At 63.0% G+C, this 91,933-nt stretch carries 88 protein-coding genes, 1 other RNA gene and 2 pseudogenes (1 of these 91 cut by a window edge); 61 read left to right on the top strand and 30 right to left on the bottom strand.

The features are described from left to right. Positions 1-410: 410 nt before the first annotated feature. A complete protein-coding gene (locus tag NKI95_RS34465) occupies positions 411-695 on the bottom strand; it encodes a hypothetical protein (RefSeq protein WP_502909212.1) in 285 nt (94 codons plus the stop codon). Between the two features lie 846 nt (positions 696-1,541). After that, entirely contained in the window at positions 1,542-3,386 is a 1,845-nt protein-coding gene (locus tag NKI95_RS20130) for an aminopeptidase P family protein (RefSeq protein WP_352719022.1), read from the bottom strand. Positions 3,387-3,630: 244 nt separating this feature from the next. On the opposite strand from NKI95_RS20130, the gene NKI95_RS20125 reads away from it, so the two are divergent. Further along, positions 3,631-3,768: a hypothetical protein gene (locus tag NKI95_RS20125; RefSeq protein WP_352719021.1), complete on the top strand. Its 138-nt coding sequence runs from the start codon at positions 3,631-3,633 to the stop codon at positions 3,766-3,768. 39 nt (positions 3,769-3,807) lie between these two features. Here the strand turns inward: NKI95_RS20125 and NKI95_RS20120 are convergent, their stop codons facing one another. Together NKI95_RS20120 and NKI95_RS20115 are read right to left on the bottom strand one after the other, a co-directional pair. Next, positions 3,808-4,680: a 50S ribosomal protein L11 methyltransferase gene (locus NKI95_RS20120; protein ID WP_352719020.1), complete on the bottom strand. Its 873-nt coding sequence runs from the start codon at positions 4,678-4,680 to the stop codon at positions 3,808-3,810. Positions 4,681-4,691: 11 nt separating this feature from the next. After that, entirely contained in the window at positions 4,692-5,270 is a 579-nt protein-coding gene (locus NKI95_RS20115) for an SCO family protein (RefSeq protein WP_352719019.1), read from the bottom strand. Between the two features lie 205 nt (positions 5,271-5,475). On the opposite strand from NKI95_RS20115, the gene NKI95_RS20110 reads away from it, so the two are divergent. The 3 genes from NKI95_RS20110 (at position 5,476) to NKI95_RS20100 (ending at position 7,221) form a co-directional block, all read left to right on the top strand. After that, complete coding sequence (locus NKI95_RS20110) at positions 5,476-5,964, top strand: CreA family protein (RefSeq protein WP_352719018.1); 489 nt, start codon at positions 5,476-5,478, stop codon at positions 5,962-5,964. A gap of 96 nt (positions 5,965-6,060) precedes the next feature. After that, positions 6,061-6,702, top strand: a complete 642-nt coding sequence (locus NKI95_RS20105; RefSeq protein ID WP_352719017.1) for a DapH/DapD/GlmU-related protein — start codon at positions 6,061-6,063, stop codon at positions 6,700-6,702. Between the two features lie 87 nt (positions 6,703-6,789). Then, positions 6,790-7,221, top strand: coding sequence for a low affinity iron permease family protein (locus tag NKI95_RS20100; RefSeq protein WP_352719027.1), 432 nt, complete (start codon positions 6,790-6,792; stop codon positions 7,219-7,221). 45 nt (positions 7,222-7,266) lie between these two features. Here NKI95_RS20100 and NKI95_RS20095 read toward each other — a convergent pair whose 3' ends face one another. After that, on the bottom strand, positions 7,267-8,130 hold the full coding sequence (locus NKI95_RS20095) for an SDR family NAD(P)-dependent oxidoreductase (protein WP_352719016.1): 864 nt from the start codon (positions 8,128-8,130) through the stop codon (positions 7,267-7,269). Positions 8,131-8,259: 129 nt separating this feature from the next. Here NKI95_RS20095 and NKI95_RS20090 point away from each other — a divergent pair, with 129 nt between their 5' ends. Then, a complete protein-coding gene (locus NKI95_RS20090) occupies positions 8,260-8,541 on the top strand; it encodes a hypothetical protein (RefSeq protein WP_023721174.1) in 282 nt (93 codons plus the stop codon). A gap of 122 nt (positions 8,542-8,663) precedes the next feature. On the opposite strand, the gene NKI95_RS20085 is transcribed toward NKI95_RS20090, so the two are convergent. Further along, positions 8,664-9,239, bottom strand: coding sequence for a TMEM175 family protein (locus tag NKI95_RS20085; RefSeq protein ID WP_352719015.1), 576 nt, complete (start codon positions 9,237-9,239; stop codon positions 8,664-8,666). 156 nt (positions 9,240-9,395) lie between these two features. On the opposite strand from NKI95_RS20085, the gene NKI95_RS20080 reads away from it, so the two are divergent. Continuing rightward, positions 9,396-10,601 carry an MFS transporter gene (locus NKI95_RS20080; RefSeq protein ID WP_352719014.1) on the top strand — a complete coding sequence of 402 codons (1,206 nt, stop codon included), beginning with the start codon at positions 9,396-9,398 and terminating at the stop codon, positions 10,599-10,601. Positions 10,602-10,610: 9 nt separating this feature from the next. Here NKI95_RS20080 and NKI95_RS20075 read toward each other — a convergent pair whose 3' ends face one another. After that, positions 10,611-12,083: an MATE family efflux transporter gene (locus NKI95_RS20075; RefSeq protein WP_352719013.1), complete on the bottom strand. Its 1,473-nt coding sequence runs from the start codon at positions 12,081-12,083 to the stop codon at positions 10,611-10,613. A gap of 191 nt (positions 12,084-12,274) precedes the next feature. Here NKI95_RS20075 and NKI95_RS20070 point away from each other — a divergent pair, with 191 nt between their 5' ends. Next, complete coding sequence (locus NKI95_RS20070; protein ID WP_352719012.1) at positions 12,275-13,063, top strand: L,D-transpeptidase; 789 nt, start codon at positions 12,275-12,277, stop codon at positions 13,061-13,063. 142 nt (positions 13,064-13,205) lie between these two features. Here the strand turns inward: NKI95_RS20070 and NKI95_RS20065 are convergent, their stop codons facing one another. Further along, complete coding sequence (locus tag NKI95_RS20065; RefSeq protein WP_352719011.1) at positions 13,206-14,684, bottom strand: esterase-like activity of phytase family protein; 1,479 nt, start codon at positions 14,682-14,684, stop codon at positions 13,206-13,208. A 248-nt stretch (positions 14,685-14,932) separates the two neighbouring features. Here NKI95_RS20065 and NKI95_RS20060 point away from each other — a divergent pair, with 248 nt between their 5' ends. Genes NKI95_RS20060 through NKI95_RS20035 form a run of 6 tightly spaced genes read left to right on the top strand, consistent with a single transcriptional unit; the run spans position 14,933 to position 21,417 of the window. Next, on the top strand, positions 14,933-15,922 hold the full coding sequence (locus NKI95_RS20060) for a TIM barrel protein (RefSeq protein ID WP_352719010.1): 990 nt from the start codon (positions 14,933-14,935) through the stop codon (positions 15,920-15,922). Positions 15,923-15,959: 37 nt separating this feature from the next. Next, a complete protein-coding gene (locus tag NKI95_RS20055) occupies positions 15,960-17,018 on the top strand; it encodes a sugar ABC transporter substrate-binding protein (RefSeq protein WP_352719009.1) in 1,059 nt (352 codons plus the stop codon). A 57-nt stretch (positions 17,019-17,075) separates the two neighbouring features. Continuing rightward, positions 17,076-18,602, top strand: coding sequence for a sugar ABC transporter ATP-binding protein (locus NKI95_RS20050; RefSeq protein ID WP_352719008.1), 1,527 nt, complete (start codon positions 17,076-17,078; stop codon positions 18,600-18,602). 16 nt (positions 18,603-18,618) lie between these two features. Further along, on the top strand, positions 18,619-19,596 hold the full coding sequence (locus tag NKI95_RS20045; RefSeq protein WP_352719007.1) for an ABC transporter permease: 978 nt from the start codon (positions 18,619-18,621) through the stop codon (positions 19,594-19,596). Next, on the top strand, positions 19,593-20,468 hold the full coding sequence (locus tag NKI95_RS20040) for a MurR/RpiR family transcriptional regulator (protein WP_023721163.1): 876 nt from the start codon (positions 19,593-19,595) through the stop codon (positions 20,466-20,468). The genes NKI95_RS20045 and NKI95_RS20040 overlap by 4 nt, the downstream gene beginning before the upstream one ends. A gap of 31 nt (positions 20,469-20,499) precedes the next feature. Next, positions 20,500-21,417, top strand: coding sequence for a ribokinase (locus NKI95_RS20035; RefSeq protein ID WP_352719006.1), 918 nt, complete (start codon positions 20,500-20,502; stop codon positions 21,415-21,417). Between the two features lie 9 nt (positions 21,418-21,426). Here the strand turns inward: NKI95_RS20035 and NKI95_RS20030 are convergent, their stop codons facing one another. Next, complete coding sequence (locus NKI95_RS20030) at positions 21,427-22,452, bottom strand: LacI family DNA-binding transcriptional regulator (RefSeq protein WP_352719005.1); 1,026 nt, start codon at positions 22,450-22,452, stop codon at positions 21,427-21,429. Positions 22,453-22,647: 195 nt separating this feature from the next. Here NKI95_RS20030 and NKI95_RS20025 point away from each other — a divergent pair, with 195 nt between their 5' ends. From NKI95_RS20025 to NKI95_RS20005, 5 genes are all read left to right on the top strand, one after another. Beyond that, on the top strand, positions 22,648-23,682 hold the full coding sequence (locus tag NKI95_RS20025) for a Gfo/Idh/MocA family protein (protein ID WP_352719004.1): 1,035 nt from the start codon (positions 22,648-22,650) through the stop codon (positions 23,680-23,682). Continuing rightward, positions 23,682-24,587 carry a sugar phosphate isomerase/epimerase family protein gene (locus tag NKI95_RS20020; protein ID WP_352719026.1) on the top strand — a complete coding sequence of 302 codons (906 nt, stop codon included), beginning with the start codon at positions 23,682-23,684 and terminating at the stop codon, positions 24,585-24,587. Before NKI95_RS20025 ends, NKI95_RS20020 begins: the two co-directional genes overlap by 1 nt. 104 nt (positions 24,588-24,691) lie before the next feature. After that, entirely contained in the window at positions 24,692-25,699 is a 1,008-nt protein-coding gene (locus NKI95_RS20015; protein ID WP_352719003.1) for a substrate-binding domain-containing protein, read from the top strand. 65 nt (positions 25,700-25,764) lie between these two features. Next, the gene (locus NKI95_RS20010) at positions 25,765-26,556 is read left to right on the top strand and encodes an ATP-binding cassette domain-containing protein (RefSeq protein ID WP_352719001.1); all 792 of its coding nucleotides are present in this window, start codon (positions 25,765-25,767) and stop codon (positions 26,554-26,556) included. Next, the gene (locus tag NKI95_RS20005) at positions 26,553-27,596 is read left to right on the top strand and encodes an ABC transporter permease (protein WP_352719000.1); all 1,044 of its coding nucleotides are present in this window, start codon (positions 26,553-26,555) and stop codon (positions 27,594-27,596) included. Before NKI95_RS20010 ends, NKI95_RS20005 begins: the two co-directional genes overlap by 4 nt. A gap of 12 nt (positions 27,597-27,608) precedes the next feature. Here NKI95_RS20005 and NKI95_RS20000 read toward each other — a convergent pair whose 3' ends face one another. After that, positions 27,609-30,311, bottom strand: coding sequence for an ATP-dependent helicase (locus NKI95_RS20000; protein ID WP_352718999.1), 2,703 nt, complete (start codon positions 30,309-30,311; stop codon positions 27,609-27,611). Positions 30,312-30,564: 253 nt separating this feature from the next. Here NKI95_RS20000 and NKI95_RS19995 point away from each other — a divergent pair, with 253 nt between their 5' ends. Beyond that, on the top strand, positions 30,565-32,877 hold the full coding sequence (locus NKI95_RS19995; protein ID WP_352718998.1) for a glucose/quinate/shikimate family membrane-bound PQQ-dependent dehydrogenase: 2,313 nt from the start codon (positions 30,565-30,567) through the stop codon (positions 32,875-32,877). A 171-nt stretch (positions 32,878-33,048) separates the two neighbouring features. Here the strand turns inward: NKI95_RS19995 and NKI95_RS19990 are convergent, their stop codons facing one another. Continuing rightward, positions 33,049-33,318: a hypothetical protein gene (locus NKI95_RS19990; RefSeq protein ID WP_352718997.1), complete on the bottom strand. Its 270-nt coding sequence runs from the start codon at positions 33,316-33,318 to the stop codon at positions 33,049-33,051. Positions 33,319-33,327: 9 nt separating this feature from the next. After that, positions 33,328-33,477 carry a hypothetical protein gene (locus NKI95_RS19985; RefSeq protein ID WP_352718996.1) on the bottom strand — a complete coding sequence of 50 codons (150 nt, stop codon included), beginning with the start codon at positions 33,475-33,477 and terminating at the stop codon, positions 33,328-33,330. Between the two features lie 273 nt (positions 33,478-33,750). On the opposite strand from NKI95_RS19985, the gene NKI95_RS19980 reads away from it, so the two are divergent. Further along, entirely contained in the window at positions 33,751-34,650 is a 900-nt protein-coding gene (locus NKI95_RS19980) for a dienelactone hydrolase family protein (RefSeq protein ID WP_352718995.1), read from the top strand. Here the strand turns inward: NKI95_RS19980 and NKI95_RS19975 are convergent, their stop codons facing one another. Next, positions 34,651-35,553, bottom strand: coding sequence for an EamA family transporter (locus NKI95_RS19975; RefSeq protein ID WP_352718994.1), 903 nt, complete (start codon positions 35,551-35,553; stop codon positions 34,651-34,653). A gap of 90 nt (positions 35,554-35,643) precedes the next feature. On the opposite strand from NKI95_RS19975, the gene NKI95_RS19970 reads away from it, so the two are divergent. Then, the gene (locus NKI95_RS19970; RefSeq protein WP_352719025.1) at positions 35,644-36,123 is read left to right on the top strand and encodes an Lrp/AsnC family transcriptional regulator; all 480 of its coding nucleotides are present in this window, start codon (positions 35,644-35,646) and stop codon (positions 36,121-36,123) included. A gap of 70 nt (positions 36,124-36,193) precedes the next feature. On the opposite strand, the gene NKI95_RS19965 is transcribed toward NKI95_RS19970, so the two are convergent. After that, entirely contained in the window at positions 36,194-36,391 is a 198-nt protein-coding gene (locus NKI95_RS19965; protein ID WP_023676715.1) for a hypothetical protein, read from the bottom strand. Positions 36,392-36,537: 146 nt separating this feature from the next. After that, positions 36,538-37,023 carry a thioesterase family protein gene (locus NKI95_RS19960; RefSeq protein ID WP_352718993.1) on the bottom strand — a complete coding sequence of 162 codons (486 nt, stop codon included), beginning with the start codon at positions 37,021-37,023 and terminating at the stop codon, positions 36,538-36,540. A gap of 119 nt (positions 37,024-37,142) precedes the next feature. On the opposite strand from NKI95_RS19960, the gene NKI95_RS19955 reads away from it, so the two are divergent. From NKI95_RS19955 to NKI95_RS19945, 3 genes are all read left to right on the top strand, one after another. Further along, entirely contained in the window at positions 37,143-38,555 is a 1,413-nt protein-coding gene (locus tag NKI95_RS19955; RefSeq protein ID WP_352718991.1) for an FAD-binding oxidoreductase, read from the top strand. A gap of 105 nt (positions 38,556-38,660) precedes the next feature. Continuing rightward, positions 38,661-39,182, top strand: coding sequence for a hypothetical protein (locus NKI95_RS19950; RefSeq protein WP_352718990.1), 522 nt, complete (start codon positions 38,661-38,663; stop codon positions 39,180-39,182). A 115-nt stretch (positions 39,183-39,297) separates the two neighbouring features. Next, on the top strand, positions 39,298-43,365 hold the full coding sequence (locus NKI95_RS19945; protein ID WP_352718989.1) for an AsmA family protein: 4,068 nt from the start codon (positions 39,298-39,300) through the stop codon (positions 43,363-43,365). Here NKI95_RS19945 and NKI95_RS19940 read toward each other — a convergent pair. The 4 genes from NKI95_RS19940 to NKI95_RS19925 form a co-directional block, all read right to left on the bottom strand. After that, positions 43,362-43,592 carry a ribbon-helix-helix domain-containing protein gene (locus tag NKI95_RS19940; RefSeq protein WP_352466940.1) on the bottom strand — a complete coding sequence of 77 codons (231 nt, stop codon included), beginning with the start codon at positions 43,590-43,592 and terminating at the stop codon, positions 43,362-43,364. The genes NKI95_RS19945 and NKI95_RS19940 overlap by 4 nt on opposite strands. Positions 43,593-43,609: 17 nt before the next feature. Continuing rightward, the gene (locus tag NKI95_RS19935; protein WP_352718988.1) at positions 43,610-43,813 is read right to left on the bottom strand and encodes a DUF4169 family protein; all 204 of its coding nucleotides are present in this window, start codon (positions 43,811-43,813) and stop codon (positions 43,610-43,612) included. An 18-nt stretch (positions 43,814-43,831) separates the two neighbouring features. Then, positions 43,832-44,368 carry an SspB family protein gene (locus NKI95_RS19930; RefSeq protein ID WP_023676707.1) on the bottom strand — a complete coding sequence of 179 codons (537 nt, stop codon included), beginning with the start codon at positions 44,366-44,368 and terminating at the stop codon, positions 43,832-43,834. Positions 44,369-44,502: 134 nt separating this feature from the next. Beyond that, positions 44,503-45,192 carry a TetR/AcrR family transcriptional regulator gene (locus NKI95_RS19925; RefSeq protein ID WP_352450076.1) on the bottom strand — a complete coding sequence of 230 codons (690 nt, stop codon included), beginning with the start codon at positions 45,190-45,192 and terminating at the stop codon, positions 44,503-44,505. A 167-nt stretch (positions 45,193-45,359) separates the two neighbouring features. On the opposite strand from NKI95_RS19925, the gene NKI95_RS19920 reads away from it, so the two are divergent. Together NKI95_RS19920 and NKI95_RS19915 are read left to right on the top strand one after the other, a co-directional pair. Next, the gene (locus tag NKI95_RS19920; protein ID WP_352718987.1) at positions 45,360-46,565 is read left to right on the top strand and encodes a multidrug effflux MFS transporter; all 1,206 of its coding nucleotides are present in this window, start codon (positions 45,360-45,362) and stop codon (positions 46,563-46,565) included. A gap of 101 nt (positions 46,566-46,666) precedes the next feature. Then, a pseudogene (locus tag NKI95_RS19915) lies at positions 46,667-47,482 on the top strand (LysR family transcriptional regulator); the annotation flags it as partial. A 72-nt stretch (positions 47,483-47,554) separates the two neighbouring features. Here NKI95_RS19915 and NKI95_RS19910 read toward each other — a convergent pair. Continuing rightward, entirely contained in the window at positions 47,555-48,295 is a 741-nt protein-coding gene (locus NKI95_RS19910; protein WP_352718986.1) for an SDR family oxidoreductase, read from the bottom strand. A 277-nt stretch (positions 48,296-48,572) separates the two neighbouring features. Further along, positions 48,573-48,928: a transfer-messenger RNA gene (ssrA, locus tag NKI95_RS19905) on the bottom strand. A 162-nt stretch (positions 48,929-49,090) separates the two neighbouring features. On the opposite strand from ssrA, the gene NKI95_RS19900 reads away from it, so the two are divergent. From NKI95_RS19900 to NKI95_RS19875, 6 genes are all read left to right on the top strand, one after another. Continuing rightward, a complete protein-coding gene (locus NKI95_RS19900; RefSeq protein WP_352718985.1) occupies positions 49,091-49,402 on the top strand; it encodes a DUF2853 family protein in 312 nt (103 codons plus the stop codon). 111 nt (positions 49,403-49,513) lie between these two features. Next, positions 49,514-50,308, top strand: a complete 795-nt coding sequence (locus tag NKI95_RS19895; protein ID WP_352718984.1) for a thymidylate synthase — start codon at positions 49,514-49,516, stop codon at positions 50,306-50,308. 242 nt (positions 50,309-50,550) lie between these two features. Beyond that, positions 50,551-51,342, top strand: coding sequence for a molybdate ABC transporter substrate-binding protein (gene modA / locus NKI95_RS19890; protein WP_352718983.1), 792 nt, complete (start codon positions 50,551-50,553; stop codon positions 51,340-51,342). 15 nt (positions 51,343-51,357) lie between these two features. Then, positions 51,358-52,062, top strand: a complete 705-nt coding sequence (gene modB / locus NKI95_RS19885) for a molybdate ABC transporter permease subunit (protein WP_352718982.1) — start codon at positions 51,358-51,360, stop codon at positions 52,060-52,062. Continuing rightward, entirely contained in the window at positions 52,059-53,171 is a 1,113-nt protein-coding gene (gene modC, locus NKI95_RS19880; RefSeq protein ID WP_352718981.1) for a molybdenum ABC transporter ATP-binding protein, read from the top strand. Before modB ends, modC begins: the two co-directional genes overlap by 4 nt. Positions 53,172-53,252: 81 nt before the next feature. After that, complete coding sequence (locus tag NKI95_RS19875) at positions 53,253-53,594, top strand: winged helix-turn-helix domain-containing protein (protein WP_352466929.1); 342 nt, start codon at positions 53,253-53,255, stop codon at positions 53,592-53,594. A gap of 33 nt (positions 53,595-53,627) precedes the next feature. Here the strand turns inward: NKI95_RS19875 and cobF are convergent, their stop codons facing one another. Continuing rightward, the gene (gene cobF / locus NKI95_RS19870; protein WP_352718980.1) at positions 53,628-54,401 is read right to left on the bottom strand and encodes a precorrin-6A synthase (deacetylating); all 774 of its coding nucleotides are present in this window, start codon (positions 54,399-54,401) and stop codon (positions 53,628-53,630) included. 141 nt (positions 54,402-54,542) lie between these two features. On the opposite strand from cobF, the gene NKI95_RS19865 reads away from it, so the two are divergent. The 5 genes from NKI95_RS19865 (at position 54,543) to NKI95_RS19845 (ending at position 59,949) form a co-directional block, all read left to right on the top strand. Continuing rightward, the gene (locus tag NKI95_RS19865; RefSeq protein ID WP_352718979.1) at positions 54,543-55,556 is read left to right on the top strand and encodes a DUF4424 domain-containing protein; all 1,014 of its coding nucleotides are present in this window, start codon (positions 54,543-54,545) and stop codon (positions 55,554-55,556) included. After that, positions 55,556-56,074, top strand: coding sequence for a dihydrofolate reductase (locus tag NKI95_RS19860; protein ID WP_352718978.1), 519 nt, complete (start codon positions 55,556-55,558; stop codon positions 56,072-56,074). The genes NKI95_RS19865 and NKI95_RS19860 overlap by 1 nt, the downstream gene beginning before the upstream one ends. A 160-nt stretch (positions 56,075-56,234) precedes the next feature. Beyond that, the gene (gene hflK, locus NKI95_RS19855; RefSeq protein ID WP_352718977.1) at positions 56,235-57,329 is read left to right on the top strand and encodes an FtsH protease activity modulator HflK; all 1,095 of its coding nucleotides are present in this window, start codon (positions 56,235-56,237) and stop codon (positions 57,327-57,329) included. Next, positions 57,329-58,288, top strand: a complete 960-nt coding sequence (hflC, locus tag NKI95_RS19850; RefSeq protein WP_352718976.1) for a protease modulator HflC — start codon at positions 57,329-57,331, stop codon at positions 58,286-58,288. The genes hflK and hflC overlap by 1 nt, the downstream gene beginning before the upstream one ends. Positions 58,289-58,431: 143 nt before the next feature. Then, the gene (locus tag NKI95_RS19845; protein ID WP_352718975.1) at positions 58,432-59,949 is read left to right on the top strand and encodes a DegQ family serine endoprotease; all 1,518 of its coding nucleotides are present in this window, start codon (positions 58,432-58,434) and stop codon (positions 59,947-59,949) included. A 47-nt stretch (positions 59,950-59,996) separates the two neighbouring features. On the opposite strand, the gene NKI95_RS19840 is transcribed toward NKI95_RS19845, so the two are convergent. Further along, a complete protein-coding gene (locus NKI95_RS19840; RefSeq protein WP_352718974.1) occupies positions 59,997-60,569 on the bottom strand; it encodes a GNAT family N-acetyltransferase in 573 nt (190 codons plus the stop codon). Then, positions 60,566-61,453 (bottom strand): phosphoserine phosphatase SerB, encoded by an 888-nt coding sequence (gene serB / locus NKI95_RS19835; protein WP_352718973.1) that lies wholly within the window; start codon positions 61,451-61,453, stop codon positions 60,566-60,568. Before serB ends, NKI95_RS19840 begins: the two co-directional genes overlap by 4 nt. Here serB and miaA point away from each other — a divergent pair. The 3 genes from miaA (at position 61,443) to NKI95_RS19820 (ending at position 63,828) form a co-directional block, all read left to right on the top strand. Further along, positions 61,443-62,411 (top strand): tRNA (adenosine(37)-N6)-dimethylallyltransferase MiaA, encoded by a 969-nt coding sequence (miaA, locus tag NKI95_RS19830; protein ID WP_352719024.1) that lies wholly within the window; start codon positions 61,443-61,445, stop codon positions 62,409-62,411. The two genes, serB and miaA, sit on opposite strands and share 11 nt — an antisense overlap. 103 nt (positions 62,412-62,514) lie before the next feature. Further along, a complete protein-coding gene (locus tag NKI95_RS19825; protein WP_023676688.1) occupies positions 62,515-63,309 on the top strand; it encodes a GGDEF domain-containing protein in 795 nt (264 codons plus the stop codon). 132 nt (positions 63,310-63,441) lie between these two features. Next, positions 63,442-63,828: an ester cyclase gene (locus NKI95_RS19820; protein WP_352718972.1), complete on the top strand. Its 387-nt coding sequence runs from the start codon at positions 63,442-63,444 to the stop codon at positions 63,826-63,828. A 43-nt stretch (positions 63,829-63,871) separates the two neighbouring features. On the opposite strand, the gene NKI95_RS19815 is transcribed toward NKI95_RS19820, so the two are convergent. After that, entirely contained in the window at positions 63,872-65,701 is a 1,830-nt protein-coding gene (locus NKI95_RS19815) for an ATP-binding protein (RefSeq protein ID WP_352718971.1), read from the bottom strand. Between the two features lie 151 nt (positions 65,702-65,852). Here NKI95_RS19815 and NKI95_RS19810 point away from each other — a divergent pair, with 151 nt between their 5' ends. From NKI95_RS19810 to NKI95_RS19750, 13 genes and pseudogenes are all read left to right on the top strand, one after another. Then, a complete protein-coding gene (locus NKI95_RS19810) occupies positions 65,853-66,419 on the top strand; it encodes a helix-turn-helix domain-containing protein (protein ID WP_352718970.1) in 567 nt (188 codons plus the stop codon). A 1-nt stretch (position 66,420) separates the two neighbouring features. Next, positions 66,421-66,732 (top strand): hypothetical protein, encoded by a 312-nt coding sequence (locus NKI95_RS19805; protein ID WP_352718969.1) that lies wholly within the window; start codon positions 66,421-66,423, stop codon positions 66,730-66,732. A 54-nt stretch (positions 66,733-66,786) separates the two neighbouring features. Further along, positions 66,787-67,314: a GNAT family N-acetyltransferase gene (locus NKI95_RS19800; RefSeq protein WP_352718968.1), complete on the top strand. Its 528-nt coding sequence runs from the start codon at positions 66,787-66,789 to the stop codon at positions 67,312-67,314. Positions 67,315-67,533: 219 nt separating this feature from the next. Continuing rightward, positions 67,534-68,694 carry a PcfJ domain-containing protein gene (locus tag NKI95_RS19795; protein WP_352718967.1) on the top strand — a complete coding sequence of 387 codons (1,161 nt, stop codon included), beginning with the start codon at positions 67,534-67,536 and terminating at the stop codon, positions 68,692-68,694. Between the two features lie 292 nt (positions 68,695-68,986). Further along, the gene (locus NKI95_RS19790) at positions 68,987-70,768 is read left to right on the top strand and encodes an acetolactate synthase 3 large subunit (protein WP_352718966.1); all 1,782 of its coding nucleotides are present in this window, start codon (positions 68,987-68,989) and stop codon (positions 70,766-70,768) included. Positions 70,769-70,834: 66 nt separating this feature from the next. Further along, entirely contained in the window at positions 70,835-71,407 is a 573-nt protein-coding gene (gene ilvN, locus NKI95_RS19785; protein ID WP_023676680.1) for an acetolactate synthase small subunit, read from the top strand. Between the two features lie 187 nt (positions 71,408-71,594). Next, positions 71,595-72,189, top strand: a pseudogene (locus tag NKI95_RS19780) (LysE family translocator). A 168-nt stretch (positions 72,190-72,357) separates the two neighbouring features. Then, positions 72,358-73,608, top strand: a complete 1,251-nt coding sequence (locus tag NKI95_RS19775; RefSeq protein ID WP_352718965.1) for an efflux RND transporter periplasmic adaptor subunit — start codon at positions 72,358-72,360, stop codon at positions 73,606-73,608. After that, entirely contained in the window at positions 73,605-76,763 is a 3,159-nt protein-coding gene (locus tag NKI95_RS19770; protein WP_352718964.1) for an efflux RND transporter permease subunit, read from the top strand. Before NKI95_RS19775 ends, NKI95_RS19770 begins: the two co-directional genes overlap by 4 nt. A 56-nt stretch (positions 76,764-76,819) precedes the next feature. After that, positions 76,820-77,425 (top strand): nitrile hydratase subunit alpha, encoded by a 606-nt coding sequence (gene nthA, locus NKI95_RS19765; protein ID WP_352718963.1) that lies wholly within the window; start codon positions 76,820-76,822, stop codon positions 77,423-77,425. Next, positions 77,422-78,081: a nitrile hydratase subunit beta gene (nthB, locus tag NKI95_RS19760; RefSeq protein WP_352718962.1), complete on the top strand. Its 660-nt coding sequence runs from the start codon at positions 77,422-77,424 to the stop codon at positions 78,079-78,081. The genes nthA and nthB overlap by 4 nt, the downstream gene beginning before the upstream one ends. After that, entirely contained in the window at positions 78,050-78,433 is a 384-nt protein-coding gene (locus tag NKI95_RS19755; protein ID WP_502909210.1) for a nitrile hydratase accessory protein, read from the top strand. The genes nthB and NKI95_RS19755 overlap by 32 nt, the downstream gene beginning before the upstream one ends. Positions 78,434-78,563: 130 nt before the next feature. Continuing rightward, positions 78,564-79,691: an ATP-dependent DNA helicase gene (locus NKI95_RS19750; RefSeq protein WP_352719023.1), complete on the top strand. Its 1,128-nt coding sequence runs from the start codon at positions 78,564-78,566 to the stop codon at positions 79,689-79,691. Between the two features lie 10 nt (positions 79,692-79,701). Here NKI95_RS19750 and NKI95_RS19745 read toward each other — a convergent pair whose 3' ends face one another. Next, positions 79,702-80,106, bottom strand: a complete 405-nt coding sequence (locus tag NKI95_RS19745) for a SpoIIAA family protein (RefSeq protein ID WP_352466911.1) — start codon at positions 80,104-80,106, stop codon at positions 79,702-79,704. A gap of 114 nt (positions 80,107-80,220) precedes the next feature. Between NKI95_RS19745 and NKI95_RS19740 the strand changes: the two genes are divergently transcribed. The 3 genes from NKI95_RS19740 to NKI95_RS19730 all read left to right on the top strand — a co-directional run bounded on the left by NKI95_RS19740 (position 80,221) and on the right by NKI95_RS19730 (position 85,049). Continuing rightward, positions 80,221-80,961 carry a pyridoxine 5'-phosphate synthase gene (locus NKI95_RS19740; RefSeq protein ID WP_352718960.1) on the top strand — a complete coding sequence of 247 codons (741 nt, stop codon included), beginning with the start codon at positions 80,221-80,223 and terminating at the stop codon, positions 80,959-80,961. Between the two features lie 96 nt (positions 80,962-81,057). Beyond that, on the top strand, positions 81,058-82,971 hold the full coding sequence (locus tag NKI95_RS19735; RefSeq protein ID WP_352718959.1) for a potassium transporter Kup: 1,914 nt from the start codon (positions 81,058-81,060) through the stop codon (positions 82,969-82,971). Positions 82,972-83,129: 158 nt separating this feature from the next. Further along, positions 83,130-85,049, top strand: a complete 1,920-nt coding sequence (locus NKI95_RS19730; RefSeq protein WP_352718958.1) for a potassium transporter Kup — start codon at positions 83,130-83,132, stop codon at positions 85,047-85,049. A gap of 42 nt (positions 85,050-85,091) precedes the next feature. On the opposite strand, the gene NKI95_RS19725 is transcribed toward NKI95_RS19730, so the two are convergent. Beyond that, a complete protein-coding gene (locus NKI95_RS19725) occupies positions 85,092-85,982 on the bottom strand; it encodes an SDR family oxidoreductase (RefSeq protein ID WP_352718957.1) in 891 nt (296 codons plus the stop codon). Between the two features lie 136 nt (positions 85,983-86,118). Between NKI95_RS19725 and NKI95_RS19720 the strand changes: the two genes are divergently transcribed. Then, the gene (locus NKI95_RS19720) at positions 86,119-86,529 is read left to right on the top strand and encodes a winged helix-turn-helix transcriptional regulator (protein ID WP_352466906.1); all 411 of its coding nucleotides are present in this window, start codon (positions 86,119-86,121) and stop codon (positions 86,527-86,529) included. A gap of 251 nt (positions 86,530-86,780) precedes the next feature. On the opposite strand, the gene NKI95_RS19715 is transcribed toward NKI95_RS19720, so the two are convergent. Then, positions 86,781-87,506, bottom strand: a complete 726-nt coding sequence (locus NKI95_RS19715) for a glutathione S-transferase family protein (RefSeq protein ID WP_352718956.1) — start codon at positions 87,504-87,506, stop codon at positions 86,781-86,783. Position 87,507: 1 nt separating this feature from the next. After that, positions 87,508-87,813 carry a Rieske (2Fe-2S) protein gene (locus NKI95_RS19710; RefSeq protein ID WP_352718955.1) on the bottom strand — a complete coding sequence of 102 codons (306 nt, stop codon included), beginning with the start codon at positions 87,811-87,813 and terminating at the stop codon, positions 87,508-87,510. A gap of 100 nt (positions 87,814-87,913) precedes the next feature. Between NKI95_RS19710 and NKI95_RS19705 the strand changes: the two genes are divergently transcribed. Further along, on the top strand, positions 87,914-88,366 hold the full coding sequence (locus tag NKI95_RS19705; protein WP_352718954.1) for a MarR family winged helix-turn-helix transcriptional regulator: 453 nt from the start codon (positions 87,914-87,916) through the stop codon (positions 88,364-88,366). Positions 88,367-88,403: 37 nt separating this feature from the next. Here NKI95_RS19705 and NKI95_RS19700 read toward each other — a convergent pair whose 3' ends face one another. Further along, complete coding sequence (locus NKI95_RS19700; RefSeq protein ID WP_352718953.1) at positions 88,404-88,832, bottom strand: anthrone oxygenase family protein; 429 nt, start codon at positions 88,830-88,832, stop codon at positions 88,404-88,406. Between the two features lie 157 nt (positions 88,833-88,989). Here NKI95_RS19700 and NKI95_RS19695 point away from each other — a divergent pair, with 157 nt between their 5' ends. The 3 genes from NKI95_RS19695 to NKI95_RS19685 form a co-directional block, all read left to right on the top strand. Continuing rightward, positions 88,990-89,643, top strand: coding sequence for a TetR/AcrR family transcriptional regulator (locus NKI95_RS19695; protein ID WP_352466901.1), 654 nt, complete (start codon positions 88,990-88,992; stop codon positions 89,641-89,643). Between the two features lie 135 nt (positions 89,644-89,778). After that, the gene (gene ilvC / locus NKI95_RS19690) at positions 89,779-90,798 is read left to right on the top strand and encodes a ketol-acid reductoisomerase (RefSeq protein WP_352466900.1); all 1,020 of its coding nucleotides are present in this window, start codon (positions 89,779-89,781) and stop codon (positions 90,796-90,798) included. A 257-nt stretch (positions 90,799-91,055) separates the two neighbouring features. Further along, a protein-coding gene (locus NKI95_RS19685) for a DUF3592 domain-containing protein (RefSeq protein ID WP_352718952.1) crosses the window boundary here: on the top strand, positions 91,056-91,933 show its 5' portion. Its footprint extends 100 nt past the window's final position; the window shows 878 of its 978 coding nt (coding positions 1-878); the start codon lies at positions 91,056-91,058; the stop codon falls past the right edge of the window.

The following is a 91,933-nucleotide window of genomic DNA, read 5'->3' as shown; positions in this document are numbered from 1 at the left end:
CATCACAAGGTGTCCACCTATTTTGGTGGACACCTCATGCATCAGAGCACTCAACAGCAAAAGGTGCGGGGAAATTCGCGCTTACAATAGGACCGACCGGACCAGCCGCTTGTCGATCGGGGCGTGCGGCGGCGGTGCTGACCGCGCTGGCCGGCAGCCCTGAGCACCGGACCGGCGGAATGAGCAGTCTTGATCGCTGCCGGCCTAGTCTCGCCACACGCGGCGGACTGACCACGATCTTTTAGGCGGCTGCCGCCGTGCTGATGTCGCGAGGCAGTTCGTCGGATAATGGACCGACTAAGTACGTTGCGCTCGAAGACTGCAAAACGGGTCGTCCTGGTCAGAAGCTTGTCTGCCTTCAAACACACCGCTGCCATGCATCGACAACGCGGGTCTGCCGCTGATAGCCACTACGCAACGAGACGGCGTCTTATTTCTGATTCAATTTGGAGGATTGCTGTCGACCTCAGCGCATTACCAAGGTGCATCATCGAGTTCACCGCCACGCGCGGAATCTGTGCCAGTACCAAGCGTCCATCATTTGTTACAAGCGGTCCCGAATAGAGAATCCCCACAAGTTTCAATCTGGAGGCGCCAAGCATATAACTGTTCTGCTTGCGATCAAAATATCCGTTGCGATCATACAAGAAGATAGGGGAGCCAGAAGAGCCCGGAAAGCAGGCCATATCTACCATGAATTCCTCCTTCCCATTGTATTTCTTGGAGAGCGCTGAAGCTGTAATCCCTCTGCGAACGATAGGAAGATTGTTCACTTCGTCAGAGATTCCTCTTGGGCATCCAATCATTGTTACGTCTTCGATCGCATCGAAAAACTCCCAATCCTGAGGCTCTGGGATGAGACTCGGATCAATTGAACGAAAGAACAGCGACGTGCCGGCCTCATATGCCTGATTCAGAATAGGACCAAATATGAGTGCACAGAGGTCAACGTCAGCGGCTGGATGATGAACTACGAACTCCGGCCGGTTGGCGATGGTGCAGGGGAGGAAACGTCCTGACGGAGTGTCTCCCTCTGCGATGTGACAAACCGCAGTGACCGCGGTTGCCCGTTGAGGACGTGCTTGTTGGTTATCAGGACTATAACATTGCGGCCCCCGTCGAACGGGAAGCTCATAAAGAATCCTGTGCCTGTTGAGCTGGGGACGCCATTGCTAGAGCTGGTCAGCTTTACCGTGGAATAGAGAAGTTGTTCGGCCATTGTGAGTGTCATTTGAATGAACTAGCCTTTCGAAAGTATGATTTGCGGGCACCGGATGAATATGACCCATATCGACATGTGGTGTCGCCATCCCGAGCGGTGTTAATTAACTGGGACGCCGATTGACTAGCCCCACCAATAATCGACGAAACGGAATGGGCGAGGCACTCGGCATGAAGGGCGTTCGCTCATCATTGAATGCACCACCCACGCCATTGAGTGCACCCACGCCGCCCGAACCCACAATCCTGTATTTGCCCATCCTGATCGCCCCCGCGCTCCGCCTGTCCACAGGTCGACGCGCCCCATCATCCTTCCACAATCAGATTTTTGCGTCGTGCGGCAGCGGGGCGGTTGCCTCCTCCAGCCAGGCCAGCGTTTCGCCGTCGAGCATCGGTCCGATCTCGGCCAGCACCCGCGCATGGTATTGGTCGAGCCAATGGAGCTCGTCACGGGTTAAAAGGTCCGACCGGACCAGCCGCTTGTCGATCGGGGCCAGCGTCAGTGTCTCGAAGCCATGCATGGCGATGTCGCCGCCCTCGATCGCTTCAGCCGGCGTCACCAGGACGAGGTTTTCGATGCGGATGCCGTAGGAACCTTCCTTGTAATAGCCGGGCTCGTTGGAGACGATCATGCCGGCCAGCAGCTTTTCGGTGCCGGTCTTGGCGATACGCTGCGGGCCCTCATGCACGGCAAGATAGGAGCCGACACCGTGCCCGGTGCCATGGGCGAAATCGCAGCCGTGTCTCCATAGCGCCAGGCGGGCTATGGCATCGATTTCGGAGCCGCGCGTGCCCTGGGGGAAGCGCAGTATGGAGATGCCGATCATGCCCTTCAGCACCAGCGTGAAGCGCTCGCGCATCTCCTCGGTCGGCGTGCCAATCGGCACCGTGCGGGTGATGTCGGTGGTGCCGTCCTGGTACTGCCCGCCGGAATCGAGCAGGAACAGCTCGCCATCCGCCAACTTGCGATTGGTGGCGCGGGAGACGCGGTAGTGCATGATGGCTCCGTTAGGACCAGCGCCGGAGATGGTATCGAACGACACGTCGCGCAGCGGTATTTGCGTTTCTTCGCCGGTCTGACGGCGCGTCTCCTCAAGCCTGGTGACAACGGCGATTTCGTCGAGCGTGCCGGGCTTCTGGCGGTCGAGCCAGCACAGCAGCTTGGCGACCGCAGCGCCGTCGCGGCGATGCGCGGCGCGTGCGCCGGCGATCTCAGCTTTGTTCTTTGTTGCGCGTGGAATTCGGGCCTGATCGGGCGCGGCAATGACGGTGCCGCCATTATCCTCGACCAGCATCCTGAGCTTGTCCGCCGCTAGAACCGGGTCCAGCGCGATTTTTGCGCCGCCCTTGGCCAGGGTGACGATTGCCGTTTCGAATTCACCTGGTTCGTGCAATTCGGCGAGCTGCGTCAGGTAGGCCGCGACGGTGCGCGAAAACTTGCGCTGGTCCATGAAAAGCAGATGCGAGCCGTCGGCGGCGAGCACGGCAAAGCCGAGCGCCAGCGGTGTGTGCGGTACGTCCCCGCCACGAATGTCGAAGGCCCAGGCAATGGAGGAGGGGTCGGTCAGCACGGCATGGGTGGCGCCGTCCTTCTCGATGGCCGCCGCCAGCCGCACCAGCTTGTCCTTGGCCAGTTCGCCGGCAAAGCCGATCGGGTGGATCTCGACCGGCGCCAGTGGCGGCCCGGGCTGGTCCTGCCAGATGGCGTCGATCGGATTTTGTTCGAGCGGCACCAGTATCGCGCCTGATTTCTCGGCCGAGGCTTTCAGCGCCTTGACGTCACTGATCGTATGCAGCCACGGATCGAAGCCCAACCGCACGCCCTTGCCGAGATTGTCCTTGATCCAGTTGGCCGGCGGGTTGTCGACAAGGCTCTCGATCGAAAAGATGTCGAGATCGACTTCCTGGCGCACCTGCAGCGTGTAGCGCCCGTCGACAAACATGACGGCGCGCTCGCCAAGCACAATGGCGACGCCGGCCGAGCCGCTGAAGCCGGTCAGCCATTTCAGCCGTGCCGAGCGATCGGCGACATATTCGCCCTGGTGCTCGTCGGCACGGGGCACGATGAAGCCATCCAGCCCGTTCGCCGCCAACCATTGGCGCAGCATTGCCACGCGCGGCTTGCCAACGGCCGGATCGCCGGCGGAATCGAAGGTCTGGAACATGTGGGCTCTCCTCGAATGCTGGCGCGACCGTAGCGCATGACCTCGAAAATCGGAATCGATTTTCGGAACGATCATTCCCGGCCGCTGCAGTGTCTTTTTGCGCATGGAGGCCATGCAGAATCGGCGATTTCAAAAAGCGTCAACAGGGCTTACCTTCCCCACGTGGAGGAAAGAGTCCTATTGCCCTGCAAAGGAGACCGTCATGTCCACGATTTCAGCCAGACGCGGATTTTTCAGAAACGCCATGAACGCGCTGATCGAAGCTCGCCAGCGCGAAGCGGGCCGGTATGTGAGCGGCGTTCTGCTTGGCTTTGACGACGAAACGCTGAAAGCTCACGGCTACGATCGCGAAGAGCTGAAGAAAGCGGCGAACTCGCGCTAGGCTTGAGGAAATTCCGGCTTTGCTTGAAAGCGTTGCGCCTCAGCACTTGAGATGGATCGTCACCCAGCCCTCGCGGTGCAAGGTGCGGACGTGCCGGAATTTCTGGCCGACATAGGCCGCGATTACCGCATCGCGCTGGCGCTCGAGGATGCCCGACAAAAGGATCGAGCCACCGAGCGCGATATGCCCGGCCATTTGCGGCGCCAGACGCATCAGCGGCCGCGCCAATATATTGGCGACGATCAGGTCGAAGGGCGCACGCGCGGCAAAGATCGGATGATGAAAACCGGGCGCCGCCACCGTTTCGACGAGCCCCTTGACATGGTTCAGCCGCGCATTGGCGGCGGCCACCTTGACGGCGACCGGGTCGATGTCGGTCGCCAGCACCCGAATATGCGCGAGCTTGGCCACTGCGATGGCGAGCACCGCACTGCCGGTGCCAAGGTCGAGCGCGTTGCGCGGATGCTCGCGCCGTACGACCTGCTCCAGCATTTCGAGGCAGCCGGCGGTGGTGCCGTGATGGCCGGTGCCGAAGGCAAGGCCGGCCTCGATCTCGATGGCGAGCTCGCCGCTGTGGCGCTTCCTGCGGTCATGCGCGCCATGGACGAAGAAGCGCCCGGCCCGCACCGGCTTCAATCCCTCCAGCGAGCGAGCCACCCAGTCGATGTCGGGCAGCGCTTCGCGCGCTATCGGTTTCGACAGTGACAGTCCGGCAAGGATGTCCCTAAGCTGCGCCTCGACCGCATCGACGTCGTCGTCGGCATAGAGCGATACTTCGTGGATGTCGCGGTCCTCGTCGACCTCGATCACCGCAATCGGCAGGCCCTCATCGTCGAACGCCGCACCGAGCGCCGCGAAGATGCGATCAGCCTCGATCTTGCCCGCGGTGAAATACAAACGCGTCTGCGTCATTATCGGATATGTCAACCTTCCGCCGCCAGCCGTTTGAGCTTGGCGATGGCGGCGTCCGGGCTTTCGCCATAGGCAATGGTGCCGGCAAAATCGCCCTTGGCATTGAGCAGCAGCACCGAAGCGGTGTGGTCCATCGTGTAGTCGCCGTCGTTCGTGTCGACTTTCTTCCAGTAGATGCCGAAGGACTTGGCCATGGCGTGGACCTTGTCCGGATCGCCGGTGATGCCGAGGATGCGATCGGAGAAATTGCTGACATAGGTGTTCATGATTTCGGGCGTATCGCGCTCCGGGTCGACCGTAACGAAATAGGCACGCAGCTTCTTGCCGTCGTTGCCCATCGTCTTCAGCCAGCCGGCCAATTCGAAAAGCGTGGTCGGGCAGACTTCCGGACAATGGGTGAAGCCGAAGAAGACGACGCTGGGGTGGCCGCGAAAGGCAGCTTCGGTGACCGGCGCGCCCTTCTGGTCGACCAGCGTGAACGGCGCTCCGAACGGCTCGCCGCCATAATGTCCGCGGTACCAGTCGAAGGTGAGCCAGCCGATTCCGGCAGCCATCAGGACGAGAATACCGACCAGAATTGAACGCATCATCAGTGAAGTCCGTCGTTATTTCCATCGGGCGCCGGATTGGCGCCGTGAAGGCCCTGGCTTGGCGAACACTCTTAGCGGTTCGGTCGCGCTGACGCAAAGATGTCGCGTTGCCGCAACTGGCAATGCTGTGGGAGGCGATCTGCTTGCAAAGCGCTGCCGTTCGTCCCACCTGAGGTCGGCAAAATTCGAACCGCAGGAGGCCTCTTTGCGAAAACTGATTGGCGGCGCGTTGGCCGCATGCCTTGTCATTGGTGCTGGCGCGGCCGCCGCCGAGGAAGTCGGCAAGGTCGGCGTCGATTGGCTCGGCAACGACATCATCGTCGAGGCGATCAAGGATCCGAAGGTCGAGGGCGTGACCTGCCACGTCTCCTATTTCGACCGTGGCATGATCGACCGCCTGCAGAAAGGCAACTGGTTCGAGGACCCGTCCGATTCTTCGATTTCCTGCCGCCAGACCGGGCCGATCACCATTGGCGACATCGACATGAGCGAGGCCGGCGAGGAGGTGTTCAAGCAAGGCATCAGCCTGATCTGGAAAAAGCAGGTGGTGAACCGCATCTACGACAAGGCCAACGAGACGCTGATCTACCTGTCGCATTCGCGCCAGGTGCAGGATGGCTCGGCAAAAATGTCGGTCACCACTGTGCCGCTCTACGGCCAGAACGTGGTGTCGACCAGCGGCAAGCCGAAATAAAGACTTAGGGTGCTACAGCGTCCTTGGCGCGTCCAAACGGATGCGCGGCGCTGCACTCGGCTTGCGAGACTATGCGCGCGGGCGTAAAGCGCGCGCATGGACCGTCCCGAACACCTTGTCCTGAAGGATCCCGAGCCGCGCATCCATCCGACGGCCGAGTTGAAGGCGTGCAAGCTTGGACGCTACGCGTCGATCGGCGAGCGGGTCATCCTGCGCGAGGTGGTGGTCGGCGACTTCTCCTACTTCGAGCGCCACGCCGAGGCGATCTATACGACGATCGGCAAATTCTGCTCGATTGCCGCCAACAGCCGCATCAATGCGCTGGAGCATCCGGTCGAGCGGCTGACGCAGCACAAGATCAGCTATCGGCCCAACGAGTATTTCCGCTGGCTGGGTGTAGATCAGGCGTTCCGCGACCGGCGGCGGGCGAAAGCCGTCAGCATCGGCCATGATGTCTGGATCGGCCATGGCGCCGTGATCATGCCTGGCGTAGTGATCGGCAACGGCGCGATCGTCGGTGCCAACGCGGTGGTGACGCGCGACGTGCCGGCCTATGCAATCGTCGCCGGCGTTCCGGCCAGGCCAGTGCGGCAGCGCTTCAGCGCGGAAACTGCAGCCCGGATCGAACGTCTCGCCTGGTGGGACTGGCCGGTCGAGAAACTGGCCAGGGCAGTTCCCGACATGCAGGCCTTGCCCATCGAGGCTTTCCTCGACTGCTGGGAAAACGACGCCGCCTGATCGTTGCGAGCGCGGCGCGTGCGCGGTTTGACCGTGAATTCCTCCTCGCAGGGAACTCGAAGCAGTTGCCGATTGTTTCTCCCTGCCATGATCGAAAAGCTGTTCACCAGGATCGCCAACTATATCGCCCATCTTGCCGGTCTGCCGCCGACGTTTGCCGTCTGTTTCCTGATCATTGTGGTCTGGGCGGCAAGTGGTCCGGTCTTCGGCTTTTCCGACACGTGGCAGCTCGTCATCAACACCGGCACCACGATCGTCACCTTCCTGATGGTGTTTCTCATCCAGAACACGCAAAACCGCGATAGCGCCGCGATCCAGGCCAAGCTCGACGAGTTGATCCGCGTCAGCAAAGCCAAGAATACCTTTATCGGCATCGAGCACCTGACCGAATCCGAAGTCGAGGAAATCCGCGCCAAATGTGAACGCGCGGCGAAGCGGCACGACGAACAGGTTGCCGACATGGCCGCAGCCAAAGCGGTGGCTAAGAAGCGCAACGCGAAGAAGCACACGGCGGCGTGAGCGAGCTTGTTGTTCGGCTTCCCAACAGCGCGAATCGTCGCGGGATCATTTCATGAATGCTGCAAAGGCTTCCTTGTAGTCCGGGTGCCAGCGCGACAGAGCGGGGCGGTTCTCGATGATGTCGCCAATTGCCCAGGCCATGCGCTTTTCGTCCATGGACCGGGTCGCCTCGTTATCGGGACACAGGATGTAGAAATCGCCGCGCAGCAGCGAGGCCAGCATGAAGTCGATGACCTGCTCGCCCGTCCAGGCGCCGGCCGGCTTTTCGGTCGCACCTTCGGTTAGGCCGGTAAAGGTAAACCCGGGAATGAGCAAATGCGCCGCGACATTGGCGCCGGGCTCGTTGCGCAGCGCGTGTGCAAGGCCCTCGGTATAGGTCTTCACGCCAGCCTTGGAGACGTTGTAGGCGAGGTTGCCGGGCGGCGTGGTGATGCCTTGCTTGGAGCCGGTGTTGACGATCAGGCCCGGTTTTCCCGCCGCCAGCATGCGGGGCGCGAAGGCCTCGACGCCATGGATGACACCCCAGAAATTGACATCCAGCAACCGCTTCCAGGCCTCGCGGTTCTCCCAGGGCTTGCCGGGGTTGTTGCCGACGCCGGCATTGTTCATCAGAAGCGAGACGTCGCCGAAGGCGCCGAATGTCTTTTCGGCCAAACGGTCGAGCTCGTCGGCTTTCGAGACGTCGGTGGCAACGGCAAGCACGGCGCTGTCGCCGGCGATGGCGGCGACGGCGTGTCGGGCCTCATCGAGGCGTGCGCCGCCGATGTCGGCCAGCACGATCTTCATGCCCATCGCCGCTAGCCGTTTGGCCGCGGCAAAGCCGATGCCGCTGGCCGCGCCGGTGATGACGGCGACATTACCGGAGGCAAGTGCGGGCAGGGCGGTCTGGATCTCGGCGTTGGTGGTCATGATTTTCTCCTGTTCTGGCCGCGGCGAACTTAGCGCGGAACGAGGCTCGCGCAAGCCGATGCCGGCATCTTCGGGTTGACCGCGTCGGCGGGCGCTGCGCATGCTGACATCGAAAAAGGAGACTGACGATTGACCGACTGGATCGAGATCCTGAAAGAACAGACCGCAACCGGCGACCAGATGAGCCGCGAAGTGCCGCAAATGCTTGCCAATCCCGACATCAGCGAAGCGCAAGTGAAAACGCTGTTTTCGGCGCTCGAAAAACAGGCGGAGTTCGTCGAAAAGCTGCGTATGGCGCTGGAAAAGTTCGGCCATGATTTTTCAGTGATCAAGGCGGCCGAGCGGCTGGAGGAGCGCTACGCCGACCTTGCCGCCTCGGTAGCGGAAAAGCTGAAAGAAATGCGAGGCTAGAGCCTGTTCCATGCCGATAGAATTCGGGATGGGGCTCTATCGTCTCCATTGACCATGATCTTGTCCGAAAACCGGCATCCACTTTTCGCTGACGCGGTCCTTCGGTTCGGATCATGATCTGTCTATTTCTCGATTAGCCGCTCGAAGCGCCTGTCCGGCACGAACCAGACCATCGCCACCAGGACATAGATCGAGACACCGATCCAGTGATTGACGAAGGTCAGCGCGATGGCGGAAAGATAGAGGACCAGCGAGATCTTTCCCTTGAGGTCATTGCCCAACGCCTTAGCGAAGAGGGTGTCGTTGCCGTGCAGTCGATGCAGGGCGATGGTGAGGATGTTGAAGCCGATGGCGCAGAGCGCCAGGTCGACACCGTAGACGGCGACCGGCACCGGCGCGAAATGGTTCTCACCCATGAAGGCTGTCGTCGCCGGCAACAACGATAGCCAGAACAGCAGGTTGAGGTTCGCCCACAGCACGCGGCCGTCGACCCGCTGCACGGTATGGAACATGTTGTGCAAATTGTTCCAGTAGATGCCGACATTGATGAAGGACAGCACATAGCTGAGGAATATCGGCCAGAGCGGTGTCAGCGCGGAAAAATCCTCGCCATGCGGCACCTTCAATTCCAGCACCATGATGGTGATGATGATGGCGACCACGCCATCGGTGAATGCCTCGACTCGTCCCTTGCCCATGAATCTCCCCTGACAATCCGCTGAAGTTAAAAGAGGATCTCGCTCAGCGCCATCGGCAAAGCTGCCAAACTTGTCAGGAGCAAGTCGGGGAGGGGGAACGGCTGACGCGAAAAAGGCGTTAGGGTGTCAGATCCCGAACAGCAAAAGGTCCGAAAAATGACCGCTCACGCTCAAGTCATGACGCGCGATCACGAACTCGGCGGCCGCGCCGCAGCGGCCGCCGTGGCCGCCATGATCGCGGCTCTTTTCGCCGGCAGCACGGCGCTGACGCCGCTTTACATCATCTACAAGCAGGTCTTCGGTTTCTCGCAGATCACTTTGACGCTGGTCTACGCCGTCTATGTCATCGGCAATCTGGCGGCGCTTCTGATGTTGGGGCGTGTGTCCGATGTCATCGGGCGCCGTCCGATGGCATTGGCCGGGATGGCGGTGGCCGTCGTCAGCGCGGTGGTGTTCCTGTTCGCCGAAAATGTCGCCTGGCTGGACATCGCCCGAATTCTGAGCGGATTAGGAATCGGGGTCGGCGCGGGTACCGGCACCGCATGGCTCGCTGAATTGCTGTCGACCGACGACAAGTCACAGGCGGCGACGATTGCCACCAGCACCAATTTCCTCGGCCTCGGCCTTGGTGCGCTGGGGGCCGGGTTCCTCGCCGAATATGCGCCTTGGCCGCTCAGGCTGACATTCGTCGTCTACCTGGCGATGCTCGCGACTGTAACCCTGCTGGTCTGGCGCACGCGGGAAACCGTTTCGCGGCCGGGGAAACTGGCTGACGTTTCGATGCGGCCGCGGCTTTCCCTGCCCAATGACATCCGCGCAAGTCTCGTTGCGCCGGCGGTGACCGGCTTTGGCGCAATGGCGCTGGTCGGCTTTTATGCAGCACTCGCACCGAGCATTTTGGCGCAGCAGCTGCACGTAATCAACCATGCCGAAGCCGGCGCTCTGTTCTTTGAATTGGCGATCGTGACGGCCGTCACCATTGTAGCGACGGCACGTCTTTCGAGCCGAGCCGCGATGTTCGCGGCGCTTGCGCTGATCCCAACCGTCGCGCTGATTGTTGCGGCGCAGGTCTTCGCATCGATGGCCATAATGATTGCCGGGACCGCCTTGTGCGGCGTGGCCGCAGCGCTCGGCTATCGCGGCGGCTTGCAAGTGGTGAACGAGATAGCGCCTGCGGACCGGCGCGCGGAAGTCGTCTCGGCCTTCTTCATCTGCTGTTTTTGCGGCAACGCGCTGCCGGTCATCGGCATCGGCGTCCTGTCGACCATGACAAGCGCGACCGTGGCTAGCGTGGCCTTTGCCGGCATGATCGTTATCTTTTCCCTGGTGGCGCTCTGGTTTGGCGCGAAATACGCGCGCTGAGCCGGCCTTTCAGCCGTTCGGCGTCTCGGGCGACAGGTGCGCGCGCTGGCGCGGTACGCCGAGGCCGGTATCCGGCGGTTCGCCGGCAGCCGGCCGGCTCTCGATCATGTGCAGGCTGCGCCAGCGGCCGAAGCGATAATAGGCCGCGGCCAGCGCGAGCGAGGTTATAGAGCCGGCCGGAAAGCTCCACCACAGCGCTTCCTCGCCGATCACGCTTCGCAAGAAATAGGCGAAGCTGGTGCGCACCAGCAGCACCGAGATCACCAGGATGATCAGCGGCGGCATCACCGCGCCGGTGGCACGCACGGTGGCGAAGAGCACGATGGTGATGCCGAACAGGGTGAAGGACCACGACGCGATCTTGTTGATGTGAGTGGCGATGTCGATCGCTGCACTGTCGCTGCCGAGGAAGAGGCTGAGCACCGCGCGATCGAACACGAACAGCAGCGCGACAAGAACGCCGGTAAGCAGAAGGTTGAAGCCGATGCCGGAGGCGGCGATGCGGCCGATCCGGTCCCAGCGCCCGGCGCCGACATTTTGCGCCGCCATGGACGAGACCGCGGCGCCGATGGCGAGCGCCGGCATCTGGATATAGGTCCAGAGCTGTGCGGCTATGCCGTAGGCAGCCGCGACCTGCGAGCCGTACGAGTTGACCATGCCCATCACCGTCAGCGCCGCGGCCGAAACGACGATCATCTGCAGGCCCATCGGCACGCCCTTGAAGACGACAATGCGCAGCAGCGCCGGGTCCGGCCGCAGCAGAGCAAGATTGGCGCCGGCCAGCCGCAGCGGGTGCTTGCGTGCATAAAGCACGATCAGGATGGCAACCACGCTTGCCGTCTGGCCGATCAGCGTTGAGGCGGCCGAGCCGGCGATGCCGAGTTCGGGGAACGGGCCGATGCCGAGGATGAGCAACGGGTTCAAAACGACGTCGAGCACGACGGCCAGCGCCATAAAAAGGAAAGGCGTCCGCGAATCGCCGGCGCCGCGCAGCACCGTCATGACGAAGGAGAGCAGGTTCATCATCGGCACGGCCAGGAAGATGATGCGCAGATAGGAGCGCGCCAGCGGCAAAGCATCGGCCGGCGTGCCGAGCGCATCGAGGATCGCATCGACCCAGATCCAGCCGCAGACCGCGAACACCACCGAGACGAGGAAGAAGAAGGTGGCGCTGGTGCCGACGATGCGCCGGGCTTCGGGCAGGTCACGAGCGCCGACGGATTGCGCCACCAGGATGGTCGCCGCCATGCCGATGCCGAACACCGTGCCGAGGATGAGAAACAGCACGAGGTTTGCATTGGACGTAGCGGTCAGCGCCGCTTCACCGAGGAAACGACCGACCCACACGGCATTTATCGAGCCGTTGAGCGACTGCAGCACATTGGAGCCGAGCACCGGCAGGGCAAACAGCAAAAGGGTACGCGGGATAGGCCCACTGGTGAGGTCGCCGGTCCGCCGGCGCGGGGGCATGTTGTCGTCCATGGCAGGCAACTCGGCGAAGGCTTGTCTGAGTCCGCAATGATTGCCGATTTAACGGGAGAGGTCGATGCGGCGTCGCAAATTCCGCCCGGCGTGCCTTGATCTAAGCATTTCTCAAATCTTCCGGAATCGTATATTGATCCCCACGCGTGGGGCCGCATTTTCCTGGATCTCATGGGTAAGCCGGGGGGCTCATGTCCGATATTCCGTTGTTTTTTGAGCGCCTGAACCGGCGCGCGTTTCTTGGTGCATCCGCTCTGGGCGCGGCCTCCGTGGCTCTTTCGTCCTGCACCACGACGGACGTGGCGGCGCCGCCGGTGACAGCGGCGCCGAGCGAGCCGGCTCTCGGCGATGCGGCAAGCATGTATGCGGCGCGCGTCGACGAGGGCTATCAACTGCCGGCAATCCCGGTGGCCAAGGTCGATCCGAAATTCGTGCGTCAAATCGTGTCCGACCCGACCGGAGAAAAACCCGGCACGATCGTCGTCGATACGTCCGAGCACTTCCTCTATCTGGTGCGCGACGGCGGCAAGGCAATTCGCTATGGCGTCAGCCTCGGCAAGGCCGGTTTCGGATGGACCGGCAGCGCCGTGGTTCAGGCGAGGAAAAAGTGGCCGGTCTGGACGCCGCCGCCGGAAATGATCCAGCGCAGGCCGGAACTGGCGAAATACAAGGACGGCATGCCGCCCGGCCCGCAGAGCCCGCTTGGCGCGCGCGCGCTGTATCTCTTCCGCGACGGCAAGGACACAATGTACCGGCTGCACGGCACGCCGGAGTGGGATTCCATTGGGAAGAACGCTTCCTCCGGCTGTGTGCGCTTTATGAATCAGGACATTATCGACCTCTACAGCCGCGTCGACGGCGTCGTGCCGGTCTTCGTGCGCCCGAACCTGTCGGCTGCCGGGAAGATCGCCGCCGTGTCGAACAGGACGGCCGACCCGATCGATGCCGGCGTGCCAAAGGACGCGGAGATGTTGAGGTAAGTGCCTTCGACGGGATCCTCAGTCGCAGGTTTGCGACGCCTAGGACACCGTCCTTGCGCGGGCGAGCCGCAACTGAAGGGCACGACCTTCAATCGCGCCAGCTTAGGCGGACGCGTTCGGCGCGTCCGCCTGTATGGGTCCGCTACTTCCCGGCGAGGCCGGGAATCGTGACCTGATAAACCAGGAACATGGTGTCGACATCGGCGCCATCCTCGGCCTTGTAGGGCGCGCCTACCTGGAAACCGTCCTGGGTGAGGAAGTCGTTGTCATTGGCGACGAACAGGAAATAGTCGTCGGGCAGCTTTGGGTCGAGGACGCTCACCACCGACATCGCCTCCCATTTCTCCGAAAGGTTGTTGCGGTCATTGGGCGCGCCATTGTGCAGCCCGAAGCGGCCGAACTCGGTCTTGTCGTTGATGTCAATGAACGGCGTCAGCTTGGCCGGCGTCACCGAGGTATCGAGCTCACCTTTGGGCGCAACCGGCTTGTCCTTGTCGAACTCGGTGCCGGTGATGTCGGTTGCCGCCGACACATCGACGACGCTGATCTCGCGATGGAGCGAGGTGTCGCCCTTCACCCCCTGGCCGTTGCCGCTGTCGCGCGCCAGCATCAGGAAGGTCTTGTCCGACAGAGCCACGATTTCGCTCTGCGCGGCAATCTTGGTCTTGCCCTTGGCATCGGTGAACACCGGCAGCGGCACGACATATTCATGCGCAAGCTTGAGTTGGGCCGGATCCGAGGCATCGTAGACCAGCGCGCGCGTGTTCTGGCGCGTCGAAGCGGAATCGCCACCATCTTGTCTGGGTGCCGACTGCAGCACGGCGATCAGGAACTTGCCGTCCGGCGTCAGTGCCATGCCTTCGAGGCCCTGGTTGTTCTGGCGGCCGGTTTCGGGATCCTTCGGATCTGGGTCTGCCGCGCCAGGTCCCGGATTGTCGGACGCGAAGTTCGGCGTCCCGTGACGCATCGGGACAAGCGCCGCCGGCGGCTGCGTTGCCGACATCAGACGCCCATCGGCGGAGAAGCGGTAGATGTTCGGACCGTATTCGTCCGAGATGAACATCGTGCCGTCGGGCAGCCGCACGATCGCCTCGTTGTCGAGCGCAAGCTTGCCGTTGGCTTCGGGCAGGATCGGCATGTCGTCGGTCGCGGCGCGCACGCCGTTGAGCGGATCGAGGCCGGTTGCGTCGGCGCCCTTGTCGTCGGTCAAAAGCATGGTGTCGGCTAAGGTTGCCTTGAGGCCGGACTGTTCCTGGCCGGTGGCCGGTGCCGCACCCGGCGCGATCGGGACGAACTCGAGAGCGATCGTGTTGAGGCGCGGACGGTAATCGGTGGTGCCGACGACATTGTAGCCGCGATCCGGCAGCAGCCACAGCGAGCCCTTATAGCCGTCGGGGCCATGCGTCCAGCCGGCAGCGTCGATCGCCATGCCCGAGCCGGAGCCAAACGTCTCGCCGAACTTGTCCTTCTGGCTGGCCGGGATGCGGCCGACACCGACTAGGGCCTTGTTGACGAAGCTGACGCCGCCGACGGTCGCGGCGTCTTCAGCCGAGGCCGAGGTCAAGGCGGTGAACATCGCCAGCGCGACGGCGAGGGACGCGTTTCGGTGCAGGTTTTTCATGGAAATCCTCTTTGTGACAAAGCTGCCGGGACATGAAAAAGCGCCGCGTCGCATCAAGGATGCCGCGAAAACCTTCGGAGAAGCGATCTAGGACGCGAACATGATACTTGCGTGACAGTGCCGCGTTTGCTTGTCCCCCCGTGGTCGCAACTGGCCTGGGTATGGCGAATTCGTCGCCGCCGAGCGAGCAATTAACAACTTTACAAATAATCATTCTTATGTAAAGTCATGACAATGAAAGGTCCCCGATGACTGCCTATCGTTTCGCCACCCGCCTCAATTCCTTTGCCTCGGGGCCACAGTCCGAGTGGCCCGATCTTGTCGGCAAACCGTCTATGCTGCAAATGGCGGCACGTGCGGCGAAGGTTGCGGAGTTGACCGATCTCGACCTCAACTTCCCCGACCATGTCGATGAAAAGCCTGCGGATATGGCGCGCAAACTCGGCGATTTCGGGCTTTCCATCAATGGCTTCGCCATGCGCTACTACTCTAACCCGGCTTTCAAGCTCGGCGCCTTCACCAATCCGGATCCTTCCGTTCGCCGCGAGGCTATCGACCTGACCAAGGCTGGCATCGACGCCGCGCGCGAGGCCGGCGCCAGCCTGATGACATTGTGGTTGGGGCAGGATGGCTTCGACTACGCCTTCCAGGCTGACTACGCAACACTTTGGCAACACGAAATCGATGGTATTCGTGAAGTAGCGGCGCATGATCCGGGCTGTCAGATCAGCCTTGAATACAAACCCAACGAGCCGCGCTCCTACAGTCTGATGCCCGATGCGGCGACGACGTTGCTGGCCATCCGCGAGATCGGCCTGCCCAATCTCGGCGTGACGCTCGATTTCGCCCATGTGCTCTACGCCGACGAGCAGCCGGCTTTCGCCGCCGCCCTCGTGGCACGGCATAGCAAGCTGCTCGGCGTGCATCTCAACGACGGCTACGCCAAGCGCGACGACGGCTTGATGGTCGGGGCCGTGCATACGCTGCAGACGATTGAGTTGCTCAGGCAGATCCGCCGCGACGGCTACGCCGGCGCCATCTACTTCGACACGTTCCCCGACATGACCGGGCTCGACCCGGTCCACGAATGCGAAGTCAACATCGCGACTGTGAAGCGCATGCTGCGCGTCGTCGATCGGCTGGACGGGGACAATCGCCTGTCGACTGCCGTCGACCGTCAGGACGCGGTCGCGTCGCAGGCCATCATCCAGGAAGCCATGCTCGGGCCGGACAGCTGAGGCCGGCCATCACCGTTTTCAACAAGGGAGGAAGACCATGAAATTTCTGTTTGCCACCGCCACCGCTGCCCTGATGGCGCTGTCCATAGGCTCGGCGTTTTCCGCAGACCTCGCGCCGCTCAATTCCGACACCGAGAAGGATCGCATCGACTGGTCGCAGCTCGAGGCCAAGTTCGGGGCCTTCCCCAAGCTGCCCGAGGGCACCAAGGCGGGTGCGGTCTCCAAGACGCTGACCAACGAATACTGGCGCTCTCTGGGTGAGGGCTACAAGTCGTTCGGCGACCGCATCGGCGTGCCGGTCGTGTATCAGGCGGCGCAGAGCGAGGGCGACCAGCTCGGCCAGCTCACCATCGCCGAAGGCCTGGTTACGCAAGGCTACAACGTGCTGCTCGTTTCGCCGCAGACCGACTCCAACCTGCAGCCGATCATGGAACAGGCCAAGGCCGCCAACGTGCCGGTGGTCAACGTCAATGACGCGGTCATCCCGCAGGCCGAGTACTATGTCGGCAATGTCCAGCGCGACAATGGCGTGCGCGTCGCCAAATGGTTCATCAAGAACCGGCCGGATGGGGGCAAGGTCGCCATCGTCGAAGGCCAGGCCGGCGTCTACGCCGCCGTCCAGCGCACCGACGGCTTCAAGACCACCATCACTGAAGCCGGCAAGTTCGACGTCGTCGCCAGCGTCCCCGGCAACTGGGATCGTCAGACCTCCTACGACGCGGCCACCAACATCCTGCAGCAGCATCCCGACCTGATCGGTTTCTATGCCAACAATGACGGCATGGCGCTGGGCATCGTCGAGGCGGTCAAGGCAGCCGGTCTGCAAGACAAGGTGGCCGTCTTCGGCACCGACGGGATTTCCGATGCCTACGCCTCGATCCGCGCCGGCGAGCTGACCGGTACCGTCGACTCGTTCCCGGTGCTGACCGGCGAGGTGGCGCTGGAATCGGCGCTGCGGCTGGTGGCCGGGCAGAAACTGCCGCGCGTCGTCGCCACGCCGCAGGCGCTGATCACCAAGGACAATGCCGACCGTTACTCCGGCGGTGGCGATTCCGTGCGCAAGGCGCTGCTCGAGGACGCGGCAGCGGGCCAATAGAGCAGGGGCGGCGGGTGCCGGCCTTGGGTCGGCACCCTTGCCTGGAGAACTGAAGCAATGTCAGCGCGGTTGCAATTCGAGGGCATTTCCAAGGTGTTTCCGGCCGTGCGGGCGCTGAGCGATGTGTCCTTTTCGGTCGGCGCCGGCGAAATCCATGGCCTGCTTGGCGAAAACGGTGCCGGCAAGTCGACGCTGCTGCGCATACTGTCAGGCGTCTACCGGCCGACAGCGGGAAGCGTTTTCATCGACGGCAAACCGGTGACGTTGAACAACCCGGTCGCGGCGCGCGCCGCCGGCGTCGCGATGATCCATCAGGAATTACAGCAGGTGCCGCGCCTCAGCGTCGCCCAGAACATGTTTCTCGGCCATCCGCTGACGCGGGGCGGCGTCTTCGTCGCACGGCGCGAGCAGGAGCGCCGCGCTGCGGAAGCCCTGGCCGCCATCGACCCGACCATCGATCCGGCAGCGCCGCTCGGCAGCCTGAAGGTCGCGCAGCGGCAGATTGTCGAGATCGCCCGGGCGCTGCTCGATCGTGCGCGCATCGTGGCGATGGACGAGCCGACATCGAGCCTGACGCCGAGCGAGTTCGAACGGCTGGCCGAAGTCATTGCCGGCCTGGCCCGCGACGGTGTCGCGGTCGTCTATGTCTCGCACAAGCTGGACGAGGTGTTCGGTATCTGCCAACGCGCCACCATCACGCGCGACGGCCTCGTGGTCGGGTCCGTCGATCTTGCGCAGGTGTCGGAAAAGGCCGTCGTTTCGATGATGGTCGGCCGCGAGCTTGCCCAGGAACAGCACCGCTCGCATACGTCCAGTGATGTCAGGTTGAGCGTTCGCGGCCTCGCCTCGGCGACCAAGGTCCGTGACGTCTCGTTCGAGCTGCATCGCGGCGAGGTGCTGGGCATTGCCGGCCTGGTCGGCTCGGGCCGCACCGAACTGCTGCGGCTGCTGGCTGGCGCCGACCGCGCCTCATCAGGCGCGGTTGAAATCGACGGCGAGGCGGTAAAGCTTTCCAGTCCGCGCGACGCGATTGCGGCCGGCATCGGCCTGGTGCCGGAGGAGCGCAAGCGCGAAGGCATCGTGCCGTTGCGGTCGATCTCCAGCAACATGGCGCTGGCCTCGATGGGCGTGTTCGCGCCGCGCGTCCTCATCGACCATCGCCGGCTGAAGCGCGTGGCAGCCGAGAAGATGAAACGCGTCAATCTCAGGCCGTTCCTGCTCGACCGGCCGATCCGCCTGTTCAGCGGCGGCAACCAGCAGAAGGCGATCATCAGCCGCTGGCTGGCGGCGGGAACGCGGATCCTTCTGTTCGACGAGCCGACGCGCGGCATCGATGTCGGGGCCAAGGCGGAGATCTACCACCTGATCGAGGAGCTTGCCGCCGAAGGCCATTCGGTAATCGTCGTGTCGTCCGAACTCCCCGAGGTGATCCGGCTCGCCGACCGCGTGCTGGTCATGCGCGACGGCACGGTCGCCGCCGAACTGGGCCGCGCAAGTCTCAGCGAACACGCGATCGCCGCGCACGCCATACCCCAAACGGAGATTGAGGCCGGCAAGGCTCAAGGCCATCGGGCCGGTGCATAACGGACAGGACCAGCGGATGACCGATATAACCGAACACACAGCAGCGCGCCCGAGGGCAGATTTCCTGCACCGGTTTTCAGTGCGCGACGCCGGCACGCTGATCGGCCTGGTGGTGATCCTTGCCGTGTTCGGGGCGCTGGTCCCCGGCTTTTTTGCCGAGCGTAACCTGATCAACATCCTGCAGCAGTCGAGCATCAATGCCTGCCTGGCGTTGGGCATGACGCTGGTCATCATTTCGGGCGGCATCGACCTGTCCGTCGGGCCGACGGCAGCTCTTTCCGCCGTCATCTCGGCCTCGATGCTGGTGGCCGGCGTGCCGTTTCCGCTGGCCATCGCCGCTGGCTTCGCCATCGGCCTTGCCTGCGGCCTGCTCAACGGTGTGCTGGTCGCCTATGTCGGGCTGCAGCCTTTCATCGTCACGCTCGGCACGCTGAGCACCTACCGGGCGCTGGCGCTGATTTACACCGGCGGCAATCCGGTGCTCGGCCTGCCCGCCGGCTTTCGCGCCATCTTCAACGGCTCGCTGTTCGGATTGCCGTTGGCGGTCATCATCGTGGCCGTGGTCGCGCTGATTGCCTGGATCATCCTCAAAAAGACGCCTTTCGGCGAATATCTGCTCGCCGTCGGCGGCAATGAGGAGGCGGCCTACATAGCCGGCGTGCCGATCGCACGCACCAAGATCGCCGCCTATATGATCTCGGGCCTGCTGGCAGCGCTTGCAGCGCAGATCCTGATCGGCCGGCTGGGTGCGGCCGAACCCATTCTGGGCAATCTCTGGGAGCTCGACGCCATAGCAGCGGCGGCAATCGGCGGCGCCTCGCTAATGGGCGGCAAGGGCAGCGTCGTCGGCACCATCCTGGGTGCCGTCATCCTTGGCAGCATGCGCAACGGCCTGACGCTGATGAACGTGCAGTCCTTCTATCAGCTCTTGGCAACTGGCCTTATAATCCTCGCCGCGATGCTTATCGATCGCGTGACGAGGGGACGTGGATGACCTTGACCGGGCTGGACCTGAAAGCAGTAGGACCGCGCATCCGCATGATGATGCCGCATCTGACGCCGCTCGAGGCGAAGGTGGTTGAAACCGTCTTCGGACGGCGCGGCTTCGACGAGACCATACCGCTCAAGCAGATCGCCGAGGAGGCCGGTGTGTCGGAGGCGATGGTGGTCAAGATCGCCAAGAAGCTGGGTTTTTCCGGCTATCGCGACTTTCGCACGGCGGTCTATGAATACAGCCGCCTGCCAACTGCCGAGATGCATCAGGAGCTGTCGGTGGACGACAGTTCAGCCGAGATCGTGCAGAAGGTGTTCCGCACGTCCATCCAGGCGCTGGAGGAGACGCTGGCCATTCTCGACATGGACGATTTCGACCGTGCCGCCGATCTGCTTTACCGCGCCAGGAATCGCGATTTCTACGGCGTCGGCGGCTCGGCGCAGATCGCACGCGACGTTTCGCACAAATTCCTGCGCATCGGCATCCGCACTTCTGTCTATGACGATTCGCACATGATGCTAATGTCGGCCTCGCTGCTCGGCGCCGACGACATTGCTGTCGGCTTCTCGCATTCCGGCAACACGAGCGCCGTCATCGATGCCATCCAACTTGCGCGCAAAAGCGGCGCGCGCACGCTGGCCATCACCAACTACGACAACTCGCCATTGGCAGCCGTCGCCGACATCGTGCTCTGCTCGACCGCGCAAGGCTCGCCGTTGATGGGTGAGAACGCGGCGGCGCGCATTGCCCAGCTCAACATTCTCGACGCGCTGTTCGTCGCGGTCGCGCAACGCGACTACCAGGCGGCGGAGCGCAATCTCGGCCGCACCATGTCTGCGGTGACGTCGAAACGGAAAGACAAGAACTCATGAAAGGCAAGCGGCTCGTGAAAGTCAGGGGCACATGACGGCTTCCCCGCCGCTGGTGACCGTGTTCGGCAGCCTGCATTACGACATCATGGTCGAAGCCCTCGATCGCCCACGCAAGGGCGAAACGGTGACCGGACATGCCTGGCATCCAAAATGCGGCGGCAAGGGCGGCAACCAGGCGGTGTCGGCAGCGCGGGCCGGCGTGCGTGCGGCAATGATCGGAGCTGTCGGCGACGACGATTTCGGCCGCGCGCTTCTCGACAATCTCGACCGCAACGACGTTGACCGGCGCTTCGTGCGGGTCGCTTCCGCTGCCGGCTCGGGCATGAGCGTGGCGATCTTCGACGACAGCGGCGACTATGGCGCGGTGATCGTCTCGGGCAGCAATCTCACTCTCGGCGAAAAGGACATTACGGTGGCGGCCGAGCTGATCGCGCAAACGGCGGTTCTGCTGCTGCAAAACGAGGTACCGGAAGCCGCCAACATTGCTGCGGCGCGGACGGTGAAGGCGCATGGCGGCCGCGTCGTCCTCAACGCGGCGCCGGCGCGAAAGCTGACAGCCGAACTGATCGCGCTGACCGACATCGTCATCGTCAACGCCGTCGAGGCGGAGTTCCTGGCCGGCGTTTCGGTCGTCGACACACTCGAGGGTGCTGCGAAGGCGGCCGGCATGCTCGTCGGCTCCTATCCGGCTGCCATCGTCACCGCCGGCGGCGAGGGCGTTGCCTATTGCGATCGCAACGGCCTGGCGTTCGCCTTGCCGGCGATGCCGGTGAAGGTGGTCAGCACGCACGGCGCGGGCGATGAATTCGTCGGCGCCTTCGCGGCGGCGCTTGCGCTTGGGCAGCCTGTCGAGGCAGCGCTTGCCGCCGCCAATGCCGCAGCGGCCTTGCTGGTCGCAACGCCGGAGCGCGAGCGCGGCCGGCTTGATCGGCCTCAGTCTGCTCAGTGACCGCCGCGCTCAATCGCTGTCGCGCGCGATAAGCTCCAGCGGCCAGACTTCGCGGGTGATGCGGGCGCCTTCGGCGCCGGCGTAAGCCGGGATCGAGGCCAGCAGCATTTCGGCCAGCCGGCGTCCCATCGGTTCCAGGGGAGGGCGGAAGGCGGTCAGCGCCGGCGAAAAATAGCGGCAGAGCGGGGTGTCGACGATGACGATCACCGCAACGTCGTGGCCGGGCCTGATGCCCGTCTCGGCCAGAGCCTTGCAGCCGCCAAGCGCCATCGCGTCATTGTTGAAGATGATGGCGGTCGGCGGGTCCTTGGAGCACATGACCTTGGGCGTCACCGCGTAGCCGCCGGCCTCGTTGATGAAGCCCTCGGCGACCAACTCGGGGTCGAATTCGATGCCGTGCCGCCGCAACGCCTTGCGGTAGCCGGCGAGGAACAGATAGCCGAAGTTGAGGTCGAGCGACGGGCGGATGGCGGCGATGCGGCGGTGGCCGCGTGCGACGAGGCGATCGACCGCGTCAGCCCCCGCTTTTTCGAAGTCGAGGTCGAGCGAGGGGTAGGCATCGCCGCCGGAGCGGCTGCGGCCGAGGGTAGCGAACGGGAAGCCGGCCTGGGTCAAATAGTCGATGCGCTCGTCCTCGCGCCGCGTCCAGGCCAGCACCACCGCATCCGCCCGCCGGGTCTCGACGACACGGCGCAGGCGCTCCTGCTGATAGTCGCCCGGCGCGCCCATCACCACGATCAGGTCGAGGCCGCTTTCGGCGAGCTTGGCCTGCAGTCCGGTCAGGAACGGAATGAAGAACGGCTCGCCATATTCCTGGTCGCCCGGATGCGGCTGCAGCATGAAGGCGATCGAATGGGTGGCGCCGCGCCGCAAACTGCGGCCGGATTGGTTCGGCGAATAATTCAGCTTCTTGGCCGCATCGAGCACGCGCTGCCGTGTGTCGGCATTGACATCGGCGCGGCCGTTGAGCGCGCGCGACACCGTGCCGATCGAGATGTTCAGGTGACGCGCAAGGTCGTGAATACTGGACGCCAAAGGACAGTTCTCCCCCTTGCTTGGCTAGCACCGGCGGCTCTTCGGGCCAAGGCGGCAGGACGATTTTTCGCACCGGCTAATTGACATTGTACGCCATCGGGTGTGTTCTCGTAAACGTTTACGGAAAAAGGTTTACGGCCCTGCCGTGAATGCCGTGACGATCGGTCTGGAGGGGCCGAGAGGGAGGAGTGCTGGATGATCAATGTCGTCCTGGTCGGCTGCGGAGCGATGAGCAAGGCCTGGCTCGATGCGGCCAGGCAGATCGATGGGCTCGCCATTGTCGGCCTGGTTGATCTCGACGCCGAAAGGGCGGGGGCAAGGGCGCGCGAATACGAGCTTTCGGGCGCCATCATCGGAACCGACCTCGACGCCGTGCTCGACCAGGCCAGGCCCGACGCGGTATTCGACGTGGTGGTTCCCGCCGCCCGCCGCGAGGTTGCGCTTTCCGCCTTTGCCCATCATTGCCATCTCTTGACCGAAAAGCCGCTGGCCGACAGCCCGGACAATGCGCGTGCCATTGTCGAGGCGGCCCGCAGCGCCGGGCGCATCCATGCCGTCGTGCAGAACCGCCGCTACATCGCCAATGTCAGGCGCATCCGGCGCTTTCTCGATTCCGGCGCCATTGGTGCTGCGACCAGCATCCACGCCGATTTCTTCATTGCGCCGCATTTCGGCGGTTTTCGCGAGGAGATGCGCCATGTGCTGCTGCTCGATATGGCGATCCACACATTCGATGCCGCCCGCTATATGGTGGCCGGCGAGCCGGCCGGTGTCTATTGCCAGGAGTGGGAGCCGGCCAATTCCTGGTATCGGCAAGGGTCGTCGGCTACCGCAAGCTTCGACCTCGGCGGCGGCAAGCTGTTCACCTATGCCGGCAGCTGGTGCGCGGCCGGCTTCCGTACCAGCTGGGACAGTATATGGCGTATCGTCGCCGAGCGCGGCAGCATTGTCTGGGACGGCGAGGATGGGCTGAAGGCCGAAGTCGTTCGGCCGGTCCGCGAAGGCCTGTTCGACCGCACCGAACCGATAGCCGTGCCGCCGCTCGACCCGGCCGATCGCGTCGGCGGCCATCTCGGCATTATCCAGGATTTCGTCCGCGCCGTCGAAACCGGCACCGAGCCGGAGACTTGCGGCGCCGACAACATCAAGAGCCTGGCCATGGTTTTCGCTGCGATCGAGAGCGCCGAAACCGGGCGCCGGGTCGCTATCACTGCACAGGAAGGATCATGATGCCAAACCCGCTGCTCGACATCAGGATCGGCACCATGGTGCGCGCCAATCTCGACGATCCGGCCGCCTATGTCAGGCAGATCCTGCCGCTCGGCTTCGAGAGCATCCAGCCGTTTTTCTGGCAGACGCTGGGCGGCAAGGATATTCCGCGGCTGGCAGGCGAGCTCCGCGAGGCGATCGGCGATGCCGATGTCGTCATTTCGTCGATCGGCGTGTTCGGCAATCCGCTGGAGAGCGGCGAAGTCGATCGCGGCGTGCTCCAGGCGTGGGAAACGATCATCGACAACGCGCATCTGTTCGGCACCAATATGGTCAGCGGCTTTACCGGCCGCATTCGCGGCAAGCCGCTGCCCGACAGCCTGCCGCGTTTCCGCGAGGTCTGGGGGAAGCTGGCAAAACGTGCCGCCGACAAGGGCGTGCGCATCGCCTTCGAGAACTGCGCGATGGACGGCAACTGGGCCAGCGGCGACTGGAATATCGCCCATAATCCGGACGCCTGGGAGCTGATGTTCAACGAAGTGCCGGACGACAATCTCGGCCTGGAGTGGGAGCCCTGCCACCAGCTGGTCTACCTGATCGACCCGATCCCGCAGATCCGCAAATGGGCGCCGCGCATCTTCCACGTCCACGGCAAGGACGCGACGGTGCGCTGGGACGTGATCCGCGAACATGGCGTGTTCGGCCGCCTGCCGTTCGTTCAGATGCGCACGCCGGGGTTCGGCGACAGCGACTGGACACGGGTGATCAGCGAGCTGCGGCTGGCCGGCTACAAGGGCGCGATCGACATCGAGGGCTGGCACGACCCGGTCTATCGCGGCGATCTCGAGATCACCGGCCAGGCGCGGGCACTGGATTATCTCAAACAATGCCGGGGAGGCGCGAGCTATCTGCCGAACCCGGTGTGAGAAGTCGGCCGGCGGGAGGTGCCGGCCAGCGGGAGATGCGGCGCAATGCCGAAGCGATCGTCAAAACCCCTCGGCTAGCGAGGAAACAAAGGGAGGATAAGTGCATGAGCATTATGATGAGAAGGACAGTTCTGCGCTCGACCGTCGCGGCGGCCGCGATGGCGCTCGCCGCCGCACTCTCGACCTTGCCGGCGCAGGCGCTCGATGCCCAGTGGTGCAAGGATGTCCATATCCGTTTCTTCGCGGGCGGCGCCGAGGGCGACGCCTTCGGCACCATCGTCTATAATGGCGCCAAGCAGGCGGCCGCCGATCTCGGGCCTAAGGTCGACTATATCTTTTCGGGCTGGGATGTCGAAAAGATGGTCCAGCAGCTGCGCGAGGCAGTCGCAGTCAAGCCCCAAGGCATCGCCATGATGGGCCACCCGGGCGACGCCGCTATCATGCCGCTGGCCGAACAGGCGCACAAGGACGGCATCAAGATGATGTACCAGAACGTGCCTGTGCCGACGGTCACGGCGGCGTTCGGCGGCGGCTATGTCGGCGCCCAGCAGGAGCAGCAGGGCCGCGCACTTGGCGCCGAGGCGTTCAAGCTGGCCGGGCTGAAGGCCGGCGACAAGGCGATCATGATCGGCCCGTTCGAGAACGAGAGCCGCGGCGCACGCGAGCGTGGCACAGTCGCCGCACTGAAAGAGGCCGGCGTCGATGTCGTTCAAATCAATTCTCAAACCGAGTGGGCCGCCGACCCCAATCTGGCCATTCCGGTGATCACGGCAGCATTGCTCAACAATCCCGACGTCAAGGCGGTCGGCTATCCCGGCGGGCAGCTGCTGGGCAATGTGCCGACTTACATGCAGGCGGCGGGCAGGAAGCCGGGCGACATCTTCAACTTCGGCTTCGACACCAGCCCGCAGATCGTCGAGGGCTTCAAGGGCGGCTGGGTGCAGCTGACGGCCGACCAGCAGCCGTTCCTGCAGGGATATCTGCCGATCCTCAGCCTCTGCCAGCAGGTGGTGCTGGGTCTGGCGCCGATGAATGTCGACACCGGTGCCGGCTTCGTCACGCCGCAGAATTACGAGATCGTCGCCGAACTCGCCAAGCAGGCGCTGCGCTGATCGCCCGATCTGCCGGCCGGGTTGAACCCCGGCCGGCAACGACCGACAAACAAGCGAGGACCGCCATGGCCGAACGCCTCATCGAATTGCGTGACATCAGCAAGTCCTACGGCCAGGTCTATGCGCTTGGCGGCGTCAACCTCAGCGTCGACCGCGGCGAGGTGGTCGGCCTGATCGGCGACAACGGCGCCGGCAAATCGACGCTGATCAAGATTCTTTCCGGCGTGGTCAAGCCGACCAGCGGCGAAATCCTCATCCGCGGCAAACCGGTGACCGGGTGGAGCGCCGCGCGCTCGCGCGACGCCGGCATCGAGACGGTGTTCCAGGACCGGGCGCTCGCCGTTCAGCAGACGATCGTGCGCAACATCTTCATGGGCCGCGAGCTCACCGGTTGGCTTGGCTGGCTGAAGGTCAACAAGGAGATCGCGGAGGCGAGCCGGCTGATGCGCGAGATCGGCTTCACCTCGAAAGTGTTCACGCCGCAGTCGATCGTCGGCCAGCTGTCGGGCGGCGAACGTCAGGGCGTGGCGATCGCCCGCGCCATCTACAAGCAAGCCGACCTGATCATTCTCGACGAGCCGACGACGGCGCTGTCACTGACCGAAACGGCGAAGGTTTTTCATTTCGTCCGCCAGGTGCGGGCGAGCGGCCGGTCGATCCTGTTCATCGGCCACAACATCCACCACGTCTTCGATATCGCCGACCGCTTCGTCGTGCTCGACCGCGGCAAGGTCGCGCTCAGCGCCGACCGGAGCGAGGTCAAGTCGGCCGAAGACCTCATCAATTTCATGGAAGACGTGGCACACCCCGGCGGACTGGCGGGATTGCACGATGCCGGGGAGCAGGCAACGCGATGAGCAAGACAATGGAGCCCGATCTGCAAACCCCGCTCGGCAGCAGCGAAGCCGCCCGGAAGGCATGGAAGCACCCGTCCGATCACTGGATGCGCGGCTTTGTCCTCGACAACCGCGCCGCACTCGGCACGCTTGCGGTGTTCATCGTGATGATGGCGGTGTTCATGATCGCCAATCCGACGGTCTTCACCAGCTGGTATCTCTACAGTTCCGTGCTGACCACGCTGCCCGTGGCGCTGTTCGTGGTAGTGCCGCTGGTTTTCGTCGTCACCTGCGGCGAGATCGACCTGTCGTTTCCGGCGACGATGGGCTTCGCCTCATGGGTGTTTGCGCTGGTCGTGCAGGCCGGCTACGACCCGTTCGTCGGCATCGCCGCCGCAATGGTCACCGGCGTGCTGCTCGGCTTCCTGGTCGGCTCGCTGGTCGTCTATGGCGGGCTGTCGTCGCTGATCGCCACGCTCGGCATGAATTTCCTGCTGCGCGGCCTGATCCAGATCATCAACGAGGGCAGGTCGACGGCACTGACCGGCCTTGCCGACAGCTGGGCCTACAAGATCTTCTCCAGCCAGGTCTACGGCATTCCGGTGCAGATCTTCTGGGCCATCGGCTTCGTCGTGCTGTCGGCGCTGCTCTACAACCGCCATCGCTTCGGCGCGCAGGTCAAGGTGGTCGGCGACAATCCCGACAGCGCCCAGCAGATGGGCATCGACGTCAAGCGCGTCAGGGTGAAGGTGTTCGTCTTCGTCGGCATCGGTGCGGCAATCGCCGGCACCTTCTCGGTAATGATAAACTTCACCTGGTGGCCAACTGCGGGCGACGGCTATCTGCTGCCGGTGCTGGCATCGGTGTTCGTCGGCGGCACGCCGACCTGGGGCGGCATCGGCACCGTCGTCGGCGGCGCCATCGGCGCGGTCACCGTCTCCTTCATCCAGACCGGTGTCGTCGCGGCGGGACTGAGCGGCTTCTATGTCCAGTTCTTCAACGGGCTGATCATCATCCTGTCGCTGCTCGGCCACAAATGGAACCAGGCGCGGTATCGGTAGCGACCGGCGACCTCACACCCCCGTGACAAATCCGTCCAGCACGCGTTTCTGGCCGGCTTTGTCGAAGTCGATGGTTAGCTTGTTGCCTTCGATGGCCGAGATGTTGCCGTTGCCGAATTTCTGGTGGAAGACGCGGTCGCCGACATTGAAGGGGGACGGCGTGTCGGCGACGGATTTGGCGACCAGCTCGCCGTCGATGGTGCGGCCCTTGATCGAGGTGCGGCCGGCGCCGTAGCCGGAGTCGGTTTCGCCATAGCCGATGCGCTCGACCTGGTGGCCGGAGCGCGTGCCCCAATTGCGGTCGGTCGCCTCGGTGCGGTTGGCCTGAGCACGTTGCCAGCCCGGTGTCGCATAGGTGCTGGAGAAAGCGCCGGATTTTTCAGCGCCGTTGTTGCCGCCGATGTTGTCGAAGCGCGACGCTCCATAGGGGTTCTGCCTGCCTGCACCTTGGCCGCCACGACCGGAGGCGAACGAGCCGCCACCATAGGCATTGCCGTAGCCGCCATAGGAGTTGCCGCTCTCGGCAACCTCGACATGGGCTTCGGGCAGTTCGTCGAGAAAGCGCGACGGGATGGTCGATTGCCAGAGGCCGTGGATGCGGCGGTTGGAGACGAACCAGATGTGCAGGTTCTTCTTGGCGCGGGTCAGGCCGACATAGGCGAGGCGGCGCTCCTCCTCGAGCCCGGAGCGGCCGCCCTCGTCGAGGGAACGCTGGTGCGGGAACAGGCCTTCCTCCCAGCCGGGCAGGAACACGGTTTCGAATTCGAGGCCCTTGGCCGAATGCAGCGTCATGATGTTGACGGCGTCGAGCTCGGCGTTCTGTTCGGCGTCCATGACCAGTGCGACATGTTCGAGGAAGGAGCGCAGCGATTCGTACTCCTCCATGGAGCGGATCAGTTCCTTTAGGTTCTCGAGCCGGCCGGGCGCTTCAACCGAGCGGTCGTTCTTCCACATGTCGGTGTAGCCGCTCTCCTCCAGAATGGTCTCGGCGAGCTCGGTGTGCGGCGTGGTTTCCAGCGCCTTCTGCCAGCGCTCGAAATTGGCCGATACCTCGCGCAGGGCCGCGCGCGGCTTCGGCTTCAGCTCGTCGCTCTCGGCGAGCGTTGCCGCCGCCTCCAGCATCGGGATGCGCAGCGCCCTGGCGGTATCGTGGATCTGGCGGATCGTTGCCTCGCCAAGGCCGCGCTTCGGCACGTTGACGATGCGCTCGAAGGCGAGGTCGTCGGCGCCTTGCGCGACGACGCGGAAGAAGGCCAGCGCATCGCGGATTTCGAGGCGTTCGTAGAAGCGCGGGCCGCCGATGACGCGATAGTTGAGGCCGAGCGTGACGAAGCGGTCCTCGAACTCGCGCATCTGGAAGGAGGCGCGGACGAGGATCGCCATGTCGTTGAGATTGTGCTTCTGGCGCTGGTAGGACTCGATTGTCTCGCCGACGGCGCGGGCCTCCTCCTCGGAATCCCAGGCGGCATGGACATGCACCTTCTCGTCGTCCTCAGCGATCTTTTCGGTAAACAGCGTCTTGCCGAAGCGGCCCTCATTGTGGGCGATGAGATGCGAGGCGGTGCCGAGAATGTGCGCAGTGGAGCGGTAGTTGCGCTCCAGCCGGATGATGGTGGCGCCGGGAAAGTCCTTGTCGAAGCGCAGGATGTTGTCGACCTCGGCGCCGCGCCAGCCATAGATCGACTGGTCGTCGTCGCCGACGCAACAGATGTTTACGGTGGCGCGGCGCGGATTTCCCTCCCCCTTGAGGGGAGGGTGGCCGGGCAAAGCCCGGCCGGGTGGGGTCCGTGCGGCAGTGCTCGACGCATCGGCGGTGCCTTCTGCGGCAACCCCCTCCGCCCGCTTCGCGGACACCTCCCCCTCAAGGGGGGAGGATTGAGGCCGCTGTGCCAGCAGGCGCAGCCACATGTACTGGGCGGTGTTGGTGTCCTGATACTCGTCAACGAGGATGTAGCGGAAGCGCTTGTGGTATTCCTTCAGCACGTCCGGATTGGCGCGGAAGATGCGGATCGGGTGGCATAGGAGATCGCCGAAGTCGCAGGCGTTCAGCGTTTTCAGCCGCTCCTGATAGGCCTTATAGAGCTCGCGGCCCTTGCCGTTGGCGAAGGCACGGGCATCGCCCTCGGGGATGTCGCCGGGACCGAGGCCCTTGTTCTTCCAGCCGTCGATCATCTGGGCGAACTGCTTGGCCGGCCAGCGCTTGTCGTCCAGACCTTCGGCCTGGATGAGCTGCTTGATCAGCCGTACGACATCATCGGTGTCGAGAATGGTGAAGTCGGATTTGAGCCCGGCCAGCTCGGCATGTCTGCGCAGCAGCTTGACGCCGATCGAATGGAAGGTGCCGAGCCACGGCATGCCCTCGACATTGCCGTCGCCGATCAACAGGCCGATGCGCTGCTTCATCTCGCGCGCCGCCTTGTTGGTGAAGGTGACGGCGAGGATCTGCGAGGGGAAAGCCTTGCCGGTGGCAAGGATGTGGGCAATGCGGGTGGTCAGGACGCGCGTCTTGCCGGTGCCGGCGCCGGCCAGCACCAGCACCGGGCCTTCGGTGGTTTCTACTGCCAGCCGCTGCTCGGGGTTGAGGCCGTTGAGATAATCGGGCGCGTTGTTCTGGTTGCCGCGGGCAGCCATGGCGCGCGCGGCAATGCCCGACGGGGCCACGGGCCGCGCGTTCGGTTCGTCAAAAAAGGGCATGTCTTCCGAAAACCCGGACATCTCCCCCCGAATGTAGTGATTCGGCAGCGAAAGGCCAGAAGTGTCTCCGTTTTGTTCTCTGTCCAGTCGGTGGACTCACAATCTGAAATGGGTCCGCTAACCAAAACGCCGGGCTTGCGATGGGCCGGCGCCGTAAAACGCCGAGCTTGCTTGACAGGGGAGGCGGGCCGGAGAAAGTTGCGTGGGGGCAGGAACGCAATGCGGGGTTGCCCATGGACGCGTCGCGGAGCGCACCAGTCGAAGGAGCACCGTCTTGGCTGTGGTCATCACCTCCCTGATTCTTTTCCTCATCGGCCTGGCGCTTGGCGGCGGCGGCATCTGGCTCGTGACGCTGGGCGGCAGCTGGTATTACGTCATCGTTGGTCTAGCTTTCCTTGTCGCGGCCTGGCTGCTCTACAGGCGCAGATCCACGGCGCTGTGGCTCTATGCGGCGATCGTGCTCGGCACGCTCGCCTGGGCGGTCTGGGAGATCGGCTTCGACTGGTGGGAGCTCGGTCCGCGCGGCGGCATCATCGTGCTTGTCGCGCTGTGGCTGTTGACGCCTTGGGCGCGGCGTGGGCTTACCGGTCCCGACGGACGCGCGCCGCTGATCCTCGCAGTGCTGGCATCGCTCGGCGTCGCCGGTTATTCGATGACGGCGGACCCAAAGGATATTGCCGGCCAACTCAACACCGACAAGGTGACGCCGACGGCCGATCTCGGCGGCAACGTGCCGGCTGGCGAATGGCACTATTACGGTCGCACGCAATATGGCCAGCGCTATTCGCCGCTCGACCAGATCACCGCCGAAAACGTCGCCAATCTGCAACCGGCCTGGACCTATCGCACCGGCGACGTGAAAGGGCCCGACGACATCGCCGAGACGACCTATCAGGTGACGCCGCTGAAGATTGCCGACACGCTCTATATCTGCACGCCGCATAATTTCGCCATCGCCATAGACGCCGCCACCGGCAAGGAGAAATGGCGCTTCGATCCGCAGGTCAAGCTCGACAAGGACCGCCAGCACCAGACCTGCCGCGGCGTGTCCTATTATGCCGACGCCAAGATCGCCACCGGCCAGCCCTGCGCCACACGCATCTATTTGCCGACATCCGACGCCCGGCTGATCGCGCTCGATGCCGCGAACGGCCAGGTCTGCCCCACATTTGCCGAAGGCGGCACGCTGAACCTGCTCGCCAACATGCCATACCCGAAGCCGGGCTATTACTATTCGACCTCGGCGCCGCTGATCGTCGCCAACAAGATCATCGTCGGCGGTGCGGTCAACGACAATTATTCGACGCAGGAGCCGTCCGGGGTTATCCGTGCCTACGATGCCGACACCGGCGCGCTGTTGTGGAATTGGGATTCCGGCAATCCTGACCAGACGACGCCGCTGCCGCCGGGCCAGACCTATACCAACAACTCGCCCAACATGTGGTCGACGGCGAGCGCCGACGAGAAGCTCGGCCTGCTCTATGTGCCGCTCGGCAACAAGACGCCGGACCAGCTCGGCGCCGGGCGCAGCGCCAATGACGAGAAATTCTCCTCGTCGATCACCGCGCTCGACCTCAACAGCGGACAATTGCGCTGGGTGCGGCAGACCGTGCACCATGACCTCTGGGACATGGACGTGCCGGCGCAGCCGACGCTGGTCGACATCACCACGGAAAGCGGCGTGGTGCCTGCGCTGGTCGGGCCGACCAAGCAGGGCGACCTCTATGTGCTCGACCGGCGCAGCGGCGAGCCGATCGTTCCGGTCAAGGAACTACCGGCGCCGGGCGGCGCGATCGAAGGCGACCATACCTCGCTGACGCAGCCGCTCTCGGACCTGAGCTTCAGTCCGAAACCGCTGACCGGCGCCGATATGTGGGGCATCACCATGTTCGACCAGCTGGCCTGCCGGATCGAGCTTCGGAAGCTGCGATATGAGGGCCGCTATACGCCCCCGTCACTACAGGGCTCGCTGATCTACCCCGGCAATTTCGGCACCTTCAACTGGGGCGGCGTGGCAGTCGATCCGGTCCGGCAGGTGATGTTCGGCATGCCGACATATCTGGCGTTCATCTCTAAACTGGTGCCGCGCGCCGACGTGCCGCCGCCCGGTGACACCAAGGGCAGCGAACAGGGCCTGAACCGCAATGACGGTGCGCCTTACGCAGTCATATTGAAGCCGTTCCTGTCGCCGCTCGGCATTCCCTGCCAGGCGCCGCCCTGGGGCTATGTGGCGGGCGCCGATCTTCGGACCGGAAAGATCGTCTACAAGCATCGCAACGGCACCGTTTACGACATGACGCCGCTGCCGCTGCCGTTTAAGGTCGGCGTGCCCGGCATTGGCGGGCCGATGATCACCGCCGGCGGCGTCGCCTTCCTCGGTGCGGCGGTCGACGACTATGTGCGCGCCTATGATCTCACGACCGGCAAGCAGCTTTGGCAGGCGCGGCTGCCGGCGGGCGGGCAGTCGACACCGATGACCTACACGGTAGCCGACGGACGCCAGTTCGTCGTCATCGTTGCCGGCGGCCACGGCTCGGTCGGCACCAAGTCGGGCGATTATGTGATGGCCTATACGCTGCCGAAATAGAGAAGTTCCTTCAGAGCCCGAGATGCCCTTTCAGGTCGGGTACCGATGCAAGTACCTCACTGGTCAGCTGCGGGCCGGCGGCTGTCTCGGCCTGCTGGACCAGCATCCTGCCGGCTTGGCTGATCTGTGCCAGCGTGAGGCCTGATGCCTTGAGTATGGCGACGCCGTTGATCAGCGCGCCGGTTTTTCGCCGAGAACGCCGCCGAGCGCGCCCTCCAGCGAGGACAGGAGACCACCGCCGGAAGCCGTGCCGGGAGCCATGACATCATACTGCTTGGCCAGGGCGTCGGCTCCCGGGATCTTGGCGAAGAAGCTGGACAGAGTCGTGCCTTCCGCCTCGTGTTCAAGCACGGAGAAAATCGTGCCGGCGATCTTTTCCGTCAAAGCCTGGTTGAGACCGGATTTCTGGGAGACGGTGTTGATGATGTCCTGAACGTCCATGACCTTTCCTCAGGCTTTGGTGTTTGCGGGCGGGTGCCGGTTGGCGCGGATCTTGATTAACGATCGTTTGAAGGCGGTGAAGGCAGTGAACCGCAGCGCCAGCAAAGCCATAGCGGCGAGGGCGATCCCACTTGCCAGAAGCGGGGAGGGAAAGGTCATGGGCGTATTCCTTCGTCGTCAATCAGGCATTCTTTTCCCGCCAAATGGCCATTCTCGTTCGCCAAATGGCCCGAGTGAGGCATAGCCCGGTAACTTCTTTTTACATTGTGGTGCGTGCATTTAGCATTGCCACAAATGACCAAAATTTAATGACAGTGCGGCGCGCGGCATCACGGCCTTCGTGCAAGGACTTATGGCAGCCTCACCCAGCCGTGACTGGACCAGGCAAGCTTCGGCTCTATGTTGCCGCGGGGGGCCGACGAGGAGCGCGCCATGAGAACACCTGCCGGACCCACTGCCGCCGAGCCTGTCATTACCCAGGCGATGATCGATGCCTATGACGAATACACGCATCTGACGCTCGACCGGCGCCGCTTCATGGAGCAGTTGACCAGGCTTGCAGGCTCGGGTGCGGCAGCGGCCGCGATCGCGCCGCTGCTGGCGGCGAACTCGGCCCAGGCGGCAATCGTGGCGGAAGATGATCCGCGTGTGAAAGGCGAGGACATCAGCTATCCCGGCAGCGCCGGCGAGATGAAGGGCTATCTGGTCAGGCCGGCGGACCAGACCGGCAAGCTTGGCACCGTCATCGTGGTGCATGAGAACAGGGGTCTCAACCCGCATATTCGCGATGTGGCGCGGCGCGTTGCGCTGGAAGGGTTCGTAGCGCTCGCGCCGGACTTCATGACGCCGCTCGGCGGCACGCCGGCCGATGAAAACAGGGCACGTGACCTGTTTTCCCAGCTCGATCCAGCACAGGTCGCCACCAATGCCGTCGCAACGGTCGCCTACCTCAAAGGTTACAAGGACGGCAACGGCAAGGTCGGCGCCGTCGGCTTCTGCTGGGGCGGCGGCACGGTGAACATGCTGGCCGTCAACGCGCCGGACCTCGCCGCCGCCGTCGCTTATTACGGCATGCAGCCAAAGGCCGAGGACGTGCCGAAGATCAAGGCCGCGCTTATGCTGCATTATGCAGGCCTCGACACCCGCACCAATGCCGGCATCGACGCCTTCAAGAAGGCACTCGACGCGGCTCATGTCGAATACTCGGTCTATGTCTATGAAGGCGCCAACCATGCCTTCAACAACGAAACGTCGGCGGCCCGCTACGACAAGAAGGCGGCTGACCTTGCCTGGGGTCGAACCATCGCCTTCCTCAAGGAGAAGCTGGGCTGATCAGTCCGGCGCCGGCTTATGGAACGCCACGCCGGCCACCACCAGTGCGATGCCAAGGCAGTCCGTGGCGCTTGGGATCTGCCGCAGCACAATGACGCCGATCAACGTCGCGGTGACCGGCAGCAAGGACATCATCAGCGCGAAGCTGGAGCGCGGCAGCCGCGACATGGCAAGCTGGTCGCAAATATAGGGAATGACCGACGAGCATATGCCGACGCCGACCGCCGCAAGCAGCAGCGGCGGCGCCGAGAAAGCCGGCAGCGCATCGGCAAAACCGATCGGCAGTACAACGAGAAGGGCGACCGCCATGGCGGCACCCAGCCCGGCGATGCCATCGCCGGCGCCGGCGCGCGCGACGCGGTGGCCGAGCACGATATAGCCAACGAACAGCGTGCCGTTAAGGAAGGCCCAGAACAGGCCGACCGGATCGCTCGACCATTTGACGTCGATCAGCAGCAAGGTGCCGGCGACGGCGATTGCGAGGGCGGCGAGATTGCGCGGGCTTCTGAGGCCGACAAGCGCGACGCCGATGGTGCCGACGAATTCGATCGCCGCCACCAGCGAGATCGGCAGACGATCAAGCGCCAGATAAAACGAGCAATTCATCACCCCAAGGCAGACGCCGAAAGCCACAAGCAACAACCGCGTCGAGCGATCGGCGCGGGCGAAGACCGCCCATGGACGGGTCAATGGGGCAAAGACGAGCGCCGCGGTGGCGATGCGCAGCCAAGCCATGCCGAGCACGCCGACATGCGGGAACAGCAGCACCGCGAAGGCCGGTCCGAGATAGTGGAACACGGCGCTGACGCCGAACCAGAGATGCGGCGGGACCGCGTTTGCCAAGGTAAAGGCGGGGCCGGCGAGTGCCGGGCTTGCTGCCGGGGCTTGCGTCCGATCTTCCATGGGATCAGTATCGCAGGCGATTTTTGTCATTGATACGGATGATGGCCAATCATTGCGGCCATTTCCTTTTCGAAAGCAAGGAGTATTCCACTGAAACGCCTTCGAAATGAAAATAGCGATCTGGATCCGGCGGACCTGAAAATCCTGCGCCTGCTGGAAAAGGATGCGCGCACCAGCACCGCCGAACTGGCGCGATCGGTCGGCCTGTCGGCGCCGAGCGTCGCCGAGCGCATCAAGCGGCTGCAGGAAAGCGGCGTGATCGAGGCCTATACGGTGCGCATCAATCCGGCCGCGCTCGGCCTGAAGCTGTCGGCATGGCTGCGGATCAGGCCGGTGCCGGGGCAACTGGCTGTCGTGGCCGAAATTATCCGCGACCTGCCGGAGATCGCCCAATGCGACCGGGTCACCGGCGAAGACTGTTTCTTCGCGCTGGCGCATGTCGGCTCGGTGGCCGAGCTCGAGCGGTTGATCGACCGGATCATTCCGTTCGCGATGACCAATACGGCGATCATCCAGTCGTCGCCGGTGGTACCGCGTTCGCCGCTGGGGGCGGTAAAGCGGCTGCCTTGAAGTAGGGTCGTTCGTCAGCACATCATCAGAAATGCAAACCGGACGGCCGGTCTGTTTCTTCCCGCACCGTTCAGGCGTGGCCGCGTTTCATCCGCGCCTGCTTCAGGATGGCGCGCCAGCGGATCATGGCGAAGGGGATCGGCTCGTTGTTGTTGGCAATGTGGAAGATCTCGTTGTTGAGGTTCTTCAGCGAGCGCCAGAAATCATAGTCGGTGATGCGTGGATCAGCCGCCAGCCTGTCCGCCTCGACCTTGATGTCGGTTTTCATGCACGTTCCCCGAACCGCTGCTGCTCCGCCGCCGTATCGCAATTCGATGCGGACGGTTTTCCAACGCCGCGCTGAGTCGTTCAACGTCTCAATTCGGCTTGTTCACGTTAAAACCTCGGTAAGGTTAACGGCGGTTGGACCGTGGTTCAAGCCGGCTTACGACGAATACCGGTCGAGCGGCCGGCGCGCTCCGGCATCGGCAGGGCGGCATGGGCGGCGCGCATCGCTTCCACCCTGGCCAGGACGTCGGCGGGGAAGGGCGCTACCCTTGGGCCAGCCATGTCGACATGCAGCGACAGCGTTTCGGAGGTGGCGGCGAGCCAGCCGTCGAGATGGCGGATTTCCTGATAGGCCCTCAGCCGCTTCTCGTCGTGGTCCAGCAACTGGAACGAGACCGTGACCTTGTGGTCGAGATGCAACTCCTGGACGTAGCAGACATGGACTTCCGCGGTGTAGATGGTGAGCCGTCGTTCTTTCACATAATCCGGCCCCATCCCCATCATCTCGAAGGCTTCGTCGGAGCAACGATCGAAAAGCACGTTGTAATAGGCCATGTTGAGATGGCCGTTGTAGTCGATCCAGGCCTCCTCGATGTCCATGGCGCGAGAGACGAAAGGGGCAGGGATGGGCATCGGAAACTTCCTTCTCGTCATGCCGGGGTGAGCGTGGACTGGACAGAGCGTGGTTGGTGAGACTACGCATCCCTAGATGCAGAACAAGGGTGGACGCTGGTCCATTCGCGGAGGAATCGATGGCTCTAAGCGACCTCAATCCGGTCGAGCGCAACGAAGAAGGGATCGCCGCCGTACTCGGCATCCTCAAGCAGCGGCTCGGCGAGCGATTCCAGACCGGCCAAGCGATCCGCGCCCAGCACGCGCACACCACGACCTATATTCCGACGCAGGCGCCGGACGGCGTCGCCTTTGCCGAGACGACGGAGGAGGTGCAGGAGATCGTGCGCGCATGCGCGGCGCATCGCGTGCCGGTGATTGCCTTCGGCGTCGGCTCTTCGCTGGAAGGCCACACCAATGCGCCGGGCGGCGGCATCTCACTCGATACGTCACGCATGAACCGCATCATTGCGGTCAATCCGCAGGACCTCGATTGCACTGTCGAGCCCGGCGTGACGCGCGAGGACCTCAACCGGCATCTGCGCGACACCGGCCTGTTCTTTCCGATCGATCCGGGCGCCAACGCCTCGCTCGGCGGCATGGCGGCGACGCGCGCGTCGGGCACCAACGCCGTGCGCTACGGCACGATGCGCGAGAACGTCCTGTCGCTGACCGCGGTGATGGCCGACGGCGAAGCAGTGACGACCGGCAAGCGCGCGAAGAAAAGCTCGGCCGGCTACGATCTGACGCGGCTGCTGATCGGCTCGGAAGGCACACTTGGCATCATCACCCAGTTGACCTTGAAGCTGCAGGGCATTCCGCAGGCGATTTCGGGCGGCGTCTGCCCGTTTCCCAGCGTCGAGGCGGCCTGCAACGCGGTGATCGCGACCATCCAGATGGGCATTCCGGTGGCGCGCATCGAATTGGTCAACGCGCTGCAGATGCGGGCGATGAAGACCTATTCGAAGCTCGACTATCCGGAGAGCCCGTGCCTGTTCGTCGAGTTCCACGGCAGCGATGCCAGCGTTGCCGAACAGGCCGAGACTTTCGGCATGATCGCCGAGGAAAATGGCGGCGGCCCGTTCCTGTGGACCAGCGTCGCCGAAGAGCGGACGAAATTGTGGAAAGCCAGGCACGATGCCTACTGGTCGTCGCTGACGCTGCGGCCGGGCGCCAAGGGCCTGTCGACCGATGTCTGCGTGCCGATCTCGCGCTTTGCCGAATGTGTCACGGAGACCGAGGTGGATATCGCCGAGATGGGGCTGGTCGCGCCGATCGTCGGCCACGCCGGCGACGGCAATTTCCATGTGCTGGTGCTGATGGACGTGGACGATCCGAAGGAGATCGCACTCGCGGAAAAATTCGTGGCGCGGCTCAATATGCGCGCCATCGCCATGGACGGCACCTGCACCGGCGAGCATGGCATAGGGCAAGGCAAGATCGGCTTCCTGCGGCATGAGCTCGGCCATGGCGTCGACATCATGCGCACGATCAAGCAGGCACTCGATCCGCTGAACATAATGAACCCCGGCAAGATATTGCCGGCCGAATAATGGAGGAAGATCCAAAATGGTGCCCGGCTTGACCGCACCACCATTTGGATCAAGACTCCAAGGACCTGAGAGGCAAGCAGGCGTCACAGACGGAGGAACGGTGTCATGGCGATTTCACGCAAGGAAGAGGCTCGGGCGCTGAGCGCCGACGAACGCGCTCTCGTCGAGAAGTCGCACCATCCAGCGGTACAGCATCTTGCCGACGCCGAACTCGCCAGCCTGGTCAAGCTCCTAAGGGAACGGCGCGACAAGGCCCAGACCGAGGCGCATCGCCGCCGCCGCGAAATGCGCGGCAAGGGTGCGCCAAAGGGCGCCGGCGCCTCGAAGGCCGATGAAGGTTCGCAGTTGAAGCTGGCGGTTCTGGCGATGACCATGCGGCGGCTCAATGGCGAGGCCGAACGCCGCCGCCAGTTGGCAGCGCGTGTTTCGCTGGTCGAGAATGCACGCAAGGCGCTGTCCATGAAGCAAGGCGCTGCGGCAGACGGTCCCGAGTTCAACACGCGCACCGCGCACAAAGGCATGCGCGCGATCGTGAGCCGGCGGCCCGAGAATCTGATCCGGCCGATGGAACTCGGCCGGCAGCGGCAGGCGGCAAAGGTGGCGCAGGCAAAGCGCGACGCCCGCTGAGTTTTCTTGGCCGCCTTCTTTTGCTCTGGAAGCCTGTCTGGCGGGAATTGCCTCTTTATCGACACGCTGATGCGGGTAGAGTGCGGCTGATTTTCAATCAACCGCTTCGGAGTTCATGCTCGCACGCCTGTTCGTGATCTTCGGTGGGCTTCTCGTGCTGGTGCTGTGTGCGGCGCTGGTGGTGCCGTACTTTGTCGACTGGACAGGTTACCGTGCCGATTTCGAGCGCGAGGCGAGTGCCGTTCTGGGCCGCAAGGTGACCGTGCGAGGTGATGCAACGGCAAGGCTGTTGCCGTTCCCCTCGGTGACCTTTTCCAACGTCGCCGTTGCCGGCGGCCCCAGCGGCCAGCCAGCGATGACCGTCGAAACCTTTTCGATGGATGCAGAACTCGCGCCATTCCTGCGCGGCGAAGTGCTGATCTTCGACATGCGCCTGGTGCGGCCGAAGGCGATCATCGACATCGCCGCCGACGGCACGGTCGACTGGACGATACGGCCGTCCTCGCCCTTCGATCCCGGTCAGATCTCCATCGAGAAGCTGACGGTGACGGAAGGACAGATCGCGCTCAGCCACGCCGCCGGCGGGCGCAGCCATCTTATTTCCGAGATCAACTCGACGATCTCGGCCAAGTCGCTGGCCGGCCCCTGGCGGCTGGACGGCTCGCTGTTGCTGGACGGGTTGCGGACCATGATCGCCGCTTCCACCAGCAAGGCCGAACCGGACGGTCAAATGCGGCTCAGGCTCAAGGCCGATCCGGATGACTATCCGCTGGTCATCGAAACCGACGGCAATGTGGGCCTCGTCGAGGGCGCCGCCGTCTATTCGGGTCAGTTCAAGATATCGGGCGCAGACCGGACTGCGGCGCAGCCGCGCGGCACCAGCGGCGAGGCGCTGAAAGTCAGCGCCGGCAAACCGGACCCGGGCTTCAGGCTGAACGGCAAGTTTTCGCTCGACCACCAGAAGCTCGGCGTCGACGAATTCCGCTTCGAGACCGGACCGCTCGACAATCCCTACACCGCCGACGGCAAGGCTGCGGTCGACCTTGGGCTGAAGCCGCATTTCTCGATCGAGGCCAATGGCGCGCAGGTGCAGTTCGACGAGGCCGTGGGGGCGGCGGCCGGTGCCGGATTGACGCTATCCGAGCGGGTGGCGGCGCTGGAGCAGGCGCTGCTCGATCTGCCGAAGCCGACCATACCGGGCACGGTCGAGGTGAAACTGCCGGCGGTGGTGGCAGGCGACACCACGGTTCGCGACGTGCACCTGTCCGCCGAGCCGGCCGAGGGCGGCTGGGCGGTAAAATCGCTGGCCGCCACGCTACCCGGCCGCGCCAAGCTGGAAGCCAACGGCATGGTCAGCGTCGAGGACCATTTCGGTTTCACCGGATCGCTGCTTCTGGCGGTGGCGCAGCCCTCCGGCTTTGCCGCCTGGCTGTCGAAGGACGTCGACGAGGCGATCCGCCGCTTGCCGGCCGCCGGCTTCAAGGCCAAGGTGGATTTGAGCGAGAAGCACCAGGCCTTCAGCGATCTCGAACTCATCCTCGGCAAGGCAAAGTTCTCCGGCCGCATCGATTCCAGCCAGCCCGACGACACCAGGCCATCGGTGCTGATGCAACTGGAAGGCGGCGAACTCGACGTCGATGGGCTCGCCGCCTTTGCCTCGATCTTCGTCAGCGACAAGGGCGCCAACCGCTTTTCCGATCGCGACCTCGATTTCCGGATCAAGGCCGGGCCGGTCAGCGCCGGCGGGTTGACCGCCGATAGCGTCGACACCGCGCTTAGATTGCGTGAGGGGTTGCTTGAGATCGACCGCCTGTCCGTCGGCGGACTTGCCGGCGCCTCGATCAGCGCCACCGGCCGAATCAAGGATTTCCCGGCGAGCCCGACCGGCAAGCTCGACGCCTCGGTGGTCGCCGTCGACCTCAAGCCGCTGATCGACGTCGCCGTCCGGCATTATCCGGACAATGCGGTTCTGAAGGGGCTGGCGGCGAGGGCTGCTGCCTATCCCGAGCTGTTCCAGGATGCGCGTATCGACGCGGTCACGAGTGCCGCAGACAATGGCGACGGTACGACTGGACTGGCAATGAGCGCACAGGGCAAGGCCGGTGGCTCGGCCTTTTCGGCGTCGTTGTCCGGCAAAGGGGCGCTCAACCGGCCGCTCGAAGCGCCGGTGACGTTGACCTTCAACGCAAGGAATGCCGACGCCACCGCACTTCTGGCGCTTTACGGTCTGCCGGCACTGCCGCTCGGCATGCTCGGCGAGGCGACCACCGACGTCTCGGCCAAAGGCACGCTTGGCGGCGGCCTGGCGACACGCTTCAGCCTCGCCGGCAATGACTTCAAAGCTGGTTTCGACGGGACAATTGCCGACACGCCTCAGGGCGCGGCCGCCAAGGGCAAGGTCAGCCTTGAAACGGCCGACATCGAGCCATGGCTGATGACGACCGGCGTCGGCCTGCCCGGCATGGGGACCGGCATGTCGACGTCGCTTGCTGCCGATGCCGATTACGGCAACGGTCTCCTGGTGTTGAGCGGCCTCAGCGGCGCCGTCAACGAAGCGGCGGTTTCCGGTGACGTAAATATCGATGTCAAAGAGGGGCTGCCGCATCTTGCCGGCGCGCTGTCGCTGGACGAACTGGACCTCGATCCGATGGCAGTGATGCTGTTCGGTGACCAGGCCTTCCTTGTCAATGACGGGGCCTGGCCGACAGCACCGCTCAGCCAGAAATCCAGTCTGCCATTTACCGCCGATCTCGATCTGACGGCGGCGTCGCTTGCCGCTGGCCCGCTTGCCACCGCCTATGACGCTGCGCTGTCGCTGCAGCTCGACCAGGAAGGCATCCGCGTTTCCGACCTCAAGGCAAAGTTCCTCGGCGGCGAGTTGAGTGGCCTGTTCGAGCTCAAGAACAATGACGGCACTGGGCTTTTCTCCGGTCAGATGAAACTCGCCGGCGCCGATTTGACAGCCGTGCTGCCGGAGGCCGGCATCAGCGGAAGCGGCGAGTTCTCGACGGCGCTTTCGACCAGCGGCAAATCGGTCGACGCGATGGTCGCGGCGCTGTCCGGTTCCGGCACGGCAACGCTGAAGGGCATGACCATTGCCGGCTTCAATCCCGATGCCTTTGGCGCTTTCATCGCCAAGGCCGACGCGATAGGGCGCGATATCGACGCGTCGAAGACTGCCGGCTTTGTGCCGCAGATCGCCGCGGCGGGCAGTTTTCCGGCGCAGGACACCGATATTGCCTTCACCATCGCCGGCGGCACGCTGAGAGCACCGCCGGTCAAATTCGAAAGCCCGGGCGCGACGCTGTCCGCCGACATCACCGCCGATCTGAACACCAGCACCGTCGATGCCAAGGGCGAGATCGCTTACCGGCCCGGCGAGGAGGCGCTGGTCGGCTCCGAACCGATTTTGAATTTCAGCGTCGACGGGCCGTTCGGCGCCACCAAACGGCAGTTCGACAGCGAGCCGCTGGCACAGTTCCTGACCCAGCGTGCGCTGGAAAAGGAGCAGCAGCGGGTCGAAGCCATGCAAGCCGCACTGCTCGAGAAACAAAGGCTGCGGCGGGAGGTGCGCTACTACGCTGCGCTGCAAACCGAGCGTGAAAGGGCGGCGGAGGAACTGCGCAAGCAGGAGGAAGCGGCGCGGCTGAAGGCTGAGGCCGACGCCAGGGCGAAGGCTGAAGCCGAGGCGAAGGCGCAAGCCGAAGCGGAGGCGAGGGCGCAGGCTGAAGCCAAGGCGAAGGCTGAAGCGGACGCCAAGGCACAGGCCGAAGCTGAGGCGCAGGCCCAAGCCGAGGCCAGGGCGAAGGCTGAAGCGGACGCCAAGGCAAAGGCGGATGCAGCGGCGAAGGCCGAAGCCGAGGCCAGGGCGAAAGCCGAGGCGGCTGCAAAGGCCAAAGCGGATGCCGAAGCGAAAGCCAAGGCGGCGCAGCAGGCTGCCGAGGAGGCAGCGCAGGCCGAAGAACAGCAACGCCAGAGGGCGGAAGAGGCGTTGCGGATCGCCTCGGAAGAGAAGGCAAAGCTCGACGCCGAACGCAAGGCCGCGGCGGAGCAAGCGCAGAAGATGGAGCGGGAGGCTCGGCCTGCAACCAATGACAATCAGTCGCCGGCGGAACCCGCGCCAAAACCCCAGATCGATCCCTCATCGATCGACAATTTGCTGAAGTCGCTGGAGGGAGGTTAGAGCGAACCCGTCATCCGGCGCTTGGCCCAATCCAGCACATAGAGCCTGAGTGCCGAGGAGAGGTTGGCATCGCGCGGGCGGCTCTCGTCGATTTCGGCGACAAGAGCGGCGAGCGTCAGTTTTCGCACGGCCGCGATGGCGACCAGGTCGTCGTAAAAAGGCTTTTCAAGCGAATAGCTGGTGCGGTGGCCGCGAATGGTGACCGAGCGCTTTTCGACCGGGCTCACGCGACCGCCCTCACACTTCAAGCATCGGATTTGTCCGAATCGCCCGATTTTTCGCGGCGATGGCCGGCGACCAATTTGTCGGCCTTGTCGGCGATCAGGCGGTCGCGATCCCGGCTGGTTTTGGAACGGCCATGCAGCGCCCGGTTCTGTTCGGCCAGGCGCTCCTTCTCGGCTCGCGCCTTCTGCTTGCGTGCCTGACGGAGATTGACGATCTCGGCCATGTCACGCCGCCTGTCGGGTCACTTCTTGCGGAAGGCGTCGAGCGACACCACGTCGGCGCCCTTGGCGCCGGCGTCGGCCGCGGCAGGCTTCTTTTCCGCCTCAGCGGTTTTCTTCTTCGTCTCAGGCTTTTTCTCGGCGACGATAGCCAGCGGCTCGGGAGCAGGCTTGGCCTTTGTCTCCTGTTCAGCCGGGGTATCCGTCTTGACATCGAATTCGAGCTCGAAGTTGACGGACGGATCGTAAAAGCCGCGCACGGCCGAGAACGGGATTTCCAGTTTCTCCGGCACGTCGGAAAACGACAGCCCGACTTCGAAACCGGTGTCGCTCACCTTCAGGTCCCAATACTGGAACTGGATGACGATGGTCATCTGTTCGGGATAGCGCTCGCGCAGCCGCGACGAGACGCGCACGCCCGGCGCGCCGGTGAGAAAGGTGATGAAGAAATGATGGTTGCCCGGGAGACCGGTGCGCGCGACCTCGGCCAGGACCTTGCGCATGACGCCGCGCAACGCCTCCTGGGCCAGAATGTCGTAGCGGATGTGGTCGTCGGCCATGTGGCTGTCGGGTTCCGTTGAATCGTCCTGATAGCTGTAATCAAGCTTGAGCGCGGCGTAAACCGGATATAGATCGTCGGCGTGCGGAAGCGAAGCCCATTGGCGACGATTTGATCGTCAAACGGCTTTGATCGTCAAGCGCTGGCGAGCGCGCCCTGTTTGCTCGCCCGGGCCACAGGCTGCCGCTTGCCGAAGGCGCGCAGGAAGGTGCGCACGCCATTTGTCGCCGATTGCACCACCTCGTCCTCGGTCGGTGTACCGCCGAGCATGAACGTCGTCTGCAACTCGGCATTGGCAAGCGCCATGAACTGGCGCGCTGCGACATCGGGATCGTCGATATCAAGGAAGCCCGCATGAGCGAGGCGGGCGAAGCGGGCGGCGATCGCCGGCCATGTCCTGCCCGGTCCTTCTTCGCGCCATTCGGCGAACAACTCGGGATAGCGCCCGCCCTCGGTCTGGATCAGCTTGCGCAGGAATTTGCCGTCGCGGTTGCAGATGCAGTTGTGGTTCATCCGCACAGCAAAGGCGATGAGGTCGGCCTCGAGATCCTTCGGCTGATCGGGAAAAGTGGAAATCGTGGCAAAGATGCCGGCATTGCAACGTTCGGTGAGGTCACGGACGATGGCAACGAAGAGTTTTTCCTTGTCGCCGTGATGATTGTAGATGGTCTGGCGGGAGACGCCGGCCTCGGCGGCAATCATGTCGATATTGGCACCGGCAAAGCTTTCGCGGCAGAAGACCGAGGCGGCGGCATCGACAATCGACATCCGCTTGGCCTCATGGCCCCGCGGCGGGAAAATGTCAGGAGAAACGTTGGCCTTCATGCAAAACTATATAGAGATGGTTGACGAATTAGACAAGCCTGTCTAAATTTGTGGACTTGCACGAAGGGGTTTCGTTCCGCAGAAGAGTCGGAACTCCACGGGATGGAACGTCCTAGGGTTACACGTCGGTCCTCGGCGGCAACCAGAATTCGAAAGAGCCTGCTATCATGAACGCCAAATTCCTCCGCATTGCGGTCGTGCTCGGCCTATTGTCCGCGATCGGCCCGTTTGCCATCGACATGTATCTTCCGGCCCTGCCGTCGATCGGTGAGGATCTGCATGCCGGCACCGCCGCGGTGCAGATGAGCCTGCTGATCTTCTTTCTTTCCATGGGCTTCGGCCAGATCGTCGTCGGACCGATCTCCGACATGGTCGGCCGCAAGCTGCCGCTCTACGGCGGCCTGGCGCTGTTTATGGTCGGCGGCGTCGGCTCGGCGCTGGCTCCCTCGATCGAATGGCTGATCGCCTTCCGCTTCCTGCAAGGGCTCGGCGCCAGCGCCGGCATGGCCGTGCCGCGCGCGATCGTGCGCGACCTGCATACCGGCACCGAGGCCGCCAAACTGATGTCGCTGCTGATGCTGGTGTTTTCGGTGTCGCCGATCCTGGCGCCGCTGACCGGTAGCCAGATCATCGAGAACTTCGGCTGGCGCGCCGTGTTCTGGACGGTGACGGGCGCGGCCGTGCTCGCCACCATCCTGCTGGCGACCTCGCTGAAGGAGACGCGGCCGGTCGAAGAGCGCGCCGGTTCGTCCTTCGGGACGGCACTTTCAGGCTACCGCTTCCTGATGGGCGACCGCAACTTCCTTGGCCTGACGGCCATTGCCGGCTTCGGCATTGCGAGCTTCTTCGTCTATCTGTCGAGCTCGTCCTTCATCCTGATCGACCATTACGGGCTGTCGCCTTCGGTCTACAGCGTGTTCTTCTCGATCAATGCGGTTGCCTTTATCGGCATGTCGCAGCTGACCGGGTTGCTATCGGAGCGGTTCGGGCTGCAGCGCGTGGTGCGCGTCGCGGTGACCGGCTATGCGACGACGATGGTGGTGCTGTTCGCGGTGATGGCATCGGGTGTCGACCGGCTCGACGTGATGGCGGCGTTGCTGTTCATCGGCTACGGCTTTCTCGGCCTGGTCATCCCGACGACGTCGGTGCTGGCCATGGAAGAGCATGGCGAGATCGCCGGCACCGCGTCGGCGCTGATGGGCACGCTGCACTTTGCCATCGGCGCGGTCGCCATGGGCGTCGCCGGCGTGTTTTTCGACGGCACGCCGCTGCCGATGGTGGCGGGCATCACGCTCTGCGCGGCGATCTCCTTCACGCTGGCCAAGATAACGCTCGGCCGCAGCCGGGACGCTGCGGAAGCGCCGGCGGAGTAAGCTTCACCTATCGAGACAAAAAGGCCGGGCGATGTTCCCGGCCTTTTCACGTTTGCGATCCCGGTTCAAAGCAGCCTATGCCTATATGACGGGTTCAGGACATGCAGCTTCGACATCTCAAGACCTTCGTGGCGGTCGCCACCACCTTGAACATCACGCGCGCCTCCGAGCGGGTTCATCTTGCCCAATCGAGCGTGACCGAACAGATCCAGGCGCTGGAAGCCGATCTGGGCACGTCGCTGTTCGAAAGGTCACGGCGTGGCTTGAAGCTGACGGCGGCGGGACAACGCCTGCTGGACTACGCAAACGATCTCCTCGACCTCGCGGACGAAGCCCGTTCCGCTGTCGCCGACGCGAGCGGCACGGTTGCCGGTCGCCTGACTGTCGGCGGCCTGGAGACGCTTTGCTCGACACGCTTGCCAGGTTTGCTGGGGGAATTCCATCGGCGCCATCCCGATGTGGAACTGAACCTCAAGGCGGACGATAGCAGTGGGTTGCGTGCCGGCGTGACAAGCGGGGCGCTGGACGTATCTTTCCATTTCGGAGCCGTCCCGGCGGCGGCGCCGGAGCTGCGAAGCGAGGAGGTGGCAGAAGAAGAGCTCGTCATCATATTGCCGGCAAATCACCGGTTGGCCGGATATTCTGCCATAACGCCCGACGATCTGGCCGACGAGGCCTTCCTCGTCACCCAGCCCGGTTGCGTCTATAGGCGGATGTTCGACGAAACGTTTGCAGCGACGCTGCCCGACCGTCCGAGGCTGGTTGGCGAATTCGCCAGCATGGGCGCGATACGGAGCCTTGTTGAAGGCGGTCTTGGATGCGCGCTGGTCCCGCGTCTCGTGGCTTCCGCGGCTGACGCCAATATCGTCGTGCTGCCCTGGGTCGGAAGCAGCCCGGTGGCGCCGGTCACCATGGTATGGCGCCACCGGCGCATTCAAGCGCCGGTCTTGCGGCTGTTCCTCGCAATGGTTCGCGAAATCTGGCCGTCACTAGACCAGCCGCTGGCCACCATCAACATGAAGCACCGTTCCGGTGATGAAGCCGTTATGCATCAGGGACGCGATGGCTTGGGCAACGTCGGCTGCCTGGCCGATCCGGCCGACGAGCAGACGCTTTGCCATGGCGTCCAGCGCGACGGTCTTTCCGCTGCCGACGACGGCATCCCAAATCGGCGTGTCGACCCAGCCCGGCGAGACGACGTTGACGCGGATCGGCGCCAGTTCGACGGCAAGCGCGTAGGCGAGTGAGCCAAGGGCCCCATTAACGGCTGCCACCACCGAGCCTTTCGCCGCCGGACGATAGGCGGCGATGCCCGAGGTCAGCGTGATCGATCCCCTGGGCGTCAGACGAGGCGCGCCATGTTTGGCAAGAAGAAGCGGTCCGACGACTTTGGAATCCATCACTTTCCGCGCCAACGAGATGTCCATCTCGGCAAGCAACACATAGACGCCGGTAACGTCGGCGGCGGTCGAGACGATGTGGTCGAGCGTACCGACATCCTGGAACAGCCGCTGGACCTCTTCCTCGCTTGTGACGTCGGCTGCGATCGTCCTCAGCCTTTCCGGGTGAGGCAAGCGCTGCCGTGCGGCCGACAACCGGTCCTCGGAGCGGCCGACGATCGTAACCTCGGCGCCGGCGGCAAGCTGCTTTCCGGCCAGCGACAGCCCCATGCCGGAACTGCCGCCAACGATCAGGATGCGTTCGTGTTTTGGTGTGGTTTCCTGGTTCATCTTGTCTCCATCAGGTAGCTCGCCGGGCGTGACCACACGCGGCGAGAAACTGAGGCCTTGTCCCGCAAAGGCATGAGAGAAGGGAAACGGGAAGATACGAACGCTGCCATCGGAGGTTCCGATGATGGGAAGCCTGGATGCAGAAGGTTTAGGCGGAATGCCGCTCAAGTGTTCTCGGCATTGCTGCCGCGCGATAGGCCCGGCGCAGTTGCAAAACAATCAGCGCCGCCGGATGCGGTTCAGGCGGCGGCGAAGGATAAGTGTGATGAGAGAGAGAAATGGAGGTTTCTGTTGCCAGGTACCTCCGAACCCCGCCTAGAAGTGCGAACCACTAGGGCTTGAATTGAAGCTATCGCACCGCTTACGCGGCGAGACGTGCTTCCGCATAGTTGTCGTTGGCAACTATAAGTTTAGCCCGATAACGGTGGTACAATGCCGGGCAAAAGTACGATCTTTACACCTTCGTCGATCCTATTTCGCCCCCAGCAAAAGCCGCTCCCGAGCAGCGGTTTTTGGTGGAGGCGCCGGGTACCGCCCCCGGGTCCGAACGGCTTATTTCATCGCCTGTTTATCGCCATAGTCGGTCGAGCCGACGAGGCGAATATAGGGACTGGCGGTGGAAAATGAAAGGCCGGAATGCCACTTTCGTCCGTGTCAAAGTGGATCATCAAGGGGTTGACTTGCAGCCGGTCTCACCCGAAGCTTTGTGGCGGTGAGGAGACCCAGCGCATACTTGCGGCAGCGCGCCACAATCCTCATCGACCGGAGCCCGTGGCGCCGACGAGGGGAAATTCGATGGCCGATTATCTCGCAGACGTAAAGAAATATGATGCGGCGGCGGATGCCGACGCGGTCGCCAAGATCGTCAAGCATCTGGGCATCGCGCTCAGGAACCGCGATTCCTCGCTGGTGTCCTGCACCGACCCGCAGGAACTGAAGCGCGTCAGGAACAGCTGGGTCGCTGGCAAGCTCGGCGTCACCGACGGCGCCAAGGCGGATGCGGCAATCGAAAAGACCTGCAAGGCGATGGCGGCGGACAACAGCAAGAGCCGGGTGACGTTTTACTACCTCGTCGCCAAGGATCTGGGCATGCTCGGCTCGCTCTGAACAACCCCGCCGCCGGTGTCGGTAGGCTCCGGTGGAATCGTCTCGCTTTGCTGTGTTCGGCGGACGGTCATTCGGCTATGATGGCTGACAACCCGAATCGGACCGGAGCCGATGCACCAGTATCTCGACCTTCTGAAGCATGTGCTGGAAAACGGCGCCGATCGCGGCGACCGTACCGGCACCGGGACACGCTCGGTATTCGGCTACCAGATGCGCTTCGACCTGGCCCGCGGCTTTCCGGTCACCACCACCAAGAAGCTGCACCTGAAGTCGATCATCCACGAGCTTTTGTGGTTCCTGGCCGGTGACACCAACATCAAGTATCTCAACGATCACGGCGTCTCGATCTGGGATGAGTGGGCCGACGAGAATGGCGATCTCGGCCCGGTCTATGGCAAACAGTGGCGGTCGTGGCCGGACGGCCATGGCGGCGCCATCGACCAGATTGCGAATCTTCTGAAGGAGATACGCAAAAATCCTACTTCGCGGCGGCTGATCGTTTCGGCGTGGAACCCGGCCGAGGTGGAGGCCATGGCGTTGCCGCCCTGCCACTGCCTGTTCCAGTTCTATGTTTCGGAAGGCAAGCTTTCCTGCCAGCTCTACCAGCGTTCGGGCGATATCTTTCTCGGTGTGCCGTTCAACATCCCGTCCTATGCGTTGCTGACGCTGATGGTGGCGCAGGTGACCGGATTGAAACCCGGCGATTTCATCCACACGCTCGGCGACGCACATCTTTACTCGAACCATTTCGAGCAGGCGCGCGAGCAATTGCGGCGCACGCCCAAGGCGTTGCCGACGCTATGGATAAATCCCGAGGTGAAGGACCTCTTTGCCTTCCGCTTCGAGGATTTCCGGCTCGAGAACTATTTCGCCGACGCGACGATCAAGGCGCCGATCGCGGTCTAGGACCTACCTGACTGTCCATATCGAAACTGCCTACTGCGGCTGCGCCCTCGTTTGCCCGTGCCGCGGGTACTGATTTCATGTGATATTTCCTTTGGCCTCGATACCGCTGTATCCAACGGAGGTTATCGCACGCCGAGAAACCTGAGCTCAGAATGCCGTCGCCGGTAAAGAGCCTTTCCTTGTTATGTTCACATGGATATATCGATGGACGGCTTCGGGCGTTCCGAGACGAGGAGAGTTTCATGCTGGCGCGCAAAGGTTCGACGACGATTGCCATCGCGGGTCTCGCCGCCATCCTGATGGCCGCGGTGCCGGCGGCCCATGCCGATGACAAGGTGGTCGTGTTTGCTGCGGCGAGCCTGAAGGACGGGCTCGATGCCGTCAACAAGGCCTGCGAGGCCGATGTCGGCGAGGCGGCAACCATTTCCTACGCGGCGAGCTCGGCGCTGGCCAGGCAGATTGAAAGCGGCGCGCCGGCAGACGTGTTCATCTCGGCCGATCTCGACTGGATGAAATATCTTTCCGACAGGAAGCTGACCAAGCCCGAAACCGAAGTGAAACTGCTCGGTAACCAGATCGTGCTGATTGCGCCGCAGGATTCCAAGGTCGAGACCAGGATCGAAAAGGGGTTCGATCTTGCCGGGCTGGCCGGTGACGGCAAACTTGCCATGGGCGATGTCAAGGCGGTGCCGGCAGGCAAATACGGCAAGGCAGCCCTCGAATCGCTCGGTGTCTGGTCTTCGGTCGAAGCCAAGGTGGCGCAGGCCGAGAATGTGCGCGCCGCCCTAAAACTGGTGTCGACCGGCGAGGCAGCACTCGGCATCGTCTATGCCACGGATGCGCATGCGGAGCCCGGCGTGAAGGTGATCGGCACTTTCCCCGACAATACACATCCGCCGATCATCTATCCGGTTGCCCAGCTTGCGGACTCGAAGGGCAAGCATACCCCGGCGTTCCTGAAATGCCTGCAATCCGCAAAGGCTGGCGAACTCTTCAAGGCGCAAGGTTTTACCATGCTTGCGCCGAGCAACTGACGAGCGGCACCGCACATGAACTGGCTGCTGGATCTCGCTCCCGACGAATGGAATGCGGTCCGGCTGTCGATCAAGGTGGCGACCGTGGCGATGATTGCCAGCCTGCCGCCGGGCGTAGCAATCGCCCTTGTGCTCGCCCGTGGCCAGTTCTGGGGCAAGACACTGCTCAACGGTCTGGTGCATCTGCCGCTGATTCTGCCACCGGTGGTGACCGGCTATCTGCTGCTTTTGACTTTCGGCAAGCGCGGTCCGGCCGGCGCTTTCCTGGCCGAACATTTCGGCATAGTTTTTTCGTTCCGCTGGACAGGCGCCGCGCTCGCCTGCGGCGTGATGGGTTTTCCGTTGATGGTGCGGGCGATCCGGCTGTCGATCGAAGCGGTCGACCGCAAAATCGAGGCGGCCGCCGGCACGCTCGGCGCCAATCCGCTATGGGTATTCGGCACGATCACGCTGCCGTTGATACTGCCCGGGCTGATCGCCGGTGCGATCCTCTCCTTCGCCAAGGCGATGGGCGAATTCGGCGCGACGATCACCTTCGTCTCTAACATCCCGAACGAGACGCAGACGCTGCCGTCGGCGATCTACACTTTCACGCAGGTTCCCGGCGGCGACGCCGGCGCGCTCAGGCTGACGCTGATCTCGATCGTCATCTCGATGGCTGCACTCGTGGCCTCGGAAGTGCTGGCGCGGCGCGTCGGCCGGCGGATGGACATCGAATGACGGTTCAGGTCGACATCAGCCACCGGCTTGGCGATTTCGCCGTCAATGCCCGCTTCGAGAGTGCCGGGCGGCTGACTGCGCTGTTCGGGCCGTCCGGCTCCGGAAAGACGACGCTTATCAATTTGATTGCCGGGCTGATCCGCCCCGACAAAGGCCGCATCGCGGCCGAGGGCCGCGTGCTGGTCGATAGCGATGCCGGCCTGTTCGTGCCGAAGCACAAACGGCGGATCGGCATGGTGTTCCAGGATGCGCGGCTGTTTCCGCATATGAGCGTGGCGAGCAATCTGCGCTATGGCCGTTGGTTCACGCCGGCTGCCGAGCGCTACGCGGATATCAATGGCGTGGTCGAACTGCTCGGGATCGGCCATTTGCTCGACCGGCGGCCGGCAAAACTCTCTGGTGGCGAGAAGCAGCGCGTGGCAATCGGCAGGGCGCTGCTTGCCAGTCCGAAATTGCTGCTGATGGACGAGCCGCTGGCGTCGCTCGACGAGGCGCGCAAGGCCGAGATCTTGCCTTATATCGAGCGGCTGCGCGACGAGACGAAAATACCGATCGTCTATGTCAGCCACTCGATCGCCGAAGTGGCGCGGCTGGCGAGCGACGTCGTGGTGCTGATGCAAGGCAAGGTCGCCGCTTCCGGTCCGACCGGAGCGATCATGCAGCGTCTGGATCTATTGCCGGCCGAAGAACGCGGCGAGGGCGGTGCCGTGCTGGATGCCGCGGTAGTGCGCCACGACGAAGCCTTTGGCATGACGGTGCTAGGCTCATTGGCGGGCGAGATCCGGGTGCCGCTTCTGGCAACGCCGGTCGGTGCGCCGGTGCGCGTCCGCATCCGCGCCCGCGACGTGATGATCGCCACCGAGCAGCCGGTTGGCCTCAGCGCGCTCAACATACTGCCGGGCACGATTGTGGCGATAGAGCCGGGCGAAGGGCCTACGGTCGAGATCGGCATCGACTGCAATGGCGCAACCGTGCTTGCCCGCATCACCGAACAGTCGCGGCAGACGCTGCGGCTTCGGCTTGGTCGAAAGGTCTTCGCGGTGGTCAAGACAGTGAGCTTCGACCGGGCGAATACCGGCGCCGGCTTGCCGGCCGAGGCGGATGGGTGAACGGCCGATGATTCGCTATATCGTTTTGGAATAGCGGTATTGCTGCCGAACTTGTAGAATAGCGTGACCGCGGAGGAGAAAATGCCGTCGCTGAGTTTGCGGATAAATCTCGATCCAGATGGCCGCCTCGGGCCGGGCAAGATCGAGCTTCTGGAACAGATCGCCGCCTTCGGTTCGATTTCGGCCGCGGCGCGCGGTATGGAGATGTCTTACAAGCACGCCTGGGATCTGGTCGAGGACATGAACCGCGTGTTCGGCAAGCCGCTGGTTGCGGCACAGACGGGCGGCAAGAAAGGCGGTGGCGCCCAGTTGACGTCGGTCGGGCTTGCGGTGGTCAGCCGCTTCCGCGCCATCGAGCGGGCTGCTTCTTCAGCAGCGGCGGCACATATGGAGGCGCTGCAGGCCGAGATCGACGCTGCCTGAACTCGGCGGAATTCATGCCGCGCGTGATCTCTGCTACTCCTCAGGCTCGCCCGGCTTGCGCAGCAGATAGGTGTCCATGATCCAGCCTTTTTTCCGACGGGCCTCCTCACGGGTGCTCACGATCTCGTCGCCGACGTCGCCAATCCGGCCCGAGATGACGATCTCGTCGGGCGTTCCGAGATAGGCGCCCCAGTGGACGGTAACGTCCTTGTCGTCCAGCGTGTTGAAGGCGCATTTGCCGTCCAGCATGACGATGGTGCTGCCGGTGTTTTCGGGCAGACCTTGCTCGGCGAGCCGGCGGCCGGTGGTAATCAAAATGGTGTCGCCGATGCGGTTCAATGCCATTTTGTGGCTGGCTGCGAGTGCCTGGATGGCGGTGATGCCGGGAATGACCTCCAGCTCGAACGCGACTTTGCCTCTGAGGCGCACGCGCTCCAGGATGCGCAGCGCGCTGTCGTAGAGCGAAGGATCGCCCCAGATCAGGAAGGCGCCGCAGCCATCTTCGGAGAGTTCGCCGCGGATCAGGCCTTCGTAGATCGCGGCGATCGCCTCATGCCAGTCGTCGACGGTCGAGCGGTAGGAAGCCGCCGGCTCGGCGCGCACGGGCACATCGAATTCAACGCGGCGCGAGTTTGGGTTGGTGACGAAGCGGTCGCAGATCTGGCGGCGCAATTCGGCGAGATCGTTCTTCTTGGCGCCCTTGTCGGGAATGAACAGCACTTCGGCCCGATTGAGGCCGTTAATGGCCTGGACCGTCATGTGCTCCGGATTGCCGGCGCCGATGCCGATGACAAGAAGCTTGCGCATGGGCGAACTCCTGCCCGATCGGGATCGGCGTGTCTAGACCGACATGACATGCCGGCAGGCGCTGGCGCGTTTGCCGAAAGGCTTTGAAACGCCACATTGAACGGCTAGAGTCATGTTGGCATTCTCGCCGGGGGAGTTTCCATGTTCCGTTACGTCCTGACCGCAGCGCTGGCGCTCTCGGCTACGCCCGCACTCGCCAACGATTCGGTCGCCGAACTCGGCACTGGTGGGCTGATCCTTTCGCGCAGCGATGCGGTGGCGATGGAAAGCGAGGATCTCTACATCTCGCCGGAAAAAGTGACGGTCGATTACGTCTTCCGCAACAACACCGACAAGGATGTCGATGCGATCGTCGCCTTTCCGATGCCCGACATCGAAGGCGACCCCGAAGAAATACCGGCGATTCCCGAGGCGCAGAGCGATAATTTCCTCGGCTTCGAAGTGACGATCGACGGGGTGCCGGCAAAGCCGCAGCTCGAGCAGAAGGTGTTCGCACTCGGCATCGATATCGGTGCTGACCTGAAGGCGCAGGGCGTGCCGTTCTATCCGTTCGGCGATGCGGCCAAGGCAGCGCTGGCAAAGTTGCCGCAAGCGGTCGCCGACGACTGGGTCAACCGCGGCATCATCATCGAGGACACTGCCGACGACGGGTCGGGCATGAAGACCGTTTATACGCCGTTCTGGCAATTGCGCTCGACCTATTGGTGGCGCTCGACCTTTCCGGCCAACAAGGCAGTCCATGTCTCGCATCGCTACAAGCCGAGCGTCGGCGGCACCTCCTCGGTCAGCTTCTTCTATGACGGCCAGTTTCAGGGCCAGTATGCCGCCTACAAGACACGCTACTGCATGGACGATGCCTTCGAGAATGCCGTGCGCAAGGCAGCGAAGGACGATCCCGACGGCTACCCCAAATATTTCGAGAACCGCATCGCCTACATCCTGACCACGGGCGGCAACTGGGCGTCGGGAAACATCGGCACGTTCAAGCTGACCGTCGACAAGGGCGATCCGAAGAACCTGGTCTCCTTTTGCGGCGAAAACGTCAGGAAAGTCGGACCGACGACGTTCGAGATGAAGGCGCAGAACTTCTACCCCGAGCACGACATCGACATATTGCTGCTGGAGCCATCCGATGGCGGGAACGGCGGCGGCTGATGGATCTCGCGATTTATGTCGCCATCGCCGAGAACGGCGTGATCGGGCGCGAGGGTGGGTTGCCGTGGCGGCTTTCCACCGATCTCAAGCGGTTCAAAGCCGATACGATGGGCAAGCCCATCATCATGGGCCGCAAGACCTATGAAGGCATCGGCCGGCCATTGCCGGGCAGGCTCAACATCGTGGTGACGCGAGACAGGGCATGGCGCGCCGAGGGCATAGAAGTCGCGCATTCGATCGAGGACGCGATCGCGCTGGCGACGGCGCGCGGGCGCTGCATGGCCGGCGCCGACGAGATCTGCGTCATCGGCGGCGGCGAGATCTACGCTCAGGCGCTGCCGCTGGCCGATCGGCTGCACGTCACCCATGTGCTGGCCGCGGTCGACGGCGACGCCCATTTCCCGCCGATCGACCCGGCGCTGTGGCGGATCGTCCGCTCGCAGGAGGTGGAGGCTGGCCAAAAGGACAGCCATGCGACACGCTATTCCGTTTACGAGCGGCGCCGCGACGTGAATTGAAGACGACAAAGCGTCGCGACAGGTCTAAATGGACCCAAAGGCGGACTGTGACGGCAGCCCATCGCGTTGAAAGCGTGCCGTTGCATCCCTATAGAAGAATAATATTGGATTTTGCGCCGGCGAGCCGGCGCTTGAGGGAATTCCAAGCGAAAGGACATTCATGCCCTGGAACGACAAGAGCGGCGGCGGCGGCCCGTGGGGCGGCGGCAACAATCAGGGACCTTGGGGACAGGGACCCAAGGGACCCAGCGGCCCGCAGGGCTCGCCTCCTGATCTCGAGGATATCATCCGGCGTGGGCAGGATAGGTTGCGGCGCGCACTGCCGGGCGGCGGTGGCGCGAGCCCGGCGGTGTTCGGGCTGATTGCTGCGGCGCTGGTGGTGCTGTGGGCGTTCAAGGCGGTCTACACTGTGCAGCCCGACGAAGTTGCGGTGGAGCTCAGGTTCGGCAAGCCGAAGGCGGAACTCTCGCAGCCTGGCCTGCATTTCCATTGGTGGCCCATTGAAACGGTCGAGACCGCCAACATCGCCGAGCAGCTTGTCAGCATCGGTGGCGGCAGCACCAGCGGCAATGGTCTGATGCTTTCCGGCGATCAGAACATCGTCAACGTGCAATTCTCTGTGGCCTATCAGGTTTCCGACCCGAAGGCCTATCTGTTCGACGTGTCCGACCCGGGCGGCATGCTGCAGCAGGTCGCCGAAAGCGCGATGCGTGAAGCGGTCGGCCGGCGCCCGGCGCAGGACATTTTCCGCGACGACCGGCAAGGCATTGCGGCGTCGGTGCGTGAGATCATCCAGACGACGCTGGACGGCTACAAGGCCGGCCTCAACGTCAACGCCATTTCGATCGAGGACGCCGCGCCGCCGCGCGAGGTGGCAGACGCGTTCGACGAGGTGCAGCGCGCCGAACAGGACGAGGACAAGTTCGTCGAGCAGGCCAATCAGTATTCCAACCAGAAGCTCGGCCAGGCGCGCGGCGCGGCCGCACAGATCCGCGAAGACGCGGCCGCCTACAAGAACCGGGTCGTGCAGGAGGCCGAAGGCGAGGCGCAGCGCTTCATCTCGGTCTATGAAGAATATGCCAAGGCGCCGGAAGTGACGCGCAAGCGGCTTTACCTGGAAACGATGGAGAGGGTGCTGAAGGATTCGAGCAAGGTCATTGTCGAGCAAGGCAACGGGCAAGGGGTGGTTCCCTACCTGCCGCTGCCGGCATTGCAGCAGAAGGCGCCGGCACCGGCCACCGGAGGAAACCAGTGATGGCCAACCGTCTTCCCGTCATTGCGGTCATCGCCGCGGTCATCCTGTTCCTGCTCTATTCGTCGGTCTTCGTCGTCAATGCGCGCCAGCAGGCTCTGGTGCTCAGGTTCGGCGAAATCGTCGACGTCAAGAACCAGCCGGGCATCTATTTCAAGGCGCCATTCTCCTTCTTCGATGCCGACACCGTGCAGCTGATCGAAAACAGGGTCCTGCGCTTCGACCTCGACAATATCCGCGTTCAGGTTTCGGGCGGCAAGTTCTATGAGGTCGATGCCTTTATCGCCTATCGTATCTCGGATCCGCGTGTGTTCCGCGCCGCGGTCTCCGGCCAGATCGAACTGGCCGAGGCCCGGCTTAGGACGCGTCTCGACGCCGCCTTGCGCCGCGTCTACGGCCTGCGCGACTTCGAAGCGGCACTTTCGGAAGAGCGCGCCGTGATGATGCGCGAGGTGCGCGATCAACTGAGGCCCGATGCCACCTCGCTTGGCCTGCAGATCGAGGATGTCCGCATCCGCCGCACCGATCTCACGGCCGAAGTCTCGCAGCAGACCTTCGACCGCATGAAGGCCGAACGTCTCGCCGAAGCCGAGCGGCTGAGGGCGCGAGGCAATGAGGCAGCCCAGCGGATCAGGGCTCGCGCCGACCGCGAAGTGGTCGAAATCGTCGCGGAAGCGCAGAAAGAGTCTGAAATCCTGCGCGGTGAAGGTGAAGCCCAGCGCAGTGCCACGTTTGCCGCGGCCTATCAGCGCGATCCGGCCTTCTTCGATTTCTATCGGTCGATGAATGCCTATGGCACTGCGCTGAACAGCACCGGAACGACGATGGTGCTGTCGCCGAATTCCGAGTTCTTCCGCTTCTTCCGCGACCCGGACAGCAAGGAAACGCCTGCGGCACCGGCACCACCGCCAGCGCCGGCCGCTCCCGCCGCGCCAGCGGCACAGCCGGGCACCGGCCAGTAGGGCCGGTGCAGGGGAAGCCGGCGTAACGGAGGATTTATCCTCTGGCGGTAGCCGTAGCCGCAAACGTGCCTTATTTCTTGCCAACATGACGCGACGCGGCGTTTTTGCCGAAGCGCTTTTTTAGAACACCCGGAGGCCTTTCGATGACATCCACCACCCTTCTGCGTGCAGCGAGGCGGACGTTCATTGCCGGGGCCGCTGCGCTTCTGGTCGGCGCCGTTGCCGTTCCGTCTTTCGTGACGCCGACAGTGGCAGCCGACGGGCCGCCCTCGGTTGCCGATCTCGCCGCCGGGCTGCTCGGCGCGGTGGTCAACATCTCGACTTCGCAGACGGTGAAGGGCACTGAGGGGCCGGGCGCGGTGCCGATGCCGCAGCTTCCAGAAGGCTCACCCTTCCAGGACTTCTTCGACGATTTCTTCAAGAACCGTGGCGGCGACAAGGGCGGCGGCGGGCAAAAGGTGCAGTCGCTGGGCTCCGGCTTTGTGGTCGACGCCGAGCAGGGCATCGTGGTGACCAACAACCACGTCATTGCCGATGCCGACGACATCGAGGTGAATTTCTCCGACGGGGTGACGCTCAAGGCGACGCTGGTCGGCACCGACACCAAGACCGACGTCGCGGTGCTGAAGGTCGATCCGAAAGGGCACAAGCTGACAGCGGTGAAGTTCGGCGATTCCAACACGATGCGTGTCGGCGACTGGGTGATGGCGATCGGCAATCCGTTCGGTCTCGGCGGCACGGTGACGGTCGGCATCGTCTCGGCGCGCAATCGCGACATCAATTCCGGCCCGTATGACGACTTCATCCAGACCGATGCCGCGATCAACCGCGGCAATTCCGGTGGACCGCTGTTCAACAGCAGCGGCGAGGTCATAGGCATCAACACGGCAATCATCTCGCCGTCGGGCGGCTCGATCGGCATCGGCTTCTCGATCCCGTCGCAGCTTGCATCGGGCGTCGTCGACCAGCTTCGCCAGTTCGGCGAGACGCGGCGCGGCTGGCTCGGTGTGCGCATTCAGCCGGTGACCGACGACATTGCCGAAAGCCTGGGCATGGCGACCGCCAAGGGCGCGCTGGTTGCCGGCGTCATCAAGGGCGGGCCGGTCGACAACGGCACAATCCAGGCCGGCGACGTGATCATCAAGTTCGACGGCAAGGACATCCATGAGATGCGCGACCTGCCACGCGTCGTGGCGGAGAGCCCGGTCGGCAAGGCGGTCGACGTGATTATCGTGCGCAAAGGGGTCGAGCAGACGGTCAAGGTGACGCTCGGCCGGCTCGAGGACGGCGAAAAGCTTGCCAGCGGCGGTGAAAACGGCAATACCGACCAGGACGATGCCGACAAGGCACCTGCCGTTTCGACGGCTGCCGTGCTTGGCATGACGATCGGCGAGCTCAACGACGAAACGCGCACGAAATTCGGCATCGCCGCCGATGTCTCCGGCGTCGTCGTGACCGACGTCTCAAAGGATTCGGCGGCGGCCGAACGCGGCATCCAGCCGGGCGAGGTGATCACCGAGATCGCGCAGGAATCGGTCGCGACGCCCAAGGACGTCATGGACCGGATCGGCGCGCTGAAGGAGCAAGGGCGCAAGAACGCGCTTTTGATGCTGGCGTCGAAGACCGGCGAGCTGAGGTTTGTGACAATCCGGATGGATTGAGTCCGGAAGAGCCTGCAACACTCTGATCTTGAAAAGAAAAAGGGCGGCTAGCGGGCCGCCTTTTTTCTTGCTTGCCAGTCTGTGCGTGACAGCCTGTAGAAGACATGTCGCCTGAGTGCCGTGTGGCTGTCCGGAACGCCGGGATGGTCGAAATCGGAGGCCGGGTCGGCGGTCATGCCCAGGCGCTCCATGACGGCAGTGGACCGGCTGTTATCCTTGACTGCGAAGGACACGATTTCGTCGAGGCCAAGTCTTTCAAAGCCATAGGTGAGCCAGGCTTCGGCTGCTTCGGTGACATAGCCGCGGCCCCAGAATTCTGGTGCCAACCGCCAGCCAATCTCGATCGTGCCGGGCGGCAGGAATGGCAAATGATCGGTTCCGGTTATGCCGACGAAGCCGATGCATTCACCTGTGGCTGCGATCTCAGCGGCCGCGAAGCCGAAGTCGGTGCGATCGATAGCCGCGCGCAACTCCCCCATCTTAGCGTCAGCCTGGGCGCGGTCGCGGCGAAACGGAAAGAATTCCATGACGCGCTCGTCGGAATTGATGCGATGGAAGAGCTCGCGGTCACGATCTTCCCAGTTGCGCAGGATCAGGCGCTCGGTGCGGATCGGCGTCATTCGACAAATTCTTCCCAGCGATAACCCTGCAGATAAAGCAAGGCGGTGAGGTCGCCGTGGTCGATACGGATCTTTGCCTCAGCCGCCACGGCCGGCTTGGCGTGCAAGGCGACGCCGATGCCGGCAAGACGGATCATGTCGAGATCGTTGGCGCCGTCACCGACGGCAATGGCATCGGCAGGCGTCAGGCCGAGGCGGGCGGAAATCTCGATAAGGGCTTCGGCCTTGGCGGCGCGGCCGAGGATCGGCTCGGCGACCAAGCCGGTGAAGCGGCGATCCTGCTCGATCAGCCGGTTGGCGCGATTTTCGTGAAAACCGAGCAATGCTGCGATGCGGGTGGTGAAGATGTCGAAACCACCGGAGATCAGAGCCGTCCAGGCGCCATTGGCCGCCATTGTCTGGACGAGCGTGCGGCCGCCGGAGGCTAGCGTCAGGCGATTGTCGATGATGCGGTCGATGATTGCGGCATCGAGACCCTTGAGCAGCGCCACGCGCTCGCGCAAGGCCGGCTCGAATGCGATCTCGCCGTTCATCGATCGCGTCGTGATGGCGGCGACGCGATCCTTGACGCCGATCTCGTCGGCAAGCTCGTCGATGCATTCCTGGTCGATCATCGTCGAATCCATGTCGGCGATCAGGATCTTCTTGCGCCTGTTCTCAGCCGGCTGGACGGCCACGTCGATCGGTTCGGAAGCAAGCGCGGCCTGCAGGCTCGCCGTTATTTCGGAAGCGTCGGCGGTCTCCGGCAAGTCGAGTTCGCAGGCGATGCCTTCGGCCAGCCAGCGAACAGCGCTTGCGCCGACGGACCGCGAGGCCATATTCGCTAGCGTCGACGTCAATGCGCGGCCGGCGGGATGGGATAGAAGCGTGGCGATCAGCGGCATCGAAAATTCCAGCGGACAGGCGGGCGAAGGCCGCGTGAAGAACGCGATCCTGATAGCCGGGCCGACCGCCAGCGGCAAGTCGGCGCTCGCACTCGACCTCGCCGAGCGCAATGGCGGTGTCATCGTCAACACCGATTCAATGCAAGGCTATTCGGTGCTCGACTTGCTGACGGCACGGCCTGGTTCTGCCGAATTCGCCCGCGTCCCCCACTTCCTTTATGGACACGTCGATCCGTCCACCGCCTATTCCACCGGCGCCTGGTTGCGTGATGTCACGAAGCTGATCGACGACGACACGCTCTCGGGGCGGCAAGTGATTTTCGTCGGCGGCACCGGGCTTTATTTCCGGGCGCTCACGGAAGGTATCTCGGAGATGCCCGACATTCCGAAATCGATCCGTGATCGCTGGCGCTACGAGCTCCAGGAACAGGGCGCAGTGAGATTGCACCGCATCCTGTTGCGCGAGGATTCTGCGGCCGGCATGATGCTAAGGCCTACGGATGGCCAGCGCATCGTGCGGGCGCTGGAGGTGCTCGACGCGTCGGGCCGTTCCATCGTGGACTGGCAGGCCGCGCGTGGCCAGCCGTTGATCGACAGGAGCAGCGCGCGCTTTTTCGTCATCGAGCCGGAGCGAGCGGCGCTGGTGGAGCGGATCGATGCCCGCTTCGACCGCATGCTGGACAAGGGGGCACTGGACGAGGTGAAACAGCTTTCAGCGCTCGGCCTCGATCTCGACCTGCCGGCGATGAAAGCAATCGGTGTTCGCGAGCTTCAGGCCGCGTTGGCCGGCGCCATCAGTTTTCCCGAGGCCATCGAGCGCGCGAAAATCGCGACGCGGCAATATGCCAAACGGCAGGCGACCTGGTTCAGGCACCAATTGGGCCCGGAATGGCAGAGATTGCGTCCTGGTGAGGGGATCGACTCGATGCTCTCACCCCCTCCTTCGAGCGCAACCTGAAAAGTCGACACCGAGGGGACATTTCGCGTTGAAGTTGTCCGGTTAACTGTCCGTAAGTTCCCGCATGCCATAAGATCGATAGGAACTTTCCAACGGGGAGCAGATGCGTTTCCACAAGGCGGAATCAGCCTTTTTCGTCTTTATTTTTGTGATCCTGGCCGCCGGCCTGGTGACGCTTTACGCCTATGGGCTCCTGCAAACCCTGGCCGCCGACATTAGCAATACGCCTTCGGAACTCGATGAAATCGTCTATCTCAACAAGCTGCTGTTTGCGACCGGTGTGCTGCTGGCGACTGCCCTGTTCTTCGGTATTTTCTTCATCTACCCGCTGATCCGAAAGCAGGCGACGGAAGAAGGCAAGCTGCGCGCCATGACCGTTTCGCTCAGCGCGCGTTCGGAGACGCTGGAGCATGCGGCGCTCACCGACAGCCTCACCGGCATGCAGAACCGGCGCTACTTCGACGATGCGCTGAAGGAATATCTCGAAGAGTTCCGTCGCATCGAGAAACCAGTAGGGCTGATGATCCTCGACCTCGACCATTTCAAGCAGGTCAACGACAGCCACGGCCACGATGTCGGCGACGAAGTGTTGCGGGCCGTCGCCAACTGTCTCAAGGACATGACACGCTATCACGACGTGGTGGCGCGCCTGGGCGGCGAGGAGTTCGCGGTGGTCACGCCCAATATGGACGCCGAGCTGCTGTCCAAATTCGCCGAGCGCATCCGCAAGGCGATCGCCAACATGTCGGTGCTGACAGGCAATGTCCGACTGAAAATCACCACCAGCGTCGGGCTTGCCGTCTGGGATCGCAAGGAAACCGCCGAGGAGTTCTATCGCCGCGCCGACCGCCAGCTCTATGAGGCGAAGAGGCAAGGGCGCAACCGCGTCTGCGCCTGAAATTCCGTCATTGAATTCGTGATGCTGGCCGTCTGGTATCGTTTTCTGCGTTTCCGGCGCACGCAGACCGACGTCACCCAGTCAAGCTGAGATGCTGCCTTTGCGGGGCTTGCCGGAACTAGAGGTGCTGCCGTGACTAAATCCGACCTCTCCGATCTTTACCGGGGCTATATTGCATGCCTGAACAAGCAGGATTGGCCAAATCTGGGGCGATTTGTCCATGATGAAGTGACCCACAACGGTCGCAAACTCGGATTGTCCGGCTATCTCGAAATGTTGGAGAGAGACTTCGACGAAATTCCGGACCTTTACTTCGACATTCAGCTATTGGTTGCCGATCCACCTTATGTAGCGAGCCGGCTAAGCTTCGACTGCGCGCCAAGGGGAACGTTCCTTGGCCTCCATGTGAGCGGGAAGAGAATTTCGTTTGCCGAGAACGTATTCTATGAGTTTGAGCGAGAGAAAATTCGCCGGGTGTGGTCAGTCATAGACAAGGCAGCCATCGAAGCTCAGCTTTGATACCTGCGGCCGCACCGATGAGGTCTGCCTAAAGTCGCCCGACTTATTCGTTTTGCGGGCGTAGCCCGAAGGTCGCCGGCTTGAGGCCGTAGCGTAAGTCGAAATCGTCGTTCCGCTGGGTGCGTGCGGCCGACGGCTTGCGATAGTCCGAATCGCCGGCCTGCCGGCCCGGATCGACGACTTCCGCGAAAGGCATTGCCTGCTGTGATTTAGGCACGTTGCGCAGCCGTTCGACGATCGCCACGAGGTCGACCTCGTCGCCGGTTTCGGACGGCAAGGCATTCTCGCGTTTGGCGGTGCCGGGGATCAAATCCTCGGAGAGTTTTTCGAACTTCATCCGCATCGTCGTCGCCACGCCTTCCCCGAAGGCGATGGCCTCGCGCTGGCCCATGGAAGACAGGAACGCCAGCGTCGAAGCCGAGGAATCGGCGATCGCCGAGCGGATGATCGCCTGGTCCTGCTCATTGGCGAGTCGCATGGCAAAGAATGTCGAGCACTGCGACAGGATGGTCGGATCGAGTTCGCCCGGGCGCTGGGTGACGACGCCGAGATAACAGCCATATTTACGGCCTTCCTTGGCGATGCGCGACAGCGCGTGCCGCGTCGGCGCGAAACCGAGGCGCGGATCGGCCGGCATATAGCGATGTGCTTCCTCACATAGGAAGAGCAGCCGCAAGCGGCCTTCGCTCCACAACGCCAGGTCGAAGGCCAGCCGCGCCAGCACCGAGCACACGGAGTTGACCACCTCGGACGGCATACCGGCCATTTCGAAGCAGGTCACCGGGCGGCCGTGATGCGGCACACGGAAAATGTTGCCGATCGTCTCGTGGATGGTGTCCTCGATCAGGCGCGAGTTGAACATGAAACGGTAGCGCGGATCGGATGCCGCCGATTCGATACGTGTCTTCAGTGACCTGAGGGTCGGGCGATCGTTCTTGCTTTCCAGCAATCCCATGCGCTCGTCGACCAGCTTGATGAGGTCGGCAATGCGATAGGGCACCGGCGCGTCGGCGGTCAGCGCGTCGGTGCTGCGCCGTAGGTAGTTGCCGGAGTTCGGATTGCGGTAGAGGTTCTTGGCCGCGGGAATGAGATCGCGCAAGGCGTCGACCTCTTCCGGGACCGTCTCGCGGCCGCGAAACAGCACCTCGGCAAATTCCTCGAGCTTGAACATCCAGAAGGGCAGGTCGAGAGTCGTCGAATCGACTCTGACGCAATATTCGGGCAACGACGCGGCGAACTCGTTGTGTGGATCGAGGATGAGCACGCGCAGGTCGGGCCGGGCGGCGATCGACTTGCGCAAGAGCAGCGACACGGCAGTCGATTTGCCGACCCCGGTGGTGCCGACAATGGCGAAATGCCGCGCCAGCGTATCGTCGATGGCGATATTGGCGTCGATGGCCTCGTCCTGCGACAGCGTGCCGATGGTGATCGAATGACGCCCGGCGAGATCGTAGACGGCCTGCAGGTCGCGGCTGCGGATACGATGGGCAATGGCGCCGATATGCGGATAGGTCGTGATGCCACGGTCAAAGACCGGCTTCGCGCCGGGTTCGGCACCGTCGCGCACCTCGCCGATCAATTCGATGCTGACCTCGATCGGATTCTGGCCCTCGCTGCTCCAGGCACGATCCAACTTGCCGATTTCGTAGACCAGGCCGACGGTTCGTGATGTGCCGAGATTGATCGAGATCATCTTGCCGACGCTCCACAGGCCGGTGACCGTGCCTTCGATATCGTCGGCATAGGCGCTGATGGTGGCGCGCGCGCCGTCGCATTGCACGACATTGCCTAGAATCCGCTTGTCGTTCTGCTCCGCCCTGCGGCGCTCCAGCAAAGTCGGTTCTCCAATGGAGGCTTCGCGTTCAACGAGCATGGACAGGCCGATCCCCTTTTCCCAAGCGATGAGCCTAGGCGAACGGGGTTAAGGTGGGATGAGGCCGGATGGTTTAGCGGACATTAAGGAGTTTGCGAAAACTGGACGAAACGGCCGTTGCTCCGTAGAAAAATTTCGATATATTGGATTAATGGATGATATAGCGAACGATATTTCCTCGACCATCGGCAGAAGAATACATGCCGAAAGGGTGGCTCGCAGCTGGTCCCTGGCTGAATTGGCGGAGCGGTCCGATGTCTCGAAAGCCATGCTGAGCACGATAGAGCGCGGCATGACGAGCCCGACGGCGGCACTTCTTGTACGCATTGCGGCCGCCTTCGGCATGACGCTTTCCACTTTGATAGCAAGGGCGGAATTGCAAGGCGGTGGCCTGCTTCGCGAACGTGACCAGCCGGTCTGGCGCGATCCGGCTACGGGCTATGTGCGGCGGCACCTTTCGCCGGTCTCCGACATGCCGCTCGAACTGATCCGGATCCAGTTGCCGGCGGGCGCCAAGGTAAGTTTCCCGGCGGCGTCCTATGCCTTCATCAGGCAACAGATATGGCTGATCTCCGGGCGGCTGGAATTCACCGAGGGCGACATCGTTCACAGGCTCGAACCCGGCGACTGCCTGGCGCTCGGCGCGCCATCCGATTGCGTCTTTCACGCTCCGGGGCCGGACGCCGCCGACTATCTGGTTGCGTTGGCCAGGAGCTGAGGTGAAGGCGCGCCGTCCGAAACGCTCCGACAATGGTGGTCCGCCGCTCGACGACTATGACGGTCCGCCCTGGGGCAAGGGCGACCCCTATGTCTTTCTTGCCTGGCGGACCGCCCATGCCCAGGCATGGAAAGTGCCGAGCCGCGAGATCATGCTGATGCGGCTGGACAAAGCCGAGCGGCTGGGCCTGACCTATGAGGAATACACGCTCGAACTGCTGGAACGCGGGCGACATCTGCAAGAGGAAGACGCCGAGCGTATCGCGGAAATCCGCCGGGCCAGGAAGCGGAAGCGATTCAGTCATTTCGACTGACGGTGCAGATCATGCTGCCGCTCGATTCACCGTCGTTGCGACAGAGGAGACCAAATGGATTCAGTAGAAATCAACCTGATCAGCAATACTGACGGAACGCAAAAAATGCTGGTCGATTTGCTGATCGGGACGGTTGCCGCCGGCGGCTCGGTCAGCTTCATGCACCCGCTGGCGACGGAGATAGCCGCAGCCTTCTGGAACAAGTCGCTTCAGGCGGCCGCCAGAGGCGAAAGGGTGGTGCTGGCTGCCTGGAACCGCGAGGCTCTGGTCGGCACCGTCACCTTGCTGCTCGACTGCCCTCCCAACCAGCCGCACCGGGCCGAGATCGCCAAGCTGATGACCCGCCTCGATTATCGCGGCAAGGGCATCGCAACCCGCATGATGGAGGCGGCGGAAGCTGTTGCCGTGGAGAAAGGCCGCACGCTGTTGGTCCTGGATACTGCAAAAGAGGAGGGGGCTTCCGGCCTCTATGAAAAGCTCGGCTTCACGCTGGCCGGCGAAATACCGGATTATGCGCTGAAGCCGCATGGCGGGCTGACAGGCACCCTCATCTACTGGAAACGCATCGGCCGGACACCGTGATGGCGACAACGATGCACCTTTGCAACACCCGTCAAACGATCGCGGGCGTGGAAAGAATAGCTCTTGCGTCAAATTGGCGGCGAGCTTAGAGAAGCCGCCCATTCTGATCCGTCGTCCTGAAAGGAGACCTGTCAATGACCCGGCGATCCAGATCGACACATTCCGTGCCGACGCTGGAATTGCGTGCGGCTGACAGGGTTCCAATCAGGATGAACGGCCATGGCAAAGTCCATGATCCAGCGCAGGCAGGACGCCGAGCGCGAACGCATTGAAGCATATGCCGTAACGCTGCGGCGGGTTTTTCCCGTCCCGCGTCCCGCTCCGGATTTCGAGCGGGCGCTCGACGAGGCACGTCGGGGCTTTGCCGGCATGGCGATCCGCGACGGCGCGCTGTGGCGTCCAAAGCTGAAGACGCGCGACCCCGCGCGGCTGCGGCTGGCCGCGGCGCGTCATCTCTATGCGCGCTACCCGGTTACAGCCGCGCTCGAGGGGATCTGGCTGGACAGCTCGGGGTTGAATGCCGGCGAGATTGCGCTTCGCAAGGCTTGGTATATCGCAGTGGCGCGTGGTGACTCGCTTTACAAGGCGGGCGCCTGTGCGTGGCTGTCTCGCAAGGAGGTGCATTGCTTCTTGAACTTGCCCGGCGATTTCACGTTCGACGAGGCATTTTGGGTGGCAATCGCCCGGTCCTACACGGATGATTCCGGGTTGGCGGCCCGACTTGCCAAGTCGAAAATCGCGCGCACGCCACGTAACGATCTGGCCTTCTGGCGCGAGGTGACACGGTTCTTCTGCGGGCAGCCCGCGTCGAAGGAGGAGATCGACGATCTATGCGACTATATCAGCGCCGTGCACCAGCGCTATGCGGCGTACAGCGTGAAGGGTCGCACGCTCGCCTCGCTGCGTCGGCAGATGTTGGACTGGCATCGCGACATTGCCGTGATCGAACGCATCGAGGCAATGCGCCGCCGCGCTGCCGGGCGGGCCACGCGTACTGCCGGGACGCAGTCGCAGGGTCGCGCCTGGCACGGCTCGCGCCTCGACGACTGGGACTGGCAGCCGTCGACCAAGGAGGCAAAGGCGCATGGCGAGCGCTTCTTCGTCCGTCAGTTGAAGACGGCCGAGGATCTGGTCGCCGAGAGTCGGGCGATGCATCATTGCGTCTCGATATACGCGGCCAAATGCATCGCCGGCAATGCCTCGATCTGGGTGCTGCGGCGCTCGGCGCTCGGCAAGATCGAGCGGTTGCTGACGATCGAACTCGACCCGCAAAACCGTGCGGTGCTGGTGCGCGGTTTCGGCAATCGTCTCGCCTCGCTCGAAGAGCGCAAGATCATCGAGCGCTGGGCCAAGGCGAGGGGTGTGGTGCTCTGGGCCTGAAACGGAAGACCCGCGCGGCGGAAAGGCCGCGCGGGTGCACAATGGGCGGATGTGCCGACGTCAGGCCAAGTGCACATTCGCCGTTGACAGCGGCGTCAAACCAATTCTATTGTCCGCGACCATGAAAAAGGCACTCATTCTCGTAGGAAAGCGCGTGGGCAAGGCGGTGTAACCGCCAGGCGATGACCTCCCATGCGCAAGACACAGGCTCCCTCGGGGGCCTTTTTTATTGCCCGAAACACGACTAAACGACCAGCAATCGCCCGATGGCGAACAGTACGGGACCAGACCGATGAGCAGTGGACAGAATGAGCGGCGCGAAATGACAGGCGCCGAAATGGTGGTGCAGGCGCTGAAGGACAATGGCGTCAAGCATGTTTTCGGCTATCCGGGCGGCGCGGTTCTGCCAATCTACGATGAAATCTTCCAGCAGGACGAGGTCGAGCACATCCTCGTCCGCCACGAGCAGGGCGCCGGCCATGCGGCGGAAGGCTATGCGCGCTCGACCGGCAAGGCCGGCGTCATGCTGGTGACCTCAGGGCCGGGCGCCACCAATGCGGTGACGCCATTGCAGGACGCGCTGATGGATTCGATCCCGCTGGTCTGCCTGACCGGCCAGGTGCCGACTTCGCTGATCGGCTCGGATGCGTTCCAGGAGTGCGACACGGTCGGCATCACGCGGCCCTGCACCAAGCACAACTGGCTGGTGAAGGACGTCAACGAGCTCGCGGCAACGATCCACGAGGCCTTCCATGTGGCAACCACAGGGCGCCCCGGTCCGGTCGTCGTCGACATCCCGAAGGACGTGCAGTTCGCCAAGGGCATCTATGTCCCGCCGCAGACGGCGCCGCGCACCAGCTACCAACCGAAGGTCCAGGGCGATCTGGAAAAGATCAAGGCGGCGGTCGAGCTGATGGCCGGCGCCAGGAAGCCGATCATCTATTCGGGCGGCGGCGTCATCAATTCCGGCCCGGAGGCGAGCCATCTGCTGCGCGAGCTGGTCGACCTCACCGGCTTTCCGATCACCTCGACGCTGATGGGCCTTGGCGCCTATCCCGCGTCGGGCAAGAACTGGATGGGCATGCTCGGCATGCACGGCACCTATGAAGCGAACATGGCGATGCACGATTGTGACGTCATGCTCTGCATCGGCGCGCGCTTCGACGACCGCATCACCGGGCGGCTGACAGCGTTTTCGCCGAATTCGAAGAAGATCCACATCGACATCGACCCATCGTCGATCAACAAGAACGTCCACACCGACGTGCCGATCATCGGCGATGTCGGGCGTGTGCTGGAGGATCTGGTGCGGCTGTGGCGGGCAACCGCCAAGGCCGACAAGAAGGCGCTTCACCCATGGTGGGAGCAGATTGCCAAATGGCGCGCCCGCGATTCGCTCGCCTACAAGATGAACCACGAGGTGATCATGCCTCAATATGCCGTCCAGCGGCTCTATGCGCTGACCAAGGACCTCGACACCTACATCACCACCGAGGTCGGCCAGCATCAGATGTGGGCGGCGCAGCACTACCACTTCGAGAAGCCGAACCGCTGGATGACCTCTGGTGGGCTGGGCACGATGGGCTACGGCCTGCCGGCGGCACTCGGCGTGCAGATCGCGCACCCGGATGCGCTGGTCATCGATATCGCCGGCGACGCTTCGGTGCAGATGACGATGCAGGAGATGAGCGCGGCGGTGCAGCACGAGGCGCCGATCAAGATCTTCATCCTCAACAACCAGTATATGGGCATGGTGCGGCAGTGGCAGCAGCTGCTGCACGGCAACCGGCTGTCGCACTCCTACACCGAGGCGATGCCGGATTTCGTCAAGCTCGCCGAAGCCTATGGCGGCCACGGCATTCGCTGCGACAAACCGGACGAGCTCGATGACGCCATCAAGGAGATGATCGGGGTCAAGAAGCCCGTCCTGTTCGACTGCCGCGTGGCGACGCTCGCCAACTGCTTCCCGATGATCCCGTCCGGCAAGGCGCATAACGAGATGCTGTTGCCTGACGAGGCGACGGACGAAGCTGTGGCCAACGCTATCGACGCCAAGGGCAGGGAACTGGTGTAGCCTGGTTCAAGGAAGCTGTGCGAAAACAGCAGATTAGCGCAAAAGATTGAAATCGAGATTCATGTCATGAACGCACAGTTGCAACCGACCGGCTCCGCCTATTTCATCGCCAAGGAGACGGAAAAACCAGAGAACCACACGCTTTCGGTCCTGGTCGACAACGAGCCGGGCGTGCTTGCCCGGGTCATCGGCCTGTTTTCCGGACGTGGCTACAACATCGAGAGCCTGACGGTCTCGGAAACCGAGCACGAAAAGCACCTGTCGCGCATCACCATCGTGACACGCGGCACCCCGCATGTGCTGGAGCAGATCAAGCACCAGCTCGAGCGCATCGTGCCGGTGCACCGCGTCGTCGATCTCACCGTGCGGTCGCAGGAATTCGGACAGGAGCGGCCATTGGAGCGGGAACTCGCGCTGGTCAAGGTCGCCGGCACCGGCGAAGCCCGCGTCGAGGCGCTCCGGCTCGCCGATGCATTCCGCGCCAGCGTCATCGATGCCAACACCGAGCATTTCATCTTCGAGATCACCGGCAAGGGCTCCAAGCTCGATCAGTTCATCGCCATCATGAAACCGCTCGGGCTAGTTGAAATCTGCCGTACCGGAGTGGCGGCGATGAACCGCGGCCCGCAAGGGATGTAGCTTCCAGTATCCAGTTGTTTTAGCCGCGTTTCTGCGGTGCCAAGTGATTCCACTCGGCTGCAAGATGCTCTGGCGCCGCATGTCTGTTCCGTCGCTACGCGATCGCCTGGCCCGGCTGCGCCCCTGGAGTGGCTTTTGCGCGACGGTCGTAAAAGGACAATAGTGTTGACTTAATTGGGAGGAAGCTATGACGCTGGATGCATTCCTTGCCCTGCTGGTCTACGCCTTCGTGACCTCGATCACGCCGGGCCCGAACAATTTCATGCTTCTGGCGTCGGGCGTGAATTTCGGCTTGGTCAAGACCGTGCCGCACATGCTGGGCATCGGCATCGGCTTCCTCGTGCTGTTGCTGGCCGTAGGCCTCGGGCTTGGCGCCGTGTTGACGGCCTTTCCGGTGCTGCATACCGGGTTGAAGATCGCCGGCGGCCTCTATCTGCTTTATCTCGCCTGGAAGATCGCCGTGTCGCGCGCTCGGCGGCGAAGGCGAGGCGAAGGGCCAGCCGATGCGCTTCATGGAGGCTGCGGCTTTCCAGTGGGTCAATCCCAAGGCTTGGGTGATGGCGATTACAGCCATGGCCGTCTATACGAACCCGGAACGCCCGTTTGTGTCGGTGGTGCTGATCGCAGCCGCTTTCGCCGTCGTCATGCTGCCGAGCATTTCGACCTGGGCCGGTTTCGGCATGGCGCTGCGCGGTTTCCTGGCGGATGCGGTGCGGCTCAAATGGTTCAACATCGCCATGGGCGTGATGCTGGCGGCGACACTGTGGCCGATGCTGCGTTAGCTGCCGTTTTATTGTGCACTGCACATTAAATCTTCGTAATGACGGGTTTTGGCCCTTTTTCGCCTTCGGCATCCTCTATTATCTGGCAAAAGCGCGGCAATCGGCTGCGAGTTGAGCTAGACTACGGCCACCGGATAGCGGCGTGTCGGATCGAGAGGCCTTTTGTCGATGCGCGGAAAGATCGTGTTTGCGGTGATCGCTGCAGCCTGCGTTGCCGCGGCGTGGTTCTATCTTTCGCCCAGCGCAAGGAGCGGTCTTCAGCAGATTCTGTCGGCGAGGCAGACGACGGCGGCCGCGGACAAACCCGCTGCAGCGGCAAATGCCGCGCGTTCGACTTCGGTGGTTGCCGCCACCGCTTCGACGGCCGATTTCCCGGTCCGGCGCTATGCCATCGGCTTCGTGTCCTCTCCTGCCGTGGTCAGCATCAACGCACGGGTCTCGAGCCAGATCGTCGCAATCGCGGTCAAGGACGGACAGATGGTGAAGGCCGGAGACCTTCTGTTCTCGCTGGACGATCGCTCGTTGAAGGCGCAACTGGCACGCGATCAGGCGACGCTCGCGAAAGACCAGGCACTGCTTGCCAGTGCGACGGCCGATCTTCAGCGCGCCAAAAATCTCGTCGCCAGGCAGGCCGGGACACAGCAGACCTACGATCAGGCTGTCGCGGCGCAGAAATCCGCCGCGGCCACCGTCGACGCCGACAAGGCAACGATCGATGCAGACCAAATCCAGCTTGGCTTCGCCACAATCAGGGCGCCGATCTCCGGCAGGCTTGGCGCGGTCAGCGTCGCGGTCGGCGACCTCGTCACCACCAGCAACGGCAGCAGCACGTCGACTCCGCTGGTGACGATCACGCAGGTCGACCCGCTGCAGGTGAACTTCAATCTCCCCGAAAGCGATCTTGCCTTGCTGCACAAGGCGCTGGCGGCGGCGCAGCAAGGTGCGGTGACGCTGACCAAGGATGGCGACCCGAAGCCGATCGGCAAGGGAACGCTGGATTTCGTCGATTCCAGCGTAGACACGGCGTCCGGCACGATCGCAACGCGGGCCAGCGTGCCCAACGCCGATCTTTCGCTGTGGCCGGGCCAATATGTCAATGTCGTGCTCGATGCCGGCATCATGCCGCAAATGACGTCCGTTCCGACGGTCGCCGTCCAGCCCAGCCAGAAGGGCCCGTTCGTCTATGTGATCAAGCCGGACAACACAGTTGAAATGCGGCCCGTGCAAGTCGCGCTGACAGAAGGCGCCAACACCGCGATTAGTCAGGGTTTGAAAAGCGGTGAGCGTGTCGTCGTCGAGGGTCAGACCAAGCTGAAAAACGGTGCGGCGGTGCGCGAAGGCAAGGCTTCGACCGGCACCGGCGACCAGGCGGCTCCGAAGGTCGCCGAGGCTGACCGTACGGGCGGAACGCAGCCATGATTTCCGAATTCTGCATCCGCAGGCCCGTCGCCACGCTGCTCATGTCGTTCGCCCTGATTCTGGGCGGGCTATTTGCTTACAAATTCCTGCCGGTCGCGGCGCTGCCAAGCGCGGAATTTCCGGTTGTCAACGTCTCGGCCTCGCTGCCTGGAGCCTCGCCGGAAACCATGGCGACCTCGGTAGCAACGCCTCTGATCAAGCAGTTTTCCACTATCGCAGGCATCGATTCGATCTCGACGACCAACTCGCTCGGCTCGACCTCGATCGCCATTCAGTTCGTGCTCAACCGCGACATCGATGCAGCCGCCGCCGACGTGCAGGCGGCGATCGCACGCACGCAGCGACAATTGCCGCCGGAGATGACCAGCCCGCCGAGCTACCGCAAGGTCAATCCAGCCGACGCGCCGATCCTGCTGATGTCGCTTGTCAGCGACACCATTCCGCTGACCGATCTCAATGCGTTTGCCGAGAATGTGATTTCGCCATCGCTGTCGACGATCGACGGCGTTGCGCAGGTTTCGATCTACGGCCAGCAGAAATATGCCGTGCGCGTCCAGATCGATCCGACGGCGCTCGCCGCACGCGGCATTTCGATCGACCAGCTGCAAACGGCCATTGCCTCGGCCAACAGCAACACGCCGCTCGGTGTGCTCAAGAACAACAAACAGCAGCTGACAATCACCGCGAACACGCAGCTCACCAATGCGGCGGGGTTCTCCAACATCATCATCGCCACCAAGAACGGCCATCCGGTGCGGCTCGGCGAGGTGACCCGCGTCATCGATTCGGTCGAGACCACGACGACGGCAAGCTGGTACGACGGCACCCGCGCCATCATCATGGCCGTGCAGCGCCAGCCGGATGCCAACACCGTCGATGTCGTCGACCGCGTCAAGGCGATGCTGCCTTCCTTCGAGGGTCAGATGCCTGCGACGGCGAGCATCCAGTTGCTCAACGACCGCTCGACGTCGATCCGCGAGGCGGTGGACGACGTGCAGTTCACGCTGCTGCTCACCATCGCGCTCGTGGTGATGGTGATCTTCCTGTTCCTGCGCCGGGTGACGGCGACGGTCATCCCGGCAGTGGCGGTACCGATTTCGCTCATCGCCACGCTGGGCGTGATGTACCTGTTCGGGTTTTCCATCGACAACGTCTCATTGATGGGGCTGACGCTTGCGGTGGGCCTTGTCGTCGACGATGCCATCGTCATGCTGGAAAATATTTTCCGCCATATGGAGGAGGACGGGCTCTCGGCCCTCGAGGCGTCGCTCAAGGGCGCCCGCGAAATCGGCTTCACCATCATATCGATCTCGATCTCGCTGGTCGCCGTGTTCATTCCGGTGCTTTTGATGGGCGGCGTGATCGGGCGCATCTTCAACGAATTCGCGGTGGTGGTGACGGTCGCCATCCTGGCGTCGATGTTCGTCTCGCTGACGTTGACGCCGATGCTGTGCTCGCGGCTGTTGTCACTATCGAAAGCCGAGCAGAAGGCGGCGCATGGCGAGCACCATAGGCAAAACGTCTTCATGCGGGGCTATGACAGGCTGCTGACATTCTGCCTTCGCCACAATTTCCTGGTTTTCCTTGTATTCCTCGTGACCGCCGGGCTGTCCGTGTGGCTGATCCAGATATCGCCGAAGGGCTTCTTTCCGCAGGAGGATATCGGCCAGGTCTCGGTGACGACCATTGCGCGCCAGGACATTTCGTTTGACGCCATGGTGAAGCTTCAGGGGCAAGTGGCGGATGTCTTCACCCATTCGCCTTACGTCGCGCATGTCGGCTGGTCGGCGGGCAGTGGAAACAATGCGCTCAACCAGGGCCAGCTGTTTGTGCAGCTGAAAGACAAGGACCAGCGACCGAACATCGACAAGGTACTTTCGGATCTGCGGCGCCAGCTTGCCAATGTGTCCGGCATCGAAACCTACATGCAACCGGTGCAGAATCTGCGGCTCGGCGCGCGCTCTTCGGCGAGTGCCTACCAGCTTGCCGTGCAGGGCCTCGATACCGGCCTGACGAACGTCTGGGCGCAAAAGTTGACGGACGCGATGGCTGCCGATCATGGCGCCTTCACCGATGTCACGAATGATCTGCAGAACAACGCGTTGCAGGCGACGCTGGTGATCGACCGCGACAAGGCAGCGACGCTTGGCGTCGATACCGACACGTTGCGCTCCAGCCTCTATGGCGGTTTCGGCACCCAGCAGGTGTCGACCATCTTCGGTTCGGCCGACAGCTATAAAGTGGTCATGGAGCTCGACCCGAAGATCGAGTGGTCGCCCGAACGGATGCTGGCGATCAAAGTAAGGACGGTCAGCGGCAGTCTGGTACCGCTTGGAGCCTTCGCCCGCGTCGATCGGACCGCCGGTGCTTTGACCGTCAACCAGCTCGGCCAGCTTCCGGCTGTGACCATCTCCTACAATCTGCCGCAGGGCGTGGCCCTCGGCGACAGCGTGAGCCACATCAATGCGCTGAAGGAAAAGATCGGCATGCCGCCGACGATCTCGACCACTTTCTCGGGCACGGCGAAGACCTTCCAGGATTCGCTTTCCAACCAGGGGCTGCTGATCGGCGGCGCGATCCTGACCATCTATATCGTTCTCGGCATGCTCTATGAGAGCTTCATCCATCCGCTCACTATCCTGACCGGGCTTCCGTCGGCGGTGCTCGGTGCGCTGGTGGCACTGCGGCTGGCGGGGATGGATCTGTCGGTGATCGCGGTGATCGGCATCCTGATGCTGATCGGAATCGTCAAGAAGAACGGCATCATGATGATCGACGTGGCGCTAGAACTCAGGCGCGAGGGGATGTCCCCTGTCGAATCCATCCACAGGGCCTGCCTGATGCGCTTCCGGCCGATAATGATGACCACGCTTGCCGCGCTGATGGGTACCATCCCGATCGCGCTCGGCACTGGCGCGAGCGCGGAACTGCGCCAGCCTCTCGGTGTGGCGGTGGTCGGCGGCCTGGTCGCCTCGCAGGCACTGACGCTGTTCGTCACGCCCGTCATCTACGTCTACATGGAGCATTTTTCCGGCTGGCTCGTCAGCGTATGGGCGGGGCACCGGGGCGAGCCGAGCCCGGTCGAGGCGGTCGACCAGCCGTCACTGTTCGACGACGAGGAAGAACCGGTGCCGCAGAAGGCGGCAGCCGAATAGCGCTGGCCCAAGCCGTGGTGCTTGCGGCCGGGTGTCCGCGATCGTAATTTGACGCCATGCCGCACAATCACGACCACGACAACGAGCTTGATCCTTTTGCGGCGCGCGTGCGCGCGCTGGAGACGATTCTCACCCGCAAAGGCCTGATCGATCCGGCGGCGATCGACGTTATCGTCGACACCTACGAGACCAAGATCGGGCCGCGCAACGGCGCAAAGGTGGTGGCGAAGGCCTGGGTTGATCCCGGGTTTGCCGCATGGCTGAAGCGTGATGCGACGGCGGCCATCGAATCGCTCGGCTACACCGGCCGGCAAGGCGAGCACATGCAGGCGGTGTTCAATACGGCCGACACGCACAACCTCGTCGTCTGCACGCTATGCTCTTGCTATCCGTGGTCGGTGCTCGGCCTGCCGCCGGTCTGGTACAAGGCGCCGCCTTACCGTTCGCGCGCGGTGATCGATCCGCGCGGCGTGCTCGAGGAATTCGGGCTGACCTTGCCGGCGACGACGACAATCCGGGTATGGGATTCGACCGCCGAGCTGCGTTATCTGGTCGTGCCTATGCGGCCCAGGGGCACGGAGGGCTGGGATGAGGCACGGCTCGCCGATCTGGTGACACGCGATGCCATGATCGGCACGGCGTTGGCGCGGGAGCCGGCATGAACGGGCCGCAGGATCTCGGCGGACAGATGGGTTTCGGGCCGGTCGCGCCCGAACAGGACGAACCCTATTTCCATGCCGATTGGGAAAGGCGGGCGCTTGGCGTGACCTTGTGCGCCGGCGCCATGGGCGCCTGGACCATCGACGAAAGCCGGCATGCGCGGGAATCGCTGCACCCGGCCGACTACTATGCGTCGAGTTATTACGAAATCTGGATCAAGGCACTGGAGGTGCTGCTCAAACGCCATGGTTTCGTCAGCGACCGCGATCTGACCGTGGGCAACCCAGTTGATCCGGCAGCGACACCCAAAAGGGTGCTGAAGGCTAAAGATGTTCCGGCGGTGCTGGCCAAGGGCGGGCCCTGCGACCGGCCGGTCGCTGCGCCGGCGCGGTTCAAGGCGGGCGACCTCGTGCGAACCAAGAACTTTCATCCGACGGGCCACACCAGGTTGCCGCGCTATGCACGCGGCAAGCGAGGCGTCGTCGAGGCCGTGCGCGACGGCTTTGTCTTTCCCGACACCAATGCGCACGGCCAAGGCGAAAACCCGCAATGGGTCTATACGGTGGCCTTCACCGGCGGCGAAATCTGGGGCGAGGGCGCCGATCCGACACTTGTCGTGTCGATCGATGCCTGGGAGAGCTATCTTGAACCGACGTGAGACTAGCTCAGTTGCCGCCTTATTGCCCGCCGGTGTCGAGGCGTCGGTGTTTGCCGAGCCGTGGCAAGCGGAAGCCTTCGCCATCACAGTGGCGCTGCACGACAGAGGGCTGTTTTCCTGGAGCGAATGGGCGGACGCCTTGTCGACCGAGGTGAAGCGGCCGGGCGCCGCGAGCGACGGTCACGATTACTACGAGCACTGGCTGGCGGCGCTGGAAAAGCTGCTGTCGACCAAAGGCGTTGCCGGTAGGAACGACGTCGATATCCTTGCCGCTGCCTGGGAACGCGCCGCGCATGCTACGCCGCATGGCAAGCCGATCCTGCTGGAGAACGATCCGCAGCGGGCTGGGTAAGCTGTCGTCGCCCGGCGTTGTTCTCTTTACGTTCCTGTTTGTCGCTGATAGCCTGATCCGTCGCAGCGCCATGGTCGGCAGCGACGGCATGGCACTCGACTTTCCCTCGCGAATCCGGTCTGTCGCGCTGATGGAATTCTCTCCTCAACAGGACGAGGCGCTGAAGGCGGTGGCCGGCTGGCTGAAAGCCGGCAGGCCGCAGCTGTTCCGGCTGTTCGGCTATGCCGGCACCGGCAAGACGACGCTGGCGCGCTATTTCGCCGAGCATGTCGACGGCCAGGTGCAGTTCGCCGCCTTTACCGGCAAGGCGGCGCAGGTGCTGCGTTCCAAGGGCGCGGTCAATGCCCGCACCATCCATTCGCTGATCTACCGGCCGAAGGGCGAGGAATCGGTATCGGACGAGGTGACCGGCAAGACCTCGATGTCGCCGACATTTTCGCTCAACCGGCAGAGCCCGATCTCGCGGGCCAAGCTCGTGGTCATCGACGAATGCTCAATGGTCGACGAGCAACTCGGCCGTGACCTGATGAGCTTCGGCACGCCGATCCTGGTGCTCGGCGATCCCGGCCAGTTGCCGCCAATCTCCGGCGGCGGCTTCTTCACCGACCATGAGCCGAACATTCTGCTCACCGAAATCCATCGCCAGGCGCGTGACAACCCGATCATCCGGCTTGCGCTTGACGTGCGCGAGGGCCGCGAGTTCATGCGCGGCGACTATGGCGCGGCGCAAGTGATCGGCAAGGAAGACGTAACCCAGGAATTGGTGCTGAAGGCGGACCAGGTGCTGGTCGGCACCAACCGTACGCGACGTCGCTATAACCAGCGGCTGCGCGAGCTGAAGGGGTTCAACGCCGATTATCCGCAAGCCGGCGACAAGCTAGTCTGCCTGCGCAACGATCCGGCCAAGGGACTGCTCAACGGCTCGTTGTGGAAGGTGATGACCTCGTCGCGCGAGACGGTCAAGCCCGGCATCAATCTGCTGGTTTCGCCGGAGGAAGACGACCCGGATCGCAGTGTCGCCAAGATCAAGCTGCTCAAGGCGGCGTTCGAAGACCCGGACGCCGACATTCCCTGGCAACAGAAGAAACGTTTCGACGATTTCGACTATGGCTACGCGCTGACCGTGCACAAGGCGCAGGGATCGCAGTGGAACGAGATCGTGCTTTTCGACGAAAGCTGGGCGTTCAAGGAAACCCGGCAGCGTTGGCTCTACACCGCCATCACGCGCGCGGCCGAACGGCTGACGATCGTCCGATAGGGCGGCCGTATCAGCGCTGGGCGATCGGGTTGGCGCCAAGCCATTCCCAGGCAGCGGCTTCGTCCTTGGCCCCGAAATGCCGGAGTTCGATAGGCAAAGAGGCGGGCAAAAAGGCTCTTGCCTCCGCTATCCAGTTCGGCTCACCGACCGCCGCGCAGCGGCCGATATGCTCCACCGCATGAGCTATGCCCTGTTCGATCGTCTCGTCCGATACATCGGTCCAGTCGACACCCTCATGGTCGATCAGGCGCACCAGCACGTCGATTTTCGGGTGCAGCGCGTAGGCTGCCTCCAGCAATCCGAACAGGTTTTCGGCGTCGGCCGCTGCGACATGGCCGACGACATCGATGGCGAAGAGGTCTTCGCGATCGGTATCGATGCGGCGGATCGCCGGTACGGCATCGAGAAAATTCAACAGGGAACTCCTTGCGCTCGATTTTCTTCGTTCCCTTGGAACACCTGAAACCCTCTGTCTGTTCCCGTTAAAGACGGTATAGATGCGCGCCGAGATCAGCCTGGAACCGTGCAAATGCCTGCAAAGCTTTCCGTGAACCTCAATGCCATCGCCATGCTGCGCAACCGGCGAGACCTGCCGTGGCCAAGCGTGACAGGGCTCGGGCGCATCGCCCTTGCCGCCGGCGCGCATGGGCTGACGGTGCACCCGCGACCCGACGAGCGGCACACCAGGCATTCCGATCTGCCTGAGATCAGGGCGCTGATCGACGACGAGTTCCCGAATGCGGAATTCAACATCGAGGGCTATCCGACCGAGGATTTCCTGGCGCTTGTGGAAAAGCATCAGCCGGAGCAGGTGACGCTGGTGCCCGACGACCCGGCGCAGGCGACTTCCGACCATGGCTGGAACTTCGCCGCCGAGGCTGCGTTCCTGACACCGGTCGTCAAGCGCCTGAAGAAGGGAGGCTTTCGCGTGTCGCTGTTTTCCGATCCGGACCCCGATGGCGTGAAAGCCGCTCGCGACACCGGCGCCGACCGGATCGAACTCTATACGGGCCCATACGGCAGCTATCATTCCGATTCGGCAAAGGCGGCGAAGGAATTGGAGAAATTGGGAAAGACTGCGGATGCCGCACTTGCTGCAGGGCTCCAGGTCAATGCCGGGCACGATCTTGTGGTGAGCAATTTGCCGGCACTGGCCAGGCGCATCCCGGCATTGGCCGAAGTGTCGATCGGACATGGGTTGACAGCCGATGCGTTGGAGTATGGCATGGCCGCAACGGTCAGGCGGTTTCTGAAGGCTTGTGGCTGGTAGAGAGAGGCGAGCCGATAGGCCATGCGTTCCCGGCATGGCAGCGCATCCTTTCCATCCCGCAGTATAGAGCACCGCACGTCTATGGGAGTGTCGTCCATGGCCCTTGCCCACGCTGGTAGCGAGGCAGAACCCATCGAACAATCCAGCCACTCCAAGGCCGAGCAGCACAGCACCAGAGTTTTGATGCTGGGCGCGTTGGGCGTGGTTTACGGCGATATCGGCACGAGCCCAATCTACGCGTTTCGGGAAGCGCTGCACGCATCGTCGGGACCGGTAGCGCGCAATGACGTCCTTGGCGTGCTGTCGCTTATCGTCTGGGCGCTGACGATCATCGTCACGATAAAGTACGTCGCTTTCGTACTCAGAGCCGACAACAAGGGTGAGGGCGGCACGCTGTCGCTGATGGCGCTTGCGCGCAACGCTTATCCAAAGGGAGCCCGGTTCATTCTGGGGATCGGACTTTGCGGCGCGGCGCTTTTTTTCGGCGACGCCATCATAACGCCGGCCATCTCCGTGCTTTCGGCGGTTGAAGGGCTGGAAGTGGTAACCCCGACGCTGGAAACCTTTGTGGTTCCGATTACGCTGATCATCCTTGCAATGCTTTTTGCCGTGCAACGCTTTGGCACCAGCAGGGTGGCGGCCGTGTTCGGGCCGGTGACGGCAACGTGGTTCCTGGCCATCGGCGCCGCCGGGGTCTATCATCTGCTGGACGACCCGTCGGTCCTGCTGGCGATCAATCCCTATTACGCGGTCGCTTATCTGGCCAATACGCCCACCGGCGCCTTCGTCACGGTCGGGGCGGTGTTCCTAGCGGTCACCGGGGCCGAGGCCCTCTATGTCGATCTCGGTCATTTCGGGCGCAGGCCGATCGTGCTGGCGTGGTTCTCCGTGGTGTTCCCTTGTCTGCTCCTCAACTATTTCGGACAAGGCGCGTTCGTTCTGGCCAACGGCGGCAAACCCACCAATCCATTCTTTCAGATGCTGCCCGATTGGGCCCTGATGCCCATGGTTGGCCTTGCGACGGCAGCGACGGTGATCGCCAGCCAGGCGGTGATCTCCGGAGCTTTCTCGCTGACCCGTCAGGCGGTGCAGCTCAATCTGCTGCCGCGCATCGAGGTGCAGCATACTTCCGAGATGCAATCCGGCCAGATCTACATGCCGCGGGTCAATCTGGTGGTCGCGCTCGGCGTGATGCTGCTGGTGGTCGGCTTTGGCAGTTCGAGTTCGCTGGCTTCCGCTTATGGCATTTCGGTGACTGGCGAAATGCTGATGACAACCATCCTGCTGTTTGTGGTGATGCGGTTCCGGTGGAAATGGCAGCTTGCACTGGCAGCCGCGCTCACACTGCTGTTTGGCACGATCGATACCGGATTTTTCCTCGCAAACGTCGTCAAGATCCTCGAAGGCGGGTGGGTGTCGATCACGGTCGCTTGCGGCATGGGGTTGATCATGTCCACATGGATCCGCGGCACCCGCTATTTGTTCGACAAGACGCGCCGGAACGAGATCCCGCTGGATTTCCTTGCCGGCAATCTGCTGAAGAAGAAGCCGTATCTGGTGTCGGGCACCGCGGTGTTCCTGACCAGCGATCCGCTGAGCGCGCCGACCGCGCTGATGCACAGCCTGAAGCACTACAAGGTGCTGCACGAGCAGAACGTCATCCTTTCGGTGGTGACGGCACCGCAGCCGGTCGTGCCCGACAGCGAGCGCGTCAAGATGGAGACGGTCAACGAGCTGTTCATACGGGTGACGCTGACCTTCGGCTATATGGAGCAGCCCAACATCCCGCGCGCGCTGGCGATCTGCCGCAAGCAGGGCTGGAAGTTCGACATCATGACGACATCCTTCTTCCTGTCGCGGCGCTCACTCAAGGCCTCGCCCAATTCCGGCATGCCGGTCTGGCAGGACAAGCTGTTCATCGGGTTGGCGCGCACGGCGGCCGATGCGACGGAGTATTTCCAAATCCCGACCGGACGCGTGGTCGAGATCGGGACGCAGGTGGCTATTTAAAAACGTGTCCGTTGCGACATTCCAGGTGGTCTGCCGATGGGACTGAGTCTGCCAAGTCGTGGAGGACTCGCAATATCGGGACGGAGCCATTACGTGACGGCACTTGATATTGCAGCGCAGCAAGCGTAGAGCACCGCCCGCTTATCGGAGTGTCGTCCATGGCCCTTACCAATGCTGGTAACGAGGCAGAACCTGTCGAACAATCGAGCCATTCTGAGGTCGAGCAGCACAGCACCAAGGTGCTGATGCTGGGTGCGCTCGGCGTGGTTTACGGCGATATCGGCACCAGCCCGATCTATGCATTCCGAGAGGCGTTGCACGCATCGGCCGGTGGCAACGTCGCCAACCGTGGCGACATCCTCGGCGTACTCTCGCTGATCATCTGGTCGCTGACGATCACCGTCACCATCAAATACATCATGTTCGTGCTCCGCGCCGACAATCGCGGCGAGGGCGGGGTGCTGTCGCTGATGGCGCTGGCGCGCAACAGTTTCCCGACGCGCTCGGCGGTGATCCTCGGCATCGGCATCGTCGGCGCGGCGCTTTTTTTCGGCGACGCAGTCATTACGCCGGCGATCTCGGTGCTATCGGCGGTCGAAGGTATGAATGTCGTCACGCCGACATTCCAGCCCTATGTGGTGCCGCTGACACTGGCCATCCTCGCGATCGTGTTTGCTGTACAACGGTTTGGCACCGGCGGCGTGGGATTGGTGTTCGGACCAGTCACGGCGCTATGGTTCCTGGCCATCGGCGTTTCCGGCATTAACCACATCATCGCCGATCCGGAAATCCTGCTGGCAATCAGCCCGCATTACATCGTGTCGTTCCTGGTCAACTCGCCCGACGTCGCCTTCGTCACGGTTGGTGCGGTCTTCCTCGCCGTCACCGGCGCCGAGGCGCTCTATGCCGATCTCGGCCATTTCGGCCGCAAGCCGATCGTGCTCGCCTGGCTGGCAATCGTGTTCCCTTGTCTGTTGCTCAATTATGTCGGGCAAGGCGCCTTCGTGCTGGCAAATGGCGGCGTTGTCGGTCATCCCTTCTTCGAGATGAACCAGGGCTGGACGCTTATTCCGATGGTCGTGCTGGCGACGGCGGCGACCGTCATCGCCAGCCAGGCGGTGATCTCCGGCGCTTTCTCGCTGACCAGGCAGGCGGTGCAGCTCAATATGCTGCCGCGTTTCGTCATCCAGCACACGTCGGAAAAACAGTCGGGCCAGATCTATCTGCCGCGCATCAACCTGATGCTGGCGCTGGTGGTGATGCTGCTGGTGGTCGGCTTCGGCGAATCCAGCCGCCTGGCCTCGGCCTACGGTATTTCGGTGACTGGCAACATGCTGGTGACGAACATACTGCTTTTTGTTGTGATGACGCGCATCTGGAAATGGCCGCTCGGCGTCGCGGTCGCCTTGATGGCGGTGTTCGCCTTCGTCGATACCGGCTTCTTTGCAGCCAACATAGTCAAGGTGTTTGAAGGGGGCTGGTCCTCGCTTGCCATTGCCGCAGTTATTGTGCTGACCATGTGGACCTGGATCCGCGGTACCCGCTATTTGTTCGAAAAGACCCGCCGGAACGAGATCCCGCTGGATTTCCTTGCCGGCAATCTGCTGAAGAAGAAGCCGCATTTGGTCTCGGGCACCGCGGTGTTCCTGACCAGCGACCCGCTGAGCGCGCCGACGGCGCTGATGCACAGCCTGAAGCACTACAAGGTGCTGCACGAGCAGAACGTTATCCTTTCGGTGGTGACGGCACCGCAGCCGGTCGTGCCCGACAGCGAGCGCGTCAAGATGGAGACGGTCAACGAGCTGTTCATGCGGGTGACGCTGACCTTCGGCTACATGGAGCAGCCCAACATCCCGCGCGCGCTGGCGATCTGCCGCAAGCAGGGCTGGAAGTTCGACATCATGACGACATCCTTCTTCCTGTCGCGGCGCTCGCTCAAGGCCTCGCCCAATTCCGGCATGCCGGTCTGGCAGGACAAGCTGTTCATCGGGCTGGCGCGCACGGCGGCTGATGCGACGGAATATTTCCAGATCCCGACCGGACGCGTGGTCGAGATCGGGACGCAGGTGGCTATCTAAACAAATGGCCGCGCCCTTCGAAGGGCACGGCCATTGTGAGGCTTAGCTCACCAGAGCCGCCTTGTTTGCTTCAAGAAATTGCTTCAGCGGCTGCGGCTTCCTGCCGGACAGCGTCTCGACCGCGTCGGTTACCATGCCGATGCGGCCGGAGCGCGTGTTGGTGTCGAAGGAAACGATAACGGGGGCGAAAGCCTCGGGAACGCCGGCTGCCTTCAATCCCTCGGTCAGCGCTTCATCCGAAAGCTGGACAACTTCGATCGGCTTGCCGGTGACCTCGGTGACGAGGGCTGCAATCTCGGCCATCGTGTGGGCCTTGGGGCCGGTCAGCGTGTATGTCGTGCTTTCGGTTGCGCTCGAAGCGAGACCGGCGGCGATCGCGGCTGCCATATCGTCGCGCGCGCCATGGGCAATGCGGCCGTCTCCAGCGGATGTGTACCACTGCCCCGAGGCGATGGCGTGCGGCAGCGCCATGAACAGGTTCTCCTGGTACCAGCCGTTGCGGAAGATGGTGTAGGGGATACCGCTCGCCTTGATCGCCTGCTCGGTGCCGTGGTGATCGGGCGCAAACAGCACCGGCGATCCTGGCTCCGGATTGGGCATCGATGTGTAGAGCAGATGCGAAACGCCCGCGCTTTTTGCGGCGGCGACCGCGGCCTCATGTTGCTTCAGGCGCTTGCCCGGAAGGGCAAGCTCGTTTGTCGAAATGATCAGAACCCTGTCGGCGCCGGTAAACGCACTGGCCAGCGATGCTGTGTCGTCGAAGTCGGCCGCCCTGATGGTGACGCCGCGCGCTGCCAGATCGGCCAGATTTTCCGGATTGCGGGTGGCGGCGATGACGCGCTGAGGCGAGACCTTGAGCGTGTCAAGCAGATGATTGATGACGCCGCGGCCAAGCTGGCCGGAGGCGCCGGTGACGAGAAGGGTGTCGGTCATGAAAGGTCCTGACGTTGCGCCGGAGCGGCGGGTTCATATGTTAGTCTCAAAAAGAGACCAGCACTAAAATAGGAATTGACCCATCCTCGTAAAGAAGGCAGTTTTGCGGGAGGTAGGCACACCCAGGGAACCAGCCATGGACGGCAAGATCGTCAATCTGAGATCGAAGCTCGAGATCTATAAAGCAGGCAGCGGTGGCGGAAACCTTGCGGATTGCCCGGTTCGCGACGTGATCCAGGGCATAAGCAATAAATGGAGTTCGCTGCTGATGGAGGCCTTGGCCGAGAAGCCGTACCGCTTTGGCGAGTTGCGGCGCCTCGTGCCCGATATTTCACAGCGCATGCTCACCCAGACGCTGCACGATCTGCAGCGCGACGGCTATGTGCATCGCCAGGTGTTTCCGACCAAACCGCCGAGCGTCGAATACAGCCTCACCGATCTCGGGCGCTCGATGTTTGGACCATTGCATCAGCTGATCCAATGGGCCGAGCTCAATCACGGCGCTGTACGCGAGGCGCGGAAGGTTTTCGATGCTGCCGAAGGCTGAGCCTCCAGGCCGAGACGGCGGCTTGATTTAGCGACAGCGCTGAAGGATTGTCTGGCCTGGGTTTGGTCGGGCAAATGGGCAATTCTCTGGATATCGCAATTGCCGGCGCGGCGATCAGTTACGCGGAACGGACCGTATCGATACTGCGCTGGAGACCTGCGTTCGCGACAGGCTGGTGGCGACAGTGGCAAGAATTCCGCCGGAAACGAATATCCTTGCCTCGATGATGGCTGGAAGGGTGGTCGATCTGTTCAGGCGGATCGGGCTTGCGGAAGCGCTGTGGTTGAATCGTTTTGGCGGATGATTTCCGAAAGGTGCGAACCCTTGGCCTGCAAGAATGCATAGAGGCGTTGCGCATAATCGGGAGCGACCGCGTCCTTTACGGATGAGCGTTCGCGCAGTGCCTTGCGCCAGGCCTGGATATGCGGCTTTCCGTCCAGGATGTCGAAATCGCCGATCCGGTCGAAGACGTCGAAATAGCGGAAAATCGGCCCGTAGACCGCGTCGACCAGTGAAAAGCGCTCGCCGGCGAACCATAGCCCAGCCGCGCCGTTCGCCAGTTCCACTTCCAGGCGATCGAACATTGCCGATAGCGCCTCGCTTTCAGCGAACATCGCGGCTTCCGTAGGCGCTGAATAGAAGCGGCCGACGGCATTGAGGATTGCCGAGCCGAATTCGATCCAGGCGCGATGCCGGGCACGGGCATAGGGATCGGTGGGATGCAGCGGATTGGGTTGGGTTTCCTCGAGGAATTCGAGGATGACGAGCGATTCGAAGATCACCGTTTCCTGGCCGTCATGCTCAACGCGGAGCAGCGGCACCTTGCCGAGCGGCGATATCGCCTTGAACCAGGCAGGCTTGTTGGCGAGATCGACGGCGATGCGCTCGAACGGCACGTCCTTTTCGCGAAGTGAAATCGCCGCGCGCCGCACGTAGGGACAAAGATGGTGGCTGACGAGAGTGAGCTTGTCGGTCATCTCACTCTCCCCAGACATAGTTCAAGGCGCCGTCCTCGACGCGGGTGGAGAGGAACATCAGGCGGGAGCCCTTCGGCGCCGGGCCTTCGAGGCGATCACCGTTCGCCATGTCGAACGAGGCGCCGTGCCATTGGCAGACGAGCTTGCTGTCCTTGCAGTCGAGCGGGCCACCGAAATGCAGGCAGACATTGGCGGCGGCGCGGATACGTTCGCCGCTGCGGTAGACATGGACCTCGCGGCCGAAAAACGGAGCGATCAGGCTGCCTGTTTCCGGAATGTCGGCGATCTTGCAGATTTCATGCTTCATCGGAATTGCCTCTCACGATTGATGCGATTGCATCTATCTAGATGCATTTGCATCGATCGTCAAGCTTGATGCAATTGCATCTATCGCCTATGCTGCAACCATGACCGGGATTCCTTCACCTCCAGCCATCAAGGCCTGGGCCCGCCTGATGCGGGTCTCGCGCCAGCTGTTGGAAAGAGCAGAGGACGCGCTGAAGGACAGTGGCTTGCCGTCGCTTGCCTGGTACGACGTCCTGCATGAGCTTGCCGAGGCAGGCGAGGGCGGATTGCGGCCGTTCCAACTCACCGAGCGTACCCTGTTTGCGCAATACAACATCTCCCGGCTCCTGGCGCGGCTCGAAGCCGACGGGCTGGTCGAGAAGCTTCCAGTTGCCGATGACGGCCGCGGACAAACAGTCCGCATCACCGGCAACGGGCGCGAAACGCGCCGCCGCATGTGGGCCGTCTACGGCCGGTCGATTGCGGAGTTGGTCGGCTCCCGGCTTTCCAATGATGATCTCGACACGCTGTCAGCGCTGCTTGGGCGGCTGCGCCATCCGGCCGTCGTGGAGTGACACGCCTTCGTGCCGAAGCTGGCGCCGATCGGCGAGGTCAGGCACTGCCCCAGAGAAACGCCAGCGTCGCCAGAACGCCAAGCCCGACGCGGACCAGATGCAGATTGCCCCATTTGACGATCAATGTCCGAGCTTCAGGATTGACGGTGTTCGCGTCCATTGCCTCCAGCAGCCGATTTGCCGGCATCATCACCAGCAGCGTCCATGGCCAAGGCAGGATGATCAGCAAGGCGCCGACCAGATAAGCGAGATTGCCGGTCAGCCACCACGCGACGAGGCCCAGAATACAGGCGATGACGGCGATCGAGGCCTGCATGGCGGCGCCGCGTTTGTAGGAAGGCTGCCATTCCTGCAGCAATGCCTTGTCATCGAGGCGAAGCCGCGCCGGCTGCTCGGCGACGCTGACGTAGATAGCCGCACCCGCGAACACTGCGGCAACGGTCAAGGCAAGCAATCCGGCGAGCATGGTCCGTGTCTCCCGTGATGCCCCCGCATGGAGCACGCTACAGAAATAAGGGCTTGCGCCGGGTCGGGCAATACGCCATAAAGCCGAACCGTAACGTACGGTACGCCATCGCGTTCGTGTCTGAACTGCGGGTGAGTTTGCCTCCTGAGGAAAGACTGTGTTGCACGCTGTGACCGACATCGACACCAGCGAGGCGCTGACGGAGCGACAGAAGGCCGTCCTCGACGCCGCCCTTCGCCTGCTGGTCGAAGAGGGCGATCAGTTGACCATGACCGCCGTGGCGCGGCGGGCGAGCTGCTCTAAGGAGACGCTCTACAAATGGTTCGGCGATCGCGACGGGCTGTTGACGGCAACGGTACAATGGCAGGCGTCCAAGGTGCGGGTAGTGCCGGTCGACCGCAAGGGGCTCGACCTTGCTTCGCTGACGGCGAGCCTCGAACGCTTCGCTTCGGACTGGCTCACGGTAATTTCGAGCGACACCTCGATCGCGCTGAACCGGGTGGCGGTCGGCCATGCTAGTTCGGGGAAGGACGATCTCGGCGCCATCGTGCTGGAAAATGGCCGCTTCGCGCTGGCCAGGCGCCTGACGCCAGTGCTGGCGGCAGGCAAGGAAGCTGGTTTCCTCGAGTTTTCCGACGCTGAGACGGCGTTCCGCACCTTTTTCGGGCTGGTCGCCCGTGACGTGCAGATCCGCTTGCTGCTTGGCGACCGGCTGGAATTGACTGATGCAGCGATCGGCGGCGATGCTGTCCGGGCGACGCAGCAGTTTCTCGCTCTTTACGGGGCAAAAACCGGGCCGCAGGGCCCATAGAGCCGGATGATTTCAGGTCGAATCGACCTGAAATCTGAATCCGGCTCTACACCTAGAGATGGAGCATGATGTCGTCCGAAAACCGCTTCACACTTTTCGGCATCATGCTCTGGTTCAAAACGGGAAGGAAGAAAAATGCGTGTCTATTACGATCGCGATGCCGATCTCAACCTGATCAAGGGCAAGAAGGTCGCCATCATCGGCTATGGCAGCCAGGGCAGGGCGCATGCGCTCAACCTCAAGGATTCCGGCGTCAAGGACATCGCCATCGGCCTCAAGGCCGGCTCGGCGACGGCCAAGAAGGTCGAGGCCGACGGGCTCAAGGTGATGAGCGTAGCCGATGCCGCCAAGTGGGCCGACCTGATGATGATGGCCACGCCCGATGAGCTGCAGGCCGACATCTACAAATCCGAGATCGCGCCGAACATCCGCGATGGCGCGGCGATCGCCTTCGCCCACGGCCTCAACGTGCATTTTGGCCTGATCGAGCCTAAAGCTTCGGTCGACGTCGTGATGATCGCGCCGAAGGGGCCCGGCCATACGGTGCGCGGCGAATACCAGAAGGGCGGCGGCGTGCCGTGCTTGGTCGCGGTCAACCAGGACGCTTCGGGCAATGCGCTCGACCTGGCGCTCTCCTACGCCTGCGGCGTCGGCGGCGGCCGTTCGGGCATTATCGAGACCAATTTCCGCGAGGAGTGCGAGACCGACCTGTTCGGCGAGCAGGTTGTGCTGTGCGGCGGTCTGGTCGAATTGATCCGCGCCGGCTTCGAGACCCTGGTGGAAGCCGGCTACGCGCCGGAAATGGCCTATTTCGAGTGCCTGCACGAGGTCAAATTGATCGTCGACCTGATCTACGAAGGCGGCATCGCCAACATGAACTATTCGATCTCGAACACCGCCGAATGGGGCGAATACGTCTCGGGCCCGCGCATCATCACCGCAGACACCAAGGCCGAGATGAAGCGCGTGCTGAAGGACATCCAGACCGGCAAGTTTACCTCGGAATGGATGCAGGAATATCGCGCCGGCATGTCGCGCTTCAAGGGCATCCGCCGCAACAACGACAGCCACCAGATCGAGGAAGTCGGCGCCAAGCTGCGCGCGATGATGCCGTGGATTTCCAAGAACAAGCTGGTCGACAAGGCCAAGAACTGAAGGAAATCCACGTTCGTTTCGTTACGTGTCCTCGGGCTTCGCCCTGCGGGCGCGTGGGAATTTCCAAGAACAAGCTGGTCGACAAGGCCAAGAACTGAGCGCAATTTCATTGCCGATCAAGAAAGGCCGGCGGAGCGATCCGCCGGCCTTTTTGCATCAAGATTGTGTAGTTTCCAGGCTTCTGGACAGGCGCACTATCCGCATCACCGTGATATGCCTGTGCGGGGCATGGCACAAAAGTGCCAAGGGGGTGAGAGTTGGAACTCAAATTTCTGTTGGTCGGGTTTGCCTGCGCGGTTGCCGGCATGCTGTCCCTCGTCACCTTGCTGAAGTGGTGGGAGGTGAGGGCGGTCAGCCGCTGGTCTCCAACGCCGGGAAAGATCATCTCGTCGCGGGTCGAGGCTCGCGAGGTGACCAGTTCGGGATCCGGTTCGGACAGCAGAGGGTCGACCGAGATGCGCAACTTCCCGGCGATCACCTTCGAATACAAGGTGAACGGCAAGAAGTTTCGCAGTTCGCACTACAGCGTGCAGGAGAACCTTGGAAACTTTGCCGTGGCGGAAACCCTTGCGAAATTTCCAAACGGGGCCGGCGTAACCGTCTTCTACAATCCGGCCGATCCAGCCAAGGCCGTGATCGAACGCACCATGCCCGACGGCTCCTTCAAGTTCATGGTCCAGCTTTCGGCCGGGCTGGTGGTCGGCGCGCTGGTATTGGTCTTCTCCGTCGGCGGCATCCTCGAAGCGATCCGCCCGTTTTTGCCCAAGCCGCAGAACCTCGGCGCCGCTGCCCTGCTGCTTTTCATGGGATTGTTTGTCCTGCGCATGGGCTTTGCCCAGAAGTCACTTGCGGAACAGGCGGCCAAATGGCCCATCACGGCAGGACGCATCGACGCTTCGGGCCTGCAGAAATTCGAGACCCGCGACAGGTCCGGAGGCGGCTATCGACCCTGGCGCGCAGTCTTCAAATCCCGCATCGTCTACAGCTATAGCGTCGCAGGCCAGCGCTACGCCGCCGATCGCATCGCTTTCGGCGCAAACGTGACGGCTTCGCTGCCGAGCCTCGTCAGCGGTCAATCACAGCGCTACCTCGAGGGCGATAAGGTCGAGGTCCACTACGATCCCGACAACCCGGT

It is taken from the genome of Mesorhizobium sp. M0306 (assembly GCF_040321655.1).
In the GTDB taxonomy this organism is placed as follows: Bacteria; Pseudomonadota; Alphaproteobacteria; order Rhizobiales; family Rhizobiaceae; genus Mesorhizobium.
This window is presented reverse-complemented; position numbering and strand designations above follow the sequence as displayed.

Coding starts and splice junctions, on each gene's coding strand:
- NKI95_RS34465 (WP_502909212.1), bottom strand. CDS start 695: ATGGTAGATATGGCCTGCTTTCCGGGCTCTTCTGGCTCCCCTATCTTC.
- NKI95_RS20130 (WP_352719022.1), bottom strand. CDS start 3,386: ATGTTCCAGACCTTCGATTCCGCCGGCGATCCGGCCGTTGGCAAGCCG.
- NKI95_RS20125 (WP_352719021.1), top strand. CDS start 3,631: ATGAACGCGCTGATCGAAGCTCGCCAGCGCGAAGCGGGCCGGTATGTG.
- NKI95_RS20120 (WP_352719020.1), bottom strand. CDS start 4,680: ATGACGCAGACGCGTTTGTATTTCACCGCGGGCAAGATCGAGGCTGAT.
- NKI95_RS20115 (WP_352719019.1), bottom strand. CDS start 5,270: ATGATGCGTTCAATTCTGGTCGGTATTCTCGTCCTGATGGCTGCCGGA.
- NKI95_RS20105 (WP_352719017.1), top strand. CDS start 6,061: ATGGACCGTCCCGAACACCTTGTCCTGAAGGATCCCGAGCCGCGCATC.
- NKI95_RS20100 (WP_352719027.1), top strand. CDS start 6,790: ATGATCGAAAAGCTGTTCACCAGGATCGCCAACTATATCGCCCATCTT.
- NKI95_RS20095 (WP_352719016.1), bottom strand. CDS start 8,130: ATGACCACCAACGCCGAGATCCAGACCGCCCTGCCCGCACTTGCCTCC.
- NKI95_RS20085 (WP_352719015.1), bottom strand. CDS start 9,239: ATGGGCAAGGGACGAGTCGAGGCATTCACCGATGGCGTGGTCGCCATC.
- NKI95_RS20080 (WP_352719014.1), top strand. CDS start 9,396: ATGACCGCTCACGCTCAAGTCATGACGCGCGATCACGAACTCGGCGGC.
- NKI95_RS20075 (WP_352719013.1), bottom strand. CDS start 12,083: ATGGACGACAACATGCCCCCGCGCCGGCGGACCGGCGACCTCACCAGT.
- NKI95_RS20070 (WP_352719012.1), top strand. CDS start 12,275: ATGTCCGATATTCCGTTGTTTTTTGAGCGCCTGAACCGGCGCGCGTTT.
- NKI95_RS20065 (WP_352719011.1), bottom strand. CDS start 14,684: ATGAAAAACCTGCACCGAAACGCGTCCCTCGCCGTCGCGCTGGCGATG.
- NKI95_RS20060 (WP_352719010.1), top strand. CDS start 14,933: ATGACTGCCTATCGTTTCGCCACCCGCCTCAATTCCTTTGCCTCGGGG.
- NKI95_RS20055 (WP_352719009.1), top strand. CDS start 15,960: ATGAAATTTCTGTTTGCCACCGCCACCGCTGCCCTGATGGCGCTGTCC.
- NKI95_RS20050 (WP_352719008.1), top strand. CDS start 17,076: ATGTCAGCGCGGTTGCAATTCGAGGGCATTTCCAAGGTGTTTCCGGCC.
- NKI95_RS20045 (WP_352719007.1), top strand. CDS start 18,619: ATGACCGATATAACCGAACACACAGCAGCGCGCCCGAGGGCAGATTTC.
- NKI95_RS20040 (WP_023721163.1), top strand. CDS start 19,593: ATGACCTTGACCGGGCTGGACCTGAAAGCAGTAGGACCGCGCATCCGC.
- NKI95_RS20035 (WP_352719006.1), top strand. CDS start 20,500: ATGACGGCTTCCCCGCCGCTGGTGACCGTGTTCGGCAGCCTGCATTAC.
- NKI95_RS20025 (WP_352719004.1), top strand. CDS start 22,648: ATGATCAATGTCGTCCTGGTCGGCTGCGGAGCGATGAGCAAGGCCTGG.
- NKI95_RS20020 (WP_352719026.1), top strand. CDS start 23,682: ATGCCAAACCCGCTGCTCGACATCAGGATCGGCACCATGGTGCGCGCC.
- NKI95_RS20015 (WP_352719003.1), top strand. CDS start 24,692: ATGAGCATTATGATGAGAAGGACAGTTCTGCGCTCGACCGTCGCGGCG.
- NKI95_RS20010 (WP_352719001.1), top strand. CDS start 25,765: ATGGCCGAACGCCTCATCGAATTGCGTGACATCAGCAAGTCCTACGGC.
- NKI95_RS20005 (WP_352719000.1), top strand. CDS start 26,553: ATGAGCAAGACAATGGAGCCCGATCTGCAAACCCCGCTCGGCAGCAGC.
- NKI95_RS20000 (WP_352718999.1), bottom strand. CDS start 30,311: ATGTCCGGGTTTTCGGAAGACATGCCCTTTTTTGACGAACCGAACGCG.
- NKI95_RS19990 (WP_352718997.1), bottom strand. CDS start 33,318: ATGGACGTTCAGGACATCATCAACACCGTCTCCCAGAAATCCGGTCTC.
- NKI95_RS19985 (WP_352718996.1), bottom strand. CDS start 33,477: ATGACCTTTCCCTCCCCGCTTCTGGCAAGTGGGATCGCCCTCGCCGCT.
- NKI95_RS19980 (WP_352718995.1), top strand. CDS start 33,751: ATGAGAACACCTGCCGGACCCACTGCCGCCGAGCCTGTCATTACCCAG.
- NKI95_RS19975 (WP_352718994.1), bottom strand. CDS start 35,553: ATGGAAGATCGGACGCAAGCCCCGGCAGCAAGCCCGGCACTCGCCGGC.
- NKI95_RS19965 (WP_023676715.1), bottom strand. CDS start 36,391: ATGAAAACCGACATCAAGGTCGAGGCGGACAGGCTGGCGGCTGATCCA.
- NKI95_RS19960 (WP_352718993.1), bottom strand. CDS start 37,023: ATGCCCATCCCTGCCCCTTTCGTCTCTCGCGCCATGGACATCGAGGAG.
- NKI95_RS19955 (WP_352718991.1), top strand. CDS start 37,143: ATGGCTCTAAGCGACCTCAATCCGGTCGAGCGCAACGAAGAAGGGATC.
- NKI95_RS19950 (WP_352718990.1), top strand. CDS start 38,661: ATGGCGATTTCACGCAAGGAAGAGGCTCGGGCGCTGAGCGCCGACGAA.
- NKI95_RS19945 (WP_352718989.1), top strand. CDS start 39,298: ATGCTCGCACGCCTGTTCGTGATCTTCGGTGGGCTTCTCGTGCTGGTG.
- NKI95_RS19935 (WP_352718988.1), bottom strand. CDS start 43,813: ATGGCCGAGATCGTCAATCTCCGTCAGGCACGCAAGCAGAAGGCGCGA.
- NKI95_RS19930 (WP_023676707.1), bottom strand. CDS start 44,368: ATGGCCGACGACCACATCCGCTACGACATTCTGGCCCAGGAGGCGTTG.
- NKI95_RS19925 (WP_352450076.1), bottom strand. CDS start 45,192: ATGAAGGCCAACGTTTCTCCTGACATTTTCCCGCCGCGGGGCCATGAG.
- NKI95_RS19920 (WP_352718987.1), top strand. CDS start 45,360: ATGAACGCCAAATTCCTCCGCATTGCGGTCGTGCTCGGCCTATTGTCC.
- NKI95_RS19910 (WP_352718986.1), bottom strand. CDS start 48,295: ATGAACCAGGAAACCACACCAAAACACGAACGCATCCTGATCGTTGGC.
- NKI95_RS19900 (WP_352718985.1), top strand. CDS start 49,091: ATGGCCGATTATCTCGCAGACGTAAAGAAATATGATGCGGCGGCGGAT.
- NKI95_RS19895 (WP_352718984.1), top strand. CDS start 49,514: ATGCACCAGTATCTCGACCTTCTGAAGCATGTGCTGGAAAACGGCGCC.
- modA (WP_352718983.1), top strand. CDS start 50,551: ATGCTGGCGCGCAAAGGTTCGACGACGATTGCCATCGCGGGTCTCGCC.
- modB (WP_352718982.1), top strand. CDS start 51,358: ATGAACTGGCTGCTGGATCTCGCTCCCGACGAATGGAATGCGGTCCGG.
- modC (WP_352718981.1), top strand. CDS start 52,059: ATGACGGTTCAGGTCGACATCAGCCACCGGCTTGGCGATTTCGCCGTC.
- NKI95_RS19875 (WP_352466929.1), top strand. CDS start 53,253: ATGCCGTCGCTGAGTTTGCGGATAAATCTCGATCCAGATGGCCGCCTC.
- cobF (WP_352718980.1), bottom strand. CDS start 54,401: ATGCGCAAGCTTCTTGTCATCGGCATCGGCGCCGGCAATCCGGAGCAC.
- NKI95_RS19865 (WP_352718979.1), top strand. CDS start 54,543: ATGTTCCGTTACGTCCTGACCGCAGCGCTGGCGCTCTCGGCTACGCCC.
- NKI95_RS19860 (WP_352718978.1), top strand. CDS start 55,556: ATGGATCTCGCGATTTATGTCGCCATCGCCGAGAACGGCGTGATCGGG.
- hflK (WP_352718977.1), top strand. CDS start 56,235: ATGCCCTGGAACGACAAGAGCGGCGGCGGCGGCCCGTGGGGCGGCGGC.
- hflC (WP_352718976.1), top strand. CDS start 57,329: ATGGCCAACCGTCTTCCCGTCATTGCGGTCATCGCCGCGGTCATCCTG.
- NKI95_RS19845 (WP_352718975.1), top strand. CDS start 58,432: ATGACATCCACCACCCTTCTGCGTGCAGCGAGGCGGACGTTCATTGCC.
- NKI95_RS19840 (WP_352718974.1), bottom strand. CDS start 60,569: ATGACGCCGATCCGCACCGAGCGCCTGATCCTGCGCAACTGGGAAGAT.
- serB (WP_352718973.1), bottom strand. CDS start 61,453: ATGCCGCTGATCGCCACGCTTCTATCCCATCCCGCCGGCCGCGCATTG.
- NKI95_RS19825 (WP_023676688.1), top strand. CDS start 62,515: ATGCGTTTCCACAAGGCGGAATCAGCCTTTTTCGTCTTTATTTTTGTG.
- NKI95_RS19815 (WP_352718971.1), bottom strand. CDS start 65,701: ATGCTCGTTGAACGCGAAGCCTCCATTGGAGAACCGACTTTGCTGGAG.
- NKI95_RS19810 (WP_352718970.1), top strand. CDS start 65,853: ATGGATGATATAGCGAACGATATTTCCTCGACCATCGGCAGAAGAATA.
- NKI95_RS19800 (WP_352718968.1), top strand. CDS start 66,787: ATGGATTCAGTAGAAATCAACCTGATCAGCAATACTGACGGAACGCAA.
- NKI95_RS19795 (WP_352718967.1), top strand. CDS start 67,534: ATGGCAAAGTCCATGATCCAGCGCAGGCAGGACGCCGAGCGCGAACGC.
- NKI95_RS19790 (WP_352718966.1), top strand. CDS start 68,987: ATGAGCAGTGGACAGAATGAGCGGCGCGAAATGACAGGCGCCGAAATG.
- ilvN (WP_023676680.1), top strand. CDS start 70,835: ATGAACGCACAGTTGCAACCGACCGGCTCCGCCTATTTCATCGCCAAG.
- NKI95_RS19775 (WP_352718965.1), top strand. CDS start 72,358: ATGCGCGGAAAGATCGTGTTTGCGGTGATCGCTGCAGCCTGCGTTGCC.
- NKI95_RS19770 (WP_352718964.1), top strand. CDS start 73,605: ATGATTTCCGAATTCTGCATCCGCAGGCCCGTCGCCACGCTGCTCATG.
- nthA (WP_352718963.1), top strand. CDS start 76,820: ATGCCGCACAATCACGACCACGACAACGAGCTTGATCCTTTTGCGGCG.
- nthB (WP_352718962.1), top strand. CDS start 77,422: ATGAACGGGCCGCAGGATCTCGGCGGACAGATGGGTTTCGGGCCGGTC.
- NKI95_RS19755 (WP_502909210.1), top strand. CDS start 78,050: ATGCCTGGGAGAGCTATCTTGAACCGACGTGAGACTAGCTCAGTTGCC.
- NKI95_RS19750 (WP_352719023.1), top strand. CDS start 78,564: ATGGAATTCTCTCCTCAACAGGACGAGGCGCTGAAGGCGGTGGCCGGC.
- NKI95_RS19740 (WP_352718960.1), top strand. CDS start 80,221: ATGCCTGCAAAGCTTTCCGTGAACCTCAATGCCATCGCCATGCTGCGC.
- NKI95_RS19735 (WP_352718959.1), top strand. CDS start 81,058: ATGGCCCTTGCCCACGCTGGTAGCGAGGCAGAACCCATCGAACAATCC.
- NKI95_RS19730 (WP_352718958.1), top strand. CDS start 83,130: ATGGCCCTTACCAATGCTGGTAACGAGGCAGAACCTGTCGAACAATCG.
- NKI95_RS19725 (WP_352718957.1), bottom strand. CDS start 85,982: ATGACCGACACCCTTCTCGTCACCGGCGCCTCCGGCCAGCTTGGCCGC.
- NKI95_RS19720 (WP_352466906.1), top strand. CDS start 86,119: ATGGACGGCAAGATCGTCAATCTGAGATCGAAGCTCGAGATCTATAAA.
- NKI95_RS19715 (WP_352718956.1), bottom strand. CDS start 87,506: ATGACCGACAAGCTCACTCTCGTCAGCCACCATCTTTGTCCCTACGTG.
- NKI95_RS19710 (WP_352718955.1), bottom strand. CDS start 87,813: ATGAAGCATGAAATCTGCAAGATCGCCGACATTCCGGAAACAGGCAGC.
- NKI95_RS19705 (WP_352718954.1), top strand. CDS start 87,914: ATGACCGGGATTCCTTCACCTCCAGCCATCAAGGCCTGGGCCCGCCTG.
- NKI95_RS19700 (WP_352718953.1), bottom strand. CDS start 88,832: ATGCTCGCCGGATTGCTTGCCTTGACCGTTGCCGCAGTGTTCGCGGGT.
- ilvC (WP_352466900.1), top strand. CDS start 89,779: ATGCGTGTCTATTACGATCGCGATGCCGATCTCAACCTGATCAAGGGC.